Origin of the sequence: Kitasatospora purpeofusca (assembly GCF_042691725.1) — a bacterium.
Lineage (GTDB): Bacteria > Actinomycetota > Actinomycetes > Streptomycetales > Streptomycetaceae > Kitasatospora > Kitasatospora purpeofusca_B.
Window position 1 is genome coordinate 5,379,043 of the sequence record NZ_CP170483.1, and the last position, 111,812, is coordinate 5,490,854.

Annotated in this window: 102 protein-coding genes and 2 pseudogenes (1 of these 104 running past the window's edge); 52 read left to right on the plus strand and 52 right to left on the minus strand. The window is 73.6% G+C overall.

What is annotated here, in order from left to right:
- Positions 1 to 414: the final stretch of a glutamine-hydrolyzing GMP synthase gene (gene guaA / locus ACFCLZ_RS23125; protein ID WP_380278836.1), read on the plus strand. It extends 1,182 nt beyond the left edge of the window; 414 of the gene's 1,596 nt are visible here — the last part of the coding sequence; its start codon lies off the left edge, out of view; its stop codon occupies positions 412 to 414.
- 246 nt (positions 415 to 660) lie between these two features.
- Positions 661 to 1,749: a Rieske (2Fe-2S) protein gene (locus tag ACFCLZ_RS23130; protein WP_380278838.1), complete on the plus strand. Its 1,089-nt coding sequence runs from the start codon at positions 661 to 663 to the stop codon at positions 1,747 to 1,749.
- Between the two features lie 26 nt (positions 1,750 to 1,775).
- On the opposite strand, the gene ACFCLZ_RS23135 is transcribed toward ACFCLZ_RS23130, so the two are convergent.
- On the minus strand, positions 1,776 to 2,003 hold the full coding sequence (locus ACFCLZ_RS23135; RefSeq protein ID WP_380278840.1) for a hypothetical protein: 228 nt from the start codon (positions 2,001 to 2,003) through the stop codon (positions 1,776 to 1,778).
- On the minus strand, positions 2,000 to 3,541 hold the full coding sequence (locus ACFCLZ_RS23140) for a PspC domain-containing protein (RefSeq protein ID WP_380278842.1): 1,542 nt from the start codon (positions 3,539 to 3,541) through the stop codon (positions 2,000 to 2,002). The genes ACFCLZ_RS23135 and ACFCLZ_RS23140 overlap by 4 nt, the downstream gene beginning before the upstream one ends.
- A gap of 238 nt (positions 3,542 to 3,779) precedes the next feature.
- Here ACFCLZ_RS23140 and ACFCLZ_RS23145 point away from each other — a divergent pair, with 238 nt between their 5' ends.
- From ACFCLZ_RS23145 to pcrA, 3 genes are all read left to right on the plus strand, one after another.
- Positions 3,780 to 5,135, plus strand: a complete 1,356-nt coding sequence (locus ACFCLZ_RS23145) for a PspC domain-containing protein (protein WP_380286247.1) — start codon at positions 3,780 to 3,782, stop codon at positions 5,133 to 5,135.
- Entirely contained in the window at positions 5,128 to 5,805 is a 678-nt protein-coding gene (locus tag ACFCLZ_RS23150) for a response regulator transcription factor (RefSeq protein ID WP_030300497.1), read from the plus strand. Before ACFCLZ_RS23145 ends, ACFCLZ_RS23150 begins: the two co-directional genes overlap by 8 nt.
- An 81-nt stretch (positions 5,806 to 5,886) precedes the next feature.
- Complete coding sequence (gene pcrA, locus ACFCLZ_RS23155; RefSeq protein WP_380278844.1) at positions 5,887 to 8,526, plus strand: DNA helicase PcrA; 2,640 nt, start codon at positions 5,887 to 5,889, stop codon at positions 8,524 to 8,526.
- Positions 8,527 to 8,555: 29 nt separating this feature from the next.
- Here the strand turns inward: pcrA and ACFCLZ_RS23160 are convergent, their stop codons facing one another.
- The gene (locus tag ACFCLZ_RS23160; RefSeq protein ID WP_380278846.1) at positions 8,556 to 9,386 is read right to left on the minus strand and encodes a M23 family metallopeptidase; all 831 of its coding nucleotides are present in this window, start codon (positions 9,384 to 9,386) and stop codon (positions 8,556 to 8,558) included.
- A 311-nt stretch (positions 9,387 to 9,697) separates the two neighbouring features.
- Between ACFCLZ_RS23160 and ACFCLZ_RS23165 the strand changes: the two genes are divergently transcribed.
- Positions 9,698 to 10,105, plus strand: coding sequence for a cobalamin B12-binding domain-containing protein (locus ACFCLZ_RS23165; protein ID WP_380278847.1), 408 nt, complete (start codon positions 9,698 to 9,700; stop codon positions 10,103 to 10,105).
- Between the two features lie 92 nt (positions 10,106 to 10,197).
- On the opposite strand, the gene ACFCLZ_RS23170 is transcribed toward ACFCLZ_RS23165, so the two are convergent.
- Positions 10,198 to 11,796, minus strand: a complete 1,599-nt coding sequence (locus tag ACFCLZ_RS23170; RefSeq protein WP_380278849.1) for a DUF5691 domain-containing protein — start codon at positions 11,794 to 11,796, stop codon at positions 10,198 to 10,200.
- Between the two features lie 89 nt (positions 11,797 to 11,885).
- Positions 11,886 to 13,211, minus strand: coding sequence for an SWIM zinc finger family protein (locus ACFCLZ_RS23175; RefSeq protein WP_380278851.1), 1,326 nt, complete (start codon positions 13,209 to 13,211; stop codon positions 11,886 to 11,888).
- Between the two features lie 189 nt (positions 13,212 to 13,400).
- Here ACFCLZ_RS23175 and ACFCLZ_RS23180 point away from each other — a divergent pair, with 189 nt between their 5' ends.
- The 5 genes from ACFCLZ_RS23180 (at position 13,401) to sucD (ending at position 20,627) form a co-directional block, all read left to right on the plus strand.
- On the plus strand, positions 13,401 to 14,495 hold the full coding sequence (locus ACFCLZ_RS23180; RefSeq protein WP_380278852.1) for an AAA family ATPase: 1,095 nt from the start codon (positions 13,401 to 13,403) through the stop codon (positions 14,493 to 14,495).
- A gap of 58 nt (positions 14,496 to 14,553) precedes the next feature.
- On the plus strand, positions 14,554 to 16,938 hold the full coding sequence (locus ACFCLZ_RS23185; RefSeq protein WP_380278853.1) for a DUF5682 family protein: 2,385 nt from the start codon (positions 14,554 to 14,556) through the stop codon (positions 16,936 to 16,938).
- 53 nt (positions 16,939 to 16,991) lie between these two features.
- On the plus strand, positions 16,992 to 18,197 hold the full coding sequence (locus tag ACFCLZ_RS23190; protein ID WP_380278855.1) for a VWA domain-containing protein: 1,206 nt from the start codon (positions 16,992 to 16,994) through the stop codon (positions 18,195 to 18,197).
- A gap of 353 nt (positions 18,198 to 18,550) precedes the next feature.
- The gene (gene sucC / locus ACFCLZ_RS23195; RefSeq protein WP_380278857.1) at positions 18,551 to 19,723 is read left to right on the plus strand and encodes an ADP-forming succinate--CoA ligase subunit beta; all 1,173 of its coding nucleotides are present in this window, start codon (positions 18,551 to 18,553) and stop codon (positions 19,721 to 19,723) included.
- A 19-nt stretch (positions 19,724 to 19,742) separates the two neighbouring features.
- Positions 19,743 to 20,627, plus strand: a complete 885-nt coding sequence (gene sucD / locus ACFCLZ_RS23200) for a succinate--CoA ligase subunit alpha (protein ID WP_350570583.1) — start codon at positions 19,743 to 19,745, stop codon at positions 20,625 to 20,627.
- Between the two features lie 347 nt (positions 20,628 to 20,974).
- On the opposite strand, the gene ACFCLZ_RS23205 is transcribed toward sucD, so the two are convergent.
- A complete protein-coding gene (locus tag ACFCLZ_RS23205; protein ID WP_380278859.1) occupies positions 20,975 to 22,162 on the minus strand; it encodes a hypothetical protein in 1,188 nt (395 codons plus the stop codon).
- Positions 22,062 to 22,853 carry a sigma factor-like helix-turn-helix DNA-binding protein gene (locus ACFCLZ_RS23210; RefSeq protein ID WP_380278860.1) on the minus strand — a complete coding sequence of 264 codons (792 nt, stop codon included), beginning with the start codon at positions 22,851 to 22,853 and terminating at the stop codon, positions 22,062 to 22,064. The genes ACFCLZ_RS23205 and ACFCLZ_RS23210 overlap by 101 nt, the downstream gene beginning before the upstream one ends.
- Before the next feature lie 135 nt (positions 22,854 to 22,988).
- On the opposite strand from ACFCLZ_RS23210, the gene ACFCLZ_RS23215 reads away from it, so the two are divergent.
- A complete protein-coding gene (locus ACFCLZ_RS23215; protein ID WP_380278861.1) occupies positions 22,989 to 24,392 on the plus strand; it encodes a DUF6350 family protein in 1,404 nt (467 codons plus the stop codon).
- A 6-nt stretch (positions 24,393 to 24,398) separates the two neighbouring features.
- Here ACFCLZ_RS23215 and ACFCLZ_RS23220 read toward each other — a convergent pair whose 3' ends face one another.
- Entirely contained in the window at positions 24,399 to 25,046 is a 648-nt protein-coding gene (locus tag ACFCLZ_RS23220; protein ID WP_380278863.1) for a hypothetical protein, read from the minus strand.
- 345 nt (positions 25,047 to 25,391) lie between these two features.
- Here ACFCLZ_RS23220 and purN point away from each other — a divergent pair, with 345 nt between their 5' ends.
- Positions 25,392 to 26,051, plus strand: coding sequence for a phosphoribosylglycinamide formyltransferase (purN, locus tag ACFCLZ_RS23225; RefSeq protein ID WP_380278865.1), 660 nt, complete (start codon positions 25,392 to 25,394; stop codon positions 26,049 to 26,051).
- Positions 26,048 to 27,628, plus strand: coding sequence for a bifunctional phosphoribosylaminoimidazolecarboxamide formyltransferase/IMP cyclohydrolase (gene purH, locus ACFCLZ_RS23230; protein WP_380278867.1), 1,581 nt, complete (start codon positions 26,048 to 26,050; stop codon positions 27,626 to 27,628). Before purN ends, purH begins: the two co-directional genes overlap by 4 nt.
- A gap of 107 nt (positions 27,629 to 27,735) precedes the next feature.
- Here purH and ACFCLZ_RS23235 read toward each other — a convergent pair whose 3' ends face one another.
- Positions 27,736 to 28,503: an RDD family protein gene (locus tag ACFCLZ_RS23235; RefSeq protein WP_380278868.1), complete on the minus strand. Its 768-nt coding sequence runs from the start codon at positions 28,501 to 28,503 to the stop codon at positions 27,736 to 27,738.
- 563 nt (positions 28,504 to 29,066) lie between these two features.
- On the opposite strand from ACFCLZ_RS23235, the gene ACFCLZ_RS23240 reads away from it, so the two are divergent.
- The 6 genes from ACFCLZ_RS23240 to ACFCLZ_RS23265 all read left to right on the plus strand — a co-directional run bounded on the left by ACFCLZ_RS23240 (position 29,067) and on the right by ACFCLZ_RS23265 (position 34,611).
- Positions 29,067 to 29,921, plus strand: coding sequence for a bifunctional methylenetetrahydrofolate dehydrogenase/methenyltetrahydrofolate cyclohydrolase (locus ACFCLZ_RS23240; RefSeq protein ID WP_376086055.1), 855 nt, complete (start codon positions 29,067 to 29,069; stop codon positions 29,919 to 29,921).
- A gap of 45 nt (positions 29,922 to 29,966) precedes the next feature.
- Positions 29,967 to 30,386, plus strand: a complete 420-nt coding sequence (locus ACFCLZ_RS23245; RefSeq protein WP_380278870.1) for a DUF3017 domain-containing protein — start codon at positions 29,967 to 29,969, stop codon at positions 30,384 to 30,386.
- Between the two features lie 202 nt (positions 30,387 to 30,588).
- Positions 30,589 to 31,581, plus strand: a complete 993-nt coding sequence (locus ACFCLZ_RS23250) for a malate dehydrogenase (protein ID WP_380278871.1) — start codon at positions 30,589 to 30,591, stop codon at positions 31,579 to 31,581.
- Positions 31,582 to 31,663: 82 nt separating this feature from the next.
- Positions 31,664 to 32,989, plus strand: coding sequence for a hemolysin family protein (locus ACFCLZ_RS23255; protein WP_380278873.1), 1,326 nt, complete (start codon positions 31,664 to 31,666; stop codon positions 32,987 to 32,989).
- Between the two features lie 75 nt (positions 32,990 to 33,064).
- Positions 33,065 to 34,060 carry a tryptophan--tRNA ligase gene (gene trpS, locus ACFCLZ_RS23260; protein ID WP_380286248.1) on the plus strand — a complete coding sequence of 332 codons (996 nt, stop codon included), beginning with the start codon at positions 33,065 to 33,067 and terminating at the stop codon, positions 34,058 to 34,060.
- A gap of 56 nt (positions 34,061 to 34,116) precedes the next feature.
- The gene (locus ACFCLZ_RS23265) at positions 34,117 to 34,611 is read left to right on the plus strand and encodes a 2'-5' RNA ligase family protein (protein ID WP_380278875.1); all 495 of its coding nucleotides are present in this window, start codon (positions 34,117 to 34,119) and stop codon (positions 34,609 to 34,611) included.
- Here ACFCLZ_RS23265 and ACFCLZ_RS23270 read toward each other — a convergent pair.
- Both ACFCLZ_RS23270 and ACFCLZ_RS23275 read right to left on the minus strand, forming a co-directional pair.
- Positions 34,596 to 37,124 carry a CDP-glycerol glycerophosphotransferase family protein gene (locus tag ACFCLZ_RS23270; protein ID WP_380278876.1) on the minus strand — a complete coding sequence of 843 codons (2,529 nt, stop codon included), beginning with the start codon at positions 37,122 to 37,124 and terminating at the stop codon, positions 34,596 to 34,598. The genes ACFCLZ_RS23265 and ACFCLZ_RS23270 overlap by 16 nt on opposite strands.
- 210 nt (positions 37,125 to 37,334) lie before the next feature.
- Positions 37,335 to 40,910 carry a CDP-glycerol glycerophosphotransferase family protein gene (locus ACFCLZ_RS23275; protein ID WP_380278878.1) on the minus strand — a complete coding sequence of 1,192 codons (3,576 nt, stop codon included), beginning with the start codon at positions 40,908 to 40,910 and terminating at the stop codon, positions 37,335 to 37,337.
- A 150-nt stretch (positions 40,911 to 41,060) separates the two neighbouring features.
- On the opposite strand from ACFCLZ_RS23275, the gene ACFCLZ_RS23280 reads away from it, so the two are divergent.
- Together ACFCLZ_RS23280 and ACFCLZ_RS23285 are read left to right on the plus strand one after the other, a co-directional pair.
- On the plus strand, positions 41,061 to 42,059 hold the full coding sequence (locus ACFCLZ_RS23280) for a glycosyltransferase family 2 protein (protein ID WP_380278880.1): 999 nt from the start codon (positions 41,061 to 41,063) through the stop codon (positions 42,057 to 42,059).
- Positions 42,060 to 42,132: 73 nt separating this feature from the next.
- On the plus strand, positions 42,133 to 43,101 hold the full coding sequence (locus tag ACFCLZ_RS23285; RefSeq protein ID WP_380278882.1) for a YihY/virulence factor BrkB family protein: 969 nt from the start codon (positions 42,133 to 42,135) through the stop codon (positions 43,099 to 43,101).
- A gap of 22 nt (positions 43,102 to 43,123) precedes the next feature.
- On the opposite strand, the gene ACFCLZ_RS23290 is transcribed toward ACFCLZ_RS23285, so the two are convergent.
- Positions 43,124 to 44,341, minus strand: coding sequence for a D-alanyl-D-alanine carboxypeptidase family protein (locus tag ACFCLZ_RS23290; RefSeq protein WP_380278884.1), 1,218 nt, complete (start codon positions 44,339 to 44,341; stop codon positions 43,124 to 43,126).
- A 148-nt stretch (positions 44,342 to 44,489) separates the two neighbouring features.
- On the opposite strand from ACFCLZ_RS23290, the gene ACFCLZ_RS23295 reads away from it, so the two are divergent.
- Positions 44,490 to 44,747: an SCO4848 family membrane protein gene (locus ACFCLZ_RS23295; RefSeq protein WP_380278886.1), complete on the plus strand. Its 258-nt coding sequence runs from the start codon at positions 44,490 to 44,492 to the stop codon at positions 44,745 to 44,747.
- A gap of 107 nt (positions 44,748 to 44,854) precedes the next feature.
- Positions 44,855 to 46,507: a hypothetical protein gene (locus ACFCLZ_RS23300; protein ID WP_380278888.1), complete on the plus strand. Its 1,653-nt coding sequence runs from the start codon at positions 44,855 to 44,857 to the stop codon at positions 46,505 to 46,507.
- Positions 46,508 to 46,574: 67 nt separating this feature from the next.
- Here ACFCLZ_RS23300 and ACFCLZ_RS23305 read toward each other — a convergent pair.
- The 5 genes and pseudogenes from ACFCLZ_RS23305 to sdhC all read right to left on the minus strand — a co-directional run.
- Positions 46,575 to 47,231: pseudogene (locus ACFCLZ_RS23305) on the minus strand (succinate dehydrogenase iron-sulfur subunit); the annotation flags it as partial.
- A 322-nt stretch (positions 47,232 to 47,553) separates the two neighbouring features.
- Positions 47,554 to 48,081: pseudogene (locus ACFCLZ_RS23310) on the minus strand (2Fe-2S iron-sulfur cluster-binding protein); the annotation flags it as partial.
- Entirely contained in the window at positions 48,081 to 49,823 is a 1,743-nt protein-coding gene (gene sdhA / locus ACFCLZ_RS23315) for a succinate dehydrogenase flavoprotein subunit (protein ID WP_380278889.1), read from the minus strand. The pseudogene ACFCLZ_RS23310 and the gene sdhA, both read right to left, overlap by 1 nt.
- A gap of 38 nt (positions 49,824 to 49,861) precedes the next feature.
- A complete protein-coding gene (locus ACFCLZ_RS23320; protein WP_030393383.1) occupies positions 49,862 to 50,353 on the minus strand; it encodes a succinate dehydrogenase hydrophobic membrane anchor subunit in 492 nt (163 codons plus the stop codon).
- 8 nt (positions 50,354 to 50,361) lie between these two features.
- Positions 50,362 to 50,742 (minus strand): succinate dehydrogenase, cytochrome b556 subunit, encoded by a 381-nt coding sequence (gene sdhC, locus ACFCLZ_RS23325; protein WP_093861779.1) that lies wholly within the window; start codon positions 50,740 to 50,742, stop codon positions 50,362 to 50,364.
- A gap of 199 nt (positions 50,743 to 50,941) precedes the next feature.
- On the opposite strand from sdhC, the gene ACFCLZ_RS23330 reads away from it, so the two are divergent.
- Entirely contained in the window at positions 50,942 to 51,796 is an 855-nt protein-coding gene (locus ACFCLZ_RS23330) for a hypothetical protein (protein ID WP_380278891.1), read from the plus strand.
- A gap of 28 nt (positions 51,797 to 51,824) precedes the next feature.
- Here ACFCLZ_RS23330 and ACFCLZ_RS23335 read toward each other — a convergent pair whose 3' ends face one another.
- From ACFCLZ_RS23335 to ACFCLZ_RS23345, 3 genes are all read right to left on the minus strand, one after another.
- Positions 51,825 to 52,310 carry a 2-oxo-4-hydroxy-4-carboxy-5-ureidoimidazoline decarboxylase gene (locus ACFCLZ_RS23335; RefSeq protein ID WP_380278893.1) on the minus strand — a complete coding sequence of 162 codons (486 nt, stop codon included), beginning with the start codon at positions 52,308 to 52,310 and terminating at the stop codon, positions 51,825 to 51,827.
- 327 nt (positions 52,311 to 52,637) lie between these two features.
- Positions 52,638 to 54,296, minus strand: a complete 1,659-nt coding sequence (locus tag ACFCLZ_RS23340; RefSeq protein ID WP_380278895.1) for an alpha/beta hydrolase — start codon at positions 54,294 to 54,296, stop codon at positions 52,638 to 52,640.
- A 79-nt stretch (positions 54,297 to 54,375) separates the two neighbouring features.
- On the minus strand, positions 54,376 to 55,134 hold the full coding sequence (locus ACFCLZ_RS23345; RefSeq protein ID WP_380278897.1) for an SDR family oxidoreductase: 759 nt from the start codon (positions 55,132 to 55,134) through the stop codon (positions 54,376 to 54,378).
- Positions 55,135 to 55,238: 104 nt separating this feature from the next.
- Here ACFCLZ_RS23345 and ACFCLZ_RS23350 point away from each other — a divergent pair, with 104 nt between their 5' ends.
- The 8 genes from ACFCLZ_RS23350 (at position 55,239) to ACFCLZ_RS23385 (ending at position 65,798) form a co-directional block, all read left to right on the plus strand.
- Positions 55,239 to 56,855, plus strand: coding sequence for a methylmalonyl-CoA mutase (locus ACFCLZ_RS23350; protein ID WP_380278899.1), 1,617 nt, complete (start codon positions 55,239 to 55,241; stop codon positions 56,853 to 56,855).
- Positions 56,856 to 57,088: 233 nt separating this feature from the next.
- Complete coding sequence (locus ACFCLZ_RS23355; RefSeq protein ID WP_380278901.1) at positions 57,089 to 58,342, plus strand: amidohydrolase; 1,254 nt, start codon at positions 57,089 to 57,091, stop codon at positions 58,340 to 58,342.
- Positions 58,343 to 58,612: 270 nt separating this feature from the next.
- A complete protein-coding gene (locus ACFCLZ_RS23360) occupies positions 58,613 to 59,674 on the plus strand; it encodes a BMP family protein (protein ID WP_380278903.1) in 1,062 nt (353 codons plus the stop codon).
- Positions 59,675 to 59,771: 97 nt separating this feature from the next.
- A complete protein-coding gene (locus tag ACFCLZ_RS23365; RefSeq protein ID WP_380278904.1) occupies positions 59,772 to 61,565 on the plus strand; it encodes an ABC transporter ATP-binding protein in 1,794 nt (597 codons plus the stop codon).
- A gap of 4 nt (positions 61,566 to 61,569) precedes the next feature.
- Positions 61,570 to 62,724, plus strand: a complete 1,155-nt coding sequence (locus ACFCLZ_RS23370; RefSeq protein WP_380278906.1) for an ABC transporter permease — start codon at positions 61,570 to 61,572, stop codon at positions 62,722 to 62,724.
- The gene (locus ACFCLZ_RS23375; RefSeq protein WP_380278908.1) at positions 62,721 to 63,986 is read left to right on the plus strand and encodes an ABC transporter permease; all 1,266 of its coding nucleotides are present in this window, start codon (positions 62,721 to 62,723) and stop codon (positions 63,984 to 63,986) included. The genes ACFCLZ_RS23370 and ACFCLZ_RS23375 overlap by 4 nt, the downstream gene beginning before the upstream one ends.
- Entirely contained in the window at positions 63,983 to 64,381 is a 399-nt protein-coding gene (locus tag ACFCLZ_RS23380) for a cytidine deaminase (RefSeq protein WP_380278910.1), read from the plus strand. Before ACFCLZ_RS23375 ends, ACFCLZ_RS23380 begins: the two co-directional genes overlap by 4 nt.
- A 139-nt stretch (positions 64,382 to 64,520) precedes the next feature.
- Positions 64,521 to 65,798 (plus strand): thymidine phosphorylase, encoded by a 1,278-nt coding sequence (locus ACFCLZ_RS23385; RefSeq protein WP_380278912.1) that lies wholly within the window; start codon positions 64,521 to 64,523, stop codon positions 65,796 to 65,798.
- Positions 65,799 to 65,828: 30 nt separating this feature from the next.
- Here the strand turns inward: ACFCLZ_RS23385 and ACFCLZ_RS23390 are convergent, their stop codons facing one another.
- The 5 genes from ACFCLZ_RS23390 to ACFCLZ_RS23410 form a co-directional block, all read right to left on the minus strand.
- The gene (locus ACFCLZ_RS23390) at positions 65,829 to 66,383 is read right to left on the minus strand and encodes a Uma2 family endonuclease (RefSeq protein WP_380278914.1); all 555 of its coding nucleotides are present in this window, start codon (positions 66,381 to 66,383) and stop codon (positions 65,829 to 65,831) included.
- Between the two features lie 41 nt (positions 66,384 to 66,424).
- Positions 66,425 to 67,105, minus strand: coding sequence for an alpha/beta fold hydrolase (locus ACFCLZ_RS23395; RefSeq protein ID WP_380278916.1), 681 nt, complete (start codon positions 67,103 to 67,105; stop codon positions 66,425 to 66,427).
- Between the two features lie 109 nt (positions 67,106 to 67,214).
- Complete coding sequence (locus ACFCLZ_RS23400; protein WP_380278918.1) at positions 67,215 to 67,508, minus strand: hypothetical protein; 294 nt, start codon at positions 67,506 to 67,508, stop codon at positions 67,215 to 67,217.
- Complete coding sequence (locus ACFCLZ_RS23405; RefSeq protein WP_380278920.1) at positions 67,495 to 67,848, minus strand: AbrB/MazE/SpoVT family DNA-binding domain-containing protein; 354 nt, start codon at positions 67,846 to 67,848, stop codon at positions 67,495 to 67,497. The genes ACFCLZ_RS23400 and ACFCLZ_RS23405 overlap by 14 nt, the downstream gene beginning before the upstream one ends.
- Positions 67,849 to 67,857: 9 nt before the next feature.
- Positions 67,858 to 69,165: an MFS transporter gene (locus ACFCLZ_RS23410; protein ID WP_380278922.1), complete on the minus strand. Its 1,308-nt coding sequence runs from the start codon at positions 69,163 to 69,165 to the stop codon at positions 67,858 to 67,860.
- A 93-nt stretch (positions 69,166 to 69,258) separates the two neighbouring features.
- Between ACFCLZ_RS23410 and ACFCLZ_RS23415 the strand changes: the two genes are divergently transcribed.
- The 3 genes from ACFCLZ_RS23415 (at position 69,259) to ACFCLZ_RS23425 (ending at position 72,082) form a co-directional block, all read left to right on the plus strand.
- A complete protein-coding gene (locus ACFCLZ_RS23415) occupies positions 69,259 to 70,224 on the plus strand; it encodes a LysR substrate-binding domain-containing protein (protein ID WP_380278924.1) in 966 nt (321 codons plus the stop codon).
- Positions 70,225 to 70,364: 140 nt separating this feature from the next.
- Positions 70,365 to 71,513: an adenosine deaminase gene (locus tag ACFCLZ_RS23420; RefSeq protein ID WP_380278926.1), complete on the plus strand. Its 1,149-nt coding sequence runs from the start codon at positions 70,365 to 70,367 to the stop codon at positions 71,511 to 71,513.
- Positions 71,514 to 71,722: 209 nt separating this feature from the next.
- Positions 71,723 to 72,082 carry an ATP-binding protein gene (locus ACFCLZ_RS23425; protein WP_380278928.1) on the plus strand — a complete coding sequence of 120 codons (360 nt, stop codon included), beginning with the start codon at positions 71,723 to 71,725 and terminating at the stop codon, positions 72,080 to 72,082.
- A 175-nt stretch (positions 72,083 to 72,257) separates the two neighbouring features.
- Here the strand turns inward: ACFCLZ_RS23425 and ACFCLZ_RS23430 are convergent, their stop codons facing one another.
- The 4 genes from ACFCLZ_RS23430 to ACFCLZ_RS23445 form a co-directional block, all read right to left on the minus strand.
- On the minus strand, positions 72,258 to 72,440 hold the full coding sequence (locus ACFCLZ_RS23430; RefSeq protein WP_380278930.1) for a PspC domain-containing protein: 183 nt from the start codon (positions 72,438 to 72,440) through the stop codon (positions 72,258 to 72,260).
- A gap of 227 nt (positions 72,441 to 72,667) precedes the next feature.
- Positions 72,668 to 73,501, minus strand: a complete 834-nt coding sequence (locus tag ACFCLZ_RS23435) for a MerR family transcriptional regulator (RefSeq protein ID WP_380278931.1) — start codon at positions 73,499 to 73,501, stop codon at positions 72,668 to 72,670.
- A gap of 51 nt (positions 73,502 to 73,552) precedes the next feature.
- Complete coding sequence (locus ACFCLZ_RS23440; RefSeq protein WP_380278933.1) at positions 73,553 to 73,984, minus strand: nucleoside deaminase; 432 nt, start codon at positions 73,982 to 73,984, stop codon at positions 73,553 to 73,555.
- Positions 73,981 to 74,850, minus strand: coding sequence for a TIGR03619 family F420-dependent LLM class oxidoreductase (locus tag ACFCLZ_RS23445; RefSeq protein WP_380278935.1), 870 nt, complete (start codon positions 74,848 to 74,850; stop codon positions 73,981 to 73,983). Before ACFCLZ_RS23445 ends, ACFCLZ_RS23440 begins: the two co-directional genes overlap by 4 nt.
- A 95-nt stretch (positions 74,851 to 74,945) precedes the next feature.
- Here ACFCLZ_RS23445 and ACFCLZ_RS23450 point away from each other — a divergent pair, with 95 nt between their 5' ends.
- Positions 74,946 to 75,416: an Lrp/AsnC family transcriptional regulator gene (locus ACFCLZ_RS23450; protein WP_380278937.1), complete on the plus strand. Its 471-nt coding sequence runs from the start codon at positions 74,946 to 74,948 to the stop codon at positions 75,414 to 75,416.
- A 27-nt stretch (positions 75,417 to 75,443) separates the two neighbouring features.
- Here the strand turns inward: ACFCLZ_RS23450 and ACFCLZ_RS23455 are convergent, their stop codons facing one another.
- The 3 genes from ACFCLZ_RS23455 to ACFCLZ_RS23465 are packed head-to-tail and all read right to left on the minus strand — an operon-like array spanning position 75,444 to position 76,161.
- The gene (locus ACFCLZ_RS23455) at positions 75,444 to 75,566 is read right to left on the minus strand and encodes a hypothetical protein (protein WP_380278939.1); all 123 of its coding nucleotides are present in this window, start codon (positions 75,564 to 75,566) and stop codon (positions 75,444 to 75,446) included.
- Positions 75,563 to 75,799 carry a hypothetical protein gene (locus ACFCLZ_RS23460; protein ID WP_380278941.1) on the minus strand — a complete coding sequence of 79 codons (237 nt, stop codon included), beginning with the start codon at positions 75,797 to 75,799 and terminating at the stop codon, positions 75,563 to 75,565. The genes ACFCLZ_RS23455 and ACFCLZ_RS23460 overlap by 4 nt, the downstream gene beginning before the upstream one ends.
- Positions 75,796 to 76,161, minus strand: a complete 366-nt coding sequence (locus ACFCLZ_RS23465) for an ATP-binding protein (protein ID WP_380278943.1) — start codon at positions 76,159 to 76,161, stop codon at positions 75,796 to 75,798. Before ACFCLZ_RS23465 ends, ACFCLZ_RS23460 begins: the two co-directional genes overlap by 4 nt.
- 235 nt (positions 76,162 to 76,396) lie before the next feature.
- Here ACFCLZ_RS23465 and ACFCLZ_RS23470 point away from each other — a divergent pair, with 235 nt between their 5' ends.
- Genes ACFCLZ_RS23470 through ACFCLZ_RS23485 form a run of 4 tightly spaced genes read left to right on the plus strand, consistent with a single transcriptional unit; the run spans position 76,397 to position 78,221 of the window.
- Positions 76,397 to 77,278 (plus strand): helix-turn-helix domain-containing protein, encoded by an 882-nt coding sequence (locus ACFCLZ_RS23470; protein WP_380278944.1) that lies wholly within the window; start codon positions 76,397 to 76,399, stop codon positions 77,276 to 77,278.
- 10 nt (positions 77,279 to 77,288) lie between these two features.
- A complete protein-coding gene (locus ACFCLZ_RS23475) occupies positions 77,289 to 77,489 on the plus strand; it encodes a DUF397 domain-containing protein (protein ID WP_380278946.1) in 201 nt (66 codons plus the stop codon).
- A gap of 31 nt (positions 77,490 to 77,520) precedes the next feature.
- Positions 77,521 to 77,928, plus strand: coding sequence for a hypothetical protein (locus ACFCLZ_RS23480; protein ID WP_380278948.1), 408 nt, complete (start codon positions 77,521 to 77,523; stop codon positions 77,926 to 77,928).
- A 50-nt stretch (positions 77,929 to 77,978) separates the two neighbouring features.
- Positions 77,979 to 78,221, plus strand: coding sequence for a DUF397 domain-containing protein (locus ACFCLZ_RS23485; protein ID WP_380278950.1), 243 nt, complete (start codon positions 77,979 to 77,981; stop codon positions 78,219 to 78,221).
- A 133-nt stretch (positions 78,222 to 78,354) separates the two neighbouring features.
- Here ACFCLZ_RS23485 and ACFCLZ_RS23490 read toward each other — a convergent pair whose 3' ends face one another.
- A complete protein-coding gene (locus ACFCLZ_RS23490; RefSeq protein ID WP_380278952.1) occupies positions 78,355 to 78,924 on the minus strand; it encodes a helix-turn-helix domain-containing protein in 570 nt (189 codons plus the stop codon).
- A 299-nt stretch (positions 78,925 to 79,223) separates the two neighbouring features.
- Here ACFCLZ_RS23490 and ACFCLZ_RS23495 point away from each other — a divergent pair, with 299 nt between their 5' ends.
- The gene (locus ACFCLZ_RS23495) at positions 79,224 to 80,561 is read left to right on the plus strand and encodes an AAA family ATPase (protein ID WP_380278954.1); all 1,338 of its coding nucleotides are present in this window, start codon (positions 79,224 to 79,226) and stop codon (positions 80,559 to 80,561) included.
- 60 nt (positions 80,562 to 80,621) lie between these two features.
- Here the strand turns inward: ACFCLZ_RS23495 and ACFCLZ_RS23500 are convergent, their stop codons facing one another.
- Positions 80,622 to 81,515 carry an FAD-dependent oxidoreductase gene (locus ACFCLZ_RS23500; protein ID WP_380278956.1) on the minus strand — a complete coding sequence of 298 codons (894 nt, stop codon included), beginning with the start codon at positions 81,513 to 81,515 and terminating at the stop codon, positions 80,622 to 80,624.
- 328 nt (positions 81,516 to 81,843) lie between these two features.
- On the opposite strand from ACFCLZ_RS23500, the gene aspS reads away from it, so the two are divergent.
- The 4 genes from aspS to ACFCLZ_RS23520 all read left to right on the plus strand — a co-directional run bounded on the left by aspS (position 81,844) and on the right by ACFCLZ_RS23520 (position 86,439).
- Entirely contained in the window at positions 81,844 to 83,133 is a 1,290-nt protein-coding gene (aspS, locus tag ACFCLZ_RS23505) for an aspartate--tRNA(Asn) ligase (RefSeq protein ID WP_380278958.1), read from the plus strand.
- A gap of 440 nt (positions 83,134 to 83,573) precedes the next feature.
- Complete coding sequence (locus ACFCLZ_RS23510) at positions 83,574 to 85,172, plus strand: hypothetical protein (protein ID WP_380278960.1); 1,599 nt, start codon at positions 83,574 to 83,576, stop codon at positions 85,170 to 85,172.
- Between the two features lie 266 nt (positions 85,173 to 85,438).
- The gene (locus tag ACFCLZ_RS23515; RefSeq protein WP_380278962.1) at positions 85,439 to 86,083 is read left to right on the plus strand and encodes a PhzF family phenazine biosynthesis protein; all 645 of its coding nucleotides are present in this window, start codon (positions 85,439 to 85,441) and stop codon (positions 86,081 to 86,083) included.
- Between the two features lie 5 nt (positions 86,084 to 86,088).
- Entirely contained in the window at positions 86,089 to 86,439 is a 351-nt protein-coding gene (locus ACFCLZ_RS23520) for a hypothetical protein (RefSeq protein ID WP_380278964.1), read from the plus strand.
- Here the strand turns inward: ACFCLZ_RS23520 and ACFCLZ_RS23525 are convergent.
- From ACFCLZ_RS23525 to ACFCLZ_RS23540, 4 genes are all read right to left on the minus strand, one after another.
- Entirely contained in the window at positions 86,406 to 86,954 is a 549-nt protein-coding gene (locus ACFCLZ_RS23525; protein WP_380278966.1) for a VanZ family protein, read from the minus strand. The genes ACFCLZ_RS23520 and ACFCLZ_RS23525 overlap by 34 nt on opposite strands.
- Before the next feature lie 134 nt (positions 86,955 to 87,088).
- On the minus strand, positions 87,089 to 87,454 hold the full coding sequence (locus tag ACFCLZ_RS23530; RefSeq protein WP_380278968.1) for a hypothetical protein: 366 nt from the start codon (positions 87,452 to 87,454) through the stop codon (positions 87,089 to 87,091).
- Positions 87,451 to 88,983 (minus strand): ATP-binding protein, encoded by a 1,533-nt coding sequence (locus tag ACFCLZ_RS23535; protein WP_380278970.1) that lies wholly within the window; start codon positions 88,981 to 88,983, stop codon positions 87,451 to 87,453. Before ACFCLZ_RS23535 ends, ACFCLZ_RS23530 begins: the two co-directional genes overlap by 4 nt.
- Before the next feature lie 70 nt (positions 88,984 to 89,053).
- Complete coding sequence (locus tag ACFCLZ_RS23540; protein WP_350553901.1) at positions 89,054 to 89,731, minus strand: response regulator transcription factor; 678 nt, start codon at positions 89,729 to 89,731, stop codon at positions 89,054 to 89,056.
- A 395-nt stretch (positions 89,732 to 90,126) separates the two neighbouring features.
- Between ACFCLZ_RS23540 and ACFCLZ_RS23545 the strand changes: the two genes are divergently transcribed.
- Positions 90,127 to 91,014, plus strand: a complete 888-nt coding sequence (locus ACFCLZ_RS23545) for a SigE family RNA polymerase sigma factor (protein WP_380286249.1) — start codon at positions 90,127 to 90,129, stop codon at positions 91,012 to 91,014.
- Positions 91,015 to 91,227: 213 nt separating this feature from the next.
- On the opposite strand, the gene ACFCLZ_RS23550 is transcribed toward ACFCLZ_RS23545, so the two are convergent.
- The 5 genes from ACFCLZ_RS23550 to deoC all read right to left on the minus strand — a co-directional run bounded on the left by ACFCLZ_RS23550 (position 91,228) and on the right by deoC (position 95,954).
- Entirely contained in the window at positions 91,228 to 91,866 is a 639-nt protein-coding gene (locus ACFCLZ_RS23550; protein ID WP_380278972.1) for a uridine kinase, read from the minus strand.
- Positions 91,867 to 91,913: 47 nt separating this feature from the next.
- Complete coding sequence (locus ACFCLZ_RS23555) at positions 91,914 to 92,324, minus strand: hypothetical protein (RefSeq protein ID WP_380278974.1); 411 nt, start codon at positions 92,322 to 92,324, stop codon at positions 91,914 to 91,916.
- Between the two features lie 258 nt (positions 92,325 to 92,582).
- Complete coding sequence (locus ACFCLZ_RS23560) at positions 92,583 to 93,485, minus strand: aldehyde dehydrogenase family protein (protein WP_380278976.1); 903 nt, start codon at positions 93,483 to 93,485, stop codon at positions 92,583 to 92,585.
- Complete coding sequence (locus tag ACFCLZ_RS23565; protein ID WP_380278978.1) at positions 93,478 to 94,962, minus strand: aldehyde dehydrogenase family protein; 1,485 nt, start codon at positions 94,960 to 94,962, stop codon at positions 93,478 to 93,480. Before ACFCLZ_RS23565 ends, ACFCLZ_RS23560 begins: the two co-directional genes overlap by 8 nt.
- Positions 94,963 to 94,967: 5 nt before the next feature.
- Positions 94,968 to 95,954, minus strand: coding sequence for a deoxyribose-phosphate aldolase (gene deoC / locus ACFCLZ_RS23570; RefSeq protein ID WP_380278980.1), 987 nt, complete (start codon positions 95,952 to 95,954; stop codon positions 94,968 to 94,970).
- A 130-nt stretch (positions 95,955 to 96,084) separates the two neighbouring features.
- On the opposite strand from deoC, the gene ACFCLZ_RS23575 reads away from it, so the two are divergent.
- On the plus strand, positions 96,085 to 96,771 hold the full coding sequence (locus tag ACFCLZ_RS23575) for a PH domain-containing protein (RefSeq protein ID WP_380278982.1): 687 nt from the start codon (positions 96,085 to 96,087) through the stop codon (positions 96,769 to 96,771).
- A 59-nt stretch (positions 96,772 to 96,830) separates the two neighbouring features.
- Here the strand turns inward: ACFCLZ_RS23575 and ACFCLZ_RS23580 are convergent, their stop codons facing one another.
- The 3 genes from ACFCLZ_RS23580 to ACFCLZ_RS23590 all read right to left on the minus strand — a co-directional run bounded on the left by ACFCLZ_RS23580 (position 96,831) and on the right by ACFCLZ_RS23590 (position 100,193).
- Positions 96,831 to 98,555, minus strand: a complete 1,725-nt coding sequence (locus ACFCLZ_RS23580; protein WP_380278984.1) for a phospho-sugar mutase — start codon at positions 98,553 to 98,555, stop codon at positions 96,831 to 96,833.
- Positions 98,556 to 98,799: 244 nt separating this feature from the next.
- Complete coding sequence (locus ACFCLZ_RS23585; RefSeq protein WP_380278986.1) at positions 98,800 to 99,621, minus strand: purine-nucleoside phosphorylase; 822 nt, start codon at positions 99,619 to 99,621, stop codon at positions 98,800 to 98,802.
- Between the two features lie 134 nt (positions 99,622 to 99,755).
- Positions 99,756 to 100,193: a gamma-glutamylcyclotransferase gene (locus tag ACFCLZ_RS23590; RefSeq protein WP_380278988.1), complete on the minus strand. Its 438-nt coding sequence runs from the start codon at positions 100,191 to 100,193 to the stop codon at positions 99,756 to 99,758.
- Positions 100,194 to 100,271: 78 nt separating this feature from the next.
- Between ACFCLZ_RS23590 and ACFCLZ_RS23595 the strand changes: the two genes are divergently transcribed.
- On the plus strand, positions 100,272 to 101,726 hold the full coding sequence (locus ACFCLZ_RS23595; protein WP_380278990.1) for an NAD(P)H-quinone dehydrogenase: 1,455 nt from the start codon (positions 100,272 to 100,274) through the stop codon (positions 101,724 to 101,726).
- Between the two features lie 236 nt (positions 101,727 to 101,962).
- A complete protein-coding gene (locus tag ACFCLZ_RS23600; protein WP_380286250.1) occupies positions 101,963 to 102,934 on the plus strand; it encodes a DeoR/GlpR family DNA-binding transcription regulator in 972 nt (323 codons plus the stop codon).
- A gap of 175 nt (positions 102,935 to 103,109) precedes the next feature.
- On the opposite strand, the gene ACFCLZ_RS23605 is transcribed toward ACFCLZ_RS23600, so the two are convergent.
- The 6 genes from ACFCLZ_RS23605 to ACFCLZ_RS23630 form a co-directional block, all read right to left on the minus strand.
- Complete coding sequence (locus ACFCLZ_RS23605; RefSeq protein WP_380278992.1) at positions 103,110 to 104,882, minus strand: acetyl/propionyl/methylcrotonyl-CoA carboxylase subunit alpha; 1,773 nt, start codon at positions 104,880 to 104,882, stop codon at positions 103,110 to 103,112.
- Positions 104,883 to 105,125: 243 nt separating this feature from the next.
- Positions 105,126 to 105,902: a hypothetical protein gene (locus ACFCLZ_RS23610; RefSeq protein WP_380278994.1), complete on the minus strand. Its 777-nt coding sequence runs from the start codon at positions 105,900 to 105,902 to the stop codon at positions 105,126 to 105,128.
- 190 nt (positions 105,903 to 106,092) lie between these two features.
- Positions 106,093 to 106,692 carry a nucleoside triphosphate pyrophosphatase gene (locus ACFCLZ_RS23615; RefSeq protein ID WP_380278996.1) on the minus strand — a complete coding sequence of 200 codons (600 nt, stop codon included), beginning with the start codon at positions 106,690 to 106,692 and terminating at the stop codon, positions 106,093 to 106,095.
- 46 nt (positions 106,693 to 106,738) lie between these two features.
- On the minus strand, positions 106,739 to 106,864 hold the full coding sequence (gene mmpB / locus ACFCLZ_RS23620; RefSeq protein ID WP_380278998.1) for a morphogenic membrane protein MmpB: 126 nt from the start codon (positions 106,862 to 106,864) through the stop codon (positions 106,739 to 106,741).
- Positions 106,865 to 107,092: 228 nt separating this feature from the next.
- A complete protein-coding gene (locus tag ACFCLZ_RS23625) occupies positions 107,093 to 107,314 on the minus strand; it encodes an acyl-CoA carboxylase epsilon subunit (protein WP_380279000.1) in 222 nt (73 codons plus the stop codon).
- Between the two features lie 35 nt (positions 107,315 to 107,349).
- Positions 107,350 to 108,939 carry an acyl-CoA carboxylase subunit beta gene (locus tag ACFCLZ_RS23630; RefSeq protein ID WP_380279002.1) on the minus strand — a complete coding sequence of 530 codons (1,590 nt, stop codon included), beginning with the start codon at positions 108,937 to 108,939 and terminating at the stop codon, positions 107,350 to 107,352.
- A 272-nt stretch (positions 108,940 to 109,211) separates the two neighbouring features.
- On the opposite strand from ACFCLZ_RS23630, the gene ACFCLZ_RS23635 reads away from it, so the two are divergent.
- Together ACFCLZ_RS23635 and ACFCLZ_RS23640 are read left to right on the plus strand one after the other, a co-directional pair.
- Positions 109,212 to 110,111, plus strand: coding sequence for a biotin--[acetyl-CoA-carboxylase] ligase (locus ACFCLZ_RS23635; protein ID WP_380279003.1), 900 nt, complete (start codon positions 109,212 to 109,214; stop codon positions 110,109 to 110,111).
- Between the two features lie 85 nt (positions 110,112 to 110,196).
- Positions 110,197 to 111,483, plus strand: coding sequence for an adenylate/guanylate cyclase domain-containing protein (locus tag ACFCLZ_RS23640; RefSeq protein WP_380279005.1), 1,287 nt, complete (start codon positions 110,197 to 110,199; stop codon positions 111,481 to 111,483).
- Positions 111,484 to 111,812: the final 329 nt, after the last annotated feature.

Below are 111,812 nucleotides of genomic sequence, written 5' to 3' on the forward strand. Positions count from 1 at the left end.
GAGCTCGGCCTGCCGGAGGAGATCGTCCAGCGCCAGCCGTTCCCGGGCCCGGGCCTGGGCATCCGGATCGTCGGCGAGGTCACCAGGGATCGCCTGGACCTGCTGCGCGAGGCCGACGCGATCGCCCGCGAGGAGCTGACCGCGGCCGGCCTGGACCGCGAGATCTGGCAGTGCCCGGTGGTCCTGCTGGCGGACGTCCGCAGCGTCGGCGTCCAGGGCGACGGCCGCACCTACGGTCACCCGATCGTGCTGCGCCCGGTGTCCTCCGAGGACGCCATGACGGCCGACTGGTCGCGTCTGCCGTACGACGTGCTGGCCCGCATCTCCACCCGGATCACCAACGAGGTCCGCGACGTCAACCGCGTGGTGCTGGACTGCACCAGCAAGCCGCCGGGCACCATCGAGTGGGAGTGAGCACTCCCCGCCCCGGCCGGTCCTGACCGGTTCTGAACACCCGCGCCGCCGCCCCCGTACCAGGGGTCGGCGGCGCGGGTGTTCGGTTGCTCGCCCACTCGCTCCGGGCGCTTCGGCCCGGTCGGCCCGGGGGCGGTGACTTCGTCCCGGCCCCGGGTGGGCCCTCCCACCGAAAGCGCTCACGAGCGGGCAGAATGCGTCCGGACCTGTCAGGCGGTGACGGGCCGGTGAAGGAAGGTGTGGGGAATGACGGAGGCCAGCAGCTCCGTTTCGGCCGGGCCGGGTGCGGCCGGGGCCGGGACCATCGGCGAGGGCACGGCCGGTCCGGCCCCCGGTTCCCCGGCCGGCGCGGGCCCGACGGGCGCAGCCGGGCGGATCACCGCGTGGAAGGCGGCCGGTTCGCGGCTGGCGCTGCTGCCGCTGCGGATCTTCCTCGGCGTCACCTTCGTCTACGCGGCGCTCGACAAGCTCTCCGACAGCCACTACCTGGCCGGGGCCGGCGACCCGGCTTCGTTCGTCTCGCAGACCCGGGCCGTCAAGGGCTCCAGCCCGATCGACTTCCTGCTCGGCCCGGCCCTGTCCCACCCCACCCCGTTCGCCCTGCTGGTCGCCTTCGGCGAGCTGGCGGTGGGCCTGGGCACCCTGCTCGGCCTCTGGGGCCGGCTCGCCGCCGCCGGCGGGGCCCTGATCAACCTCACCCTCTGGCTCACCGTCAGCTGGACCGTCGCGCCGTACTACCTCGGCAACGACCTCGCCTACCTGATGGCCTGGACGCCGCTGGTGCTGGCCGGCACCCCGTACCTCTCGGTGGACGGCTACCTCGCCCGCCGCGCCGCCCGGGACCGCAGGCGCGGCCTGCGCGAGGCGCACGTCCGGCGCCGGGCCCTGATGGACGGCGGCATCGCGGCCGTCGCGATGGGCGGCGCCGGACTGCTCACCGGCTCGCTGACCGCCACCTTCGGGCGGGACAAGCCCGGCGCGGACGCGAAGGCGAAGCAGTCCGCCGTCCCGGCGCCGGCCGCCGCGCCGGTCACGCTGGACGCGGCGAGCGTCCCGGTCGGCGGCTCGGCCCAGGTCAAGGACCCGGCCAGCGGCGACGCGGTCTACGTGGTGCAGCCCAAGGCGGGCCAGTACTGCGCGTTCTCCTCGATCTGCACGCACTCCGGCTGCGCGGTCGACGCGCCCAAGGACGGCAAGCTCTCCTGCCCCTGCCACGGCTCCCGGTTCGACGCGGCCACCGGTGCGGTGGTGAACGGCCCGGCCACCAAGCCGCTGCCGAAGTACCGGGTCACCAAGGAGGGCGACAAGCTGCGGCTGGGGCCGCTGGAGAGCTGAGGAGCGGGCCAGGAGCGGGCCAGGAGCTAGGACACGCCCCGGTCCGGTCCCCGGTCCTCCGGCCGGGAGCGGCGCACCGCCGCCGCCACCGCCCCGGCCAGGCCGCCCAGGCCCAGGACGATGAAGGTCACCGGGATGACGATCCGGCCGTTCACCGAGACGTCGTTCACCGCCGCCACCAGGTAGAGCACCGCGATCGCGGTGAACAGCCCCCCGGCGATCAGCGAGAACAGGTCGAGCTGGTGCTTCCTCACTGCTGGACCACCTTGACGTTGCCGAGCCCGACCTTCAGCGTGAGGTCGAGCGTGCCCTTGGATGCCTGTCCGTTCGCCGGGAGCAGCTGGTAGGTGCGGGTCCCCGGCCCGTCGTCGTAGCCCTCGCGGCCCGTGATGCGGACCTCGACCAGGCCGATCTCGCTGCGCACGTTGACCGTCACGTCCGGCGGCACCGTCACGGTCAGGTCGCCGGCGCCCAGTTCGGCCGTGGTGGCCAGGGTCGCGCCGGCCGGGTCGAGCGCGCTGAGGTCCAGGCGCAGCGAGCCGACCCCCAGCGCGTACTTGGGCTGCAGCTCGGCGGCCGTGGCGACGGTCCAGGTGCGGTCGCCGGCCACGTTGCGGGTGGTGACCGAGGAGCCGCCGATCGCGGTCAGCGCGACGGTGAGCAGCAGGCCGGGGACCACCAGCCGGCGGGCCCGGCCGAACTTCGCGCCGAGCAGCAGGGTCAGGCCGATCACCAGCAGCGCGGTGGCCAGCACGCTGCCGGCCCGCACCGTGGCCCCGCCGTCGGTCGAGGCCGACCAGACGGCGCTGGCGGCGCCCACCGCCAGCAGCAGGCCGATCAGGCCGAGCGGGGAGCGCTCGCGCCGGTGCACCACCACGGGCGGGCGCGGCGCGGGCGGCGGGCTCGGCGGGACGGGGCCGGCCTCCTTGCGCAGCGGGTCGCCCTGCGGCAGGTCGGTGCGCTGCCACCACGGGCGGGTCGGGGCGCCGGGCGGCGGGGTCGGCGCGGTGCCGCCGTACGGGTCGCGCTCGGGGTGGCGCGGGTCCCACAGGTAGCCGGACGGGCCGGCGTGCGGGGTGTCGGCGGGGACGGTGCCGGCTTCGCGCGCGGCGGCGTGCCGGGCGCGGGCCTCCTCGGCCGCGGCCGGCTCCTCGCGCGGCCAGCGGTAGCCGCTCGCGGCGGTCCCGGCGGGGTCCCCGGCGGCGGGGCCGGCGTCCGGGAAGTACCGGTCGTACGGGCCGCCCTGCGGTCCGCCGGTCCCGTTCCCGGTCCCGTACCCGTGGCCGTGCGGGTGGTGGTGCCGGTGGCGGCGGCCGCGGATCCGGCCGCCGCGCCGGCGCTCGGGGTCGTAGCGGACGGCGAGGAAGACCAGCCCGGCGAGCAGGATCAGCGGGAACAGCTGGTTGCCGTCGCCCATCGAGGAGAAGAAGACCCCGGTGCCGATCACGGTCAGCAGCACCGCGCCGACCGACTGGCCGTCCACCCGGCCGGTGAGCACCCGCTGGAGCTCGGTGCGGCCGGAGCGGCCGCCCTTGCCGTCCGCGCCCGGGTCGGTCGGCACGATCAGCCAGGCCAGGCCGTACAGGAAGAGGCCGAGGCCGCCGGAGAGGCAGAGCACGACCGTCACGACGCGGAAGACCACCGGGTCGATGTCCAGGTGCCGGCCGAGGCCGCCGCAGACGCCGGCCACCACGCGGTGGTGCTCGGCCCGGGTCAGCGGGGGCCGGTCCGGCGCGGGCGGGGCGCTCGTCCCGGCCTCGTGGAACTCCTCTGTGCGGTGGTCTTCGGTCATGGCCACCATCCTGGTGGGTCCCGGACCCCCGCCCAACCGGTCCCGCCCCTGCTCGGACCCTGACTTGTCCCTGATAGGTGTCAGGGCCACACCCTGATGCGGCCGGGTCCGCCCGCGTGGAACGATCGGTGCCGTGGCAACACCCGGTTCCGACCCCCGCCCCCTCGCCCCCGAGCCAGCGCCGCCCGGGGGCGGCGACCCGTCCGCGCCCGCCGACGGGAAGCCGCCGTACCGCCGGCTGTACCGCAGCCCGCAGGGGCGGATGCTCGGCGGTGTCGCGCACGGGCTCGCCGTGCACCTCGGACTGCCCGTCAGCTGGGTGCGGATCGCCTTCGTGGTGCTGTTCTTCGCCCAGGGCCTCGGCGGGCTGCTCTACGCGGCGTTCTGGTTCGTGGTGCCGATCGGCATCGGCGAGCCGCGGGCCGGCGCGCACTGGGTGTACGTGAACGGCGCCTTCGTCCCGGTCGGCTCCTGGCAGGCGGGCGGCGGCGGGGAACTGAGCAAGGGCGACGGCCGGCGCGGCGGGTGGATCGGCCGGCTGCGCGAGGTGCTGCAGCACGCCGTGCGGGGCGAGCCGGTCGAGGCGGGCGAGGGGGCCGGCGGCGCGGCCACGGGCCAGCGGCCGGGCGGTCTCGGCCAGCTGGCCGCGCTGGTGATGCTGGTGATCGGTGTGATCGCCCTGCTCAACGCGCTCAACGTGCAGACCGCCAAGCCGTACACCTGGCCGCTGCTGGCGATCGGCGTCGGTGTGGCGCTGGTCTGGCGGCAGGCCGACGACTCGCGCTGGCAGCGCTGGTTCGGCCTGGAGGAGGGCGAGAAGCGGCGCGGCGCCTACACCCGGGTCGGCGCGGGCGTGCTGCTGGTGGTGGCGGGCATCGTCGCCTTCCTCGCCACCCAGGGCAGCGGCTCGACGATCGGCTCGGTGATCGAGGCCTCGCTCGCGGTGCTGGCCGGTGTGCTGGTGCTGGTGGGCCCGTACGCGCTGCGGATGTGGCAGGACCTCGGCGCCGAGCGCACCGCCCGCATCCGCGCCCAGGAGCGCGCCGAGATCGCCGCCCACGTCCACGACTCGGTGCTGCACACGCTGACCCTCATCCAGCGCCGCGCCGAGGACCCGAAGGAGGTGCTGCGGCTCGCCCGGGCCCAGGAGCGCGAGCTGCGGCTGTGGCTCTACCGGCCGGAGGCGGTCGCCGAGCAGGCGCCGGACACCATGGCGGAGAGCCTGCGGGCGGTGGTCGCCGAGGTCGAGGACCGGCACGGCGTCCCGGTCGAGGTGGTGATCGTCGGCGACTGCCCGATGGACGAGCGGATCGCGGCGCAGATGCAGGCCGCGAGGGAGGCGACCGTCAACGCGGCCAAGTACGGTGGCGGGGGACCGGTCCAGGTCTACGCCGAGGTCGAGGGGAGGACCGTGATGGTGTTCGTCCGCGACCACGGCCCGGGCTTCGACCCGGACACGGTGCCCGAGGACCGGATGGGCGTACGAGAGTCGATTCTCGGCCGCATGAAGCGCAACGGCGGCACCGCACGGGTGCGGCCGGCGCCGGACGGCGGGACCGAGGTCGAACTGGAGATGGAGAGAGCGAATGACTGAGGCAGCGCCGGAGCGTCGCGCGCGGGTCGTGCTGGTCGACGACCACCGGATGTTCCGGACGGGGGTACGGGCGGAGATCGGGCGCACCGAGACGACCGGCATCGACGTGGTCGGCGAGGCCGACGACGTGGAGTCCGCGGTCCGGGTGGTGGCCGAGACGCGGCCCGATGTGGTGCTGCTGGACGTCCACCTGCCCGGCGGCGGCGGCGTCGAGGTGCTGCGCCGCTCGGCCGGGTTGATGGGCGATCCGGGGGGAGTGCGGTTCCTGGCGCTCTCGGTGTCGGACGCGGCGGAGGACGTGATCGGCGTGATCCGCGGCGGCGCCCGCGGCTACGTCACCAAGACGATCACCGGGACGGACCTGGTCGACGCGATCTTCCGGATCTCCGACGGGGACGCCGTCTTCTCGCCCCGGCTGGCCGGCTTCGTGCTGGACGCCTTCGCCGCCACCGACACCCCGCCGGTGGACGAGGACCTGGACCGGCTGACCCAGCGCGAGCGCGAGGTGCTGCGGCTGATCGCCCGCGGCTACGCGTACAAGGAGATCGCCAAGCAGCTGTTCATCTCGGTGAAGACGGTGGAGAGCCACGTCTCGGCGGTGCTGCGCAAGCTCCAGCTGAGCAACCGGCACGAGCTGACCCGCTGGGCCACCGCGCGCCGGCTGGTCTGAGCGGGCCGTCGCGCCGCCCCGCCCGGTCCTGTCAAGGGCCGGGCGGGCTTGTCGGCGGGTGGCCATAGACTCGTCAGTGCCATGAGTAGCCTCTTTGACGACCTCCCGCTCCCCGGTTTCGAGGCCCCCGCCGCCGCCGGGTCGAAGCAGCCCGCGCCGCCGATCGACGAGGAGCCGCCGCCGTACGGGGACGACGTCCCGTACGACGCCTACGAGGAGGCGATCCCCGAGGGGCTGTTCCACACCGACCACGCGGCCGAGACCGAGCGGGACGCCTGGTACCGCAACGGCGCCGCCCGTCCGGTGATCGACCCGGCCGCGCTGCTGGAGGGCATGAACGACCCGCAGCGCGAGGCCGTGCTGCACGCCGGCTCGCCGCTGTTGATCGTGGCCGGCGCCGGCTCCGGCAAGACCCGGGTGCTCACCCACCGGATCGCGTACCTGCTGGGTGCGCGCGGGGTGCAGCCGGGCGAGATCCTGGCGATCACCTTCACCAACAAGGCGGCCGGCGAGATGCGCGAGCGCGTCGAGCAGCTGGTCGGCCCGCGCGCCCGGGCGATGTGGGTCTCCACCTTCCACAGCGCCTGCGTGCGGATCCTGCGCCGCGAGTCCAAGCTGCTCGGCTTCACCTCGTCGTTCTCGATCTACGACTCGGCCGACTCGCAGCGGCTGATGGCGCTGGTCTGCCGCGACCTCGACCTCGACCCGAAGCAGTTCCCGCCGAAGTCCTTCACCGCCAAGGTCAGCAACCTCAAGAACGAGCTGATCGACGAGGAGACCTACGCCGACCAGGCCGCCAACCCGATGGAGAAGAAGCTCGCCGAGGCGTACTTCCTCTACCAGCGGCGGCTGCGCGAGGCCAACGCCCTCGACTTCGACGACATCATCATGACGACGGTGAACCTGCTCCAGGCGTTCCCGGACGTCGCGGAGCACTACCGGCGGCGGTTCCGGCACATCCTGGTCGACGAGTACCAGGACACCAACCACGCCCAGTACACGCTGGTCCGCGAGCTGAGCGGCGGCGCGGCGGCCGACGCCCCGAAGCGCACCGTCGACGGCGACTGGGTCGACCCGGCGGCCGGCCGGCCGGCCGAGGTGCCGCCCGCCGAGCTGTGCGTGGTCGGTGACGCGGACCAGTCGATCTACGCCTTCCGCGGCGCGACGATCCGCAACATCCTCCAGTTCGAGGAGGACTACCCGAACGCCACCACGATCCTGCTGGAGCAGAACTACCGCTCCACCCAGACCATCCTGAGCGCGGCCAACTCCGTCATCGAGCGCAACGCCAACCGGCGCAAGAAGAAGCTCTGGACGGCCGGCGAGGACGGCGAGAAGGTCGTCGGCTACGTCGCGGACGACGAGCACGGCGAGGCCCAGTTCATCGCCGACGAGATCGACCGGCTCACCGACGCGGGCGCGGCCAGGCCCGGCGACGTCGCGATCTTCTACCGCACCAACGCGCAGTCCCGCGTCTTCGAGGAGGTGTTCATCCGGGTCGGCCTGCCGTACAAGGTGGTCGGCGGGGTGCGCTTCTACGAGCGCAAGGAGGTCAAGGACGTCCTGGCCTACCTGCGGGTGCTGTCCAACCCGGAGGACACCGTGCCGCTGCGCCGGATCCTCAACGTACCCAAGCGCGGCATCGGCGAGCGGGCCGAGGCGATGATCGACGCGCTGTCCGCGCGCGAGCGGATCTCCTTCGCGCAGGCGCTGCAGCGGGTCGACGAGGCGTACGGGATGGCCGCGCGCTCGGCGAACGCGGTGAAGAAGTTCAACGCGCTGATGGCCGGGCTGCGCCAGGTCGTCGAGTCCGGCGCCGGTCCGGCCGCGGTGCTGGAGGCGGTGCTGGAGGAGACCGGCTACCTCGCCGAGCTCCAGGCGTCGACCGACCCGCAGGACGAGACCCGGGTGGAGAACCTCCAGGAGCTGGCCTCGGTCGCCCTGGAGTACGAGCAGGACCCGGGCGAGCGCCCGGACGCGGGCGAGGACGGCGCGCCGCCGGTCGGCTCGCTGGCCGACTTCCTGGAGCGGGTGGCGCTGGTCGCCGACAGCGACCAGATCCCGGACGAGGACGAGGAGGGGCAGGGCGTCATCACGATGATGACCCTGCACACCGCCAAGGGCCTGGAGTTCCCGGTGGTCTTCCTGACCGGCATGGAGGACGGCATCTTCCCGCACATGCGGGCGCTCAACCAGGTCAAGGAGCTGGAGGAGGAGCGGCGCCTCGCGTACGTCGGGCTGACCCGGGCGCGGCAGCGGCTCTACCTGACCAGGTCGGTGCTGCGCAGCGCCTGGGGGCAGCCGTCGTACAACCCGGCCTCGCGGTTCCTGGAGGAGATCCCGGAGACGCTGGTGGAGTGGAAGCGCATGGGGGCGGCGTCGGCGCCGGCCTCGCGCGGCTTCTCGTCCGGGTCGTCCTGGGGCGGGAAGTCCTCGGGCGGTTCGGGCTCCTCCCCGCGCGGTGGCTCCTCCTCGCGCGGTTCGTCGGCCGGGGCCTCGCCGAAGGCGGGCTGGGGGCAGTCGGCGCGGCGTTCGGGCGCGGCGGTGGAGCGGGAGGCGGTCGCGCTGGCGGTCGGCGACCGGGTCACCCACGACACCTTCGGGCTGGGCACCGTGGTGGCCACCACCGGGGCCGGTGACAAGGCGCAGGCCACGGTGGACTTCGGCTCGGAGGGGCGCAAGCAGCTGCTGCTGCGCTACGCGCCGGTCGAGAAGCTCTGAGGCCCGGGTGACGGCGGCCCGCGCTGGTCTCAGCGCGGGTCGAGGCCCTGGGCGAGGAACCAGGGCAGCGGGTCGACGGGCGCGCCCCCGCCGGCCGGGCGGATCTCCAGGTGCAGGTGCGGGCCGGTGCTGTTGCCGCTGCTGCCGACGAAGGCGATGACGTCGCCGGCCTTCACCGCGCCCTTGCGGATCTTGTACGAGCGCAGGTGGCAGTACCAGACCTCGGTGCCGTCGGCCGTCTTGAGGATGGTCATGTAGCCGTACGACGCGTTCCACTGCGTGCGGATGGTGCCGTCGGCGACGGCCATCACCTGGGTGCCGCCGTCCACCGGGAAGTCGATGCCGGTGTGCCGCTTGGCCCAGTGGGTGCCGGCCGCGCCGAACGCCTCGCCGATGCCGTGCTGGGCGACCGGCATCGAGAGCGTGGGGCGGGCCGGCGCGGGCGCCGGGTCGGTGGTGGCGGCCTGCGCGGCCGGCTGCCCGGCGGCGTCGGGCGCGCCCTGGGTGCCGGCGAGCGGCTGGCGGGCGTCGCCGCGCGAGGCCTGGTCGGCCGCGCCGGCGGCCAGCGCCTGCTCGGCGGCCTGCGCGGCCGCGGTGTGCGCGCTGTCCGGCGCGTCGGCGGCGGTGGTCTGCTCGGGGACCCGGCCGGCCGCCTGGGCGCGCTGCTGGTCGGCCTCGCCCTGCACGGTGACGGCCGCCGCGGCGGCGACGCCGAGGGCGGCCACCGAGGGCAGGGCGACCCGCAGCAGTGCCGTGCGGGTGGCGGCCTTGGCCGCGTCGCGGCGCTGGGACCGGGACTGCTCGCGGGCGGCGAGACGCAGTTCCGCGCGGGTCGGGCGGGCGGCTGCTTCGGGAGCCATCGCGGCTGCCTCCTCGGTGGGCCTCGGGCGCGTCGTCGGGCGGGGAGCGGAGGGTCAAACGACCGAGACTGTAGCCGGAAGCCGGACATCCGGACAAAAGTCCGGATGTCAAGGGGCTGGGGGTGTGCGGTTACGGGGTAGAACAGGGGAGGGCGGCGGGCGGTCTGTGATTTTCCCCTCGTCTTGAGGGGTGGTGCCGCCAACCCCGGCGGGTGGCGCTACCCTCCCCTCAGATTGGTTATTGCTCGTTAACCTCGCCCGTGCCCCACAAGGTCCGGTGGGGGATGGACGACGGGGTCCGGGAGGCAGTGATGGGTGTGTCAGGACCGATCCGCGTGGTGGTCGCCAAGCCGGGGCTGGACGGCCATGACCGCGGCGCCAAGGTCATCGCGCGCGCCCTGCGCGACGCCGGCATGGAGGTCATCTACACCGGCCTGCACCAGACGCCGGAGCAGGTGGTCGACACCGCGATCCAGGAGGACGCGGACGGCATCGGCCTGTCGATCCTGTCCGGGGCGCACATGACGCTCTGCGCGCGGGTGCTGGAGCTGCTGAAGGAGCGCGACGCCGAGGACATCAAGGTGTTCTGCGGCGGGATCATCCCGGACGAGGACATCGTCGAGCTGAAGGCGATGGGCGTCGCCGACATCTTCACCCCGGGCACGCCGACCAGGGACGTGGTCGCCTGGGTCGAGGCCAACCTGCGCGCCGCGGGCTGACCGCCGCCGACGGGGCCGGGCCGGACGCATCGTCCGGCCCGGCCCCGTCGCGTGTCCGGGTTCGGGTGTCCGGGTTCGCGTGCGCCCGCCGGTCAGGCCGCCAGTTCGGCGAGCATCGCCTCGCGGAAGCGCAGCGTCCCGGCCAGCCGGGCGAAGGTCTCGCTCCAGGCGGTGGCGGGCGCGGACCCGGCGGCCAGCGCCTCGACCGCCGCGGCGCTCTCCGGGGAGAGCGCGCGCTCGGTCATGCCCAGCACCCCGCTGTGGCTCCACGGGTAGGCGCCGGAGGCGGCGGCCCGGGCCAGCGCCTCGACCACCGCGGTGGAGAGCGGCGGCGTCCACGGGGTGGCGCAGGCGCCGAGCAGTTGGAAGGCGTCGCCGAGGCCGTGCGCCTCGATGAACGCGGCCGTCCAGGCGGCCCGCTCGGCGGGCGGGAGCACCGCGAGCAGCTTGGCGGGGGCGCCGGTGGCGCGGGCGGGGCGCCCGGGGCCGGGGACGGGCGCGGGGCCGAGCAGCGCGCGCGCCCAGACGGCGTCCTGCTGGCGGACGGCGGCCCGGGCCCAGGCCTCGCGCAGGTCGTCGGCCCAGGTGCTGCTGGTCTCGTCGATCGCGTCGCCGACCCGCAGGGCGAGCAGCCGATCGGGCGCCAGACCGGTGTGCCCGGACCAGAGGGAGAGCGGTGCGGCGGCGATCACCTCGCCGAACCACCAGGCCCGTTCGCCGCGTCCGGTGGGCGATTTGGGCGGTATGCCGTCGCGCTGCATGGCCGGGTCGCACGCGGTGGGCGGGGTGACCAGCAGATGCGTGCCATGGGCGGAGCGGCGCACGGCGGTGCGGGCGCGCTCGGCCATCCGGGTGGCCAGCGCGGAGCCGGGCAGGGTGGAGAGCAGCTCGGCGGCGGTGGCCCGGACGTTCTTGCTGCGGTCGCCCAGCGCGGCCTCCAGGAAGGGTTCGTCGGCGAGCGAGAGGCCCTCCTGGAGGGCGTCCAGGAACAGCAGCCGGTCCTCGGCGCGCTCGGTGGACCAGGTGCCGCCCAGCAGGGCGAGCCCGGCCGCCGGGTCGCGGCGGCGGAGCAGGGTGAGGTGGGTGACCCGTTCGGCGAACAGGCCCTCGTGCCACAGCCGGTCGCCCTCGGCGGGCACGGCGTCCGGGGCGGGCGCGGGCTGCGGGGCGGGCACCGGCTCCGGGGCGGCGCGCTGCACGAACCGCCAGTCCGCGTTGCGCTCGGCGAGCCAGCGGCCGAGCGGGCCGGCCAGCGCGACCGCGTCGGGGCGCAGTTCGCTGCGGGCGCGGGCGGCGTCCAGCAGGGCCGGGACGCCGGCGGCGGGCGCCCGGTAGCCGCGCTCGCGGGCGGTCGCGAGCCACTGCGGGAGCAGTTCGCCGACGTTGGCGAGCACGCCGCTGCCGGTGCCGCGGGTGGAGAGCAGCAGCGAGAGCCGGCGGGCGGCGGCGGCCGGCAGCTCGGGGCGGGGGTCCTCGGGGGCCGGCCGGTCGGCCGGGGCGGCGGCCGGCACGGGCAGCGCGCCGGCCCGGCGGCGGACCGTCTCCAGGGCGGCGAGTTCGAGCAGCGCGGTGGCCGGGTCGGCGCGGTCGACGGCGCCGTCGTACGGGGCGGCCGGCCCGGGCGCGGGGAGCGGGCGGCGGTCGGTGCCCAGCAGGGCGGTGGTCTGCAGGGACTCCCAGGGGTCGGACACGGGGCCTCCTCCTCCGGTGGAACGGGTGCGGGTGGACGTCGGGGTCTCGGTGGGCTCGCGGTGCGCGCCCGGGGTGCGGCGGGGCCCGCTCAGGGCGTGCCGAGGCCGATCGGGCGGCCGTCCCGCCCCCAGGCGGTGACCGGCGCGAAGCCGTGGTGGCCGTACTCGCCGAAGAGGGTCAGCGGGCGGCCGGTGGAGACGGCGGCGAGCCGCCAGAGCGCGGCCTCCGGCACGGCGGCGCGGTGCACCGGGACGGTGTGCCGGCCGTCGGTGAGGTGCCAGCCCTCCTCGGAGAGCACCGGGACGACCTCGGCGAGCACCGTCGGCCAGGCGTCCAGCCAGGGGTCGTCGGCCACCGCGGCGCCGTAGCCGGCCACCGCCTCGGCGACGGCCAGGCCGGGCGGCGGGCCGTCGGACGCCGCCGCGGGGGCGCCGTAGCGGGTGCCGAGGACGGCCCGCAGCGGGCGGGCGCCGGGGTGGAAGGCCAGCTCGGCCTCGACCACCTGGCCGGTGGGCAGGGCGAGCTCGGGGGCCTGCCCGGGGCGGCCGAAGGAGATCAGCAGGGCCGGGCGGCCGGTCTTGGCGCCGCGCAGCCAGAGCCGACGGGTGGTCAGCCGCTCGTCGGGTCCCCCTTCCATGGGCGAGGTCCGGCTGCCGAGGACCTGCCAGCGGTCCCGGACGGTCGGGCCGGCCAGCAGCTCGGCGGTCTCGGTGGTGTAGCCGACCCGGGCGCGCACGGTCGCGGCGAGCGGCGCGGGCAGCTCGTCGAGCCGGGTCGCGGCGGTGGCGAGCAGGTGGAGCATCGCGTACTCCGCCAGCAGCCCGTCCTGCGGCACCGCGTCGAGTTCGCGGACCCGGGTGGCCAGGCCGGGGGCCTGGGCGTCGACCATCCGGGCCGCGACCTCCTCCCAGGGGCCGGCGGTGGACTGGTCGGCGAGGCCGTGCCGGACCCGGTCGGCGAGCCGCAGCCGCAGCTCGGCGGCCCCGGCCGCGACCCGGGCGGAGCGCTTCTCGGCGCGGCGCCGGGCGGCGGCCGGATCGGCCGGCGCCTCCGCCCGCACGGCCCGCTGCCCGGCGCGCTCCTGGCGGCCCTTCAGCCACTCGGCGGCCCAGTCGGCGGGCTCGGCGCCGTCCGGCACGGCGCCGGGCGAGCCGCTCCAGAGCAGCAGCAGGCCCAGGGCGTGCTTGCAGGGGAACTTCCGGCTCGGGCAGCTGCACTGGTAGGCGGGCGTGGCGAGCTCGACGACCGTGCGGTACGGCGTGCTGCCGCTGCCCCTGCACTCGCCCCAGACCGCCTCGCCGTCGGTGCCCGCGGCGGACCAGGGGGCGGGCGCGGAGAGCTTGCCCGCGGCCTTCTGCGAGGCGGCGTCGGGCGCCAGGGACAGGACGTGTTCGGTGCTCCAGCGTTCCTCCATGGCCACGACGGTAGGCGGCGGCACTGACAGTCGACCGGCGGCCCGGACGGCCCGAACTGAGGTCCGGTCAGGATTGTCAGTGGTCCGGTGCATGGTGGTTTCCGCAGGCCGGGACGCCGACCCGGCTCCCCCCGATCACCCCGTCGCCCGGGCATCCGTGTGCCCGGCGGCCGACCCGAAGGAGCCCCGATGACCGACGTCGTGACCGAGGTCCTGCGCCAGCACGCCGAGGAGGCGTTCGCCGCCGAGCTGGCCGCGCTGGCCGCCCAGGACGACCGCCCGCGCCCGGAGCGCTGGAAGCTCTCCCCGTGGGCCGTCGCCACCTACCTGCTGGGCGGCGAGCTGCCCGACGGCACCGTGATCACCCCCAAGTACATCGGCCCGCGCCGGGTGGTGGAGGTCGCCGTCACCACGCTCGCCACCGACCGGGCGCTGCTGCTGCTCGGCGTGCCGGGGACCGCCAAGACCTGGGTGTCCGAGCACCTCGCCGCGGCGATCAGCGGCGACTCCACGCTGCTGGTGCAGGGCACCGCCGGCACCCCCGAGGAGGCCGTCCGGTACGGCTGGAACTACGCGCAGCTGCTCACCAACGGGCCGAGCCGGGAGGCGCTCGTCCCCTCGCCGCTGATGCGGGCGATGGCGGAGGGCCGGATCGCCCGGGTCGAGGAGCTGACCCGCATTCCGGCGGACGTCCAGGACAGTCTGATCACCATCCTGTCCGAGAAGACCCTCCCGATCCCGGAGCTGGGCACCGAGACCCAGGCCGTGCGCGGCTTCAACCTCATCGCCACCGCCAACGACCGCGACCGCGGTGTCAACGAGCTGTCCAGCGCCCTGCGCCGCCGCTTCAACACCGTGGTGCTGCCGCTGCCCGGCTCGCTGGAGGAGGAGGTCGAGATCGTCAGCCGCCGGGTCGAGCAGCTCGGCCACTCCCTCCAGCTGCCCGAACTGCCCGGCGGCGCCGAGGAGATCAGGCGGGTGGTGACCGTCTTCCGCGAGCTGCGGGCCGGCCTCACCACCGACGGCCGGACCAAGGTGAAGACCCCCAGCGGCACCCTCTCCACCGCCGAGGCCATCTCGGTGGTCACCAACGGCATGGCGCTCGCCGCCCACTTCGGCGACGGCGTGCTGCGGGCCGCCGACGTCGCGGCCGGCGTGATCGGCGCGGTGGTCCGCGACCCGGCCGCCGACCAGCAGGTGTGGCGCGAGTACGTCGAGGGCGTGGTCCGCGAGCGCGACGGCTGGAAGGACTTCTACCGCGCCGCCCGTGAGAACGCCCGCTGAACGGCACGACCGTGCACCGCACGACCACAAGCTCGGAAGACTCGGGAGGGAGCGCGCGATGAGCGCAGAGGTGACGCTGCTCGGCGTCCGGCACCACGGCCCCGGTTCGGCCCGCTCGGTGGCCGCCGCGCTGGAGCAACTGCGACCGGACGCGGTCCTGGTGGAGGGTCCGCCGGAGGCCGACCCGATCCTCGCACTGGCCGGGGAGAAGGACATGGTGCCGCCGGTCGCCCTGCTGGCCCACGCCGCCGACGACCCGGCCCGGGCCGCGTTCTGGCCGTACGCCGAGTTCTCGCCGGAGTGGGTGGCGATCCGCTACGCCACCGGACTCGGCCTCCCGCTGCGCTTCATCGACCTGCCGGCCGGCTACGCCTTCGCCGACGCCGGGGATCAGGACGGCGTGGAGCAGGACGGCGTGGAGCAGGACGCCGTCGAGCGGGACGGCGACGGCGCCGCCGAGGAGGACGCGGACCTGCCGGGCGACCCGATCGCCCGGCTCGCCGAGGCCGCCGGCCACGACGACCCGGAGCGCTGGTGGGAGGACGTCGTCGAGCACCGCCGCCCCGGCGAGGACGCGCTCGCGCCCTTCGCGGCCGTCGCCGAGGCGATGGCGGCGATGCGCGAGGACGGCGGAGCGGGCCGCCGCGACGAGCGGCGCGAGGCGTACATGCGCCAGCAGATCCGCGCCGCCCGCCGCGCCGGCCACCGCCGGATCGCCGTGGTCTGCGGGGCCTTCCACGTCCCCGCGCTGGCCGCCATGCCGACCGTCGCGCACGACCGGGCGCTGCTCGCCGAGCTGCCGAAGAAGGTGCGCACCGAGGTCACCTGGGTGCCCTGGACGCACCGCCGGCTCTCCCACCTCACCGGCTACGGCGCCGGGATCGTCTCCCCGGGCTGGTACCGCCACCTGCACCGCACGGACGGCGACCCGCTGCCCGGCTGGCTCACCCGGGCCGCCGACCTGCTGCGCGCCGAGGACCACCCGGTCTCCTCCGCGCACGTCATCGAGGCCGTCCGGCTGGCCCGCACCCTCGCCGTGCTGCGCGGCCGCCCGCTCGCCGGGCTCACCGAGACGCTGGACGCCGTCCGCGCCGTGCTGTGCGAGGGCTCGGACGTCGCCCTGGCGCTCGTCCAGGACCGGCTGGTGATCGGCGACGCGCTCGGCGAGGTGCCGGACGCCGCGCCCGCCGTCCCGCTCCAGCGCGACCTCGCCCGGCTCCAGCGCACCCTGCGGCTCAAGCCCGACCCCGCCCCGCGCGACCTCGACCTCGACCTGCGCAAGGAGACCGACGCGGCCCGCTCCCGGCTGCTGCACCGGCTGCGCCTGCTCGGCGTCGACTGGGGCGTGCCGGTCCGCTCCTCGGTCGCCTCCACCGGCACCTTCCGGGAGAGCTGGCGGCTGTGCTGGCAGCCCGAGTTCGCCGTCCGGATCGCCGAGGCCGCCCAGTGGGGCACCACGGTCGAGCGGGCGGCCTGCGGAAAGGCCGTCGGCACCGCCCGGGCCGCCGTCGAACTCGCCGAGCTCACCGGACTGGTGGAGACCTGCCTGGTGGCCGGGCTCGCCGAGGCGCTGCCCGCCGTGATGCGGGTGCTCGCCGACCGCGCCGCCCTGGACACCGACGTCGCCCACCTGGCCGGCGCGTTGCCCGCCCTGGTCCGCGCGCTGCGCTACGGCGACGTCCGGGGCACCGACCACGGCGCGCTCGGCGAGGTCGCCGGCGGCCTCGCCGACCGGATCTGCGTCGGCCTGCCGCCCGCCTGCACCGGCCTGGACGCCGCCGGAGCCGCCGTGCTGCGCGGCCACCTCGACGAGGTGCACGGCGCGATCGGCCTGCTGGACCAGGCGGACGGCCCCGTCGCCGGACTAGCCGGACTAGCCGGACTCGCCGACCGCTGGGCCGGCACCCTGCGGGCGCTCGCCCGGCGCGAGCCGTCCGGCGGACCGGCCACCGGCGTCCCCGGACTGCTGCGCGGGCGCGCCGTCCGGCTGCTGCTGGACGACGGCCGGCTCGACTCCGACGAGGTCGGCCGGCGGCTCGGCCTGGTGCTGTCCACCGCCAACAGCCCGGCGGACGCGGCCGGTTGGATCGAGGGCTTCCTGACCGGCGGCGGCGCGCTGCTGCTCCACGACCCCCGGCTGCTCGGCCTGCTCGACGGCTGGCTGACCGGCGTCCCGGCGGAGGCCTTCACGGACGTGCTGCCGTTGCTGCGGCGGACCTTCGCCACCCTGGAGGCCGGGGTCCGGCACACCGTCGGCAGCCGGGTGGCGGCCGGCCCGCTCGGCCCCGGGAACGCCGAACCGGTCGGGGACACCGCCGAGTTGGACCGCGTGCGGGCCGAGGCCGCGCTGCCCGTGGTGGCCCTGCTGCTCGGGCTGACGGGCGCTGGGGAGCCCGGCGCCCGCCCCCGGATCCCCCGGCAGGCCGAGGGCCGCGACACCTGAGAGCGTCCCCCGACCGCAGACCCGTCCCCCGACCGCACGCAGAGGAGCCCCCGATGGCAGTCACCACCCCCGACACCGCGTCCGCCGCCGACCCCGGCGCCCGCGCCGACGAGCGGCTGCGCCGCTGGCGGCTGGTCCTCGGCGGCGAGGCGGACGGCACCGGCCGCACCCTGCACGGCCGGGACGCCGCGATGGACGGCGCGCTCGCCGCGCTCTACCGGGGCGCCGCGGAGGACGGCCGCGCCGGGCAGCCGCGCTCCGGCCGCCGCAGCGCCGGCCTCGGCGGCTCGGCCCCGCAGGTGGCCCGCTGGCTGGGCGACATCCGCACGTACTTCCCGGCCACCGTCGTCCAGCTGATGCAGCAGGACGCCATCACCCGGCTCGGGCTGGAGCAGCTGCTGCTGGAGCCCGAGATGCTGGAGGCCGTCGAGCCGGACGTCCACCTGGTCGGCACCCTGCTCTCGCTCAAGCACGCGCTGCCCGAGACCACCCGGGAGACCGCCCGCGCCGTCGTCGGCCGGGTGGTCGCCGACCTGGAGCGCAGGCTCGCCGACCGCACCCGGGCCACCCTGGGCGGTGCGCTGGACCGCAGCGCCCGGGTCAACCGTCCGCGCCACCGCGACATCGACTGGGACCGCACCATCCGGGCCAATCTGAAGAACTACCTGCCCGAGCACGGCACGGTCGTCCCCGAGCGGCTGGTCGGCTACGCCCGTGCCCAGCGCGCGGTGAAGAAGGACGTCATCCTCTGCATCGACCAGTCCGGCTCGATGGCGCCGTCCGTGGTGCACTCGGCGGTGTTCGGCGCGGTGCTCGCCTCGATGAAGAGCCTGGACACCCGGCTGGTGGTCTTCGACACCTCCGTGGTCGACCTCACCGAGCAGCTCACCGACCCGGTCGACGTGCTCTTCGCGACCCAGCTCGGCGGCGGCACCGACATCAACCGGGCGCTCGCCTACTGCCAGTCCAGGATCACCCGGCCGGCCGAGACGATCGTCGTCCTGATCAGCGACCTCTACGAGGGCGGCATCCGGGACGAGATGCTCAAGCGGGTGGCCGCGATGAAGGCGGCCGGCGTCCAGTTCATCGCCCTGCTGGCGCTCTCCGACGAGGGCGCGCCCGCCTACGACCACGCGCACGCCGCCGCGCTGGCCGTGCTCGGCGCCCCGGCCTTCGCCTGCACCCCCGACGTCTTCCCGGAGATCATGGCGGCGGCGATCGAGAAGCGTCCGATCCCGGTCCCGGACCAGGGGGTGTGAACGGAGCGGTCGGCGCGGCCTCCGACCCGCGCTCCGCCGGGCTCACCCGAACGGCTGAACCGGGCGCGCGGCCGACCGAAGCCGCCGGTCGGGGCGCCGGGCGCACGCCCCCTAGGCTGTCTGTGACGGTTCTCACCATGGACGGGCAGGCCCCGGGCGAAACACGCCCGTCGTACGGGGATAACCTGCCAGACGGACGTGACGCGCGTGTTGATTGACGTGTGCGCCCGTGGCTGTGTGGGCCGCAAGGCCGTACTTCTGCGTACCCGCACCGCCCCGACGACCCGCAGCGAAGATCCTGCCGTGGCACGCTCGTAGAGACACAATCCGCGACCACGAACAAGGACAAACACGTGGACCTGTTCGAGTACCAGGCGAGGGACCTCTTCGCCAAGCACGGTGTACCCGTGCTTGACGGCGATGTCATCGAGACCGCCGCAGACGCTGCCGCCATCGCGGAGCGCTTCGGCGGCCGCGCCGTCGTCAAGGCTCAGGTGAAGGTGGGTGGCCGAGGCAAGGCCGGCGGCGTGAAGCTCGCCGCCGACCCGGCGGACGCCGTCACCAAGGCCGGGCAGATCCTCGGCATGGACATCAAGGGCCACACCGTGCACAAGGTGATGCTGGCCCAGACCGCGGACATCAAGGACGAGTACTACGTCTCGTTCCTGCTGGACCGCACCAACCGCACCTTCCTGGCCATGGCCAGCGTCGAGGGCGGCGTGGAGATCGAGGTCGTCGCGGAGGAGAACCCCGACGCGCTCGCCAAGATCCCGGTCGACGCCAACGTGGGCGTGACCCCGGAGAAGGCCGCCGAGATCGTCGCCGCGGCGAAGTTCCCGGCCGAGGTCGCCGACCAGGTCGCCGAGGTCCTGCAGAAGCTGTGGACCGTCTTCATCAAGGAGGACGCCCTCCTCGTCGAGGTCAACCCGCTGATCAAGTCCGGTGAGGGCAAGATCATCGCGCTCGACGGCAAGGTCTCCCTGGACGAGAACGCCGAGTTCCGTCAGCCCGGGCACGAGGCGCTCGAGGACAAGGCCGCGGCCAACCCGCTGGAGGCCGCCGCCAAGGCCAAGGGCCTCAACTACGTCAAGCTCGACGGTGCGGTCGGCATCATCGGCAACGGTGCGGGTCTCGTCATGAGCACCCTCGACGTGGTCGCCTACGCCGGTGAGAAGCACGGCAACGTCAAGCCCGCCAACTTCCTCGACATCGGTGGCGGCGCCTCCGCCGAGGTCATGGCGAACGGCCTGGAGATCATCCTCGGCGACCCCGACGTCAAGTCGGTCTTCGTCAACGTCTTCGGCGGCATCACCGCGTGCGACGCGGTCGCCAACGGCATCGTGCAGGCCCTCGCCCTGCTCGAGGAGAAGGGCGAGGCGGTCACCAAGCCGCTGGTCGTCCGCCTCGACGGCAACAACGCCGAGCTGGGCCGGCAGATCCTGACCGACGCCAACCACCCGCTCGTCGAGCAGGTGGACACCATGGACGGTGCGGCCGACCGCGCCGCCGAGCTGGCCAACAAGTAAGGAAGGGGACTTTCACACCATGGCTATCTTCCTTACCAAGGACAGCAAGGTCATCGTTCAGGGCATGACCGGCTCCGAGGGCATGAAGCACACCCGCCGCATGCTCGCCTCCGGCACCCAGATCGTCGGCGGTGTCAACCCGCGCAAGGCCGGCACCACCGTGGACGTCGACGGCACCGAGGTGCCCGTCTTCGGCACCGTCGCCGAGGCCATCGAGAAGACCGGTGCCGATGTCACCGTCATCTTCGTTCCGCCGGCGCACACCAAGAGCGCCGTCGTCGAGGCCATCGACGCCGAGATCGGCCTGGCCGTCGTCATCACCGAGGGTGTCCCGGTGCACGACACCGCCGCCTTCTGGGCCCACGCCGGCTCCAAGGGCAACAAGACCCGGATCATCGGCCCGAACTGCCCCGGCCTGATCAGCCCCGGACAGTCGAACGCCGGCATCATCCCGGCCGACATCACCAAGGCCGGCAAGATCGGCCTGGTCTCGAAGTCCGGCACCCTGACCTACCAGCTCATGTACGAGCTGCGGGACATCGGCTTCACCTCGGCCGTGGGCATCGGCGGTGACCCGGTCATCGGCACCACCCACATCGACGCCCTCAAGGCGTTCCAGGAGGACCCGGAGACCGAGCTCATCGTCATGATCGGTGAGATCGGCGGCGACGCCGAGGAGCGGGCCGCGGCCTTCATCAAGGAGAACGTGACCAAGCCGGTCGTCGGCTACGTCGCGGGCTTCACCGCCCCCGAGGGCAAGACCATGGGCCACGCCGGCGCCATCGTCTCCGGCTCCTCGGGCACCGCGCAGGCCAAGAAGGAGGCCCTCGAGGCCGCCGGCGTCAAGGTCGGCAAGACGCCGTCCGAGACCGCCCGCCTGGCCCGTGAGCTGATCAAGGGCTGACACCCTCCCCGCTCGCACCGCAGCGCCCCCGGCCGGACCTCCGGCCGGGGGCGCTGTGCTTGTCGCCCGCTCGCCTCCGGGGCGCTTTTGTCCGGTGCCGACACTCGGCGCTCCCTCGCTCCTACGTCGCTCCCTCGCTTCTCCCTTTCGGCACCGGCGCGCCCCTTCGGCTCGGGGCGGGTGGGCCTTCGGCCCGTGCCGGGGCGGGTCGCCCGCTCGCCTCCGGGGCGCTTTTGTCCGGCGCCGACACTCGGCGCTCCCTCGCTCCTCCCTTTCGGCACCGGCGCGCCCCTTCGGCTCGGGGCGGGTGGGCGCCGGGGGGCGCTCGCCGCCGGGGCGCCGGGTGTTCAGCCGATCGGCCCGCACGGGTGCAGGGCCCAGGCCGGTGCGCAGCCGTGCGGCGGCTCGGCGGCCACCGCGCCGGGCGGGGGCAGCGCCTCGGCGGCCCGCCCGCCCGCCGGCGGACGGTACGGCCCGTCCTCGCGGGGCGGCGGCGGATCCACCACGACCGGCTCCAGCCCCGGCGTCGGCGAGCACCAGAGGCTCTGGATCCCCGACGGCGGCCCGTCGGCCAGCAGCGGCAGCAGTGCGTCCGGCTCGGTCGCCGACGTCGGGAACGGCGCGCAGAGCGAGGGCGGCGGCGGACCGGGCGGCCGGAACAGCTCGCCCGGCCCCCCGCCCGCCAGCGTCGCCACCACCGCGCCGCCGACCGCGGCCGTCAGCAGCGCCGCCGCCCCCGTCCGGCCCGCGTTCACCAGCCCGTGCCGGGCCCGCAGCAGCGGTACCGGCGGCCGGTGCGGCTCCGGGACCCCGCGCACCGCCGCCCGGTGCATCAGCGCGCACAGCCGGTCGGCGAACCCGTCCGCCGCCGGATCCGGTCCCACCAGCTCCGGCACCCAGTGCGCCAGCGCCGTCCGCGCCGCCCACACCCGCCCCTCCGCGGCCGTCACCGTCGACTCCACCTCCACCGCCACCGCGGCGGCCGGCAGCCCCAGGCCGTCGTGCAGCACCAGCGCCCGGCGCTGCGGCCGGGACAGCCGCCGGAGCGCCTTGAGCAGTGCGCGGTCCCGGTCGGTGAGGCGGTCGTGGTCCGGCAGGACGGCCTGGGTCTCGTCGGCCGGACGCACCTTGATCCGGCGGTGCGGCAGCCGCCACACGTGCGTGCGCCGCGGGCCGCCCCGGTGCCACGGCGACAGCGCCAGCTCGAAGGCCCGCGCCCGCACCCACGACTCCGGCTCGCCCCCCGCGGCCACCTCCGCCCACCGCCGCCGCGCCTCCCCGAACGCCCGCCCCACGCAGTGCACGGCACGGTGCTTGCACGCGGTGAGCAGGAACACCTGTTGCGCCAACCGGGTGTGCGCGGCCTCGTACACCTCCTCGAAGCCCGCCTCCGGCCCCCGCTTCTCGGCGGCCCCGGTCGGCTGCTCCGCCGCCTCATCGGCGGAAGCGGTCGGCGGCTCGCCCCCGGCCCCGGCCCCGCCCCCGGCCGTGCGGGGCGGCGCCGCGCCGTTGTCGGCCGGCCGCCCGGCGCGCACCCCTGCGGCCGGTTCGTGCCGATGGCGTCCGCCCCCGGGCGGCGGGCGGCCTCCTGCGGGTTCGGCGCGCCCGCGTCGACCGGCTCCGTGCCGGGCGGGTCCGTCGCGTTCGTGCCGCCGGTGCGGCCGTCGCCCGGTGCGGCGGTCGCCGCGGCGCCCCGCTGCGGCGTCCGTGTCCGCGGGTGGCCGTCGGCCGCGGTGTCCGGCTCCGGCGCGTTCGGCCCCGTCGGCGCCGCCGCCGGGGGCCGGTCCTCGCGCGATCGGCCGGTGCGCCGCGTCGCCGCTTCGCGCCGGCGGACTCCGGACGGCCGCCGGGGGTGGCCTCCGGGGCGGGCAGCAGGGCGGCGAGGGCGGCGATCTCGTCCTGGGTGCGGGTGCCGAGTTTGCGCAGGGCCCGGTGCTGGTAGCTGCGGGCGGTGGTGGGGGTGACGCCGAGGGCGGCGGCGGTCTCGGCGAGGTCCCGGCCCGCCGCGAGGTGGGCGAAGGCCTGCGCCTCACGTGCCGTCAGACGGCCCAGCAGCTCGGCGGACCCGCCCCGCACGGGCGGCGCCTCGCCGTTCCCGGCGGCGGGGGCGGCGTCGGCCCGGGCGCGTCCGGTCCCGGCCCTGGCGGGGCGCCCCTTCCCGCTGCGGCGCTGCGTCGCGGGCGCGGGCTGGTTGCCGGGGAGCTCGGCGGTCGGGGGCTTGGTCATCAGACGCTCCTGGCCGGGTCGGTCGCGGCGGCGAAAGGGCATGGTCTGAAAATGCGCATAAGCCAATAATCTGGGACACCCCGGCGGTTTGCCTCTTCACGGAGCATGGCGAGTCGCCTTGGCACGATGTGGGCCATGACGCAGCTGACGGGTCGTCCGATTCTGGGAGCGCCGGGCGAACTGGGGGCCAGGCCCGTCCTGTCCGCCCTGCTCACCGGGGTCCGGACGGCCCTGCTCGGGCTCTGCGTCATCACCGTCCCGGTGCTCGGGCTCTGGGTGGTGACGCCGAACGCGGACGAGGGCGCGGCCGGGCCGCTGCGGCTGGTGGCGGCGCTCTGGCTGCTCGGGCACGGTGCGCCGGTGCTGCGCGGGGCGGCCGAGGCGCCGCTGTCGGTCACCCCGCTGCTGCTCGGTCTGCTGGTGCTGGGCCAGTTGTCCCGGGCGGCCGGCCGGGTGGCGGCCCGGGGTGCGGGGCGTCCGGGGCGCAGCGGTGCGCCGGCGGTGTGGGCGGGCTACTGCGCGGTGGCGTGCGGGGTGGTGGCGCAGTGCGCGGGGGCGGGGGAGTTCCGGGCCCGGGTGCTGCCGGACCTCGCCGTGGTCGCGCTGGTGGCCGGGGCGGCGGTGGCGGCCGGCACGCGGGGGCGCGCGGTGCTCCCGGCGGTGACGGGTCTGCTGGAGCGGGGCCTGGCGCGGCTGCCGGAGGCCGTCCGGCCGACGGGCGGCGCGGTGGCGGTGCGGGTGGCCGCGCAGGCGGCCGGGGCCGGGCTGCTGGCGGCCGGCGGGCTGGTGGTGGCGGGGGCCGCGGTGCTGGCCGCGGTGTCCGCGAGCGGTGCGCCGGAGGTGTTCGCGGGCGGGCCGGCGGCGGTGGCGGGGCTGCTGCTGGTGAGCCTGGTGCTGCTGCCGAACGCGGTGCTGTGGGGTGCGGCGTACGCGCTCGGGCCGGGGTTCGCGGCGGGGGAGGGGGCGGTGGTGTCGCCGGTGCGGACGGTGCTGGGGCCGGTGCCGGAGTTCCCGCTGTTCGCGCTGTTCCCGGAGCCGGGTGCGGGCGGCTGGCGGCTGGTGGTGTGCGCGCTGCCGGCCGTGGCGGGCGTGGTGCCGGGGCTGGTGCTGGGCCGGGCGGCCGCCTTCGGCCGGTCCGGCCCGCGCGGCCCGTGGCCGGTGGGGGCCACCGCGGTGGCGGCGGTGGCGGCCGCGCTGCTGGTCGGGGTCGCGGCGGCGGGGCTCGGCGGACTCTCCGGCGGGGCGCTGGCGGCGGGCCGGATGGCCTGGCTGGGGCCGGTGCCGTGGTGGACGGGTCTGGCCGCGGTGGCCTGGACGGCGGCGGTGGCCGCCCCGACCGCGCTGCTGGCCCGCTTCCACCTCCTGCGCACCCCCGGTGGCCGCGCGTTCCTCGTCCCGACGGCGCTCGCCCTCCCCGCGCGCCGGAGCGCGCTCCTCCTGCGCACCCGCGCGCACCAAGCGGTCACCCGCCTGGCGGGCCCCCGGGGCGGCACCCCCGGGGGCGAGGCCGGCGCGGACGGCGCCGGCCGGGCCCGCTGACCGGCTCTACTCGCCCTGCTTGGTGATGTCGACGTACCACTGCGGGGCGAGGCGCTCGCAGCCGTCGGCGCCGCTGGCGGTGAGGGAGTCCTGGACGCAGGTGACGTAGTCGTTGTAGTACAGCGCCAGGCCGAGGACGGCGGAGACGAAGACGACCGTCATGGCGCCGGTGAGGATGCCGGCCAGGGCGGCCGGGGTGAGCGGGTTCGGGGCGGCCGGGCCGGCGGGCGCCGGGGCGGCGGCCGTGGGGTCGGCGGGGGCCGGCTTGGGGGCGCGCATGGCGGAGACGCCCCAGGCGATGGCGAGCGCGCCGACGAACAGGGCGACGTAGTGCAGGGAGGCGAAGGCGCAGACCAGCGCGCCCATGCCGGCCAGCGCGGCGTTGCGGGCCTTGCGCTGGGCGGGGTCGGTCGGGTCGAGCCGGGGCGGCTGCGGCGCGGGCGGGCGGGGGTGCCAGCCGCCGCCCTGGTAGCCGGGGCTCCAGGGGTGCGGCGGCGGGACGAGCGGGCGCTCGTCCGGGTCGCCGTCCTGGCCTTCGGGGCGGTCGGAGCCGTCGGAGGGGTGGGGAGCGCGCGGTCGCCACGGCTGCTCGGGGGCATCCGCCGGCGGCGGCGCGAAGGGGTTGCGCTCGCCGGTGTCGTCACCGCTGCTCATGGTTCAGCCATTCCTTCTCGGTCGGTGGGGCGGGTGCCCGCGCCACCCTATGATCCCGCAGACCCTTGTGGGGGCTCCGGGCGCGTCCGGGATGAGCCGGTCCGGGCCCGTCGGGGGCCCGGCGAGATCCCCGTCTCAGCTACGCGCGTAGCCCTCGACGGTGTTTCGGAGGCCGTCCGACCAGCCGTTATGGTGGTGACGGTCAGCAGCTCCCACGGGTTCCCCGGGCGCCCGCGTCGCGGCGGGTTCTCCAGGAGTTCCCCCTCGCTCGACCCGCCGTTCGTAGTGGCCCCACCGCCGGTGGACGTACCAGCGTACGGCGACCGACCTACGGAGAATCGCGCAGTGGCCGCCGCCCCCGCTCAGCTCTTCCCGCCCCGCACGCCCGGACCGGCCCGCCTGGTGGTGCTGGTCTCCGGTTCCGGCACCAACCTCCAGGCGCTGCTCGACGCCGCCGCCGACCCCGCGTACGGGGCGGAGATCCTGGCCGTCGGCGCGGACCGTGACGGCATCGCGGGCCTGGAGCGCGCCGAGCGCGCCGGTCTGCCGGTGTTCGTGCACCGCGTGAAGGACCACCCGGACCGCGCGGACTGGGACCGCACGCTGACCGCCTCCGTGGCCGGGTACCGGCCGGACCTGGTCGTCACGGCCGGCTTCATGAAGATCCTCGGCCCCGAGTTCATCGCGGCCTTCGCCGGACGGATCGTCAACACCCACCCCGCGCTGCTGCCCTCCTTCCCCGGCGCCCACGGCGTCACCGACGCGCTGGCGTACGGGGTGAGGGTCACCGGCTGCACCGTCCACCTCGTCGACGCCGGCGTCGACACCGGGCCGATCATCGCGCAGGGCGTCGTGGAGGTCCTCGACGCCGACCACGCCGATGGCGGCGAGGCGCTGCACGAGCGCATCAAGACTGTCGAGCGCAAGCTGCTCGTCGACGTCGTGGGCCGGCTGGCCCGCGAGGGTCACCGCATCGAGGACCGAAAGGTATGGATTCCGGCATGAGCGCCGCCCCCACCACCACTCCCGTCTCCGAGAACGTCCGGCCGATCCGCCGCGCCCTGATCAGCGTGTACGACAAGACCGGTCTGGAGGAGCTGGCCCAGGGCCTGCACGCCGCCGGGGTCGCCATCGTCTCCACCGGCTCCACCGCGGGCCGGATCGCCGCCGCGGGCGTCCCGGTGACCGAGGTCTCCGAGCTGACCGGCTTCCCGGAGTGCCTGGACGGGCGGGTGAAGACGCTGCACCCGCGCGTGCACGCCGGCGTGCTCGCCGACCTGCGGCTGGAGTCGCACCGCGCGCAGCTGGCCGAGCTGGGCGTCGAGCCCTTCGACCTGGTCGTGGTGAACCTCTACCCGTTCAAGGCGACCGTCGCCTCCGGGGCCACCCCGGACGAGTGCGTCGAGCAGATCGACATCGGCGGCCCGAGCATGGTCCGCGCCGCCGCCAAGAACCACCCCTCGGTGGCCGTCGTGGTCGACCCGGCCCGCTACCAGGACGTGCTCGCCGCCGCCCGGGCCGGCGGCTTCGACCTGCTGACCCGCAAGCGGCTGGCCGCCCAGGCCTTCGCGCACACCGCCGCCTACGACGTCGCGGTGGCCAACTGGTTCGAGGAGTCCGGCTACACGGAGACCGAGGACGCGTTCCCGGCCTTCCTGGGCTCGGCCTTCGAGCGCCAGAACGTGCTGCGCTACGGCGAGAACCCGCACCAGGGCGCCGCGCTGTACACCGACGGCAGCGGCGGCCTGGCCGGCGCGCGGCAGCTGCACGGCAAGGAGATGTCGTACAACAACTACGTCGACACCGACGCCGCCCGCCGCGCCGCCTACGACCACGCCGAGCCGGCGGTCGCGATCATCAAGCACGCCAACCCGTGCGGCATCGCGACCGGCGCCGACGTCGCCGAGGCGCACCGCAAGGCGCACGAGTGCGACCCGGTCTCCGCGTACGGCGGCGTGATCGCCGTCAACCGCCCGGTCACCGTGGCGCTGGCCGAGCAGATCGCCCCGATCTTCACCGAGGTCGTGGTGGCCCCCGGCTACGAGGACGGCGCCGTCGAGGTGCTGGCCCGCAAGAAGAACCTGCGGGTGCTGCTGGCCCCCGAGGCCCCGGCCAACCGCCAGGAGGTGCGCCCGATCTCCGGCGGCGTGCTGCTCCAGGACGCCGACCGGGTGCACGCCGAGGGCGACGACCCGGCGACCTGGACGCTGGCCACCGGTGAGGCGCTGTCCGAGGCCGAGCTGGCCGAGCTGGCCTTCGCCTGGCGGGCCTGCCGGGCCGTCAAGTCCAACGCGATCCTGCTGGCCAAGGACGGCGCCTCGGTGGGCGTCGGCATGGGCCAGGTCAACCGGGTCGACTCCTGCAAGCTCGCGGTCGAGCGGGCCGGCGAGCGGGCCAAGGGCGCGTACGCGGCCTCCGACGCCTTCTTCCCCTTCGCGGACGGCCCGGCGATCCTGATCGCCGCCGGCGTCCGGGCGATCGTGCAGCCGGGCGGCTCGATCCGCGACGAAGAGGTGATCGCGGCCGCCGCCGAGGCCGGGGTGACCATGTACTTCACCGGCACCCGGCACTTCTTCCACTGATCGGTCGATCGGCGGATCGGCCGGTCCGCTGATCCGCCGGTCCGCTGACGGAACGACGGAGCGGCCCGTCCCCTCCACCGAGGGGGCGGGCCGCTCCGTCGTCCGCGTTACTTCTTGATCACCACGGTGCCGGCGGCACGGTCGTGCCAGCCCTGCAGCTTCCCGGAGTTGTCGAAGAACGGCGACAGGTAGACCAGCAGCGCGCCGATGTAGCAGAGGAACGCGCCGACGATCGGGATGATGAAGCGGATGAAGCCGCCGCCCAGGCCCGGGGTCTGGCCGTTGCTCTCCTTGACCACGCGCAGGCCCATGGCCATCTTGCCCAGGGTAGCGCCCACGAAGGAGACCATCAGCCACTCGTAGAGCAGGTTGAACAGCGCCAGCACACCGATCATGATCATCATGGTGGCGACGAGGCCGGTCGCGGCGTCGGTCTGCTGCTGGAGACAGTCGTCGTAGGAGACGGTCCCGTAGGAGTACTGGGAGCAGTCGTCGGTGTCCTTGACGATGCCGAGCGAGCCGGCCAGGCCGAGCGCCATGACCAGGGCGATGACCGCGCCGACCGCCAGGCCGTCGATCAGCCGCGCCACGAAGCGCTGGCCCATCGACGCGATCTTCACCGGGCCGAGCTGGGCGATGTTGATGTAGCCGTTGTTCGCCTGGATGGTGCCCGGCATCGGCTGGTACCCGTACGCCTGCTGCTGCTGCGGGTAGCCGTACCCGGCGGCCGGCGGGGCCTGCTGCGGGTAGCCGTACCCCGCGGCCTGCGGGGCCTGCTGCGGGTAGCCGTAGCCGGGCGGGGGCTGCGGCGGCTGCTGGGGCTGCTGCGGCGGCTGCTGGTGGTACGGGTTGTTCGGGTCGGGCGGGTAGCTCATCGATGCCTCCGGGCAGATGGGGACAAGTGGGGACGGGACAGCGGAGGACCCGGAACGGACCGGCGGATCGCACGGCCGGTCGGACGGGACGTTAGCGGAGCGCACTGACACCGGGAGCGGGCGCGACCGGGTGCGCGGCCCCGCTCAGGGCCGTGGGAGCCGGACGAACGGAAGCCGGGACGGCCCGCCGGTGAGGGGCGTGCCGCGTCGTCGGTCGTTCGTCGGCGCGGCGTGGTCTGGTCGGCTCACTTCGTTCTTCCCCCGGGTACGCCCCCGCCGGGTCTGTCCGTCGGCCCGTCACCGGGCCGGATGCGGCGGGGAATGCCCGCATATCGTCGAACGCCCGGCGGGGCCCTGTCCAGCCGGGTCCGCGCGTCGCGCCGGACTGTGGCGCAACCGCAATGCGACCCGGACGTTCCGTACCCGTTCGTCCACCTCCCGCCCGGCCCCGCCACCGCCCGGCCGCCACCTGGCCGCGGGCCCGGGCCGCCGCTGTGCCGCCGGCCCCCTCCGGCCCGGGACCGGTGGCACGGAAGCCGGCGCCGATCCGGGAGAATGGATCCATGACTGCCCAGATTCTCGATGGCAAGGCCACCGCGGCCGCGATCAAGTCCGAACTCGCCGCCCGCGTGGCGGCCCTCCAGGCGAAGGGCGTGGTGCCCGGCCTCGGCACCGTCCTGGTCGGCGACGACCCGGGCAGCCGCTGGTACGTCAACGGCAAGCACCGGGACTGCGCCGAGATCGGCATCGCCTCGATCCAGCGCGAGCTGCCCGCCACCGCCACCCAGGAGGACGTCGAGAACGTCGTCCGCGAGCTCAACGCCGACCCGACCTGCACCGGCTACATCGTCCAGCTGCCGCTGCCCAAGGGCCTCGACCAGAACCCGGTCCTGGAGCTGATGGACCCGGACAAGGACGCGGACGGCCTGCACCCGACCTCGCTCGGCCGCCTCGCGCTGGGCATCGAGGGCCCGCTGCCCTGCACCCCGCTCGGCATCGTCGAACTGCTGCGCCGCCACGACGTGCCGATCGACGGCGCCGAGGTGGTCGTGGTCGGCCGCGGCGTCACCGTCGGCCGCTCGATCGGCCTGCTGCTCACCCGCCGCAGCGAGAACGCCACCGTCACCCTCTGCCACACCGGCACCCGTGACCTCGCCCACCACCTGCGCCAGGCCGACATCATCGTGGCCGCCGCCGGCGTGCCGCACCTGGTCAAGCCGGAGGACGTCAAGCCCGGCGCGGCCGTGCTGGACGTCGGCGTCAGCCGCAGCGAGGGCAAGATCGTCGGCGACATCCACCCGGGCGTGGCCGAGGTGGCCGGCTGGATCTCCCCGAACCCCGGCGGCGTCGGCCCGATGACCCGCGCCATGCTGCTGAACAACATCGTGGTGGCGGCCGAGCGCCGCGCCGGCGTCTGACCCACCCCCCGATCGACGAACGACGATCCCGAAGGACGGGAAGCCATGACCGAACCGCGGCGGACCCGGCGCAGGCCGGTCAAGACCACCGGCACCATCCCCCCCGAGGGCTCGGCGGCCGCGCTCGGGCGCGACCACGCGCTGCCGGTCCGGCAGTGGCCGATAACGGTGGTCCTGCTGGTGGTCGGCGCCGGTCTCGCGGTCACCTGGTTCGCCGACTTCAAGGACGGCTTCAAGTACGGGCTGCTGATCGTCGGCGGCGGGGTGCTGCTCGGGGCGCTGCTGCGGCTGGTGCTGCCGGAGGTCGGCATGCTGGCGGTGCGCAGCCGCTTCACCGACGTGATCGTGCTGACCTTCCTGGGCGTCTCGATCGTGCTGCTGACCCTGATGGCCCAGCCCAACCCGTGGCTGGAGTTCCCGCTGCTGGACAACATCGGCCAGCTGATCGGGCGGCCACGCCGCTAGCGCGTGCCGCCGAACGGCCCCCGCCCGGGCTCCGGGCGGGGGCCGTCATCGTCTGTGACCAACCAGTCACGACCTCGCCCGAGGCGTACGCTTCCCTTTGCGATACCCTGACGCCGGTTCTCTCGATGTCGAGAGACCGTCCGCGGCTCCGGCGCGCCGAACGTGCCTGGGGCACCTGGCGATCTTGCTGGAGAAGGTAGAAATGACCCGCACCCCCGTCAACGTCACCGTCACCGGAGCCGCCGGCCAGATCGGCTACGCGCTGCTCTTCCGCATCGCCTCGGGCCACCTGCTCGGTGCCGACGTCCCGGTGAACCTGCGCCTCCTGGAGATCCCGCAGGGTCTCAAGGCCGCCGAGGGCACCGCCATGGAGCTCGTCGACTGCGCGTTCCCGCTGCTGCGCGACATCACCATCACCGACCAGCCGAACGTGGCCTTCGACGGCGCCAACGTCGCGCTGCTGGTCGGCGCCCGTCCGCGCACCGCCGGCATGGAGCGCGGCGACCTGCTGTCGGCCAACGGCGGCATCTTCGGCCCGCAGGGCAAGGCCATCAACGCCCACGCCGCGGACGACATCAAGGTCCTGGTCGTCGGCAACCCGGCCAACACCAACGCCCTGATCGCCCAGCGCAACGCCCCGGACGTGCCGGCCGAGCGCTTCACCGCGATGACCCGCCTGGACCACAACCGCGCCGTCGGCCAGCTCTCCGCCAAGACCGGCGCCCTGGTCTCCGACATCAAGCGCGTCACCATCTGGGGCAACCACTCCGCCACCCAGTACCCGGACATCTTCCAGGCCGAGGTCGCCGGCAAGCCGGCCTTCGAGGCCGTCGGCAGCGACCTGGCCTGGCTGGAGAACGACTTCATCCCGACCGTCGCCAAGCGCGGCGCGGCCATCATCGAGGCCCGCGGCGCCTCCTCGGCCGCCTCGGCCGCCAACGCCGCCATCGACCACGTGCACACCTGGGTCAACGGCACCGCCGCGGGCGACTGGACCTCCATGGGCGTCGTCTCCGACGGCTCCTACGGCGTCCCGGCCGGCCTGATCTCCTCCTTCCCGGTCACCACCAAGGACGGTCGGTTCGAGATCGTCCAGGGCCTGGAGATCTCCGACTTCTCGCGCGCCCGCATCGACGCCTCGGTCAAGGAGCTGACCGAGGAGCGCGACGCGGTCCAGGAGCTCGGCCTCATCTGAGCCGCCGCGCCCCCAGCGCCCCACGACGGCCCGTCGTCCCCTTCCCGGGGGACGGCGGGCCGCGGTCCTACACTGACCCGCTGTGAACGAAACCATCGAGGACGCCGCGCTCGTCCTCGTCTTCATCGTCCTGGGCGGCCTGTTCAACGTCGCGGAGATCTCGCTGATCTCGCTGCGCGAGGGCCAGATCCGGACGCTGGAGGCACGCGGCACCCGGCGGGCGGCCCGGGCCGCGCACCTCGCGGCCGACCCGAACCGCTTCCTGGCGGCCGTCCAGGTCGGCGTCACCTGCATGGGTTTCCTCTCCGCCGCGTTCGGCGCCGACACGCTGGCCGGCAAGGTCGCCCCGGTGTTCGTGCGGGCCGGGCTCTCCGAGGGCGTCGCCGACGCCACCGCGCTGGTCGGCCTCACCCTGGTGATCAGCTACGTCTCGCTGGTGCTCGGCGAGCTCACCCCCAAACGGATCGGCCTCCAGCGGGCCGATGCCATCGCGGTGCTGGCCGCCCCGGTGGTCGACGTCATGTCGGTGGTGCTCCGCCCGGCGATCTGGCTGCTCGGCCGTTCCACCGATCTGATGGTCCGGCTGTTCGGCGGCGACCCGAGCGCCGGGCGCGGCTCGATGAGCTCCGAGGAGCTCCGCGGCCTGGTCGCCACCAACACCGAACTCGGCAGCGACGAGCGGACGTTGATCGCCGACGTGTTCGCCGCCGGGGAGCGCCAGCTGCGCGAGGTGATGGTCCCGCGCACCGAGGTGACCTTCCTGGACGCCGAGCGCCCGCTCGCCGAGGTCCGCGCCCAGGCGGACTCCTCGCCGCACTCCCGCTACCCGGTGATCGAGGGCAGCTACGACGCGGTGACCGGCTTCGTGCACGTCCGCGACCTGTACGGCGCGCGCGGCGAACGGGCCGCCAAGGTCCGCGACCTGGCGCGCCCGGTCAAGCTGCTGCCCGGCACCAAGCGGGTGCTGGAGGCGATGGGCGAGATGCGCCGCGAGGGCCACCACCTGGCGATCGTGGTCGACGAGTACGGCGGCACCGCGGGCATCGTCACCCTGGAGGACCTCGTGGAGGAGGTGATCGGGGAGATCCGCGACGAGTACGACACGCCCGAGCCCGCCCCCACCCGGCGGCTGGCCGGCGGCGGGGTGGAGCTCGACGGCCTGCTCAACCTGGCCGACTTCGCCGAGGAGACCGGCGTCACCCTCCCCGAGGGCCCCTACGAGACGGTGGCCGGCTGTCTGGTGGCCGCGCTCGGCCGGCTGCCCGCCGACGGCGACCGGGTGCGGATCCCGGCCGGTCCCGGCGTGGAAGTGCTGCTCACGGTGGCCAAGCTGGAGGGCCGGCGGATCGCCCGGGTCGGGGTGAGTGCGGTCACACTGGCTCGACCGCCGGGGCCGGAGGTTTCCTGACCGGTCGGTGGAACTGGAACAATGGCGCGCATGGTCAACGCAGCGGTCACCGGTCCGGTCAAGGACCGTCCCCGGGTGCTCTCCGGCATCCAGCCCACCTCCGGCTCGTTCCACCTCGGCAACTACCTGGGCGCGGTGCGCCAGTGGGTCGACCTGCAGAAGGAGAACGACGCCTTCTACATGGTCGTCGACCTGCACGCGATCACCGTCGAGCAGGATCCGGCGACGCTGCGCCAGAACACCCGGATCTCCGCCGCCCAGCTGCTCGGCGCGGGCCTGGAGCCGGAGCACTGCACCCTGTTCGTCCAGTCCCACGTGCCCGAGCACGCGCAGCTGGGCTGGGTGATGAACTGCCTCACCGGCTTCGGCGAGGCCTCCCGGATGACCCAGTTCAAGGACAAGTCGGCCAAGCAGGGCACCGCCGGCACCTCGGTGGGCCTGTTCACCTACCCGATCCTCCAGGTCGCCGACATCCTGCTGTACCAGGCGGACGCCGTCCCGGTCGGCGAGGACCAGCGCCAGCACGTGGAGCTCACCCGCGACCTGGCGGAGCGCTTCAACACCCGCTACAGCCCGACCTTCACGGTCCCGAAGCCGTACATCCTCAAGGAGACGGCCAAGATCCAGGACCTCCAGGACCCGGCCATCAAGATGAGCAAATCCGCGTCCTCCACCAAGGGCCTGGTGAGCCTGCTCGACGAGCCGAAGGCCAGCGCCAAGAAGTTCAGGAGCGCCGTCACCGACACCGGCACCGTGGTCTCCTACGACGAGGAGGGGAAGGCCGGCGTCTCCAACCTGCTGCGGATCCACTCCGCGCTCAGCGGGCAGTCGATCGAGCAGTTGGTGGCGCACTTCGAGGGCAAGATGTACGGGGCCCTGAAGACCGAGCTGGCCGACCTGTTCTCCGAGTGGGTGACGCCGTTCCAGGAGCGCACCAGGAGCTTCCTGGACGACCCGGCCGAGCTGGACCGCGTCCTCGCGCTGGGCGCCGAGAAGGCCCGCGCGGTGGCGGCCGAGACGCTGGCCCAGGTGTACGACCGGATCGGCTTCCTCCCGGCCGCCAAGCGGTGACTCCGCTGACGAGCCTGCCCGGTGGTGAGGGTCTCCCGGAGACCCTCACCATCGGCGTGTCCGTCAGCGTCCCGGATCCGTACGGCGTGGCGATCCAGGACGCGCGGGCCGGGCACGGCGATCCGCTGGCCCGGTCGATACCCACGCACGTCACGCTGCTGCCGCCCACCGAGGTGCCGGCCGAGGCGCTGCCGAAGATCGAGGAGCACCTGGCGGCGGTGGCCGCCGCGCACCGGCCGTTCCGGATGGTGCTGCGCGGCAGCGGCAGCTTCCGCCCGGTCTCCCCGGTGGTGTTCGTCCGGGTCGAGGAGGGCGAGCGGGAGTGCCGCCTGCTGGAGGCGGACATCCGCTCCGGCCCGCTGGCCCGGGAGCTGGCCTTCCCGTACCACCCACACGTGACCGTGGCGCACGGGCTCACGGACGACGTGCTGGACCAGGCCCTCGAGCAGGCCCGGTCCTTCCACGCGGCCTTCCCGGTCCCCGGGTTCGGCCTCTCGCGGTTCGACGCGGACGAGGTCTGGCGGCCCTGGCGGGCCTACGGCTTCTCCTGACCGGCACGCCCGAGCGCCAGCATCCGGTCGACCACCCGGCGGGCGGCGGCGCCGTCGTCCAGCGCGCAGTGCACCTCCTGGAAGCGCCGGTAGCGCTCGGCGTACCCGGCGGGCACGGCGCCCCCGGTGTCGGCGAGTTCGCGCAGCGCCGCGACCAGCGCGGCCGAGTCGTCCAGCAGCGGGCCGGGCGCCTGGGCCTCGAAGTCGAAGGCGAAGCCGCGCAGGCTGTCCCGGTAGTGCGCCAGGTCGTAGGTGAAGAACAGCACCGGCCGGCCGGTGATGGCGAAGTCGAACAGGATCGACGAGTAGTCGGTCACCAGCACGTCGGCGACCAGCAGCAGCTCCTGCACGTCCGGGTAGTCGGCGCAGTCGACGGTGAAGCCGTCCCCGGTGCCGGTCAGCGGCTCGCGGACGTGCGCGTGCGGCCGCAGCAGCAGGACGTGGTCGTCGCCGAGCGCCCGCCGGGCCCGGCCGAGGTCGAGCCGCAGGTCGAGCCGGAAGCCGTCGCCGTCGGGGCGCGGCCGGTCCTCCCGCCAGGTCGGCGCGTAGAGCACCACCCGCCGGCCCTCGGGGATGCCGAGCCGGCGGCGGACGGCGGCCGCCCGCCGCGGGTCGGGGCGGGCCAGCACGTCGTTGCGCGGGTAGCCGGACTCCAGGATCTCGCCCCGGTAGCGGAAGGCCCGGCGCAGGATCGGGGTGGCGAAGGGGCTGGGGGAGAGCAGCAGGCTCCAGTGCGGGGTCTCCCGGTCGAGGGCGGCGAGGTAGCCGTGGTCGGCGAGCCAGGGGTTGTCGACGTCGTGGGCGATCCGCTTGAGCAGGGCGCCGTGCCAGGTCTGGACGACGACCTGGCCGGGGCGGCGCTGCAGGAAGTCCGGGAAGTGGGTGTTGCCCACGAGGTAGCGGCTGGTGGCCAGCGCCCGGTACCACTCGGGGCTCCAGACCCGGACCGCGCGGACCCCGGGCGGCAGCTCGGCCTGGGCGTCGTCGACCACCCACAGGTGCTCCAACGGCCTGCCGCGGCGGGCGAGTTCGGCGTGCACGGCACGCGGTGAGTCGGCGTAGCCGCGGCCGCCGAAGACGTCGTACAGCACGGCCTCGCGCAGCGGCTCGCGGCGGGCGGCGGGGTAGCCGGCGGTGCGCTGGCGGGCCTGGGTCCAGGCGCTGCGCTCGGTGGCGCTGAGGACGGGCGTGGAGTCCAGCAGCAGGGTGTCGTGCCAGCGGCGCTCCAGCACGATCCGCTTGCCGCCGGCCAGGGTGGCGGCGGGCAGCGCGGCCAGCACGGCGGGCGCGGCGGTCAGCGGTCGGGCCGGGCCCGGGCGGCCGGCGGGGTGCAGCGCCACCTCCCACAGGCCCTTGCGCAGCGGCAGCGTGGTGCCGTCGGAGCCGGTGCGGGTGGCGGGCAGCCGGACGGTGAACCGCTGGCCGGGGCCGAGCTCGACCGGGTGGCGGACCTCGGTACCGCTGCCGCTGTGCCGCAGGACGAGGTCGAGCGGCCCGGGCGCGGGGCAGCGGCCGGCGAGTTCGAAGCCGCCGGCCCGGGGGGTGAGCCGCTCGATCCAGCCGGCGGCGGGCCGCACGCACAGCTGGAGCCGGCCGTCGGCGAGGTGCTTGAGGTGCAGCACCCGGTCCTCGGCGCCGGGCAGCGGGTGCTGGCCGGTGACCGGCGCGCCGCGTTCGTCCAGGACGAGCTGCTCGACGGCGCCGTCGGGGTCGACGAGCTCGGCGTCCCAGTGCTCCAGCTCGTCGGCGCCGCGGCCCTCGGCGGTGAACAGCGCGTACGGCAGGCGCGCGGTGACGGTCCGCCCGGTGCGGTGGGCGGGCTCGGTGAGGACGGTTCCGCTCTCGCGGTGGCGCAGCCGCAGGACGGTGCGGGCCTGGCCGGGGTCCGCGCTGGCGAGGTGCAGGCCGATCCCGTCGGCGGCGGGCACGGCCCGGGTGAGGCGGACGGCGGGGCGTTCGAGCCGCAGGGCGAGCCGGCCGTCGGCGAAGTGCGGCAGGAGGCGGACGTCGTGGTCCACCCAGCGCGCGGGCGGGTACTCGCCGGAGCCGCACCAGTGCGGGGCGAGGCCGCCGTACTGGCGGCGCAGCCGGGTGGGGCGGGCGAGGGTGAACAGGGTGGCCTCGACGCTCCAGTCGCCGAGCAGCCAGCCGTCGGCGGCGCGCAGCCGGCGCGGTTCGACGAGGGCGGTGAAGCCGGCCCAGTCGTGGTTGTGCTCGGGCTGGGAGCTGTCGTCGGTGATCTCGGGGAGCCGCCGGGGGCGGGTGGGGACGTGGACCGGCTCCTGGCGGTCGTCGCGGCGCAGGGTGAGCCAGGTCCAGGCGGAGCCGGGGCGGGCGGTGGACCGGTCGTCGGGGCGGGCGAAGCCGGTGAGTTCCAGGCCGCGGCCGGTCCAGCGGGCGCGCAGCAGTCCGAAGGCGGCGTTCTCCTCCTCGCCCGGCAGCGGGGCGCCGAAGCGGGCGTCGCGGAAGCGGGGCGCGGCGTGCGGGAGGACGAACCGGGTGAGGACAGCCATTTCCACGGACCTTTCTCGGCGAGAATTTCCATCTCACCCGGAAAAGCATCCGAGGTCAATTTGGGAATGCAATGCCAATTAGCCAGTGAGTTCCCTTCGGAAACGTCAGTTCGAAATTCCGGAATGCCGGGTGAAAGGCGGGCCGGAAAACGCCGGAGGCGCCCGGCGCGGTGTTCGCGTCGGGCGCCTCCGGCACCGGCGGGCGGCCGGTCAGGCCTCGCGGCTCAGCATGGCGTCCACGGCCCGGGCGGCGGCGTGGCCGTCGTCCAGGTCGCAGTACTTCGTGCGGAACGCCGCGTACTTCCCGGCGTACTCGGCGGCGACCTCGTCCACCCGGCCGAGCGCCGTGACCAGCTCCTCGGAGGTGGCCAGCAGCGGGCCGGGCGCGTCCGCCTCGAAGTCCAGCGAGAAGCCGCGCAGGTTGTCGCGGTAGTGCGCCAGGTCGTAGGTGAAGAACAGGATCGGCTTGCCGGTCGCGGCGAAGTCGAACGTCGACGCCGTGTAGTCCGTCACCAGCACGTCGGTGACCAGCAGCAGCTCGTTCATGTCCGGGTAGCTGCTGACGTCCCAGACGTAGCCGTTGCCGGCGCTCTCGATCTGCTCGCGGACGTTGGTGTGCCGGCGGACCAGCAGCACCTGGTCGTCGCCCAGCGCGGCCTGCGCCGCCGCCAGGTCCAGCTGGAGGTTCAGCTGGTAGCCGCCGTAGTGCCGGCGCCGGTCCTCGCGCCAGGTCGGCGCGTACATCACGACCTTCTTGCCCTCGGGCAGGCCGAGCTGCTCGCGCACCCGCTCGGCGGTCTTCTCCTTGTCGGGCGAGAAGAACACGTCGTTGCGCGGCAGGCCGCTCTCCAGGATCTCGCCCTTGAAGTCGAAGGCGCGGCGCAGCACCGGGGCCGCCCAGGTGCTGCCGGCCAGCAGGATGCTCCAGTTCGGAACCTCCTGGGCGAGGCCCTTCAGGTAGTGCGCGTCGGTGAACCAGACCTTCTCGAAGTCGTGGCCGAGCTGCTTCAGCGGCGAACCGTGCCAGGTCTGCAGGACGATCTGGCCGGGCCGGCGGACGAAGAAGTCCGGCAGGTGCGCGCTGGTGACGATGTACTTCGCGGTGGCCAGCGCCTCGAACCACTCCGGGCTCCAGAGCCGGACGGAGGCCGCCGACTGCGGCAGGTCCGCCTGCAGGTCGTCGGTGCCCCACAGGTGCTCCAGCGGCAGGCCGCGGCGCACCAGCTCCTCGTGGATCGCCCGCGGCGAGTCCGCGTACAGGCCGCCGAGCGCGGCGTTGTAGAGCACGGTGTCGCGCAGCGGCAGCCGGCGGCCGGCCGGGTAGTCGACCGTCCGCAGCTGGCGCTGGCGCCAGCCGCTGCGCTCCTCCGGAAGCAGTATGTTCTCCGACTCCAGCTGCAGGCCGTCGTGGTGGCGGCGCTCCAGCACGATCCGCTTGCCGCGGGCCTCCACCTCCAGCGGCAGCGTGTCCCAGCACTCGGGCGCGATCAGCGCGTAGGAGGCCATGTCCTCGTTGAAGGTGACGCCGACCGGACGGAACGAGACGTTCCACCCGCCCTGGGCCAGCGGCACGTTGCCCGCGAAGGACGCGGTCGGCACGGCCGGCAGCGCGGTGCGGAACCGGCCGTCCGCGATCTCCACCGGGTAGATGTGCTGCTCCTCGCCCCAGTGGTGGCGGACCACCATCTCCCAGCGGTGGGTGCCGGGCAGCGGGAAGGTGCCGCTGAGCAGGAAGCCGTCCGCGCCGCGCGAGGTGACCTCGTGCACGATCGGCTGCAGCAGCTGGTCCAGGAACTGCAGGTAGCCGCCGGGGGAGGGCTTGGTGTAGAGCGCGCGCCGCAGCTCGGGCTCGGCGCCCGGGTTGAGGACCAGGTTGAGCTGCTCCGGGGCGTTCCGGTCGTCCCAGGCCAGCGGTACGACGGTGCCGTCGCCCAGCACCAGGGTGCTGTCCCAGCGGTCGCGGGCGCGCTCCTCGGCGACCGGGTCCAGCTCGGCCCAGCTCTCGCGGACCGCGGTCAGCTCGGCGATCGGGAATGAGGCGTGGAACGACTGGTGGCCGCCGGCCGCGGTGCCCGCGGACACCGGGAAGGACAGCTCGCGCTCGGACTCGACGTGGGTGAGCCGCAGCCGGGCCCCGGCCAGCCGGACGCCGGAGCGGGCCGCACCGGACACCTCGACGGTGCCGCCCTGCGCGGTGAGCCCGGTGACCCGGACCCGCACGTTCTCCACCCGCAGGTAGACGCTGCCGTCGCGGACGAACGGCACGATCCGCACGTCCGGCTCGACCCAGTACGAGGGGAGGTAGATCGCGCTGTCGGCCCAGCCGGCCCAGATCCGGCCCTTGTAGACGCCGCCCTTTCCGGCGCCGGCGACCAGGACGCGCCAGTTGCCGTCCTTCCACTGGCCGCGGTGCTTGAGCTTCGCCGGGTCGACGGCGACGGTGAAGCCCGCCCAGTCGCAGTTGTAGAGGTCGTGGTGGTTGGTGGCGGTGGCCTCGGGGCTGTACGTGGTCTTCATCGGCACGGCGATGACCCGGCGGCCCTTGGCCTCGCGCAGCACCAGCGTGCGGACCATGTCGTGCTTGTTGGCCGCGCCCAGCTGCTCCGGGTACGCGTGACCGCTCAGCCGCAGCCGGCCGCCCTCCCAGTGCGACTCGTAGAGCCGGCTGCGGATGACGGTGGAGTTGCGCAGGCTGAGCAGGCCCGGCGGCACGCTCTTGCGGCCGCCGCGCAGGAACGGGTAGTCGGCGTACGGGCGCAGCAGGCCCTTGGCGATGACGCCGCCGTTGCTCTCGCCCTCGTACTTGATCTGCTCGACGAACTCGTCGATCCGGCCCTGAAGGGTCAGGTGGTACTTCAGGCGCAGCGGCGCGCGCAGCTTCTTGACCTGCTCGGGGCCGATCGCGCGCAGCAGCCGGCTGACGCAGCGGATGTAGGCGTCCCGGTACTCCTTGTCGCCGTCCACGACGGACCAGAAGAACATCGGGATCTCCTCGACGAGGGTGTTCTCGTCGTAGGACCTCAGGTACTCGGCGAAGCGCGGCTCGGTCTGCTTCTTCAGCCAGGCGCGCACCAGTTCGACCGAGGTGACGCGGTCGACCAGGCCCTTCGGGTTGGTGCGCATCTGGGTGATCGACATCTCGCCGACCTCGCGCTCGCGCCAGTGGTAGATCGGCTCGGAGAGCACGTCCACGCTCTTGGCGAGGTAGTGGTGCGGCACGCTGACCGGGGCGTCCTCGTACAGGATGCCCTCGGGGTAGAGCAGGTCGGCCGCGTCGAAGAAGGAGCGGCGGTAGACCTTGTTCCACGCGGTGCGGTCGGTGACCAGCGAGGGGATCTCGGTCACGTGCGTCTTGAGCACGGTCCGGGAGAACGGACGGCTGTGGCCGCCGGACTGGTAGTAGCCGATCGCGCGGAACCGCAGCACGTTGCCGGTGGCGAAGTCGGAGCCGGTCTCGTCCAGCGTGTTGATCATCAGCTCGTACGCGCTGGGCGGCATCGAGTCGTCGCTGTCGACGAAGCAGAGGAACTCGGCGTCCGGGTCGATGTGCCGGATGCCGGTGTTGCGGGCCGCGCCGAGGCCCTTGTTCACCTGACGGACCAGCCGGAAGCGGGAGTCCTTGGCGGCGTACGCCTCGGCGAGGGCGGCGCTGTTGTCCTTCGAACCGTCGTCGACCATGACGCACTCGAAGTCCGTGAACGTCTGGGCGGCGATCGAGTCGAGGCACTCCACGAGATAGCGCTCGACGTTGTAGATCGGGACGACGATGGAGAGGCGGGGAGCCATCGGCTACGCAGGCCTTTCTCTGGAAGGAGCGTGGCAGCCCGGTTCGGGGTCTGGCCGCACTTTGATCGGTGCGTACGTGCCCGTCGATCCTACCGTCCGGCCCACGGACCCCCGGAGCCCCCGCTCCACCGCCCCCACTACCCTGGGGCCATGCCCCGCTTCAGTGTGATCGTTCCGGTCTACCGGGTCGAGGAGTACCTCCCCGAGTGCCTCGCCTCGGTACTCGGCCAGGACGGCCCGGACTTCGAGCTGATCGCGGTGGACGACCGCTCCCCGGACGGCTGCGGCGCCCTGCTCGACGAGGCCGCCGGCCGCGACCCCCGGGTGCGGGTGCTGCACCTGCCGGAGAACGTCGGCCTCGGCCGGGCCCGCAATGCCGGCCTGGAGGTCGCCACCGGCGACTACGTGCTCTTCCTGGACAGCGACGACACCCTGACCCCCGGTCTGCTCAAGGCGGTGGACGACCGGCTCACGGCCGGCGGCGACCCGGACGTCCTGGTCTACGACTACGCCCGCACCTACGCCGACGGCCGGATCGTCCGGGCCGCCTCGGCCAAGGTCTTCGGCGCGCCCTCCCGGGAGGTCTTCGACCTCGCCGACCGCCCCGACCTGCTCGAACTGCTCCAGGTGGTCTGGAACAAGGCCTACCGCCGCGACTTCGTCACCGCCCAGGGCCTGACCTTCCCGGCCGGCTACTACGAGGACACCCCCTGGACGTACCCGGCGCTGCTCGCCGCCCGGAGCATCACCCTGCTCGACCGGGTCGGCGTCCACTACCGCCAGCGCCAGGAGGGCGGCAACATCCTGGCCACCGCCGGCCGCAAGCACTTCGACGTCTTCGGCCAGTACGACCTGGTCTTCGCGTTCCTGGAGGGCCGCCCCGACCTGGAGCGCTGGCGCCCGGTGGTCTACGGCCGGATGCTGCACCACCTCAACACCGTGGTCTCCCGCCCGGGCCGGGTCCCGCCCGGCGACCGCCGGGAGTTCTTCCGCCGCGCCGCCGAGCACTGCGCCCGGCTGCGCCCGGCCGGCTACCGGTCGGGCGGCGGGGTGGCCGGCCTGCGCACCGAACTGCTCGGCCACGGCCGGTACACCGCCTACCAGGCGGTCCGGGCCCTGGCCCGGGCCCGGCGGATGGTCCGGCGCTGAGACACGCCTCGGCCAGGACGCGTAGTGGCCGAGCCTGACGGCCGTTCGGGGGATGCCCGGGTATAACCGGACGGTGGACTTCCTGACCCGTCTTCCGGTGATCGGCCCGCTCGTCGCACGGGTGCTGCGCAGCCGCCCGTACCGCGCCTACGAGCACTTCACCGCGCTGCGCGGCAACCGGCTGGCCGGCGCGGTCACCTTCTTCGGCTTCCTCGCGCTCTTCCCCCTGCTGACGGTCGCGCTGGCGATCGCCGCCGCGACCCTCAGCGACAGCCGGGTCGAGGACCTCCAGCACCGCATCTCCGACCAGCTGCCCGGCATCTCGGACGCGCTCAACCTGCCCTCGCTGGTGGCCAACGCCGGCGCGGTCGGCCTGGTCAGCGGGGTGCTGCTGGTGCTGTCCGGGCTCGGCTGGGTGGACACCATGCGCACCTCGATCCGGGACCTGTGGCAGCTGCCCGACGAGGAGGGCAACCCGCTGCTGCGCAAGGCCTGGGACTTCGTGGTGCTCGGCGGCCTGGGCGCGGTCTCGCTGGTCTCGCTGGGCGCCTCGGCGGCCGGCACCACGCTGGCGGGGCGGATCGCCGAGTGGGCCGGCCTGGGCGCCGGCGGCTACCTGCTCACCGCGGCCGGCCTGCTGATCGCGGTGGCCTCGGACATGCTGCTCTTCGCCTACCTGCTGGCGCCGTTCCCGCGGATCGGCCACCAGCGCCGGCGCGACGTCCTGGCGGCCGCGCTGATCGGCGCGGTCGGCTTCGAGCTGCTGAAGATCCTGCTCTCCTCCTACCTCGGCTCGGTGGCCGGGCGGAGCCTCTACGGCGCCTTCGGCGTGCCCGTGGCGCTGCTGCTCTGGATCAACTTCGTCTGCCGGCTGCTGATGTTCTGCGTGGCCTGGACCGCCACCGCCGACCCGGCGGCCGCCCGGGACCGGACCCGCGAGCGCGCCCGGGCGATGGTCGAGGCCGCCGACGAGGCCGCCGACCGGGAGTCCGCGGGGGAGCCGCCCCGGGACACGCCGCGGGCCCGGCCCCAGGACGACTGAGACCGGGCCCGCGCGCGCCGGATCACCCGCGGGCGGCCCGCCGCCGGCCGAGCAGCAGCAGGACGCCCGCGCCGCCCGCCGCCACGGCCAGCCCGACGGCGGCCCAGCCGGCCGGCCCGAGCCCGTCCTCGTCCCCGTCCGCACGCGCGGCGGGCGCGGCGGAGCCGCTCGGCGTGGGGTGCGGCGGCGGGGCGGGCGCCCCGGCCGTGCCGCCGGCCTGGCCGGTCGGCGTCGGCGCGACGGTCTCGCCCTCCTCGACCAGCTTCCCGACCGGGGTGACCTTGCCGGCCGCCGCGAACCCCCAGTCCAGCAGCGCGGCCGTCTCGTCGTACACCTTCTGATAGCTGGACGGGTGCATGACCGTCACCAGCAGGGTGCGCCCGCCGCGTTCGGCGGCGCCGACGAAGGTCGAGCCCGCGTTGGTGGTGAAACCGTTCTTCACCCCGATCAGGCCGGGGTACTTGCCGAGCAGCCGGTCGGTGTTGGCGATCCCGAAGCTGCCGCGCTGCCCGGTGTTCTTGTCGACCGCGCCCGGGAACATCGCGTCCCGGGTCGCGCAGTACATCCGGAAGTCCGGGTTGCGCAGCCCCGCCCGGGCGAACAGCGTGAGGTCGTACGCCGAGGAGACCTGGCCGTCCGAGTCGTAGCCGTCCGGCGAGACCACCCTGGTGTCCCGGGCCTGGAGCGCCTCGGCCCGCGTCTGCATCTCGGCGACGGTCGGCTGCACCCCGCCGTTCATGTGCGCGAGGACGTGCACCGCGTCGTTCCCCGAGCTCAGGAACACCCCGCGCCAGAGGTCCTCGACCTTGTACTCCAGGTCCTCCTTGATGCCGACCAGGCTGCTGCCCGCGCCGATCCCCTGGATCTCCTCGGGCGCCACCTTGTGCACCGTGTCGCGGTCGAACTTGGGCAGCACGGTGTCCGCGAACAGGATCTTCAGGGTGGACGCCGGGGCGAGGCGCAGATGCGGGTTGCTGGCCGCGAGCACCTCTCCCGACGCCGCGTCGGCCACGATCCAGGACTGTCCGGTGAGGTCCCCCGGCAGTGCGGGGGCGCCGGCCAGCGGGCTCACCTGGACCCCCGGGAGCCCCAGGCGCTCCCCGCCGACCACGGCCCGCGGGGGCGGCGGCGGGGACGGCGGCTCGAACGGGGCCGCGACGGCCGCCGGGGCGGCGATCAGGAGCGGGAGTGCCGCGACGGGCGCGGCGAGCAGACGTGCGATCTTCGAGCAAGTGGGCACCACCAGACGGTACCCAGTCCGGGCCCCCGCCGTCCGCCTCCTTGCCCGTCCGGGCCGCGGGAGGGCCCCACCGTACGCCGAACGGACGCCCCCGCATACTGGGAGGGCACGCCGTCTTCACCTCCCCGCCGCACCGAGGACCACCCCCATGAAGCTCAGCCGCCGCACCTCCTGGTTCCTGACCGCCTTCGGCGTCTGGTCCATGATCATCTGGACCACCTTCGTCAAGAACCTCTGGAAGGACTCCGGCGGCCAGGCCTTCACGAACGGCGACCACTCCCAGCCCACCGCCTTCTTCTGGGTCCACCTGCTGCTCGCCGTGACCTCCTTCGTCCTCGGCATCGCGATCGGCGCCATCGGCGTCCGCGGCCTGCGCGCCGCCCGGCGGGAAACCGCCACCGGCTGACCCGTTTTACCTGGTTGCCGGGGTGCGGGGCGCCCTGGCAGGATCCTCCTCGCTCGACCACGATCGAGTTTTCGTTCGATCGCGTTGACGACCCAGGGGGGTACTCCATGAAGCCTGCTCACCTTCGCCGGCTCGGCGGCGCCGTCGCCGTCGCGCTGACGGCCGGTCTGTTCGCGTCGCCGGCGGCGTCCGCCCACGGCAGCGGCCTGCGGGTCACCGGGACCACCGCGTCCCCGCAGCCCCGCAACCTCTCGGCGGGCACCGCCGGCGATGCCTGCGACCGGACCACCGCGCCCGGCTGGATCGGCCTGACCTCCGGCGGTCCCACCCTGTCGGCGACGGTCGCCTCGCGCACCGCCGACCCCCTCTCGGCCCGCTTCGCGGTCAAGGACCTGACCACCGGGGCGGCCGCGTTCGGTGCCACCGCCGAGGCGTTCGGCGGCACGGCCACCACCGTGGTCCCCGGCCTGGCCGACGGCCACCGCTACGCCTGGAACGCCCGCGCGCTGCAGGGCCACCGGACCTCGGCGGCCTCCCCGGACTGCCACTTCGGCGTCGACCTGGCCGCCCCCCGGGTCGCGGTCTCCTCCACGGACTTCCCGGCGTCCGGCTCCGGCCGGAGCGCGACCAAGTACGCGGGCGAGACCGGCACCTTCGTCCTCACCGCCACCGACCCCGCCCCGGCGGGCGGCACGGCCTCGGGCACCGCCTGCTTCCGCTACGCGCTCAACGGCGCCATCGGGGTGTCCAGCGGCTGCGAGGGCGGCACGCTCAAGGCCGGTCCGGACGGCACGGCGACCCTCGCCCTGCGCGTCCCGCAGTGGGGCACCAACGTCCTGTCCGTCGAGGCCGTCGACAACGCGGGCAACGTGAGCCAGCCGGCGGTGTACACCTTCTACGCCCCCTCCGACCCCAACCCGCCGCAGGCGCTCGGGGACGTCGACGCCGACGGGGTGCCGGACATCCTGCTGCCGGACGCCGCCGGGAACCTGCAGATCATCAGCGCGGCGGCCGGCGACACCACGCCGACCTCCGTGGTCATCGCGCAGGCCGCCCCCAACCGGACCTCGTGGACGGGCGTCCAGGTGGCCCACCGCGGCTGGCGCGGCCACGCCCCGATGGACGACGTGCTGACGCACGAGCCCGGGTCGTCCGCGCTGTACTTCCACTACAACGACGACTTCGGGGCCTTCTCGCAGTACCCGAGCTCGGTCGACAGGCCCTTGTCCTGCGAGGACGCCACCGGCGCGGCCACCGCCTGCCCGGCCGACTTCGCGGACGACTGGAGCAAGGCCGACCAGCTGGTGGCCCTCGGCTCGCTCAACACCAAGCTCAACCCCTCGCTGCTGACGGTCGAGAACGGCGACCTCTGGCTGTTCCCCAACCCCGGGCTGCAGTCCTTCCTCTTCACCGCCCGCAAGCTCACCACCGGCGGCTCCTGGACCGGCTACGACCTGGTCGCCCCCGGCCCCGACGCCGCCGGCAACCTCGCCCTGTGGGCCCGCGAGCGGGCCACCGGCGCGCTGCACGCGTACCCGATCCCCAAGCTGGCCGGCGGCACCTTCGACTTCTCCGCCCTCGCCGACCCCTCGGCGGGCGTGGTCGCCACCGGCTTCACCGTGGCCGCCTACCCGGTGCTCGGCAGCTCCGGTGACGGCGACGGCGACACGGTGCCCGACCTGTGGGCCGTCACCGCCGACCGGCACCTGCTGACCTACCGCGGGCTCGCGAACCCCAAGGACCTCGGCGTCCTGCGCTGAGCCCGGGCAGCCCGAAGGCCCCCGTCCGGAGCGGACGGGGGCCTTCGTCGTGCGGGGTGCTCCGGGATCAGAAGCGGCGGGTGACCAGGGCCCGCTTCACTTCCTGGATCGCCTTGGTGACCTCGATGCCACGCGGGCAGGCCTCCGAGCAGTTGAAGGTGGTCCGGCAGCGCCAGACGCCCTCACGGTCGTTCAGGATCTCCAGGCGCTGCTCCGCACCCTCGTCGCGCGAGTCGAAGATGAAGCGGTGCGCGTTGACGATCGCGGCCGGGCCGAAGTACTGGCCGTCGTTCCAGAACACCGGGCAGGACGACGTGCACGCGGCGCACAGGATGCACTTGGTGGTGTCGTCGAACCGCTCGCGGTCCTCGGCGGACTGCAGGCGCTCGCGGGTCGGCTCGTTCCCCTTGGTGATGAGGAACGGCATGACGTCCTTGTACGCCTGGAAGAACGGGTCCATGTCCACGATCAGGTCCTTGAGGACCGTCAGGCCCTTGATGGCCTCGATCGTGATCGGCTTCTCCGGGTTGACGTCCTTGATCAGGGTCTTGCACGCCAGCCGGTTGCGGCCGTTGATCCGCATGGCGTCGGAGCCGCAGATGCCGTGGGCGCAGGAGCGGCGGTAGGTGAGGGTGCCGTCCTGCTCCCACTTGATGGTGTTGAGCGCGTCCAGGACGCGCTCCTTCGGGTCCATCTCCAGCTGGTAGTCGACCCACACCGGCTCCGGGTGCTCCTCCACACTGGCGGCACAGCTGATCACTGCGCCGTCTGGATTCGCCGGTTCAACCCGGCGAAGCCTTCGAGGCCGGTAGGCCGATTCGCCAGCCGGAGATGGACTCCGAAGTGGCGTAGTCCTGGACGCCAACACCATCAGTGGGCAGGACGGCACCTTCACGTATTGCCGCCCACGGTCTGCAGCCTCGACGCCGATCATCGGTATCGGCTGGCGTGTACACTTCGGGTCGGCACCCGGAGAAGCCGATCACTGAATGCGCTCAATCAAGGGCCTGACGGTTCAAGGGACCTTGATCGTGATTACGTGGACCTGTTCTTCCAGCGCACGGGATGCACTTGGTGGTGTCGTCGAACCGCTCGCGGTCCTCGGCGGACTGCAGGCGCTCGCGGGTCGGCTCGTTCCCCTTGGTGATGAGGAACGGCATGACGTCCTTGTACGCCTGGAAGAACGGGTCCATGTCCACGATCAGGTCCTTGAGGACCGTCAGGCCCTTGATGGCCTCGATCGTGATCGGCTTCTCCGGGTTGACGTCCTTGATCAGGGTCTTGCACGCCAGCCGGTTGCGGCCGTTGATCCGCATGGCGTCGGAGCCGCAGATGCCGTGGGCGCAGGAGCGGCGGTAGGTGAGGGTGCCGTCCTGCTCCCACTTGATGGTGTTGAGCGCGTCCAGGACGCGCTCCTTCGGGTCCATCTCCAGCTGGTAGTCGACCCACACCGGCTCCGGGTGCTCCTCCGGGTTGAACCGGCGGATCCGGACGGTGACGGTGATCAGCTTGGTGCCGCCGGCCTCGACCGCGTCCAGAGCGGCCGAGTGCTTCTCCACGGTCGGAGTGCTCATCAGTACTTACGCTCCATCGGCTGGTAGCGGGTCTGCACGACCGGCTTGTAGTCAAGGCGGATGGAGGTGCTGCCGTCCTCGGCGACCTCCTGGTACGCCATGGTGTGCTGCATGAACTTCACGTCGTCACGGGTCGGGAAGTCCTCGCGGTAGTGACCGCCGCGCGACTCCTCGCGGGCGAGCGCGGAGACCGCCAGGACCTCGGCCAGGTCGAGCAGGTTGCCCAGCTCGATGGCCTCCAGCAGGTCCGTGTTGTACCGGAAGCCCTTGTCCTGGATCGAGACGTTCTTGTAGCGCTCCTTGAGCGCGGCGACGTCCTCGACGGCCTGCTTCAGGGTGGCGCCGGTGCGGTACACCATCGCGTTGGTGTCCATGGACTCCTGCAGCTCCTTGCGGATCTGCGCCACGGACTCGGTGCCGGTGGCCTCGCGCAGGCCGTCGACCAGGTTCTGGACCAGCTGCTCCGGGTTCTCCGGCAGCGGCACGAAGTCGTTGTTCTCGGCGAACCCGGCGGCGGCGAGGCCGGCGCGGCGGCCGAACACGTTGATGTCCAGCAGCGAGTTGGTGCCCAGGCGGTTGGCGCCGTGCACGGACACGCAGGCGACCTCGCCGGCCGCGTACAGGCCCGGGACGACCTCGGTGTTGTTGCGCAGCACCTCACCCTCGACGTTGGTCGGGATGCCGCCCATGGCGTAGTGCGCGGTGGGCTGGATCGGGATCGGGTCCGTGTAGGGCTCGATGCCGAGGTAGGTGCGGGCGAACTCGGTGATGTCCGGGAGCTTGGCGTCCAGCTGCTCCGGCGGCAGGTGGGTCAGGTCCAGGTAGACGTGGTCGCCGTCCGGACCGCAGCCGCGGCCCTCGCGGATCTCGGTGTAGATCGCGCGGGAGCAGACGTCACGGGACGCGAGGTCCTTCATGACGGGGGCGTAGCGCTCCATGAAGCGCTCGCCGTCCTTGTTGCGCAGGATGCCGCCCTCGCCGCGGGCGCCCTCGGTGAGCAGGATGCCCATCCGCCAGATGCCCGTCGGGTGGAACTGGAAGAACTCCATGTCCTCCAGCGGCAGGCCGCGGCGGTAGGCCACCGCCTGGCCGTCACCGGTGAGGGTGTGGGCGTTCGAGGAGACCTTGAACATCTTGCCGGTGCCGCCGGAGGCGAACACGACGGCCTTGGCCTGGAAGACGTGGATCTCGCCGGTGGCCAGCTCGTAGGCGACGACGCCAGCCGTCTTGCCCTCGTTGATGAGCAGGTCGAGGACGTAGAACTCGTTGAAGAACTCGACGCCGTGCTTGACGCAGTTCTGGAACAGCGTCTGCAGGATCATGTGGCCGGTGCGGTCGGCCGCGTAGCAGGAGCGGCGGACCGGGGCCTCGCCGTGGTTGCGGGAGTGGCCGCCGAAGCGGCGCTGGTCGATCCGGCCCTGCTCGGTGCGGGAGAAGGGCAGGCCCATCTTCTCCAGGTCGAGGACGGCGTCGATGGCCTCCTTGCACATGATCTCGGCGGCGTCCTGGTCGACCAGGTAGTCACCGCCCTTGACCGTGTCGAAGGTGTGCCACTCCCAGTTGTCCTCCTCGACGTTGGCGAGGGCGGCGCACATGCCGCCCTGGGCCGCGCCGGTGTGGGACCGGGTGGGGTAGAGCTTGGTCAGGACGGCGGTGCGGCTGCGCTGCGTCGACTCGATGGCGGCGCGCATGCCGGCGCCGCCGGCGCCGACGATGACGGTGTCGTACTGGTGAATCTGCATGGGGGGTTAACTCGCCTCTGGCCTCTGCCGATGTCCGATTAGATGTTCGGGTCGAAGGTGAAGATCACCAGGGTGCCCAGCAGCACGGTGAAGACCGTGGCGGTACCCATGAGGCCCTTCAGCCAGAGCCGGGTGGAGTCCTTCTCGGCGTAGTCGTTGATGACCTGACGCATGCCGTTGGCGCCGTGCAGCATGGCCAGCCAGAGCATGGTGAGGTCCCAGACCTGCCAGAACGGCGAGGCCCAGCGGCCGGCCACGAAGGCGAAGCCGATCTTGGAGACGCCGCCGTCGAGCACCAGCATGATCAGCAGGTGGCCGAGGATCAGCACCACCAGGACGATGCCGGACAGGCGCATGAACAGCCAGGCCAGCATCTCGAAGTTGGTGCGGGTGCGGCGGGGGGTCTTCTTGCTCCGCTGGCGGGCCGGCTCGATCACGAAGGCGTCGGCCGGGTTGCCCGTGCCGAGACCCTTGCCGGTGTGCGCCTGCGCGGAGGGGACCACCAGGGCGTCGGAGATTTCCGTGGACATGTCTCAGATCACTTCCCGAACCAGGAGGTCAGCGTGTGCTGCAGGATCGGGTAGAAGGCGCCGGCCATGAGGACGACCCAGACACCGACCACGGACCAGAGCATCTGCTTCTGGTACTTCGGACCCTTCGACCAGAAGTCGACGGCGACGACGCGCAGGCCGTTCAGGGCGTGGAACAGGATGGCGGCCACCAGGCCGTACTCCATCAGGTTCACGAGCGGCGTCTTGTACGTCTGGATGACGGTGTCGTACGCCTCGGGCGACACCCGCACCAGGGCGGTGTCCAGGACATGGGCGAACAGGAAGAAAAAGATGAGGACGCCGGTGACTCGATGAGCCACCCAGCTCCACATGCCTTCCCGGCCGCGGTACAGCGTTCCAGCCGGCACGGAAAAACCCTCCGGAAGCGATCGGGGGCTCGGCCGGCTTCGGTGTCGGTCAGCCCGGCCGGGTACGGTCCACCGGCCGCGAGCATCCTATCGACGCGTTGTCGGGAACCGCCTCCGGGGGTCCTTGGTGTGATCAATCAGGCACTTCTGGCCTAGCCGGACAGGAACCGCGGCGCGATTTGCGACGCAGAGTGACCGAATGCTCGCTCAAAGTCGCGCTACGGTGGGCGACCCCGTCCGCGCCGACACCCCCGCCGAGGCCCCCGTGCCGCATCCCGCTCCGCGCTCGTCCCGCCCCCTGCTGCTGTCCGCCGCCCTGCTGCTCGCCGCCGGCTGCGCCGCCCCCGCCGGCGGCTCGGCCGACGGGGCGCCCTCGGGCGTCCCGCCCCGCGAGCTGTCCGCCGCCGAGCTGCGGGCCGCCGCGGTGACCGACGCCGACCTCGGCCCCGGCTTCACCGTGACGGTGATCGCCCCCGGCCACGGCGAGACCGGCCCGGACGGCGGCCGGGAGGCCGCCGACAAGCCGGTCTGCCAGCCGCTGCTGGACGCGGTGGCCCCGGCCGCGGCCTCCGGCCGGGCGGGCGCGTCGGCCTCCGCCCCACCGGTCTCGGCGGTGCCGTACGCGGAGACCGATCTGAGCGTGGCCCAGGCCGCCGATCCGGCCGGCAGCCTCTACGGCGCGCTGCTCGGCTACCGGGACGACCGGGCGGCCCGGCTGCAGGCGGAGCTGGAGGGGCTGTTCGGCCCGTGCGCGGAGTTCGTCTCGACGGCGCCGCCGCCCCCGGCGGAGCGCAGCCGGGGCGTGACCCGCACCGGGCACCGGCTGAACCGCGACGACACGCCCACGCCCGAGGGAGCCGACGCGGCGACGGGTTTCACCCTGACGAATGAATCGGGCTCGGTGGTGCTCGCGCAGCGTGCCGTCCTGGCGAGGGTCGGCCCGGCCCTGGTGGTGTTCAGCACGGTGGGGGTGGGCGCCGAGCCGGCCCCCGCGCCGGACGAACGGGTCGTCCGGCGGCAGGTGGCCAAGCTGCGTGCGGCCCAGCGGGGCTGAGCGCCCCGGTTCTGCGGGCCCCTTCGGATCAGCGGGCCCCGGCCCCCGAATGGGTGGCGACCAGGTGCTCCAGACGGGTGAGGGCGATCCGGCGCAGCTCGTCGGCGGCGACCAGGCGCTCCTCGTCGGGGTCGTTGGCGAGACGGGTGCGGATCGAGCCGAGGACGGCGTCGAGCATCTCCTCGGGGTCGATGCCCTCCAGGCAGACCACGAAGACATGGCCGAACCGTGCCTCGTACGCGGCGTGCGCCGCCCGCAGCGCGGTGTGCGCCGCCTGGCTGCCGGGTGCGCGCATGCCGAGGAGCGGCTGCGGCATCCAGCTCTCGTCCGCCAGCGCCTCGGCCAGGTCGGCCGGACGCAGGTCGTACGAGGCCTCGCTGGCGGCGGCGAGCAGGGACTCTATGTCGGGGTAGGGCCGGTGCACGGTGAGCCGCAGGGCCCAGCGGTGGCTGCCGCAGCAGGCCAGCAGGGCCTCCTCCGCGGCTCCGGCGTCGGCCTCGTTGAATCGGTGCAACCCGAGGAGGGTCGGCTCGTCCCGGGGATCGAGCCTCGGTGACGGGATGTCGCTGGCCAGCGGGTCCTCCTCGTGAGGGCGGGAAGGTGCCGGTGAAGGGGGGCAGTGGAGTGGTGGGTGAAGCAGCGGTGAAGCCAGGTGAAGTACGAGGCTGCGGAATGGCGTCCAATGCCCGTCCGGCTGTGGCCCCACGGTAGTTGAGCGCTCATCAGTTGGGGAGGGCGCGCGCGGATTTCATCCGAACGAGCTATCAAGTTGTGACGTTGACACCTCGGTGTCAGCGCCCTCCCCGTCGTCGACGGCTACGGCTTCAACGGCTGCGGCGCGTCAGGAGCACTTGGTCCCGGCGGCCGGCAGCGTGCCCTCGGTGAGGTACGCGGCGTAGGCGGCGTCGATGCAGCCGTTGCCCGAGCCGAAGGCGCCGTGGCCCTCGCCGACCCGGGTCAGCAGCGTCGCGTTGGCGAAGCCCTTGGCCAGCGACTCGGCGGCGGCGTACGGGGTGGCCGGGTCGCCGGTGCTGCCGACCACCAGGATCGGCGCGGCGCCCTCGGCGCGGACGGTGTGCGGCTTCTCGGGGGTCTTGAAGGGCCAGCTGACGCAGGAGCCCTGGCTGAAGTCCTCGACGCTGACGCCCTTGGCGAGCAGCGGCGCCTCCTGCTGGAGCTTCTGCACGGCCTGCTGGGCCTGCTCGGCGGACGGGGCGGGCGAGGCGCCGTCGGCGCAGCGGATCGCGACCAGGGCCTCCGACTCGGGGGAGTAGTGGCCCTTGTCGTCCCGGCCGTTGTACATGTCGGCGAAGCCGAGCAGGCCGTCGCCCTGGCCGCCCTTCATCGCCAGCAGCAGCGACATCCGCAGGTACTGCCACATGGTCTTCTCGTCGCCGTAGAGCAGGGCGGTGACACCCGTCCAGCCCAGGTCGCTGCCGACCTTCCGGCCGTCCTTGGTGGGCAGGGGCTTGTCGCGCAGCCCGTCGAGGAAGTCGGCGGCCTTCTTGGCGGCCTTGTCGCTGCTCTTGCCGAGCGGGCACTCGTCGGCGTGGTTCTGGACGCAGTCGACGGCGAAGCGCTCGAAGGACTTCTCGAAGCCGATGATCTGGTTGAGGCTGCTGTCCAGCCCCTGCTCGGCGGGGTCGACGGCGCCGTCGAGGATCAGCCGGCCGACGGTCTTCGGGAACTCCTCGGCGTAGAGCGCGCCCAGGTAGGTGCCGTAGGAGATGCCGAGGTAGTTGAGCTTCTGGTCGCCGACGGCGGCGCGCAGCACGTCCAGGTCGCGGGCGGTGTTGCGGGTGCCGACGAAGGGCAGCAGCTTGCCGGACTTGGCCTGGCAGGCGGCGATGAAGTCGGCGGAGTGCTTGTCCGACCGGGTCTTGGCCTCGGCCGGGTCGAGCGGGCTGTCCTCGGCGTTGAGCGCGTCGCGCTGCTTGTCGTCCAGGCAGAGGACCGGGGAGCTCTCGCCGGTGCCGCGCGGGTCGAAGCCGACGACGTCGAAGCGGTTGTGCAGGGTGCCCTCGAACTGCTTGTCGCCGAACTTGACGGTCTCCACGCCGGAGGCGCCGGGGCCGCCGGGGTTGACGATCAGCGAGCCGAGCCGCTGGTCCTGCTTGGCGGCCGGGTTCTTGACCAGCGCGAGGTCGATCGCCTCGCCCGACGGGTTGGTGTAGTCGAGCGGGACGTGCAGCTTGCCGCACTTCATCAGGGAGAGGTCGATCTTCTGCTCGGCGGCCTTGGCGTCCGGCGGGCAGGCGGCCCAGGCGATCTGCTGGCCGTAGAACGGCTTGAGCGCCGGGTCGTCGGCGCCGGTGGGCTTCACCGTCGGGGTGGGCGTCGGCGTCGCGGTCGGGGCCGCGGCGGCGGTGCTCGCCGGTGCGGAAGCGGCCTCGTCCTGGGCCGGCTTCTTGTCCCCTCCGCACGCGGTCGCGAGGAGGAGACTGCCGGCCGCGAAGGCGGCCAGCAGGAGGCGCGGGCGGGTGGCCCGGTGAGTGTTCATCGCACGTATGTACCACTCGGGGGTGACGGTTCGGATGCGGACCCCCCTTCCGGCCACTGCCCGCCCGGCTCCCGACGCCTCAGAGCTCCCGGTGCACCTTGTGGTTGGCGGCCTGGGCGCGCGGGCGGACCACCAGCAGGTCGATGTTGACGTGCGAGGGCCGGGTGACGGCCCAGGCGACGGTGTCGGCGATGTCCTCGGAGGTGAGCGGTTCGGCGACGCCCGCGTACACCGCGGCGGCCTTCTGCGCGTCGCCGCGGAACCGGGTCACCGCGAAGCCCTCGGACTTCACCATGCCCGGGGCGATCTCGATCACCCGGATCGGCTCCCCGCACAGCTCCAGGCGGAGCGTCGCGGCGATGGTGTGCGCGGCGTGCTTGGCGGCCACGTAGCCGCCGCCGCCCTCGTACGCGGCCAGCGCGGCCGTCGAGGAGAGCACCAGGACGGTGCCGTCGCCGCTCGCCCGCAGGGCCGGCAGCAGCGCCTGGGTCATGTGCAGCACGCCGAGCACGTTGACCTGGTACATGGCCAGCCAGTCGGCCGGATCGCCGGCCTCGACGCTCTCCGCGCCGATCGCCCCGCCGGCGTTGTTCACCAGCACGTCCACCCGGCCGACCCCGGCCGCGAAGGCGTCCACGGCGGCCCGGTCGGTGACGTCCAGGGTGACCGCCCGTGCCGAACCGCCGCGCCGGCCGATCTCCTCGGCCAGCGCCTCGATCCGCTCGGTGCTGCGGGCGGCCAGCACCACCTGGAAGCCCTCGGCCGCCAGCCGGCGGGCGGTCGCCGCGCCGATTCCGCTGCTCGCGCCGGTGACGACGGCCACCTTCTGCTCGCTCATTGCCACTCCTGAGATATCCCGGTCGGTTCGACCGATCATCTCAAGGCCCCCGGCGTTACATTGCGAGAGGAGTGGACCCGCCCGCCGACCCCGCGGAGGACCCCATGACCGCCGAACCGCCCGCCGAGCCGCGCCGCACCGAGTCCGGCTTCCCGTTCGCACCGGTGTACGGCCCCGAGGCCCTGGCCGGCCGGGACCCGGACGAGCGGCTGGGCCGTCCGGGGGAGTACCCGTTCACCCGGGGGATCCATCCGACCATGTACACCGGCCGGCCCTGGACGATGCGCCAGTACGCCGGCTTCGGCACCGCCGCCGAGTCCAACGCCCGCTACCGGCGGCTGATCGCCGGCGGCTCCACCGGCCTCTCGGTCGCCTTCGACCTGCCCACCCAGATGGGCTACGACTCGGACGCCCCGCTCGCCGCCGGGGAGGTCGGCAAGGTCGGGGTGGCGATCGACGGCGTCGAGGACATGGCCGAGCTGTTCGCGGGCATCCCGCTCGGCGAGGTCTCCACCTCGATGACCATCAACGCGCCGGCCGCCGTGCTGCTGCTCCTCTACCAGCTGGCCGGCGAGGCCCGGGGCGTCCCGCCGGCCCGGCTCACCGGCACGGTGCAGAACGACGTGCTGAAGGAGTACATCGCCCGCGGGACGTACATCTTCCCGCCGCAGCCCTCGCTGCGGCTGGTCGCCGACCTCTTCCGGTACTGCCGGGCCGAGATCCCGCGCTGGAACACCATCTCGATCTCCGGCTACCACATGGCCGAGGCCGGGGCCACGCCCGCGCAGGAGATCGCCTTCACCCTGGCGAACGGCGTCGCCTACGTGCGCGCCGCGCTGGCCGCCGGGCTGGCGGTGGACGACTTCGCGCCCCGGCTCTCCTTCTTCTTCGTGGCCCGCAGCACCCTGCTGGAGGAGGTCGCCAAGTTCCGCGCCGCCCGCCGGATCTGGGCCCGGGTGATGCGCGAGGAGTTCGGCGCGCGGGACCCGCGCTCGCAGCGGCTGCGCTTCCACACCCAGACCGCGGGCGTCCAACTCACCGCCCAGCAGCCCGAGGTGAACCTGGTCCGGGTCGCGGTGCAGGCGCTCGCGGCGGTGCTCGGCGGCACCCAGTCGCTGCACACCAACTCCTTCGACGAGGCGCTGGCGCTGCCCACCGAGAAGGCCGCCCGGCTCGCCCTGCGCACCCAGCAGGTGCTCGCCCACGAGACCGATGTGACGGCCACCGTCGACCCGTTCGCCGGCTCGTACGCGGTGGAGGCGCTGACCGACGAGGTGGAGGCCGCCGTCCTCGGCCTGATGGCGCGGGTCGAGGAAATGGGCGGGGCGGTGGCCGCGATCGAGGCCGGCTACCAGAAGGCGGAGATCGAGCGCAGCGCCTACCGGATCCAGCGGGAGACCGAGACGGGCGCGCGCACGGTGGTCGGGGTCAACCGGTTCCGGCTGGAGCCGGGGGAGTTGGCGGCCGAGGAGCCGTACCGGCCGCTGCGGGTGGACCCGGCGATCGAGGCGCGGCAGGCCGCCCGGCTGGCCCGGCTGCGGGCGGCGCGCGACGGCGCCGCGGTGGACCGGGCGCTGGGCGCGCTGCGCCGGGCCGCCGGGGGCCGGGACAACGTGCTGTACCCGATGCGCGAGGCGCTGGCCGCGCGGGCCACCGTCGGCGAGGTCTGCGACGCGCTGCGCGAGGTGTGGGGCCGGTACGTCCCGGTCGAACGCTTTTGAGCCATTGTCCGGGCGTCCCGGAACCCGTGCGGAGCCCCTGCGAGCGGCCGTCAACCGCCCGGTCGAGCGGGCCGTGACCTTGATCGCCGATGGTCGTTGCACAGGGCAGGCACCATGGGGAAGGCGGCTGAAACAAGATGTCATACCCACCAGCGCGGCCGGTATGCGCCCATCCGGGGACTTCTTTTCGGGAAGTCGGGCCAAATCCCCCCAACAGGCCTACCCTTGTTGAGATGAACCGTCGTGAGTCCGCCCAAGCGGCCGTCACCCTCACCGCTGCCCGCCCCGCCGCCGGTCTCCGCGACCGGGTACGGGAGCTGGAGCCCGAGCTGATCGCCTTCCGGCGGGACCTGCACCGGCACCCGGAGCTGGGCCGCCAGGAGTTCCGAACCACCGGCCTGCTGCGCGACCGTCTGGTCGCCGCCGGCCTCGCCCCCCGGATCCTCCCGGGCGGCACCGGAATGCTCGTCGACATCGTTCCCGAGTCCGCCCCGCGCGGGGCGGAGTTCCTCGCCTTCCGCGCGGACCTCGACGCCCTGCCGATCGACGACGCCAAGACCGACGTCCCCTACCGTTCGAGCGTCCCCGGCCGGGCCCACGCCTGCGGCCACGACGTGCACACCTCGGTGGTGCTCGGCACCACGCTGGTGCTCGCCGAGGCGGCCCGCACCGGTGAGCTGCGGCGCCCGGTCCGGATGGTCTTCCAGCCCGCCGAGGAGGTCATGCCCGGCGGCGCGCTGGAGGTGATCGCGGCCGGCGGCATGGAGGGCGTCGGCCGGATCTTCGCCGTGCACTGCGACCCCAAGGTGGAGGTGGGCCGGATCGGCCTGCGGGTCGGGGCGATCACCTCGGCCTGCGACCGCCTGGTGCTCCACCTGGACGGCCCCGGCGGCCACACCGCGCGCCCGCACCTGACCACCGACCTGGTCACCGCGGTCGCCCGCACCGCCGCCGAGCTGCCGGCCGCGCTGGCCCGCCGGATGGACCCGCGCTGGGGCGTCTCGCTGGTCTGGGGCCGGATCGCCGCCGGCTCCGCGCCGAACGTCATCCCGCAGCACGCGGAGCTGGAGGGCACCGTCCGCTGCCTGGAGCTGGCCGGCTGGCGGGAGGCGCCGGACCTGCTGCACGAGCTGATCGCCCGGCTCGCCGAGACCTACCGCGCGAAGTGGACGCTCGACTACCACCGGGGCGTGCCGCCGGTGGTCAACGAGGCGGTCTCGGTCGGGCTGCTGGAGGCGGCCATGACCGCGCGCTTCGGCCGGGACGGCGCCGAGGTGGTCGAGGACACCGAGCAGTCGCTCGGCGGGGAGGACTTCTCCTGGTACCTGGAGCACGCCCCCGGCGCGCTGGCCCGGCTCGGCGTGCGGGCGCCCGGCGACACCACCGTCCGCGACCTGCACCAGGGCCGCTTCGACGTGGACGAGCGCGCGATCGCCATCGCGGTGGAGCTGTTCACCGCGCTGGCGCTGGAGCCCGGCACGCTCTGACGCCGTCACCACCCGGACCGACCGGAACCGGACACCCGCCAAGGGTGTCCGGTTTGTCGCCGATGCGACCCATTTCTCCTGGTCCGTACACCGGGTCGCGCCGGTTCCAATCACCGTCCGTGGAGGGGAAAGGGGCGTCAGGGCGACGGCGAGACCACGGTTTGGTAACAACCCGAATGCTCCGGCGGCCTGTAATACAACCGTGTTCTACGCGCGTTACGGTGGCGTCCGACCACGCTAAACGGGTGCGTGTGAGAAGGAGATACTCCCTTGCGCCGTTCTACTAAGCTCGCCGCGGTTGTGCTCTCGGGTTCCCTGGGCATCGCCTCGCTCGCCGCTTGCGGCGCAAAGAGCAACGACAGCAACACCTCCTCGGGCTCGTCCGAGGGTGGCCTGAAGGTCGGCATGGCCTACGACATCGGCGGCCGTGGCGACCAGTCCTTCAACGACTCCGCGGCTCGCGGCCTGGACAAGGCCAAGAGCGATCTGGGTGTCGCGGTCACCGAGGCCGACGCCAAGACCGGTGAGGCGGAGGCCGACAAGGAGACCCGCCTCAAGAACCTGGTCACCGCGGGCTACAACCCGATCATCGCGGTCGGCTTCGTGTACCAGGCGGCCGTCGAGAAGGTCGCCAAGGAGAACCCGAACACCAAGTTCGCGATCATCGACTCGGCCTCCGACACCCAGCCGACCAACGTCACCTCGCTGACGTTCTCGGAGCAGGAGGGCTCCTACCTGGCCGGTGTCGCCGCCGCCAACAAGTCGAAGACCAAGCACGTCGGCTTCATCGGCGGTGTGCAGTCCGAGCTGATCAAGAAGTTCGAGGCGGGCTACCGCGCGGGCGTCAAGTCCGTCGACCCGCAGATGCCGGTCGAGGTCACCTACCTGACCACGCCGCCGGACTTCTCCGGCTTCGCCGCCCCCGACAAGGGCAAGGAAGCCGCGCAGGGCCAGCTCGACAAGAAGGCCGACGTCATCTACACCGCCGCCGGCTCCTCCGGCAACGGTGCCATCGAGGCCGTCGCCAACGCCGGCGCCCTGGCCATCGGCGTCGACTCCGACCAGGCCGCCCAGCCCGCCCTGGCGAAGTACAAGAACAGCATCATGACCTCGATGGTCAAGAACATCGACAAGGCCGTCTTCTCCTACATCGAGTCCGCCAAGAAGGCCGAGCCCTTCACCGGTGTGAAGAACTTCGACCTCAAGGCCGACGGTGTCTCGCTCGCCACCACCGGCGGCAAGATCGACGACATCAAGGCCAAGCTCGACGAGGCCGCCGCCGCCATCAAGGGCGGCTCCACCACCGTCCCGACCGACCCGTCGAAGCTGTAAGGCTCCAGGGCTCGACCGGACGGCACCGGCACTGCCGCCTGCCCGGCAGCGCCATGATGGACCCAGCATCAGGGAGGGGCCCGGCAGGGTGCGCTCAGTGCGTACCCCCGGGCCCCGTCCCGTCCCCACCTCCTTTTCCGCTTTGGCCCTCCAGCGCAACGACGCGCCTCCAGACCACCAGGAGACCGCCATCACCGCATCCGACCCCGCCCCGACGACGGGCGGTAACCCCAGCGCGGGGACGGCGACACCGGCCGTCGAACTGCGCGGAATCACCAAGCGCTTCCCCGGCGTCGTGGCCAACCACGACATCAACCTCACCGTCCGCACCGGCACCGTGCACGCCCTCATGGGCGAGAACGGCGCCGGCAAGTCGACCCTGATGAAGATCCTCTACGGCATGCAGAAGCCGGACGAGGGCACCATCGCGATCAACGGCGAACCGTGCGAGTTCAACACCCCGGGCGACGCCATCGCGCGCGGCATCGGCATGGTGCACCAGCACTTCATGCTGGCCGACAACCTCACCGTCCTGGAGAACGTCGTCCTCGGCGGCGAGCACCTGCACGGCATCGGGGCCAAGGCCAAGGAGAAGATCGAGCAGATCTCCGAGCAGTACGGCCTGGGCGTGCGCCCGGACGCCCTGGTCGAGGACCTCGGGGTGGCCGACCGCCAGCGCGTCGAGATCCTCAAGGTGCTCTACCGCGGGGCCAAGATCCTCATCCTCGACGAGCCCACGGCCGTGCTCGTGCCGCAGGAGGTCGACGCGCTGTTCGACAACCTGCGCGAGCTGAAGTCCGAGGGCGTCACCGTCATCTTCATCTCGCACAAGCTGCACGAGGTGCTCTCGGTGGCCGACGCGATCAGCGTCATCCGCCGCGGCACCACCGTCGGCGACGCCGACCCGAAGAGCGTCACCGCCCGTCGGCTCGCCGAGCTGATGGTCGGCGCCGAGCTGCCCTCCCCGGAGAGCCGCGAGTCGACCGTCACCACCACCGAGATGCTGAGCGTCGAGGGCCTGCGGATCGCCAAGACCGACGCCGAGGGCATCGAGCGCGTCGTCCTGGACGACATCTCGCTGCGCATCCACAAGGGCGAGATCCTCGGCATCGCCGGCGTCGAGGGCAACGGCCAGGCCGAACTGGTCGAGGCCGTCATGGGCATGCTCCCGCTGGACGCCGGCACCGTGACCCTGGACGGCAAGGACCTCTCCGGCACCCTCACCCGGGCCCGCCGCGAGGCCGGCATCGGCTACATCCCCGAGGACCGCCACCGGCACGGCCTGCTGCTGGAGGCCCCGCTCTGGGAGAACCGGATCCTCGGCCACGTCACCGAACGCCCCAACTCCAAGGGCGTGCTGCTCGACCCGGCCGCCGCCCGCAAGGACACCCAGCGGATCGTCGAGGAGTACGACGTCCGCACCCCCGGCATCGAGGTCACCGCGGCCTCCCTCTCCGGCGGCAACCAGCAGAAGCTGATCATCGGCCGCGAGATGAGCCACGACCCCAAGCTGCTGATCGCCGCCCACCCCACCCGCGGGGTGGACGTCGGCGCCCAGGCGCAGATCTGGGAGCACATCCGGGTCGCCCAGCGGGCCGGCCTCGCCGTGCTGCTGATCTCCGCCGACCTGGACGAGCTGATCGGCCTGTCCGACACCATCAAGGTGATCTACCGCGGCCGGCTGGTCGCCGACGCCGACCCGGAGACCGTGACCGCCGAGGACCTCGGCACCGCGATGACCGGCGCCGCCGGCGGCCACATCGAGTCCGAGCCGGAGGCGCTCGCGCAGGCGCAGGCCCTCGCGGCGGAGGGCACCGAGGCGGCGCCGTCCGACGCCGTGCCGTCCGACGCCCCCACCGACACCGCCGACGACCAGCAGGCGGGGGAGTAACCACATGACCAGTCCCAAGCCCGCCGCCAAGCCCTCGTCGGCGAAGCGGTTCGACGGCGAGAAGATCGTTCTCGCCCTTGCCGCGCCGGTGCTCGCCGTCGTGCTGTCCGTCGCGATCTGTTCGGTGCTCCTGGCGACCTCGGGCAAGAACCCGTTCGACGCCTGGAACGTGATGATCACGTACGCGACCAAGTCGGACGGCCAGGTGGCCATCCTCAACCGGTCCACCACGTACTACCTGGCCGCCGCGGCCGCCGCCTTCGGCTTCCGGATGAACCTCTTCAACATCGGTGTCGAGGGCCAGTACAAGGTCGCCGCGCTGTTCGCGGCCTTCGTCGGCAGCCAGGTCGACCTGCCGTCGTTCCTCCAGATCCCGCTGCTGCTGATCACCGCCATGCTGGTGGGTGGCCTGTACGCGAGCATCGCCGGTCTGCTGAAGGTCTTCCGCGGCGTCAGCGAGGTCATCGCGACCATCATGCTGAACGCCATCGCGGTGGCCATCGTCGGCCTGCTGCTCGTGCCCGGCATCTTCGCGCCGGAGAAGAGCGGGACCAGCAACGCGATCCAGACCGCCCCGGTCTCGCAGTCCAGCCACTTCTTCGCGATCAACACCGACGGCGGGCCGCTCTACGGCTTCCTCTTCGTCGCGATCCTGGTCGGCGTGGCCTTCCAGTTCACCCTGACCCGCACCCGCTTCGGCTTCGACCTGCGCGCCACCGGCCGCTCGGAGACCGCCGCCACCGCGTCCGGTGTGAACGTCAAGCGCATGGTCGTCATCTCCATGATGGTCTCCGGTGCGCTGGCCGGTCTGATCGGTCTGCCCGAGCTGCTGCAGAACTCGTACAACTTCGGCCAGAGCTTCCAGGGCGGCCTCGGCTTCCTGGGCATCTCGGTCGCGCTGCTCGGCCGCAACAGCCCGATCGGCATGGCCTTCGCGGCCCTGCTGTTCGCCTTCCTGGACGCCACCGGCTCCCAGCTGCCGCTCCAGGGCGGCTTCCCGTTCGAGATCGTCCCGGTCATGCAGGGCACCATCGTCATCTGCGTCGTCGTCGCCTACGAGCTGGTGCGCCGTTACGGCCTCAAGCGCCAGCAGCAGAAGGTCGGCGCCGAGCTCGCCGCCCAGGCCGCCGCGGCCGAGAAGAAGGAGGTGTCCGCATGAGCACGGCCACCGCAGCCCGCGCCAAGGCGCCGGGTGCTCCCGCCAAGAAGCGCAAGATGACCTGGCCCGTGGTGCTGCTGCTGATCGCGGGCGCCCTGGTCCTGTTCTCCGCCGTCGGCCTGATCACCGACAACCACTCGCTGACCTCCTCCGGGCAGATCACCGCCGCGCTCAGCGCCGCCGTGCCGATCGGCATGGCCGGTCTGGGCGGCCTCTGGTCCGAGCGGGCCGGTGTGGTCAACATCGGCCTCGAAGGCATGATGGTCGCCGGCACCTTCGCCGGCGCCTGGGGCGGCTACCTCGTCAACCCGTGGTTCGGCCTGGTGGCCGGCATGATCGGCGGCGCCCTGGGCGGCCTGCTGCACGCGGTCATCACGGTGACCTTCGGCGTCGACCACATCGTGTCCGGTGTCGGCGTCAACCTGCTGATCCCCGGCATCTGCGCGTACGTCAACCGGATCTACTACAAGGACTACATCTCCGCCGGCGCCGGCGCGAACCAGTCCCCGCCGGCCGACCCGCTGCCGTACATCACCGTCCCAGGCCTCTCCTCGGGGCTGAAGGACATCGAGGCGCACCACTGGTTCCTGGTCTCGGACGTGGCCGGCGTGCTCGGCGGCCTGGTCACCAACATCTCGGTGGTCGTGCTGCTGGCCGGCGCGCTGATCGTGGTCAGCTACTTCGCGCTCTGGCGCACCGTGTTCGGCCTGCGGCTGCGCTCCTGCGGTGAGAACCCGACCGCGGCGGAGTCGCTGGGCGTCAACGTCTACAAGTACAAGTACCTCGCGGTCATCACCTCCGGTGCCTTCGCGGGCCTCGGCGGTGCGTACCTCTCGCTGGTCGCGGCGCACTTCTACAAGGACGGCCAGACCAACGGCCGCGGCTTCATCGGCCTCGCGGCGATGATCTTCGGCAACTGGATGCCGGGCGGCCTCGCCATGGGCGCCGGCCTGTTCGGCTTCACCGACAGCCTCCAGCTGCGCGACCCGGAGTCGGTGCACGTGCTGATCCTGGTGGTCGCCATCGCGATGGTGCTGCTGGCGGCCTGGCACCTGTACCGCCGCGCGTTCACCTCGGCGGTGATCTCCGCGGTGGTCTCCGGCGGCCTGTTCCTCTGGTACTTCACCACCGACGAGGTGCAGCGTCCGCTGATCGTCGCCACGCCGTACGTGATCACCCTGGTGGTGCTCTCGCTGGCCTCGCAGCGGCTGCGGCCGCCGAAGGCCGACGGCCAGATCTACCGCAAGGGGCAGGGCAAGTGACGGCCGACGCCGAGACGGTGGACTGGCCCGCGCTGCGGACGGCGGCGCGCGAGGCGATGCGCCACGCGTACGCGCCGTACAGCAAGTTCCCGGTCGGCGCCGCCGCGCTGGTGGACGACGGCCGGGTGGTCACCGGCTGCAACGTGGAGAACGCCTCGTACGGGCTCGCGCTGTGCGCCGAGTGCGGCCTGGTCTCCGCGCTGCACGCCAGCGGCGGCGGCCGGCTGACCGCGTTCACCTGTGTGGACGGGGCCGGCGCGCTGCTGATGCCGTGCGGTCGCTGCCGCCAGCTGCTGTACGAGCACGGCGGGCCCGACCTGCTGATCGAGCTGCCGTCCGGTGTGCGGCCGATGAGTGACGTCCTGCCCGACGCGTTCGGGCCGGAGCGGCTGTAGCGGATCAGCTCTGGCACTGCCGATTGTTACGCGCGTAGAGTGTCGCGAGCGGGGCCCCAGCGGTCCGCTCGCGACACTCTTCGCCTTTGTCAGCCCTTTCTTGACCCTTCTTGACCTCTCTTGGAGCAATGGAGCAACCATGGACGCCATCTCCGTCATCAGGACCAAGCGCGACCGCGGAGAGCTGAGCGACGCTCAGATCGACTGGGTCATCGACGCCTACACCCGCGGCGAGGTCGCCGACGAGCAGATGTCCGCCCTGGCCATGGCCATCCTGCTGAACGGCATGAACCCGGGCGAGATCAGCCGGTGGACGGACGCGATGATCCGCTCCGGCGTCCGGATGGACTTCTCCTCGCTGGCGCAGCCCACCAGTGACAAGCACTCCACCGGCGGCGTCGGGGACAAGATCACCCTGCCGCTCGCCCCGCTGGTCGCCGCCTGCGGCGCCGCCGTCCCGCAGCTGTCCGGCCGCGGCCTCGGCCACACCGGCGGCACCCTCGACAAGCTGGAGTCCATCCCCGGCTGGCGCGCCCTGCTGTCCAACGAGGAGATGCTGCGGGTCCTGCGGGACACCGGCGCGGTCATCTGCGCGGCGGGCGACGGCCTCGCCCCGGCCGACAAGAAGCTGTACGCGCTGCGCGACGTCACCGGCACCGTCGAGGCGATCCCGCTGATCGCCTCCTCGATCATGTCCAAGAAGATCGCCGAGGGCACCGGCGCGCTCGTCCTCGACGTGAAGGTCGGCTCCGGCGCCTTCATGAAGAACATCGACGACGCCCGCGAGCTGGCCCGCACCATGGTCGGCCTCGGCACCTCGGCCGGCGTGAACACCGTCGCCCTGCTCACCGACATGTCCACCCCGCTCGGCCTCACCGCGGGCAACGCGCTGGAGGTCCGCGAGTCGATCGAGGTGCTGGCCGGCGGCGGCCCCGCCGACGTCGTCGAGCTCACCCTGGCACTGGCCCGCGAGATGCTCGCCGCCGCGGGCGTGCACGGCAAGGACCCGGCCGACGCGCTGCGCGACGGCTCCGCGATGGACCACTGGCGCCGCATGATCGCCGCCCAGGGCGGCGACGTCGACGCCCCGCTGCCGGTCGCCCGCGAGCAGCACGTCATCCCGGCCCCGGCCTCCGGCGTCCTCAGCACCCTCGACGCCTACGCGGTGGGCGTCTGCGCCTGGCGCCTCGGCGCGGGCCGCGCCCGCAAGGAGGACCCGGTGCAGGCCGGCGCCGGCGTCGAGATGCACGCCAAGCCCGGCGACACCGTGGTGGCCGGCCAGCCCCTGCTGACCCTGCACACCGACACCCCCGAGCGCTTCGACTACGCGGTCGAGGCCCTCGCCGGCGGCATCGAGGTCGCCCCGGCGGGCACGGCGTTCACCCCGACCCCGATCGTCCTGGACCGCATCGCCTGATGTGCCGCAGGTCTGCTCACGTACGCCGGATCAGGCGTACGTGAGCAGACCGCCGGTGTCGATGCTCCAGGGGCCGACGGTGATCGTGTCGCCGAAGGCGAACTCCTTGCGCGAGGTGTAGCCGGGTTCGTCGTGGACGATGCCGGTGCCCTTGCGCGGGTCGACGAGCAGGTAGAGCGGGATGCCCATGGCGGCGTAGTCGCGGACCTTGGCGTGGTAGTCGTTCTCGGGGTTGGACTGCGAGACGATCTCGACGACCAGCAGGACCTCGTGCGGCAGCAGCGCGGGCTGGTCGCTCTCCAGGGCTTCTTCGGCGAACACCATCAGGTCGGGGTTGCGCAGGCGTCCCAGACCGGCGTCCTCCAGGTCCGCGCCAGGATGTGCGACGTAGCCGGGGTGGGTCTGCGGGAGCTGGGCATTGAGCTGCCTCGCGATACGGATCACGGCGAGTTCGTGTTTCCTGACCGGCGACATCATCATGACGATCTCGCCGTCACGAATCTCGATCTTCCCTATTCCTGGCACCTGCGGGAACTGATCGGCGATCTCGCGTAGCCGGGCGTACACAGCAGGATCGATGCTCATATTCCGGAGTGTAGCGACGGCAGCCGACGGCCGGGCGTTCCTCACCCTGTCGCGGTGAGGGCGAGCTTCAGGAACTCCTCGGGGGCCTCGCGGACGAGGTCGTGGCCGGTGGGGAGGGTGTGGACGGTCCAGGCGGGGTCGGTGCGCAGGCGGGCGGCGGTGTCGAGGAACGGGGTGTCCTGGAAGCGCTCGGCGTGCAGGTAGACGCGGGGGACGGCCAGGGCGTCGGCGGCGCCGGTGAGGGTGACCGGCTGGAGCAGGCTCGCCAGCGGGTGGACGGTGGCGCGGGGGTCGAGGAAGGGGCTCAGGCCGACCAGGGTGTGGCCGCCGCCCGCCGCGGCCCCGGCGAGATAGCGCTGCTTCCACACGTCGTTGACGATCGCGTACGCCGACTCGCCGTCGCGCGGCACGAACGCGTCCGCGTACACCAGTCCGGCGATCCGCTCCGGCGCCCGGTCGGCCACCGCGAAGGCGACCATGCCGCCGTAGCTGTGCGAGACGAGCACGGCGTCGGTGATCCGCTCGGCCTCCAGCAGGCCCAGCACGTCCTGGACGTGGGTGTCGAGGTTGACCCCGCCCACCGCGCCGACGTGCCCGCGCTCGCTCACCCCCGTCAGCGTCACCGGGTGCGCCTCGTGCCCGGCGGCCCGCAGGCCCTCGGTGACCGGCCGGTACCACCAACCGCCGTGCAGGGCGCCGGGGATGAGGACGAAGGTGGCCATGGTGCGTTCCTCTGTTCGTGCGGGACCGGTGGGGACGTGAGGAAAGCTACGGCGGATACCTGACAACGAGCGTCAGGTATCCGCCGGATGCCGAACGGAAGCGGCGGCTTCAGGGACGGTCGAAGATCTCGTGGGTGCCGATGCGGCGCCAGAGGATGTGCGGTTCGCCGTCCTGGAGCGGCGTGCCGTAGCTGAACGTCGCCCGGCCGTCAGGTGCCCAGGTCAGCTCCCAGACGTCGGGGTGGCCCTGCATCTTCTTGACCCGCAGCCCCCGCCGGAAACCCTGGCCGGCGCGGAGGTCCGCGACGAACTGGGCGACTGCGGCCAGGAACGCGGCCTTCTGGGCCGGGCTGAGATTCTTCCAGTCACGCAGGAAGCGGGTCAGGGCCTCATACGTCGGCACGGCGCTTGATCTCCCCCAGGTCCAGCCCCGCCTCGTCGGCGAGCGACTGCAGGAACTCCTCACCATCCTGGAACACCTCGCCGCGCTCCCCCTGGGCGAGATCCTGGTCGACCTCGGCCTCCTTCTTCTGCCAGGCCGGGCTCCAGAACCAGGCCTGGTCGTCAGGAATGACGGAGGCGGGGGTCAGGACGATGCGGCCGTCCTCCACCGCGACGACCAGTTGGTCCCCCTCCTGGAGGTCCAACTGCTCTCTTATCTCCTGGGGGATGGTGACCACGCCCTTCTTCCGTACGGGCGTGGACACCAGATGGGGGCGACGGCGGCGCTTGAGGTCTGCCATGAGGAAAGTCTACCGCGCAGAAAGTCTGCCCGGCAGTCGTTCGGCCCGGCGGGCGGTGGTGTGGGCCTGGCGGGTGGCGTAGAGGGTGACGGCGGCGGCGAGGGCCATGGCGGTGAGGCCGATGGTGGCGGCGCCGGGCCAGCCGGTGGCGTGGTAGGCGTCGGCGCCGATCGTGCCGCCGAGGCTGTTGCCCAGGTAGTAGGCGATCAGGTAGAGCGCGGAGGCCTGGGCGCGGCCCTCGGTGGCGGTGCGGCCGACCGCGGCGGAGGCGGTGGCGTGGCCGGCGAAGAAGCCGGCGGTGATCAGCACCAGGCCGAGCAGGGCGAGGACCAGGGAGTCGGCGAGGGAGAGCAGCAGCCCGAGGGTGGTGGTGCCGATCGCGACGTACAGCGCGCCGCGCCGGCCGAGCCGGGCGGAGAGGCGGCCCGCGGCGGCGGAGGTGCCGGTGCCGACCAGGTAGACCACGAAGATCGAGGCGGCGATCGACTCCGGCAGGTGGAAGGGCGCGGCGATCAGCCGGTAGCCGACGGTGTTGTAGACCGCGCCGAACACGGCCATGAACAGCAGCCCCAGCGCGTACAGCCGCAGCAGCAGCGGGTTGCGCAGGTGGCGGCCGACGGTGCGGGCGAGGGCCCGGGCGTCCACCGGGGCGGGGGTGAAGTGCCGGGCGGCGGGGATCAGCAGCCGGAACGCCAGCGCGGCGAGCAGGGCGAGGACGGCGGAGGCGGCGAGCCCCCAGCGCCAGCCGAGGCCGGCCGCGACCCAGCCGGAGAGCAGCCGCCCGCCCATGCCGCCGATGCTGTTGCCCGCCACGTACAGGCCCATCGCGGAGGCCAGCGCGGAGGGGTGGACCTCCTCGGCGAGGTAGGCCATCGCGGTGGCGGGCAGCCCGGCGAGCGCGGCGCCCTGGAGGACCCGGAGCACGACCAGGGTGGTGAGGTCCGGCGCGAACGGCAGGGCGAGCGCGAGGGCGGAGGCGGCGAGGGTGGAGGCCGTCATCACGGCGGTGCGGCCGTACCGGTCGGAGAGCGCGCTCGCGGGGAGCAGGGCGAGCGCCAGGCCGAGGGTGGCGGCGGAGGCCGTCCAGCTGGCCTGACCGGGGGTGAGGCCGAGGTCGTCCGAGAGGACCGGCAGCAGGCCCTGGGTGGAGTAGAGCAGGACGAAGGTCGCGACACCGGCGGCGAACAGCGCGAGGTTGGCGCGGCGGAAGGAGCGCGTGCCGGGGCGGTGGCGGTCGTCCGGGGGGAGGGTGGTGGCGGCGGGGAGCGGGGCGGCGTCCGGCGCGATCGCGGACGCCCTGGTACTGGAGGGCTGCATGACGTCGACCGTAGAACCGCCGGGCTGATGCGTCCAATGCATGAAACGGACACAATGCATGCGTCAGCGCATGAACGGAGCCAGGAGCGGCGGATGCAGAACACGACGGCCACCGGGGCGGACCCGGTCCGGCCCGCGGAGCTCGGGCCCGGCCTTCCGGCGGTGCAACTCGCCCCGCTGCTCGCCCAGTTCGCGGCGGTCGCCCGGCTGGAGCACGTCACGCAGGCGGCGTCGCTGCTGGCGATGCCGCAGCCGACGCTCTCCCGGGCGGTGGCCCGGCTGGAGGCGGAGCTGGGCGTCGACCTGCTGGCCCGCCAGGGCCGGACGGTCCGGCTGACCCGGGCGGGCCGGCTGCTGCTGGCCTCGGTGGAGCGGGCGCTGGCCGAGGTCGAGCGCGGCGTGGAGGCGGTGCGGGCGGAGGCCGATCCGGCGACCGGCCGGGTGGCGTTCGGCTTCCTGCACACCATGGGGACGGACGCGGTGCCGGCCCTGCTGCGGGACTTCCGGGCGGCGTACCCGTTGGTGCGCTTCCAGCTGGTGCAGGACTACGTGGGCGCGATGTTGGACCGGCTGCGCGCGGGGGAGTTGGACCTGTGCCTGGTCGCGCCGGTCCCGGACGACGACCCGGTGCTGGTCGCCCGCCGGCTGGACGAGCAGCGGCTGCACCTGGTGGTCCCGGCGGACCACCGGCTGGCCGGGCGCCGCCGGATCCGGCTGGCGGAGGTGGCCGAGGAGCCGTTCGTCGGGCTGGAGCCCGGCTACGGGATGCGGGCGATCACGGACGGCTTCTGCGCGCAGGCCGGGTTCGTGCCCCGGCTCGCCTTCGAGGGGGAGGAGACGGAGACGCTGCGCGGACTGGTGGCGGCCGGGCTGGGGGTGGCGCTGCTGCCGCCCGCGCTGGTGCCGCGGCCGGGGGTGGTGGAACTGGAGGTGACGGCGCCGCGGACCCGGCGGGCGATCGGTCTGGCGTGGGCGGCGGGCCGTCCGCTGACCCCGCCGGCGGCGGCGTTCCGGGACTTCGTGCTGTCGCGGCGGGGGCGGCTGCTGGCGCACGACTGAGGGTCCGGGGGCGGCGTCCGGGAGGCCGGCCGACGGGGAGGTTGCCCGGCTCGTCCCTTTGGTGGAATTCCAGGTGGACATTGGACGATTCGCCCCCTGGACGGTGGCTTGTCTACGCGCGTAGGGGCTACACTCCCGCAATGGAGAAGCAGATCCCCGTCACCACCGCGGGCACCGGCCCCCGGATTCCCGCCCCCGAGCAGATCGCCCGCGCCCCGAAGGTGCTCCTGCACGACCACCTCGACGGTGGCCTGCGCCCCGAGACCGTGGTCGAGCTGGCCGCCGCCGTCGGCTACGAGGGCCTCCCCACCACCGACCCCAAGGAGCTCGGCGAGTGGTTCCGCGAGGCCGCCGACTCCGGCTCGCTGGTCCGCTACCTGGAGACCTTCGCCCACACCTGCGCCGTCATGCAGACCCGTGAGGCCCTGGTCAAGGTCGCCGCCGACTGCGCCGAGGACCTCGCCGCCGACGGCGTCGTCTACGCCGAGGTCCGCTACGCCCCCGAGCAGCACCTGGAGCGCGGCCTGACCCTGGACGAGGTCGTCGAGGCCGTCCAGGAGGGCTTCCGGCTCGGTGAGGCCAACGCCCGCGCCGCCGGCCACCGCATCCGGATCGGCACCCTGATCACCGCGATGCGGCACGCCGCGCGCTCGTCGGAGATCGCCGAGCTGGCCAACCGTCACCGTGACGCCGGTGTCGTCGGCTTCGACATCGCCGGCGCCGAGGCGGGCTACCCCCCCACCCGCCACCAGGCCGCCTTCGACTACCTCAAGGGCGAGAACAACCACTTCACCATCCACGCGGGCGAGGCCTTCGGCCTGCCGTCGATCTGGGAGGCCCTGCAGTGCTGCGGCGCCGACCGGCTCGGCCACGGCGTGCGGATCGTCGACGACATCACGGTCGAGGAGGACGGCACCGTCAAGCTGGGCCGGCTCGCCGCGTACGTGCGCGACAAGCGCGTCCCGCTGGAGATGTGCCCGACCTCCAATCTGCAGACCGGCGCGGCCACCTCGTACGCCGAGCACCCGATCGGGCTGCTCAGCCGGCTGAAGTTCCGGGTCACCGTGAACACCGACAACCGGCTGATGAGCGGCACCAGCATGAGCCGCGAGTTCGCGCACCTGGTCGAGGCCTTCGGCTACACGCTGGGGGACCTGGAGTGGTTCACCGTGAACGCGATGAAGTCGGCCTTCCTGCCGTTCGACGAGCGGCTCGCGATGATCAACGACGTGATCAAGCCGGGCTACGCCGAGCTCAAGGCCGAGTGGCTGTTCAGCGCCGGCAGCTGAGAGCGTCCGCTGTGATCGGATGAACGCCACTGTCCGCCAAGGGAGTTGGCGTTCATCCGACTTCTCGCTCGGGTGGGTGAACCGCCGTTGATTCCCATGCGGTCCGCTCACTACCGTGTGCCCGTCATTGCTGACAGGCCGTGGCGGCGGACCCCGTCGCGTCGGCTGTGCGAGTCGGCCACCGACGAGGACCCAAGGGGACGAACCACATGAAGCAGGCCACTCTCAAGGCCGCCGGCACCGCCGCGCTCGGCATCGCGATCGCCGCGGTCGGCGCCGGCGGCGCGTCCGCCGCCCCCGCCACCGCCACCGGAGGTCTCGGGCTCCCGACGAGCCTGCTGACCAACCCGGCCGCCACCAGCGCCCTCACCGACGCCGCGGGCAAGCTGCCGATCGCCGACAAGGTCAGCAGCGCCCTCGGCAGCCTCGCCCCGAGCGCGGGCCAGGCCGCCGCGCCGGTCGCCGGTGCCACCGGCAACCGGGCCGCCCTGCCGACCGTGCCGGGCCTCGACAAGACCCCGCTCGGCAGCCTCACCCAGACCCTCCCGCTGCCGGGCCTGACCGGCTGACCCGTCCGTGCCGCCGCACGGCACGGCAGGGCACAGCACGACGCAGCACGGCACGGCAGGGCACAGCACGACGCAGCACGGCACGACGCAGCACGGCACGGCACGGCCGAAGGGGCCGCCCGCTCCCGTCGAGGAGCGGGCGGCCCCTTCCGGCGCTCTCGGTCGCCTTCCGGCGTCACGGCTCCTGGGGGAGCAGCAGCCAGAGCGCCAGGTAGATCAGGAACTGCGGGCCGGGCAGCAGGCAGGAGGCCAGGAAGATCACGCGGACGGTCCACGGCGTGAGCCCGAAGCGCTCGGCGATCCCGGCGCAGACGCCGGCGATGACGCGGTTGTGGCGGGGGCGGGCGAGGCGGCTCATGACGACTCCGTTGCTGGGGTGACGCCGTTGGCCGGTCCTTCCGGCTGGCGTACTTCCATGCTCCGCCGCCGCCCCGCCGAAGGCCTCCCCCCGCAAGCCGATCCCGCCCCCGACCTGCCTCCTGACCAGGCACGACCGCTCTCAGGGTTCCGTTCAGGGTCGCCCCGGAGATTGCCACCCGCGCGGAGTGGGAAGTCGGCCCGTCCGACTTCCCACTCCGCGCGCGGCTACGCCGTCGGGCGGGGGCGGAAGGGGACGGTGACGTCCGAGGTGTGCTCGTGGGGCTCGGCGGTCTCGAAGTTCGGGTAGTACACCTCCCGGCTGCCGCCGTCGCGGTCGTGGCCCTGCTCCTTGACCCAGGCGCCGACGGCGTCGTGGATGGCGGCCATCGTCGCGAAATCCTTGTGCTCCTTGGTGATCTCGGTGTACGCCTCGCGATGGGCCGGGTCGATCCGCACGGCGATCCGGCCGGTCGGCTCGACGGCGTTCAGCGTCGGGGCGCACACCTCGACCAGGCCGTCCGAGTCCTCGCCGACATAGCCGTGGAAGATGCTGAAGATCGGCCCCGAGAGGCACGCGTCGGTCGACTTCAGGTGGGCGAGGAGCTGCTCGCCGGCCTCGTTCAGAAAGGGGACGAGCGTGGCGCCCGTGACCTGCCGCTGGACGCAGAGCACCTTCTGTTCGGGGACGTCACGTTCGGCGATCCGGTACATGGTCGAAGTCCTTCCGGTGAGTACTGAGCGGGCGTAGCCCACCGCGTACCGGCGGGCCCGGTGCGCGGACTCCTGCTCGCGCCAGTAGGCGCCGAGCAGGCGGGCGGACTCGTCACCGCCGTCCGCGTCGAGGACGGCGGCGATCCGGGCCAGCGGCATGCCGACGGCGCGCAGCAGCGCGATCCGGCGGGCCCGTTCGACCTGGGCGAGGCCGTAGCGGCGGAAGCCGGTCCGCGGGTCGACGTGGGCGGGCGCCAGCAGTCCCCGGTCGCCGTAGAGGCGCAGCGCCTTGGGGCTGAGCCTGGTCCGGGCGGCGAGCTCCCCGATGGTGATCAAGTCCTCGTGCACGGGGCCCACTGTGCGCCCTGCCCCTGGGGCAGGGGCAAGCGGCGCTTCGGCTCAGCGGTAGTACGGCTCGACGGCGGCCCGGACCTCGTCGAACAGCGCAGGGCCGTCCTGCGGCACGGGCGGGCGGCCGCTCGCCGGGCGGACGGTCAGCAACTGCTCGCCGGAGAGGGCGAAGACGACGCGGCCGAGCCCGGCCTGCTGGAGGGCGGCGGCGCACATCGGGCACGGTTCGCAGCTGGTGTACAGGGTGGTGCGGGTGGCTGCGGCCGGGTCCAACTCCCGTGCCGCCCAGCGGGCGAGCTTCAGTTCGGGGTGCGCGGTGATGTCCCGGTCGGTGAGCGTGGTGTTGCGCTCCTCGGCCAGGACGGTGCCGTCCGCGCCGGCGAGCAGGGAGCCGAACGGCGGGTTGCCGTGTGCGGCGGCCTCGGCGGCGAGGGCGATGGCGCGGCGGAGGAGGGGGTGGTCGGCGGGGGTGACAGTCATCGGGGCTGGTCCGTCCGGGTCGGGGTGAGGCGGAAGTGTTCGGCGACGGCGGCGAGGGCCTGCCAGGCCGGTTGCGGGTGGCGGGTGTCCTCCGGATCGCCGTGGTAGGGGTCGAGGACGACGTGTTCGGCGCCCAGCAGGCGGATCAGGGCGAGGTCGGCGGTGATCTGCTCGATCGTGCCCTCGCCGGCCAGGCGCTGCGGGCCGGCGACCGGGGCGGGCGTGAGCCTGAGGGCGATGCGGGGCGCGAAAGCCGGGACGGGGAGCGCGTGTTCGTCCGCGTACGCCCGTAGGCGGGGGGCGGCCTCGCGCAGCCACGGCAGGGTGGGGCGCAGCGGGTGCCAGGCGTCGCCGAGGTGGACGGCGCGGCGCAGGCCCGCGTCGCTGTTGCCGCCGACCCAGAGCGGGATCGGGCGGGCCGTTCCGTAGTCGGCGGTGTCCGCCCAGGCGGCGCGCAGGCGGCGCAGGTGGTCGTCGGTGAGGCGGCCGCGGTGTTCGAAGGGGACGTCGAGGGCGGCGAACTCCTGCTGCGCCCAGCCGGCTCCGACGCCGAGGACCAGGCGGTGGCCGCTCAGGGCGTCCAGGTTGGCGGCCATCCGGGCGGTGAGGAGGGGGTGGCGGTAGGAGGCGACGAGGACGGTGGTGCCCAGGCGCAGGTGGGTGGTGTGGGCGGCGAGCCAGGCGAGGGTGGTGAACGGCTCGTAGAAGGGGGCGGGGTAGCGCCGGGCGACGTCGGGGGTGATGGCGACGTGGTCCGAGAGCATCAGCAGGTCGAAGCCCAGGGACTCGACGGTGCGGGCCCAGGCGAGGAGGGCGGCGGGGTCGGTGCCGGGGCCGAAGTTGGGGACGTTCACTCCGATCTTCACGTCGGGAAAGCCTAGGGAGGAAGGGTGGGTTGACTGAAGGGACAACTCCCGGTTGAGGGGTTGTTCCGCCGTGAAATCACCGGCAATCTGGGCTCATGACCGAGATTCTTGACGCGACGGACTGGACGATCCTGGCCGAGCTCCAGGAGGACGGGCGGATCGCGTTCACCGAGCTGGCACGACGGGTGAACCTGAGCGCGTCGGCGACGACGGAGCGGGTGCGGCGGCTGGAGACGGCGGGCGTGATCACCGGCTACCGGGCCGAGGTGAACCTGGAGCGCACGGGGTACCCGGTGACGGCGGTCGTCCGGTTGAAGTACCCGGGGCCGGCGGTGCGGCACGAGCCGCTGCGGCGGCTGCTGGAGGAGCGCTCGGAGATCCTGGAGTGCCTGCGGACGACCGGCGACGACTGCTATGCGCTGAAGATCGCGACGACGTCGATGGGGCACCTGGAGGAGATCGTCGACGAGTTGGCCCAGTTCGGGAGCACGACGACCAACCTGGTGCTGAGCCGCCCGCTCGCGCCCCGGGGCCCGGCCGTGCCCCGGGCGGGAGCCTCCGAGTAATAGCAACAATGCAATGCTTGGGGCGGGTCAGGGGCTGGAGTGTTCCTCGTCCGCGCCGTGGACCTTGAGGGCGGTGACGACGCCGGTGACGACGGTGGCGATCGCCAGGGCGAGGAGGACGGCGAAGGCTGCGCCGATGAGGAAGTTCACGGGGTCCTCAGTCCCTCGCGGAAGAGGGCGAGGAGGTTCAGGAGGGTGGCGACGGAGGTGTCCCCGAAGTCGACCAGGAGGCGGCCGTCGATGGTGGCGCCGCTGACGGCGGCGGAGCCCCACTGGACGCCGAACGGCTTTCCCCGCTCGTGGAGTTCACGGAGGAGCGCGGTGGCCTCGGGCTCGGTGTAGGTGCGCAGGTACGTGTCGTGGGGTTCGAGGGGGGTGTTCACGCGGCGGCGTCCAGCTCGAACCAGGTGACCTTGCCGGTCTTGACGGGGTCGACGCCGAAGCGGTCGGTGAGGGCGCGGACGAGGTGGAGTCCGCGCCCGGAGATGGCGTAGGGGTCGGTGAGGGCGTGCAGCTCGGGCAACTCGGGGCTGTCGTCGCAGACCGAGACCCGCAGCGTCACGGGGCAGAGGGAGACGATGACGTGGGGCGCCTGGGTGCCCGTGTGCTTCCAGGCGTTCACGAACAGCTCGTGAAGGGCGAGTTCGGCGTCCTGGACGACGGTCGGCCGCCAGCCGGCCGCGATGAGGAGGGTGCGCAGCTCATGGCGGACGACGGACCAGTCGGGCGGGTTGTTGGCACGCATGGGGACCTCCGGGAGGCGGGGAGGATTGGATCACCGGCGGGGCGGGTGAGGGCGTCTACTGCCGTGAAAGCAGGAGTTACTGACGCTCCTTCGTGTGATCGGTGCAACACTGAGAGTAGGGGGATGTCTGGCAGAGTTGCAAGCTGATCGAGAAGTCTCCCTGGACTGACGCCGCCTCCGGTGGCGCGGCACAGGAGTTCTGCGCCACACTGCGCGCAGGCAAGGAAGGACAGCCGTGGGATACAAGGGGCCGATCAGTCAGCGGCAACGCCGATTCGGTGACGAGCTGCAGCGTCTGCGGACGGCGGCAGGCCTGTCCGCCGCCGAGGCCGGAGCGCTGGTCGGTATGCGAGGTCCGGCCGTGAGTCACACCGAGGCCGGTCGGATCACGTTGAACGCCGAGCGCCTTGAGATTTGGCTGGACGCCTACGGCTGCACCGATCCGGCGTTCCGCAGCGGACTCGCGGACATGGCGCGCAGGACGGGCAAGGGCTGGTGGAGCGAGTTCGAGGGCAAGGTCCCGGATCTGGTGCTCGACCTGGCGGAGGCCGAGGGCCGGTCGGTTCGTCTGGCCAACTACGAGACCCTGTACATCCCCGGAATGCTTCAGGTGCCCGCCTACGCGGCGTCTGCCTTCGAGGGCGGCGACACCCACGGGTGGGACACCGGGGATCTGACCCGTTTCCGGTTGGCTCGACAGCGGATCCTGGACGAACGCAAGGACTTCCACTTCGTCATTCAGGAAGCCGCACTGCGCATGCGCTTCCCCGGTGACGCAGTGATGAGGGACCAACTGCAGCACTTGCTGGTCATGGCAGAGCGCCCCAACATCACGATTCAGGTGCTGCCGTTCACCGTGGTGAAGAAACCGCCGAGCCCTGGCTCATTCCTGTTCTGCGAACCGGGCTGTCCGGAACTCTCCACGATCGTCCTGGATGGCCCCCGACGGGCTGAGCACTATGGTGATCGCGAGAGTATCGCGACATACCGCCGGAGGTTCGAGCAGTTGGCGGACTTGGCTCTTCCGCCCGTCGTCGCTTCCGGGCCTCGGCAGGGCACGGCGACGCGTGACTCCTGGGGAATCCTCCAGCATCTGCTCTATCTGCTCCAAGCCTGAAAGGCCTGTGATGTCCGAGATCATCTGGCAGAAGTCGTCGTTCAGTGCAGGGGACCCTGAGAATGCCTGCATCGAACTTGCCCCGGGGCCCGACGGATTCCGTTTCCTGCGTGAATCCGATGAACCTGCCCTCGTGATGACAGTCGACGTTCCCAAGCTCCGCGCGCTCCTCCTCGCCGTCAAGGTCGGCGAGTTCGACCACCTCACCTGATCAGCAGCCCAGCCCCGGAGGACCTCCAGCGATGAACGCCAAGGCCTGGCGTATCCGCCTCATCGTTCGCACCACCCAGGTCGGCGTCATCGGCGGGGCCCTCTGGGGTGCCCTGGTCGCGCTCGTCGCCTTCCGCTACACCTCGGTGCCGCTCGGGGCCATGGTGGGCCTCCTCTTCGGGACCTTCGTCTCCATACCCACCGGTTCCCTCCTCTCGGCCCTCCCCGAGCGGCTCGCCCTCCATCGCTGGTCCGCCCCCGTCCTCGGCGCCCTCCTCACCGCGTCCGCCGGCTACCTCGTCCTCGCCCGCATCCTCCGCGAGCCGCACGCCCTCCTCCACCTCGGCGTCGCCCTCCTCTTCCTCCTCTCCACCACCCTCACCGCCGCCGCCTTCTCCCTCGCCGTCCGCAGCCTCCGCCGGACGTCATCGGCACCATGAGCCACCCGGTGACCCCACGGCGCCGGGCAGCCGAATCCGAAAGGTCTGCGATGTCCGAGATTCTGTGGCAGAAGTCGTCGTTCAGCGGCTCGAACGAAGGCGGCAGCTGTGTCGAAGTCGCCATGGGCGCAGCGGGACCTCGTCACCTGCGGGAGTCCGATGACCCGGAGAGCGTTCTGGTCGTCGATGCGGAGAAGCTGGGTCTGCTCCTCCTCGCCGCCAAGGCCGGCGAGCTCGACCATTTCACCGGGGCATCGGTTCATCGCGGCCAGGTTCCGTGCCTTCGGGCCTGACGGAAGCGGAGCAGGAAGTCGGATCCGCCGACTTCCTGCTCCACCGGCTGCCGGTCGCGGAGAACGTCCGCGACCGGCGGCTCGATCCGATGCGCACCTCCCCGGCCATCGAAGGCCGATGACGCAAGTGGCGTCACACCTTGCCGTCCCGGGACGCGGGCAGGGTGCCGGGCGCGGGGCTCCGGAAGTCGGCGGCGACAGTGGAAAGGAAGCCGTCGGCGGCCGTGCCGAAAATCGCCAAATCCTCATACATGGCGAAGATGACGAGATGCTCGGCGACGTCCCGGGAGTCGCGGAACACGATCCGGCCGGTGAAGGTCTCCACGGTCGTCAGGTAGGTGCCGTAGACGGTGAAGGTGTTCATCGGGCCTCGGCCGGTCACCACGTCGTTCGGGACGATGCCGAGCCGGACGTTCGGCAGCCGGGACGCGCGGACGCCCTGCCATTCGGTGTTCGCGATTCTGGCGAGGGACATGATGTCCTCGGCCAGTTCGGCAGGAACCTCGAGCGCGCGGAGGATGGACTCGACCTCGGTGAGCCGGGGCGTCTTCCGCCCGGTCTCGATCTTGCTGATCGTGCTCTGGGAGAGGCCGCAACGGCGAGCGAGCCGGTCTCCGCTGAGACCGGCTCGCTTCCGGAGATCGCGGAGCAGCTGGGCCAGATCGGCCTTCGACCGGTCCAACTGCTCAGGGGCGAAGGTCACTCACCCGATCCTTCGCCGCTGCCGCCGTGCGTGAGACGGATCAGTCCCGGCTTTCCGGTCATGGTGAACCCCCTTGTGGGTGCGCCTGGTTGAACAAGCCGAGGATCACGCTACGGAGTGCGATCGGGCGGTGGCCATCCGAACGGGCGACTATTCCCGTTCCCGCCTAAAGATCTTGAAGGTGTCGGGCCCTGCGGTGGAGCGCTGCGGGAACGGTGACGGGCCCGCGTAGGCTTTGGTATCGCTGCACAGCCGGGGCGAGGACAGCCTGGGCCGGAATGAGCGAGAGAGGGTGCCGGGTGGAGACTCCCCGTCTGGTGGAGGTGCGCCTGACCTCCTTCAAGAGCTTCACGGGCCAGTGCCTGCCGCTTCAGGACCTGACGGTGCTGATCGGCCGCAACGGCAGCGGCAAGTCCAATGGCCTGGACGGTCTGATGGTGCTGTCCCGCCTCGCGCTGGGCGAGCCGGTGCGCGATGCGCTGGACGGGCTGCGGAGCGGAGGCGAGGAGCCCATCCGTGGTGGGGCCGAGGGGTGTGCGCCGCTGGGGGCGGACAGCTTCGCCCTCGGCTGCCGTGTGCGGTCGGGGCAGGCGGTCTTCGACCTCGACGTGGAGATCGCCGTCCGTCCCGAGGTGCGGATCCTGCGGGAGACCCTGACGGCGGCGGAGGGAGCGCTCTACGGGGGTCGCCGACTCGCGCCCGGCCGCTCGTTGCTCGCCAGCGACACCCCGGACCCGAGCCGCACCGATCTCAAGGTCCGCTACTTCAACGGCCTGCGGGGTGTGGACCCGGGGGTCCCGTTCGCTGCCGACCGTCTGGTGACCAGCCAGGTCCCGGTTCGGCTTCCCGCGACCACCGAGGCGACCAAACTCGTCCACCGTGCCGCGCAGGACGTGCTCGCGGTGCTGCGCGAGGTCTTCCTGTTGGATCCGGTGCCCCACCTCATGCGGCAGTACGTCAACGCCCGTGACACCGAGCTCAGACGCAGCGCCGACAACCTCAGTGCGGTGGTGGAGCACCTGCGCGGGGCCGACCGGGCGGCCTTCGGCCGGTTGACGGAGCTGGTCGCGGGGATGCCCGAGTTCCCCGTACGCGGCATCACCAGCGTCGACACGAAGCTCGGGGACGTCCAGCTGGTGCTGCGCGAGTCCGGCTACCACGGCAAGGACCACGCCGTTCCGGCCAGGCTCCTCAGCGACGGCATGCTGCGGTTCCTGGCCTTCGGCACCGCACTGCTCAGCGCACCCGTCGCCGACGGCGACGAGGCGGCCCTGCCGGCCCAGCGGCACCTGGTGATCGAGGAGATCGAGAACGGCCTCTACCCGACGCAGGCGGCGCGCGTGCTGCGCCTGATGAAGGAGGAGTCGGAGCGGCGCAGCATTGACGTGCTGTTCACCACGCACAGTCCGGCGCTCCTCAACTCCCTGGACGCGCAGGACCACTCGGGCGTCGTCGTGTGCAGCAGGGACCGGGAGTCGGGGGAGAGCACGCTGTCCCGCCTGACCGACCTGCCCGGCTACATCGACCTGCTGGCGGCCGGCGACCTGGGCGACGCGATCAGCAGGAACCGTCTCGCGGACGCCCTGCGCCCGCGAGACGGCGTGACCGACGTCGAGGACTTCCTGAGGAGCCTGTGAGTCTGTGAGTGGACAGTGCCGGTTCGGGCTCAGGCCGGCCCGAGGCGTCCTGATCAGCCGTCAATCACCCAGGCGGAGGGCGTAGTAGGCGTGGAGGGCGGCTTCGGCGCCGGAGCCGGTGGCGGTCATGATGCGCTGGGCGCGGGGGGAGCGGAGGTCGCCGGCGGTGAGGACGCGGGGGTGCTGGCGGTCGGGTGGGCAGTAGCCGTCGGGGGTGGGGGCCAGGGTGCCGGGGAGGGCGGCCGGGCGGACGCCGAGGTTGACGAAGACCGCGTCCGGGGCGAAGGTGCCCAACTCGCCTGCGACGAGCGAGCCTTCGGGGGAGCGGCGGAGGTCGAGGGCGGCGGTCTCCAGGAGGGCGGCGCGCGGGTCGGTGCGGACCTCGTCGGCCTTGTAGGCGTCCGCGGGCGGGTGCGGGACGACCAGGTCGAGCGGGGTGTCGGGGTGGGCGCGCAGCAGGGTGCCGAGGGGGCGGTCGGCGCCGAGGACGAGGGTGCGGCGGCCGGCCAGCCGGGCGGCGTCCGCCTCCCACAGCGGCGGCGGGGCGTCCAGGCCGTCGGCGGAGGTGAGCCAGTCGGCCTCGTCGGGCCGGGCCGCGCGTACGCCGGTGGCGGCGATCGCGTAGCGGCCGCGGACGGCGGTGCCCGAGGCGAGGCGGACGGTGACGCCCTCGTCGTCGGCGTGCAGTTCCGTCGCCGGGGTGCCGAGCAGGAGGTCGCAGGAGTCGGCGACCCGGCGCACGTCCGCCGCGAGGGCGTCGGCGTAGGCGGTGCCGGTGGCGAAGCCGAGGACGTTGGCCACCGCCGGGACGCGCCGCAGGGTGGCGCCCAGGTCGCGCCGTTCGACGAGCGCCGAGCGCAGTCCGACGCTCGCCGCCATCACCGCCGCCGCGCAGCCGGCCGGGCCGCCGCCGACGATCACCAGGTCGTACGGCGCGGTGGACGATCGGGTCACCGTGGCAGCGTAGCGGCAGCCGGGCGGAAAAGCCGTTGCCGGGGCGGCCGGTGGCGTCCTAGCCTCGCCGCAACACGTCGACGGAGACGAGTACCTCCGGGCCCCGCGAGCCGAGAGAGCCGCCGGCTGCTGTGAAGGCGGCCTCGCGTCCGGGAGGGAAGACACTCCCGAGTGCGGGGAGGAAATGCCCCGCCGGCCGGCCCCCGTCACCGGGCCCGATCGAGGCCGCCGCCCGCTCCGGCGACGGCGGCGAAAGTGCGGTGGCACCGCGAGTCCCCTTCTCGCCCGCACTCCCAAGGGATCACCACGACGCCCCCGGAGGGCCGCGATGATCCACCCCCCTACCACCGACCCCGCCCGCGTCCTGGCCGCCGAGCTGCCCGGCCGGATCGGCGCGAGCGTCGAACTCGCCGGCTGGCTGCACCGCCGCCGCGCGCTGAAGTCCGTGACCTTCCTCGTCCTGCGCGACCGCTCGGGCCTCGCCCAGGTGGTGGCCCCCGCCGGGGCGGCCGACCTGCCCGAGGAGACGGTGCTGCGCGTGCGGGGCACCGTCACGGCCAACCCCCAGGCGCCGAACGGCGTCGAGCTGACCGGGCCGGAGGTGGAGGTGCTGGCCCGCCCGACGGCGGCCCCGCCGTTCGACCTCTTCCGCCCGGCCGTCCCCGCCTCGCTGCCGGTCGTCCTCGACGGCGCGCCCGTCACCCTGCGCCACCCCCGGCTGGCGGCGCTGCACCGCGTCTCGGCGGCCTCCGTGCACGGGTTCCGGGCGGCCCTCGACGGCCTGGGCTTCACCGAGATCCACACGCCGAAGGTCGTCTCCTCGGCGACCGAGTCCGGCGCGAACGTCTTCGCACTGGACTGGTTCGGGCGCGAGGCGTACCTGGCGCAGTCGCCGCAGTTCTTCAAGCAGGCGATGGTCGGCGTCTTCGAGCGGGTCTACGAGACCGGGCCGGTGTTCCGGGCCGAACCCCACGACACCGCCCGCCACCTGGCCCAGTACACCAGCCTGGACGCCGAACTCGGCTTCGTCACCGACCACCGGGACGTCATGGCGGTGGTGCGCGCCGCCCTCGCCGGAATGGTCGAGGCGGTCGCCGACCGGGCCGGGGACGCGCTCGCGACCCTGGGCGTCGAGCCGCCCGCCGTCCCGGCCGAGATCCCGCAGCTGCACTTCGCCGAGGCGATGCGGATGCTGGGCGCCGACGAGCCGGACCTCGCGCCGGCGCACGAGCGGTGGCTCGGCGCGTGGGCGCAGCGCGAGCACGGCAGCCCGTTCCTGTTCGTCACGGGGTACCCGATGCGCAAGCGGCCGTTCTACACCCACCCCGAGCCGGGCCGGCCGGAGTACTCGAACAGCTTCGACCTGCTCTTCCGCGGACTGGAGCTGGTCACCGGCGGCCAGCGGCTGCACCGGTACGAGGAGTACCTCGCGGCCCTCGCCGTCCGCGGCGAGTCGGCCGGGCCGTACGAGGGGTACCTGCGGGCCTTCGCCCACGGCATGCCGCCGCACGGCGGGTTCGCGCTCGGCCTGGAACGCTGGACGGCCCGGCTGGCGGGGGAGGAGAACGTCCGCCGCACGGCCCTCTTCCCGCGCGACGTCAACCGGCTGACGCCGTGAGGTGAGGCGGCGGCTCGCCGCCGGGTGGCGCCCCGCAGGTCGGGACGCCACCCGGCGGACCGGCGCTCAGCCCTGCTGCGGGCCCCGGGCTGCCTGCGGCTGGTACGGCGAGGCCTGCTGGTACTGCGCGTTCGGCTGGTAGGACGGCCACGGACGGGGCGGGCCGGTGGGGACGAGTGCGCACAGTACTGGAGTCCGCCGACATCCGTCCCCACGATTTCGTCACGGTGTCATCGCCGAATCCACCCGGCGAACCTGCGTTCCACCCCTTGAAAACCGCTCAGGAAGCGTCCGTGCGTTCGGATATGATGCGCCCGTCGCTGGTGGTTGGGGGGCGAAGCAGCGACCCGGGTGAGAGTCCCGGAGCGGCCCCCCACCTCGGCGAACCGCCTGCTGCCGGGTTCGTCGGGTTCGCCCGCCTTCCTTCCGTGAGGTCCCCCTTGCGCACTCAGCACCGCAGATCCCTCGCCCTCGCTGCCGCCGCCACCCTGGCCTCGGGCGTGGCCCTGACCGCGGCCGCCCCCGGCGCTGCCGCGCTGCCGCGCTCCGGCGGGACCACCGGGACGGTGCGGCAGGCCCTGGGCCAGGGCACCCCGGGGCCGGGCGGCGCCCCCCAGGAGCAGCGCGGCCCGGTGACGGCCACCCTCACCGGCTTCCCCGCCGCCCTCACCGCCGGCGGGCCGGCCGCCGAGTTCACCGCCACCCTGCGCAACTCCGCCGACCACGCGGTCGACGTCACCACCGGCTTCACCGTGGCCAACGCCGACTCCGGCGTCCGCGAGACCCAGCTCAAGCTGGACTACCAGGCCCCCGGCGGCGGCGCGTGGAAGCCCGCCGCGCTCAGCCCGGGCGCCACCGTCGGCGCCAGCTGGAACCTCGACACCTTCGCCACCCGGCTGAGCCTGCCCGCCGGCGCCTCCGTGACGTACCGGCTGCGGCTCGCCGTCACCGCCGACGCACCCGCCGGCCGGGCCACCGGGGGGTTCCGGGCCGTGGTCTCCGACCCGACCCTGCCGCCGGAGAGCCGGATCTCCGAGGCGAACACCCCGCACCAGGAGTTCACCACCGTCGCGGCCGGCCCCACCGTCGCGCCGACGACCGCCCCCGCGCCCGGCGTGCCCTACCTCGGCCTGGACGCGGTGCCCGCCTCCTTCACCGCCGGCGGCGGGGCCGGGCCGTTCCGGCTGACGCTGACCAACCGCAGCGGCAAGGAGGTCTCCTTCCTGCCCGAACTCACCCTCCGGGGGGCGAACCTGCCCGCCGCCGGGGCGGCCGGGCTGGACTTCCAGGCCCCCGACGGCCAGTGGCTGGCGGCCGTCGCCGACCACAACCGGACCGCGGCCGGGACGCTCACGCTCCTGCTGCGCACGCCGGACAAGGACGGCTCCCTGGTCCGGCTGCGCGACGGCGAGTCCCGGACGCTCAACGTGCGGCTGGCGTTCGGCCAGGACGTCCCGGCGGGCGTCGTGACGGTGCTGTTCGCCGGGAGCAGCCTGCCCCTCACCGGGGGCGGCGCCGGGGTGCCGGCCGCCAGTTCGGGGGTCGACGTCACCGTGGCCGCCGCGCCGGTCCCGCCGACCGCTCCGCCGAGCACGTCCGGCGCGGACGGCGGCGCCCCGGCGGCCTCCGCCGAGCCGTCGGCCGCCGCGCCGAGCGCGTACGGAGGCCCGGCGGTCGGCCTCGCGGCGATCACACCGGGCGCGGACGCGAGCGGCGCGGCGGGGGCCGTTCCGGCGGGAGGGAGCACACCGGCGCCGGAGGGCGGGCCCGCCGCCCCGGCGCCGGCCGTCACCGTGACCGTGGCGGCCCCGGCGCCGTCCGTCGGCCTCGCCTCCACCGGAGGCTCGCCGACCAACACGCCGATGGCGATCACCGGTGCCACCGCGATCGCGATGGGCATCGGCACGCTGGTGGTGGCCCACCGCCGGCAGAAGGTCCGCCCGGCCCTGGCCGCCCGACCGCCCCGCCCGACCGCAGGCCCGGCATCGGGCCCGGCCCCGCGGCCGGAGCAGGGCCCGGCGGCGAAGCCGGGGGCGTGACCACCGGCCCGCGCGAACGCCGCGCGGGCCCGGCCGACGGGTCCGGCGGCGCGTAGGGTGGTGAACCCCGCCGGGGGGACATGACGACCGGCCCGTGCGGGCGCCACGCGGGCCGGACCGGCGCAGGGGTGACCGAGGGGCGGGCGACCGCGAGGCGCGGCAGGTGTTCGGCGGCCCGGCCGGCAACCCGGCGGCGAAGCCGGGGGCGTGACCACCGGCCCGCGCGAACGCCGCGCGGGCCCGAACCGGGCAGGGGTGAACGAGGGATGACCGACCACGAGGTGCTGCACGTGTTCTGCGGCCCGGACGGCGGACACGGCAACGCGCTGGGCGTCGTCCGCGACGGCGCCGCCGTCCCCGAGGAGCGCGACCGGCAGGCGATCGCCCGGGAACTCGGCTTCAGCGAGACGGTGTTCGTCGACGACCCGCGGCGCGGCGCCATCGACATCTACACCCCCGGCCTGCGCCTGCCCTTCGCCGGCCACCCGTGCGTGGGCGCCGCCTGGCTGCTCGGTGCGGACCGGCTGGTCACGGCGGCCGGCGTGGTCGGCGTCCGGCACGACGGCGCGTTCACCCGGATCGCGGCACCCGCCGCCTGGGCCCCGCCGCGCACACTGCGCCGGCACGCGACGCCCGCCGAGGTGGACGGCCTGGCGGTGCCGCCGCCGGGCGAGTGGATCTACGCCTGGGCCTGGCAGGACGAGGCGGCCGGCACCGTTCGCGCCCGGGCCTTCCCCGGCCGGGACGACGGCATCGACGAGGACGAGGCGACCGGAGCGGCCGCCATCCTGCTGACCGCCGAACTCGGTCGCGGTCTGACGATCACCCAGGGGCGCGGCTCGCAGCTCGTCACGGGCATCACTCCCGACGGCCTGATCGAGGTCGGCGGCCGGGTCCGCCGCGCGGGCTGAGGGCCATGGAGGAGCCGCGGTTCGACGCCGTCATCACCCGGGTGGGTGAGCGCCGGATCGCCGTCTACCAGCTGCTCCGTGCGCGGGGCGAGTCGAACCTCTGGGAGATCAAGTGCCTGCTGGACCGGGCTCCGGTCCGCGTCGACCAGGGCTGCCTGAGCGACGTCCGCCGGACGGCGGAGCGGCTGCGCGGGGCCGGGGCCGAGGTCGCGCTGTCGTGCCGCGAGTGCGGCCGTTCGGCCCCCGGCGAGGGTGAGTTGATCGACGCCGGGCCGTGCGCGGCCGCCGAGTGGCCGTGGTGCCCGGCGAGCAGCTCCGAACCTCAGTGCCCGTGGCTGGAGACCGGCTCCGGGTAGACGGCGGGGGCCGACGGGGCGGGCGCGGGCGCGGGAACGGCTGCCGGCACCCGGGGCGTCGTGGCGTGGCGCAGCAGGAAGGAGCGGCCGGCGGGGACCAGGGCGAGGTGGATGGCGGCGACGCCGACGACGGCGAGCAGGATGTGGTCCACGTTGAGCACATGGCCCGGGGCCCAGGAGGAGAGGAACTCCAGCGCGGTGGCCAGCAGGGCCGAGGCGCCGGTGGTGCGCAGGAAGGACGGGAGCCAACGGGTGGTCAGACGGCCCCCGGCGAGCGGGAGGAAGAGGCCGAGCGGGGAGAGCAGCAGCAGTTCGCCGCACACCTGGCCCGCGCTGGAGGAGCGGAGCGAGGCCAGCGGCGTCAGGTTGGCGTCGTAGACCCAGGCCACCGGCAGTGGTCTCAGCACCATCCAACCCGCCAGCAGCAGATGGACGGTGAGGCCCAGCAGGCCCACCACCCGTAGTGGACGCTGGGATCGCTGGACGGCCGTCGCCCGTCCGGTCTCGGTCCGCACGCCGGCCCGCTCCTCGCGTGGCCTGGTGCCATCTCGCTGCACGGGGGGAAAGACGTGCGCCGACGGCGTGACGGTTCCATGCCCGGTGTGAACTTTGCGCCGCGCGCCGGGGCCCGGCGCGGGCCCCGGCGGGCCTACCGGCAGGGCGGCGTGGTGGAGGCCGTGGGCGACGGCAACGCGCCGAACACGTTGTCCGCCGGCGTCGGCGACACCACGACGGGCGACGGCGACGGGGACGGCGAGCCGGCCCGCGCCGCGGCGGCGTGCGCCGGGGTCTGGGTGCCCGCGCCCGCGCCCGCGCCCGCGCCAGCCCCGCCGGCCGGGGACGGCGCGCTCGGCGCCGTGGGTATCCGCGCCACCGTCGGGCAGGCGGTCCGGCTGGCCGGCGCGCCCGCGTCCACCGGGACGGCGGTCGGGCGGATGCCGCAGCCGGCGGCCAGCGCGGCCAGCCCCAGCAGCACGGCGGGGGCGAACGGGCGTCGTCGACGGACGCGGATCACTGGGCACTCTCCTCGGTGGCGGAGCCGGAGCCGGAGGCGGTGTCGGCCGTCGGCGCGGGCGACGGGGTCCGCGGCAGCGTCAGCGTGAACACCGCGCCGACCTCGCCGTTCGCGGCCGTGATGGTGCCCCCGTGGATCTGCGCGTTGGCCATCGCGATGGACAGGCCCAGGCCGCTGCCCTCCGAGCGCGCCCGCCCCTTGTCGGCCTTGTAGAACCGGTCGAAGACGTGCGGCAGGACGTCCTCCGGGATGCCCGGACCGCTGTCCGACACCTCGACGACCACGCTGTCCCCGTCCTCGCGCACCCGCACCCGCACCGGCGAGCCGCCGTGCTTGAGCGCGTTGCCGATGAGGTTGGCGAAGACGACGTCCAGCCGGCGCGGGTCGACCACCGCCCGCACGCCGCGCGGCGCGTCCAGCTCGACGGCGTCGTACCAGGCCCGGCCGTCGATGCAGGACATGATCAGGTCCGCGATGTCCACCTCGTCGGCGACCAGCTTGGCCGTACCGGCGTCGAAGCGGGTCACCTCCATGAGGTTCTCCACCAGGTCGGACAGCCGGCGGGTCTCGCTGACCACCAGCCGCACCGCCGGCTCGATCATCGGGTCCAGCGACTGCGCCTCGTCCTCCAGGATGTCCGTCACGGCGGTCATCGCGGTCAGCGGGGTGCGCAGCTCGTGCGACATGTCGGCGACGAACCGCCGGCTCTGCGCCTCGCGCGCGCTCAGCTCCTCGACCTGCTCGTGCAGCGACTCCGCGGTCCGGTTGAAGGTCCGCGCCAGGTCGGCGAGCTCGTCCGAGCCCTCGACCTCGAGACGGGTGTCCAGGTGGCCCTCGCCGAGCCTGCGCGCCGCGTCGCCGAGCCGCCGGACCGGCCGCAGCACCGTCGCCGAGGCCGCCTGCGCGAGCAGCGCCGAGCCGATCAGCGCCAGCAGCGTGGCGATCGCCAGCGACCAGCCGAGCGTGTTGAGGTCGGCCCGCTCGTTCTCCAGCGACTTGAACATGTACGCGGTCGGGCCGGTCGGCACCACCTTGGTGCCGCCGATCACGAACGGCCGGCCGTCGAGGTTCTGCCGCTGCCAGTACAGGTGGTACGTGTACTGGTTGGACTCGGTGATCTCGCGCGGCTTGCCGACCGCGGTCCGCAGCGCGGTCGGCACGTTGGCCAGCGTGTACTGGGCGGGGCTGGAGGAGGCGATGCAGTCCGGCAGCGCCGGGTCCGCCACCACCACGTCGTAGCTGAGACCGGAGCTGGCCACGGTGCTCGCCAGCGCGTTCAGGTCCTCGCAGGTGGCGCTCAGCGGCAGGTTCGACACATTGCGGCTGAGCGAGACCCGGAAGTCGTTGAGCGCGGTGTCCTGCGCGCGCTTGAGCACCGCGTCGCGGTTGAGCCAGTACGCGATGCCGGAGGCCGAGACGGCGGTGAGCAGGGCGACCGCGGCGAACACCGCGATCAGCCGCACGCGCAGCGAGCGCAGCCGTCGCCACGGGCCGGAGGAGAACCGGGCCGTCGTCTGATGGTCAGTCACAGGAGCCTGTCGTTGCGGAAGGGTCAGCGCGCGCGGCGGGATATCGCCGGCGCCGGGCGGGGGGCGGCACTCACGCCGGAGGGTCCAGCCGGTAGCCGACGCCGCGCACCGTGCGGATCAGCGTCGGGGCCGAGGGCACGTCCTCGACCTTGGCCCGCAGCCGCTGGACGCAGGCGTCCACCAGCCGGGAGTCGCCCAGGTAGTCGTGCTCCCAGACCAGCCGCAGCAGCTGCTGGCGCGACAGCGCCTGCCCGGGCCGCCGGCTGAGCTCCAGCAGCAGCCGTAGCTCGGTCGGGGTGAGCTGGAGGTCCGCGCCGTCCTTGGTGACCGTCATCGCCGCCCGGTCGATCACCACGCTGCCGTAGACCGAGGAGTCCGAGCTCTCCCGCTCGCCGCGCCGCAGTACGGCCCTGATCCGGGCGTCCAGCACGCGCGGCTGCACCGGCTTGACCACGTAGTCGTCCGCGCCGGACTCCAGGCCCACCACCACGTCGATGTCGTCGGAGCGGGCGGTCAGCAGGATGATCGGCAGCTGGTCGGTGCGGCGGATCCGGCGGCACACCTCGAAGCCGTCGATACCGGGCAGCATCACGTCCAGCACGATGAGGTCCGGCCGCTGCTCCTTGAAGAGCCTCAGACCGTCCTCGCCGGAGGCGGCGGTGGCCACGCGGTGGCCCTGGCGGGTGAGGGCGAGTTCGAGGCCGGTGCGGATGGCGTCGTCGTCCTCGATCAGAAGGAGGAAAGGCACGGCCTCATTCTGGCTCACCCGCAGCGGGTAATCACCCCCCCACCGCCCGGCCCGGGCCCGGGCGCCGCCCGCGCGGGAACCGGAACACCCGCCGCCGGCGTCCGTCAACGGCGGAAGGGCGCATGGGACGAAAGGCCCGGCCCTGTGACAGCCCTGTGACAGTCGACGGACAGCGCCATCACAACCGGCGGGCAGGATTTTCGATGTCGCCGCAGGACAGCGGGCCGATCGGCCGGCCGAGGCGGCGACAACGGAACCGCTCGAACCGACCCAGGGGGCGCACGATGAACGCCACGCTTCAGACCCGGACCAACCCGGCTGTCCGCACCGCGCGTTCATCGGCCACCACCTTCACGGCCCGGCTCGACGCCGGGACCGAGGAGACCTCCGGTGCCGTGATCGTACGGGGGTGCGCGCACAGCACCGGTGGAAACACTGTCGCCCGCCGGGTGAGCGGCGGCGGCAGGACGGGGGAGCTGCACGGGATCGGCCGCCGGGGGAACACGGCCGACTCCGCCGGCACCTTGACGCTGCGGGGGATCCTCCCCGTGCGCGTCGAGGGCAAGGACGCCCTGGGGGGGAACCGGGGCATCGGGGGAACCGGCCTGCGGAAGGCCGACTCGGGGGAGTCGGCCGGCCGCGAGGCCGCCGGCGCGACGCTGCTGCGGCTGAGCCCCGCGGCGGCGCCCGCCACCGGGGCGAAGCGGGACGAGGCACCGCGGGACGGCGCGCAGGGGGAGCGCCCCGCCGTCGCCGAGGACCACATCACGGAGTTCACCGCGTACGTGCGCGAGCGCCGCGCCTCCCTGTACGCCACCGCGTACCACCTCACCGGCGACCGCTACGAGGCCGAGGACCTGCTGCAGAGCGCGCTCTTCAGCACCTACCGCGCCTGGGGCCGGATCACCGACAAGGCCGCGGTCGGGGGCTACCTCCGCCGCACCATGACCAACCTGCACATCTCCGCCTGGCGGCGCCGCAAGGTCAACGAGTACCCGACCGAGGAGCTGCCGGAGACGGTCGGCGACACCGACGCGATGGGCGGCACCGAGCTGCGCACCGTGCTCTGGCAGGCGCTGGCCAAGCTGCCGGAGAACCAGCGCACCATGCTGGTGCTGCGCTACTACGAGGGCAAGACCGACCCGGAGATCGCCGACGTGCTCGGCATCAGCGTCGGCACGGTCAAGAGCAGCATCTGGCGCGCGCTGCGCCGGCTGCGCGACGACGAGCAGCTGAACACCTCGGGCGACACCCTGCGGGCGTTCGGCGAGCTGGTCGCGTAGCACGATCGAGACGTTCCGGTCCGCTGTGGGGGCGGGACCGGACGAGACTCCCGTCGGGGGACGGGTAGCAGGACGGACGCGGTACGGGTGGCGCCGGCTCGGGGGAGCGGCGGCACCGGAGGGGGCCGCGACCGTCCGGGGAAGGCGGCGGGCCCGGTGCGGGGGAGACGCACCGGGCCCGCCGTTCCGCGTTCCCGGGGCGCGCAGGGTGTCTCAGACGGCGGACAGCTCCCCGGCGGCGGCCGCCGCGCGGATCCGGCGCCCGGCCTCGGGCCCGCCGCACGGGTGCGCGCCCAGCGCCACCTGCCGGCCGACGATGCCCCGCTCGGCCCGCATCAGCCGCCATCCGCGGCGCAGCAGCACCGGCAGCGACTTGCGGCCCTCGCGGACGTCCCGGCGCAGCCGCCACCAGGCGGTCGTCAGCGAGCCGTTGCGCAGGCACAGGGCGTCGCCGAGCAGTTCCCCGGCGGCGCAGTCGGCGGTGATCTCGGCGGCGAAGATGCCCTCGGCGACGAAGGCGCCGGCCCCGCCGAGCTCCAGCACCCGGGTGGAGACCCGGCCGTTGTCCGGGATCGAGTACACCGGCACCTCGGCCCGGCCGGTGGTGCACAGGGCGCGGATGGTCGCGACGGCCTGCTCGCGGTGCCAGGACAGCGGGGAGTCCCAGTCCACCGAGCCGTCGGGCAGCAGCGGCAGGCTCGGGTCGTCGCCGTCCTTGTAGAAGTCGTCGAGCTGGAGCACCGGAAGGCCGCTGCGCTCGGCGAGCGAGGACTTCCCCGATCCGGAGGGCCCGGCGAGCAGGACCACCCGGGCGCGGGCTATCGGCACAGGGTTCAGCGGGGTGTCACTCACGGGACACCAGTCTGACGCATCGGGGCCCGATGCCGAAACCGGTCGGATCAGCCGTCCTGCGCCGCCCCGGGGTCGGTCAGCGCGGCGTGCAGCAGCGGCAGGTAGCGGCTGTCGACCTGGAGGTGCACGGGGTGCTCGGCGCCCGGTGGGCGGTAGGCGGTGGCGGCCCAGTCCTGGTCGTACCAGGCGTCCGGCTCCGGGGCGTGGAAGGTGCCGCCCGCGGCCAGCTCGACCCGGGCGCGGCCGCGTGCGGTGAAGGCGGCGGCCGGGGCGCCGGGGGCGATCCGCAGCAGGCCGCCGACGTAGTCGCCGCGCGGGCCGGGTCCGGCGGCGCGCGCCGAGCAGGGGATGCGCACCGGCCGTCCGGCGGCCAGCCGGCGCCGGGCGCGGGCCACCCGCGCGGTGCGCCAGAACCCGTCCGCGAACAGTGCCATCAGCTCGGCCGCCAGCTCTCCCATGAGCGTCGTCCCCCCTCGGTGCGCGGTGCCGGCCCAGTCTGGCCGGGCGGTGCGGGCCGGCGGGAGCGCCGAAAGGCGGGCGGTGCGGCGACGAAAGTCGGACGAAAGTCGACGGACCCGCGCCAGGGGGGGAGAGGCGCGGGTCCGTCCTGTGACCGTCCGGGCCCTGGGGGGGAGAGGGCACGGGGGACGGCCAGTCTGTGGAGTTGTGTCACCGACTCGCGGCCACGCAGTGCGGCCGCCGCGGGGACCTGGCGGTCAGATACCCATCGGGTGCCAGACCGTCTTGGTTTCCAGGAACGAGAGTAGCCGGTCCGTTCCGGGAGCATTCGTCCAGTCCTGGGCGAACGGGTCCAGGTCCGGGCGGATCACCCTCTTCAGGGTATCCGCGGCGAGCGCTTCCAGCGCGCCCGCCGCGCCGGGACCGTCGGCGGCGATCGCGCCGGTGAGGTCCACGGCGTTGACGTCCTGGTGCGAGGCCAGGGTCGGCGCGATGTCGGCGGTCCGGCCGGACAGGAGGTTGACCACGCCGCCCGGGACGTCCGAGGTGGCCAGCACCTCGCCCAGCGACAGCGCGGGCAGCGGGGCGTCGGCGGCGGCCGCCACCACCACGGTGTTGCCGGTGGCGACGGCCGGGGCGATCACCGACACCAGGCCGAGCAGCGAGTGCCCGTAGCCGGCCTGCGGGGCGACGATCCCGACCACGCCGGTCGGCTCCGGGGTGGAGAGGTTGAAGTAGGGTCCGGCGACCGGGTTGGCGCCGCCCGCGATCTGGGCCACCTTGTCGGTCCAGCCCGCGTACCAGACCCAGCGGTCGATCGCCGCGTCCACCAGGGCGGCGGCCTTCTTCGGGCCGATGCCCTCGGAGAGCGCCACCTCGGCGGCGAACTGCCCGCGCCGGCCCTGCAGCATCTCGGCGACCCGGTACAGCACCTGGCCGCGGTTGTACGCGGTGGTGCCGGCCCAGCCCTTGACCGCCGCGCGGGCGGCCACGACCGCGTCGCGGGCGTCCTTGCGGGTCCCCAGCGGGGCGTTGGCCAGCCACTCGCCCTTCGCGTCCGTCACCTCGTACACCCGCCCGCTCTCGGAGCGCGGGAACTTCCCGCCGACGTACAGCTTGTAGGTCTTGAGGACATCAAGACGGCTCACGACATCAGACATCGAGGTAGGCCTCCAGACCGTGCCGGCCACCCTCGCGGCCGTAGCCCGACTCCTTGTAGCCGCCGAACGGCGAGGTCGGGTCGAACTTGTTGAAGGTGTTGGCCCAGACCACGCCGGCCTTGAGCCTGTTCGCGGTCCAGAGGATGCGCGAGCCCTTCTCCGTCCAGATGCCGGCGGAGAGGCCGTACGGGGTGTTGTTGGCCTTCTCGACCGCCTCGGCGGGGGTGCGGAAGGTCAGCACCGACAGCACCGGGCCGAAGATCTCCTCCTGGGCGATCCGGTGGGCCTGGCTGACGCCGGTGAAGACGGTCGGCCGGAACCAGAAGCCGCTGCCCGGCAGCTCGCAGGCGGGCGACCAGCGCTCGGCGCCCTCGGCCTCGCCGGCCTCGGTCAGCGCGGTGATCCGGGCCAGCTGCTCGGCGGAGTTGATCGCGCCGATGTCGGTGTTCTTGTCCAGCGGGTCGCCGACCCGCAGGGTGCCCATCCGGCGCTTCAGCGCCTCCAGCAGCTCGTCCTGGACCGACTCCTGGACCAGCAGGCGCGAACCCGCGCAGCAGACGTGGCCCTGGTTGAAGAAGATGCCGTTGACGATGCCCTCGACGGCCTGGTCGATCGGCGCGTCGTCGAAGACGATGTTCGCGGCCTTGCCGCCCAGCTCCAGCGACAGCTTCTTGCGGGTGCCGGCCACCTGCTTGGCGATCGCCCGGCCGACCGGGGTGGAGCCGGTGAAGGCGACCTTGTTGACGTCCGGGTGCGCGGTGAGCGCGGCGCCGGTGCGGCCGTCGCCGGTGACGATGTTGACGACGCCCTTCGGCAGGCCGGCCTGGCGGCAGATCTCGGCGAAGCGCAGCGCGGTCAGCGGGGTGGTCTCGGCCGGCTTCAGCACGACCGTGTTGCCGGTGGCCAGCGCCGGGGCGATCTTCCACGCCAGCATCAGCAGCGGGAAGTTCCACGGGATGACCTGGCCGGCCACGCCCAGCGGCTTCGGGTTCGGGCCGAAGCCGGCGTAGTCCAGCTTGTCGGCCCAGCCCGCGTAGTAGAAGAAGTGCGCGGCGACCAGCGGCAGGTCGACGTCGCGGGTCTCGCGGATCGGCTTGCCGTTGTCGATCGACTCCAGCACGGCCAGCTCGCGGCTGCGCTCCTGGATGATCCGGGCGATCCGGAACAGGTACTTGGCGCGCTCGCTGCCGGGCAGCGCCGACCAGTCGGCGAAGGCCTTGCGGGCGGCGGCGACCGCGCGGTCGACGTCCTGGGCGGTGCCCTGGGCGAACTCGGCGAGCACCTGCTCGGTGGCCGGGTTGACCGTCTTCAGCGCCTCGCTGCCGGAGGAGTCGACGAACTCGCCGCCGATGAAGTGGCCGTGGGAGGCGGCGATGTCGCCGGCCGCGGCCGGCGACTCGGGCGCCGGGGCGTACGTGAAGAGGCCGCCGGCCGGCTTCCGGACCGCGGGCTCCTCGGTGTTCTTCTTCTTGGCCATGGTGATCAGTCCACCGTCACGTAGTCGGGGCCGGAGTACCGTCCGGTGGTCAGCTTCTGGCGCTGCATCAGCAGGTCGTTGAGCAGGCTGGAGGCGCCGAAGCGGAACCAGTGCGGGGTCAGCCAGTCGTCGCCGAGGGTCTCGTTGACCATCACCAGGTACTTCATGGCGTCCTTGGTGGTGCGGATCCCGCCGGCGGGCTTCACACCGACCTGGACGCCGGTGGCCGCGCGGAAGTCGCGGACCGCCTCCAGCATCAGCAGGGTGACCGGCGGCGTCGCGTTGACGGCGACCTTGCCGGTGGAGGTCTTGATGAAGTCGGCGCCGGCCAGCATCGCCAGCCAGGAGACCCGGCGCACGTTGTCGTACGTCTGCAGCTCGCCGGTCTCGAAGATCACCTTGAGGTGGGCGTGGCTGCCGTCGGGGCGGCGGCAGGCCTCCTTGACGGCGACGATCTCGTTGTACACGTCCAGGTAGCGGCCGGAGAGGAAGGCCCCCCGGTCGATGACCATGTCGATCTCGTCGGCACCGGCGGCGACCGCGTCGGCGGTGTCGGCGAGCTTGACCGGCAGCGCGGCGCGGCCGGCCGGGAAGGCGGTGGCGACGGAGGCGACCTGGATGGCGGTGCCCTGCAGCGCGGCCTTCGCGGTGGCGGCCATGTCCGGGTAGACACAGATCGCGGCGACGCGGGGGGTGGTCGGGTCCGTCGGGTCGGGGTTCCTGCCCTTGGCGCACAGCGCGCGCACCTTGCCGACCGTGTCCGCGCCCTCCAGCGTGGTCAGGTCGATCATCGAGATGGCCAGATCGATGGCGTACGCCTTGGCCGTGGTCTTGATCGAGCGGGTACCGAGCGTGGCGGCACGCGCCTCCAGGCCGACCTGGTCGACACCGGGCAGGCCGTGCAGGAAGCGGCGGAGCGAGGCCTCGGACGCCGCGACGTCCGCGAGACCGCTGCCCGCGACGCCTGGGGCGTTGGCTGCAAGAGTGGACATAGTCACCACACCAGCATATCTACGCGCGTAGTCAACCGCTAGAGCCGCAACGCATCGATGCCGGACCGAGACCTGGAGGTGTGATCGCCACCCCTGTGGATACCGGGGGGCATGGGGCAGAATCGTCGGCATGACCGATTCCGACGGCAGGCCCCACCCGGGCCCGGCCGGTTCCGATGGCGAGCCCGTGTACGCCGACCGCGTGTACCGCTCCGTTCCCGGTGTGATCTCCGGCGTGCTGCTGCTGGCCGTGGCGGGGTGGCTGATCGGGGACGCGGCCCTGAACGGCACCGGCAAGACGCCGTGGGTGTCACTGGCCGCCGTCCCGGTCTTCATCCTCCCGGTGGTCGCCTACACCCTGCGCCCCGCCGTGCGCGCCAACGCGCGGCGCCTGGTGGTGCGCAACCCGCTGCGCACCATCACCGCCCCCTGGGCGTCCGTGGACGCGCTGCGCGCCGGCTACTCGGTGGAACTGCTCGCCGACGGCAAGAAGTACCAGGTGTGGGCGGTGCCGGTGTCGCTGCGCCAGCGCAAGCGCGCGGCCCGCGCCCAGGACCGCGCCGGGCGGCCGCAGCACACCTCCCGGCTGGGCCTGATGTTCGGCCAGGGCGCCGAGCCGTCCGGCCCGGGCGTGCAGGGCTCGGCGGACCCCAACCGGGCCTGGTCCGACCAGGTGGTCGGCATCCTCCAGGAGATGGCCGAGCGCAACGCCTCCCACCCCGACGCCGCCGGTCCGATCGAGGTCCGCTGGTGCTGGTGGATCATCGCCCCGACCCTGGCCGGCCTGGTGGCGCTGATCGCGGTCATCGCCGCCTGACCCGCCGTTCGCCGAAGGGCCCGCCGGATCCGGCGGGCCCCTTCGGCGTGCCGGGACCGTCAGACGGTGATGCCGGCGGCCGCGGCCAGGTCGCGCTTGACCGCCGCGAGGAGCTCGGCGGCGCGGACGCGGGCGGCGGCGAGGTCGGCGGCGGAGGCGACCGGGAGGACGACCTCCAGGTAGCACTTGAGCTTGGGCTCGGTGCCGGAGGGGCGGACCACGATGCGGGCGGAGCGGACGGCGTCGCCGGCCAGGTGGTAGCGCAGGCCGTCGGTGGGCGGCAGGCCGGCGGAGCCGGCGGTGAGGTCGTCGGCGCGGGTCACGGTGAGGCCGGCCAGCGCGGTGGGCGGCTGCTCGCGCAGGGTGCGCATGGCGTCGGCGATGAGGGAGAGGTCCTCGACGCGCACCGAGAGCTGGTCGGTGGCGTGCAGGCCGTGCTCCAGCGCCAGGTCGTCGAGCAGGTCGCTCAGGGTGCGGCCGGACCGCTTGAGGGTGGCGGCGAGCTCGGCGACCAGCAGGGCGGCGGTGATGCCGTCCTTGTCGCGCACGCCCTGCGGGTCGACGCAGTAGCCGAGCGCCTCCTCGTAGCCGTAGCGCAGGCCCCGGGCGCGGGAGATCCACTTGAAGCCGGTGAGGGTCTCGGCGTAGCCCAGCCCGGCGGCCTCGGCGATCCGGCCGAGCAGGGTGGAGGAGACGATGGTGGTGGCGAAGGTGCCGGCGGCCTTCTTGGCGACCAGCGCGGAGGCGAGCAGCGCGCCGACCTCGTCGCCGCGCAGCATCCGCCAGCCCTTCGCGCCCTGTCCGCCGCCGGCGGCGTCGCCGTTGACGGGGACGGCCACCGCGCAGCGGTCGGCGTCCGGGTCGTTGGCGATGACGATGTCCGGGCCGGCCGCGGCGGCGGTGCGGAAGGCGAGGTCCATCGCCCCCGGCTCCTCCGGGTTGGGGAAGGAGACGGTCGGGAAGTCCGGGTCCGGCTCGCCCTGCTCGGCGACCACGGTGGGCGCGGGGAAGCCGGCCCGGTCCATGGCGGCCAGGAAGGTGTCGCGGCCGACGCCGTGCAGCGGGGTGTAGACGACGGAGAGGTCACGCGCGCTGTGCGGGTCGACGATGGAGGCGGCGCGGTCCAGGTAGGCCTCGACCACCGACTCGTCCACGGTCTCCCAGCCGCTCGCGGCGAGCGGGACCTCGTGGAGCGAGCCGATCGCGTCGATCCCGGCGGCGATGCCCGCGTCGGCCGGCGGCACGATCTGCGAGCCGTCGCCCAGGTAGACCTTGTAGCCGTTGTCCTGCGGCGGGTTGTGGCTGGCGGTGACGGTCACGCCGGCGGCCGCGCCGAGGTGGCGGACGGCGAAGGCGAGCACCGGGGTGGGCAGCGGGCGCGGGAACAGCGCGGCGCGCAGGCCGGCGCCGACCACCACGGCGGCGGTGTCGCGGGCGAAGTCGTAGGACTTGTGGCGGGCGTCGTAGCCGATGACCACGAGGTCGCCGAGGCCCTGCCGCTTGACGTAGGAGACCAGGCCGGCGGCGGCCCGGATCACCACGGCGCGGTTCATCCGCATCGGTCCGGCGCCGAGCTCGCCGCGCAGGCCGGCGGTGCCGAACTGGAGGCGGCCGGCGAAGCGGTCGGCCAGGTCGGCCCAGGCGAGCTTGGCCGTCGTCTCGGCCTCGGGGTCCTCGGCGGCGGCGAGCAGCGCGGCGAGCTCCTCGCGGGTCTGCGGGTCCGGGTCCTCGGCGAGCCAGGTGCGGGCCCGGGCGAGGAGGTCGGTGGTGGTTGCCTGCGTCATGGCTGCAGCTCCATCGGGAAGTGCGTCGGTGGTCGGCCGGGGAGGGTGCCCCGGCCCGGGTCCGGCGGGACGGGCGTGAGGGGACGGGCCCGGGGAGACGGGCGTTGACGAAACGTACGGCTCGGCGGCGGCGCGGTGGGCGTGTCGGGCCGGCGGACGCGGACGGGGCCCGCGGGCGGGTGTGATCACCGGATCACGCCCGCCCCGGGCCCCGTGGCTCATGCCGTTCGCACCCGCGCCGGCGTCAGATCCGCTCCAGCACCTTGGCCAGCAGCGCGCCCATGCGCTCGGCGGAGGCCTTGCCGGCCTCCAGCACCTCGGCGTGGTTGAGCGGCTCGCCGGTCATGCCGGCGGCCAGGTTGGTGACCAGGGAGATGCCCAGCACCTCGGCGCCGGCCTCGCGGGCCGCGATGGCCTCCAGGGTGGTGGACATGCCGACCAGCTCGCCGCCGATCACCCGGGCCATGTTGACCTCGGCCGGGGTCTCGTAGTGCGGGCCGCGGAACTGGACGTAGACGGCCTCGTCCAGGCTCGGGTCGACCTCGCGGCACAGCTCGCGCAGCCGCTTGGAGTAGAGGTCGGTGAGGTCGACGAAGTTCGCGCCGACGATCGGCGAGTCGGCCGTCAGGTTGATGTGGTCGCTGATCAGGACCGGCTGGCCGGGCACCCAGGTCGGGCGCAGGCCGCCGCAGCCGTTGGTCAGCACGATGATCCCGCAGCCGGCCGCGGCGGCGGTGCGCACGCCGTGGACGACGGTGGCGACGCCGTGGCCCTCGTAGTAGTGGTTGCGGCCCAGGAAGATCAGGGCGCGCTTCTCGCCGATCTTCACCGAGCGGATCGTGCCGGCGTGGCCGGCCACGGCGGGGGCGGGGAAGCCCGGCAGGTCGGTGACCGGGAACTCCGCCACGGTCTCGCCGAGGGCGTCGGCGGCCGGCACCCAGCCGGAGCCCATCACCAGGGCGACGTCGTGGCGCTCGGCACCGGTCAGCTCGCGCAGGCGCTCGGCGGCGGCCTGGGCGGCGGCGTAGGGGTCGGCGGAGACGACCGACTGAGGAGATGCGTTCACGTGTCCGAGGATAGACGGGAAACGGCTACGCGCGTAGAAATTCCTGGTACGACGTGCCGGATCGTTACCCGGATGGCGTGGACCCACGGCTGCGGCCCCGGCCCGGGAGTGGACCGGGGCCGGCGGGGCCGGTCTCAGCAGGGGCGGCGGCGCAGGTCCAGCACGTAGTCGTCGGGGGCCCCGGCGCTCTCCGCCGCGTCCGCGATCAGGCCCAGGTAGCGGGCCGCGGGCAGGCCGCCCTCGTAGTCGTTCAGCACGTACGTCCAGACCGGCACGTCGCCGTCCAGGGTCTGCGCCCGCAGCTTGATCTTGCGGTAGATGCCGAGCTGGACGCCCTCCCAGCGGTCCAGCCCCTCCTCGTCCATCGGCGCCACGTCGTACAGCGAGACGAAGACCTGGTCCTTCTCGTCCTCCACCACCGTGCAGAGCGAGCCCTCCCAGCCGAGGTGCTCGCCACCGAAGGTGAGCCGCCAGCCGGACAGCCACCCGGTGCCGCGCAGCGGCGAGTGCGGAGCGCGGCGGGTCATCTGCCGGGCATCGAGGTTCGTGGCATACGCGGCGTAAAGGGGCATGGGGGGAAGCCTACGTTCACCTGCCGATCCGACAGAAGCCCCGACCCCGGCGTGGCAGTGCTCCCGGCGTGCGGGACAATGGTTGACGTGACTCGGATCGTGATCATCGGTGGCGGACCCGGCGGCTACGAGGCGGCGCTCGTCGCCGCCCAGCTCGGCGCGGAGGTGACCGTCGTCGACCGCGACGGCCTGGGCGGATCGGCGGTGCTCACGGACTGCGTGCCGTCGAAGACGCTGATCGCGACGGCGGAGGTGATGACGACCTTCGACAGCTCGTACGAGGAACTCGGCATCATCGTCGCCGACGACACTCCCCCCGTCGACAGCCCGGCCCGGGTGGTCGGCGTGGACCTCGGCAAGGTCAACCGGCGTGTGAAGCGCCTGGCCATCGCGCAGTCCCACGACATCACCCAGTCCGTCACCCGGGCCGGCGTCACCGTGCTGCGCGGGCGCGGCCGGCTCGGCGCCGGCGGGCAGGCCGTGGACGGCTCCCGCGAGGTGCTGGTGGACGCGCCCGACGGCAGCGTCCAGTCGCTGCGCGCCGACGCGGTGCTGATCGCCACCGGCGCCCACCCGCGCGAGCTGCCCGACGCCCAGCCCGACGGCGAGCGGATCCTCACCTGGACCCAGGTCTACGACCTGGAGGAGCTGCCCCGCGAGCTGGTCGTGGTCGGCTCCGGCGTCACCGGCGCCGAGTTCGCCGGCGCCTACCAGGCGCTGGGCTCCAGGGTCACCCTGGTCTCCTCGCGCGACCGGGTGCTGCCGGGCGAGGACCCGGACGCCGCCGAGGTGCTGGAGGAGGTCTTCCGCCGCCGCGGCATGAACGTGATGGGCCGCTCGCGGGCCGAGAGCGTCAAGCGGATCGGGGACACGGTCGAGGTCACCCTCTCCGACGGCACGGTCGTCGAGGGCACCCACTGCCTGATGGCGGTCGGCTCGATCCCCAACACCGCCGAGATGGGCCTGGAGGAGGCCGGGGTCAAGCTCAACGACTGGGGCCAGATCCAGGTCGACCGGGTCTCCCGCACCAGCGCCCCCGGCGTGTACGCGGCCGGCGACTGCACCGGCGTCTTCATGCTCGCCTCGGTGGCGGCCATGCAGGGCCGGATCGCCATGTACCACGCGCTCGGCGACGCGGTGCAGCCGCTGAACCTCAAGACCGTGGCCTCCAACGTCTTCACCGACCCCGAGATCGCCACCGTCGGCTACACGGCCGCCGACGTGGAGTGCGGCACGATGGACGCGGTCGAGGTCAAGCTCCCGCTGCGCGGCAACCCGCGGGCCAAGATGCAGGGCATCCGCGACGGCTTCGTGAAGCTGTTCTGCCGCCCCGGCACCGGCATCGTGGTCGGCGGCGTGGTCGTCGCCCCGCGCGCCAGCGAGCTCATCCACTCGATCTCGCTCGCGGTGGACGCCAATCTGACGGTCGAACAGGTGGCCAGCGCCTTCACCGTCTACCCGTCGGTCTCCGGCTCCACCGCCGAGGCCGCCCGCCAGCTCCACATCCGCAAGCGCGAATCGGGCGAATCCTGAGCCCAGGGCGCTCAGTTGGGGGCGGTCGCCGGTCGGCGGCCGCCCTTCGCTCCGCCCCGGGTGTCACCCGGACGGCGGGCGCAGTCCCGGATCACCGACGGCGCGCATTGTACGGTCACGCGCCGCTCCACCGTGAGCAATTCCCGCTACTAGCAGCAAACGCCTGAAAGCAGACGGTCACGCAGGTTACCGTCGGTTCTGTGTTTGCAGCAGAACGTCGCCAGTTGATCCTCGAAATGGTGCGCGCCAACGGAGCGGTCTCGCTCCGGGAGTTGGCCCGCGTCGTCCAGACCTCCGAAGTGACCGTGCGCCGCGACGTACGGGCCTTGGAGGCAGAAGGGCTCCTCGACCGCCGGCACGGCGGCGCGGTGCTCCCCGGCGGCTTCAGCCGCGAACCCGGTTACCCGCAGAAGACCCACCTGTCCGCCGCCGAGAAGAGCGCCATCGCCGATCTCGCCGCCGGTCTGGTGGAGGAGGGCGACGCCGTGGTGGTCGGCGCCGGCACCACCACCCAGGAACTCGCCCGGCGCCTGGCCCGGGTGCCCGGGCTGACCGTGGTGACCAACTCGCTGCTGGTCGCCCAGGCGCTCGCGCACGCCAACCGGGTGGAGGTGGTGATGACCGGCGGCACCCTGCGCGGCTCCAACTACGCCCTCGTCGGCAGCGGGGCCGAGCAGTCCCTGCACGGGCTGCGGGTCACCAAGGCCTTCGTCTCGGGCAGTGGACTGACCGCCGAACGCGGCCTGTCGACCACGAACATGCTCTCCGCGAGCGTGGACCGGGCTCTGGTGCAGTCGGCCGCCGAGGTGATCATCCTCGCCGACCACACCAAGCTCGGCGCGGACAGCATGTTCCAGACCGTCCCCACCGAGACCATCACCCGCCTGGTCACCGACGAGCACGCCACCGCCGACGACGCCACCGCCCGCGAGCTCGACGCGCTCGCCGACTGCGGCGTGCAGATCGACCTCGCGCCGCTCGGCGCCCCGCCGTCCGGCGACGCCCCGGTGCACGGCACCGGCAGCGGCCCCGTCCACCAGACCCAGCCGGGTCCGCTGGCCCGCCGCGCCGTCCCGCCGCCCCCCGGCGGCGGTGCCCCGCTGCCCGGCCAGCGCCGCCCGGGCGTGCACGGCCCCGGCGGACCGGCCGGCCCGGGCGGTCCGCTGCCGGCCAGGCTCGCCGAACTCGGCCTCCCGCGCGGTCGCTGACCGCCAGCCGTCGCAGCAGCCGTACGACCCGCACCGGAACGACCCGCACCGGAACGACTCACGCCGGAACGACCCGCACCACCCGTACGACCCCGAGCGCCCGCACCACCGCCGAGAACACGACCGGTCCGCACACCCGAAGGTGTACGGACCGGCGGCAAAGACGCGGGACGCGTCAGTCCTTGATCTCGCAGAGCGCCGCGCCGCTGGAGACGCTCGCCCCGACCTCGGCCTTGAGGCCGACGACGGTGCCCGCCTTGTGCGCGTTCAGCGGCTGCTCCATCTTCATCGCCTCCAGGACGACGATCAGCTCGCCCTCCGCGACGACCTGGCCCTCCTCGACCGCGACCTTCACGATGGTGCCCTGCATCGGCGACGCCAGCGTGTCACCGCTGACCGCCGAGCCGGCCTTCTTCGCACCCACCCGGCGCTTGGCCTTCGCGGCCCCCGCACCGGCGGCCGGAGCGGTCGGGACGCCCAGCGAGGACGGCAGCGAGACCTCGATCCGCTTGCCGCCGACCTCGACGACCACGGTCTCCCGGCCCTCGGCCTCCTCGCCCTCGCCGGCCGCACCGGCGAACGCGGGGATGGTGTTGTCGAACTCGGTCTCGATCCACCGGGTGAAGACCTTGAACGGCCCGTCCCCGCCGTGCACCTCCGGCGCGAACGCCGGGTCGGTGACGACCGCGCGGTGGAACGGGATGGCCGTCGCCATGCCCTCGACCTTGAACTCCGCCAGCGCGCGCCTCGCCCGCTCCAGCGCCTGCTTGCGGTCGCGGCCGGACACGACCAGCTTCGCCAGCAGCGAGTCCCAGGCCGGGCCGATCACCGAACCGGTCTCCACGCCCGAGTCCAGCCGCACGCCCGGGCCGGACGGCGGCGCGAACAGCGTCACCGTGCCCGGCGCCGGCAGGAAGTTGCGGCCCGGGTCCTCGCCGTTGATGCGGAACTCGAACGAGTGGCCGCGCACCTCCGGGTCGTCGTACCCGAGCTCCTCGCCGTCCGCGATCCGGAACATCTCGCGGACCAGGTCGATCCCGGTGACCTCCTCGGTGACCGGGTGCTCCACCTGCAGGCGGGTGTTGACCTCCAGGAAGGAGATCGTGCCGTCCAGCGCCACCAGGAACTCGCAGGTCCCGGCGCCCTGGTAGCCGGCCTCCTTGAGGATGGCCTTCGACGCCCGGTACAGCTCGGCGTTCTGCTCCGGGGTCAGGAACGGCGCGGGCGCCTCCTCGACCAGCTTCTGGTGCCGGCGCTGCAGCGAGCAGTCACGGGTCGAGACGACCACCACGTTGCCGTGCTTGTCGGCCAGGCACTGGGTCTCGACGTGCCGCGGGTTGTCCAGGTAGCGCTCGACGAAGCACTCGCCGCGCCCGAAGGCGGCGACCGCCTCGCGCACCGCGGACTCGTACAGCTCCGGGATCTCCTCCAGCGTGCGGGCGACCTTCAGGCCGCGGCCGCCGCCGCCGAACGCCGCCTTGATGGCGACCGGCAGGCCGTTCTCCTGGGCGAACGCGACGACCTCGTCGGCACCCGAGACCGGGTCCGGCGTGCCGGCCACCAGCGGGGCACCGGCGCGCTGCGCCACGTGCCGGGCGGTCACCTTGTCGCCGAGGTCGCGGATGGCCTGCGGCGGCGGGCCGATCCAGGTGAGGCCCGCGTCGAGCACGGCCTGGGCGAAGTCGGCGTTCTCCGACAGGAAGCCGTAGCCGGGGTGGACGGCGTCCGCACCCGAGTCGGCGGCGGCCTGGAGGACCTTGGCGATGTCCAGGTAGCTGGTGCCGGGGGTGTCGCCGCCCAGCGCGTAAGCCTCGTCGGCCGCGCGGACGTGCAGCGCATCCCGGTCCGGCTCGGCGTAGACGGCGACGCTGGCGATACCGGCGTCCGAGCAGGCACGGGCGACGCGGACGGCGATTTCCCCGCGGTTGGCGATGAGCACCTTGCGCACTGTGGCTCCCTTCTTGAACCTCGTTGAGTTTATGGATTCCTGGGCAGTACCGGCGAGTAGCCCCAGGTTGTGAACTATCCCACACGGAGGGTGATGCGCCCGGGCGGGTGGTGGGCGGCCCGACGGGAGTCCTCGCAGGTGGTGGCTGGTGCGGTCACGGCGGCCCGGCGTGCGCGCTCGGTGACGGGGGCGGCGTGGCGCGGCGGTGGGCTTGGCCACACTCGGGCGCCGCGCGAGCCGGGCTCAAGCGGTGGCGGCGGGCGCGGGGACCGGGACGCCCCGGGCGGGCGCGCCCGGCGGGGTCGGTCCGCGCTCCAGGGCCCGGGCGGTGACGTCGGCGACCTGCTCGACGACGTCGGGGCCGTAGGCGGCCGGGTTGGGCACCTTGAGCAGCAGGGCGAAGGTGCCGTCCGTGCCGTACCGGCGGGCCAGTCGGCGGTGGTGGGTCACCAGGTGGCGGACACCGGCGTGGTTGGCGATGCCGGTCTGTCCGCAGATCAGGAAGACGGGGCGGCCGCCCTCGGGGGTGGCCAGCCGGGCCAGCAGGACGTACTCCCCGGCCTCCGGGTCGGCGGTGTAGGACCGGCCGCCGACGGTGATGGTGTTGTCCAGGACGGCGTGGTCGCTGGAGATCGTCACCCCGGGCAGGCCCCAGGCCAGGTGGGCGGCCATCCGCTCGTTGGAGACGGGGCCGCCGAAGCAGAGTTCGGTCCTGGTGCCGAGGCCGCGCGGCGCGGCGTCGTGCGCGACCAGGTCGGCGTGCGCGCCGCACTCCTTCACCAGGGCGGCCAGCTCCATCAGCGCGTAGGCGTCGCGCCGGGTGACCGTCCGGGGGTGCGCGCCGGTGCCGATGCTGCGGTTGACCACGATCAGGCACTCGCTGCCGGCGGGCAGGCCGAGGAAGGCCCTGGCCCGGTCCAGCCGGCGTCTTCGGCGCAGGCTCTGGCCGAGCCAGCCGAGTGCGGCGCTGATCGCGCTGGCCACCAGGCCCAGCAGTACGTTGAGCAGACTGTCGGTCATCCGCTCGCCACCTCCCCCGTTGCTCCGGAACGCCGATGCGGTCCGCAGGCCCTTCTAGCGTGCATCAAATGAGGTTGTCAACGGGGTGGTTGGCGACAATTGCGCCGGTGATTGGCGCACCCTCGACGGTCGTCGGCGGCCGTCGCCTGCCGTCGTCGGTGGTAGTCGTCGTCGGTCGTCGGCGGGGCGGTCAGGCCCAGAGGTCGGTGATCCGGACGTCCAGCTCGGCGAGCAGCGTGCGCAGCAGCGGCAGGGAGAGGCCGATGACGTTGCCCGGGTCGCCGTCGATGCCCTCGACGAACGGCGCCGACCGGCCGTCCAGGGTGAACGCGCCCGCCACGTGCAGCGGTTCGCCGGTGGCGATGTAGGCGGCGACCTCGGCGTCGTCCGGGGTGCCGAAGCGCACCGTGGTGGAGGCGGTGGCGGAGGACCGGCGGCCGGTGGCGGTGTCGATCACGCAGTGGCCGGTGCGCAGCACGCCGGCCCGGCCGCGCATCGACTGCCAGCGGGCCAGCGCCTCGGTCTCGTCGGCGGGCTTGCCGAGGGCCAGCCCGTCCAGCTCCAGCACGGAGTCGCAGCCGACGACCAGCTCGCCGTCGGTGAGGCCGGCGGCGACGGCCCCGGCCTTGGCCTCGGCGAGGACGAGCGCGAGTTCGCCGGGGGTGGGGGCGGTGAGCGCGTCCTCGTCGACGCCGCTGACCACCACGCGCGGGTCGAGGCCCGCCTGGCGCAGCAGCCCGAGGCGGGCGGGGGAGGCGGAGGCGAGGACGAGGGCGCGGCGGTCGGTCATGCCCACCAGGGTAGAGGGACGCCCCGGGGCGGTCGTCCAGTGATCGTCAGACCATCAGCAGAACGGCGATCAGCAGGGCGAGAACGGCGAGCACGTGCCCGGCCCGGTGCAGCTTGCGCTGCATCCGCCGGGCTTCCGGGGAGGGCTCGTCGCGGGGGTCTGACCAGAGCATCGTTCCAGGGTGCTCCGGCGGGCCGGTGGGGCGCCTGAGTATCCGTACTCAGGTTTCGGGGCAATCCGGGGCTTTTGTCGGGCCCGGCCTGCTCCACACTTTGCAAAGTGACGACTTTGCAAAGTCACCGGGAACGCCGTGCAGGGCCGCTCCGCCCTTGTGCGGAGCGGCCCGGGGAGACGTGCACTTTGCAAAGTCAATACTTTGCAAAGTGCACGTCCAGCGGCCCTACCCGGCCCAGCCGGAGGTGCGCCAGGCGTTGACGCCGGGGCGCGGGGCGGCGCGCATCCGGCGCGCGCGGTCGTTCCAGGCGGAGTCCGGGCCGGCGCCGGCGCGGCGGGCGGCCTCGGCGGCGGCCTGCGCGGCGGCGGCCCGGGCCTGGACCACCGCCAGGACGGTGGCCAGCTCCTCGGGGGTCGGCTGCCCGTGCAGCACGTGGATCGGGGCCATGCTCAATCCTCTCGCGATCCTCCTGCTCGGAACCACTACAGCGGAATGTTGCCGTGCTTCTTCGGCGGCAGCACCTCACGCTTGCCGCGCAGCGCGCGCAGCCCGCGGACGATGTGCCGGCGGGTCTCGCTCGGCGCGATGACGGCGTCCACGTAGCCGCGCTCGGCGGCCAGGTACGGGTTGAGCAGGGTGTCCTCGTAGGAGGCGATCAGCTCGGCCCGCTTCTCCTCGGCGTTCCCGGCCGCCTCGGCCTCGGCGATCTCCCGCCGGTGCAGGATGTTCACCGCGCCCTGCGCGCCCATCACGGCGATCTGCGCGGTCGGCCAGGCCAGGTTGAGGTCGGCGCCCAGGTGCTTGGAGCCCATGACGTCGTACGCGCCGCCGAAGGCCTTGCGGGTGATCACGGTGATCAGCGGCACGGTCGCCTCGGCGTAGGCGTAGATCAGCTTGGCGCCGCGGCGGATGATGCCGTCCCACTCCTGCTCGGTGCCGGGCAGGAAGCCGGGCACGTCGACGAAGGTGATCACCGGGATGTTGAACGAGTCGCAGGTGCGGATGAACCGCGCGGCCTTCTCGCTGGCGGCGATGTCCAGGCAGCCCGCCAGGTCCATCGGCTGGTTGCCGACGACGCCGACCGGGTGGCCCTCGACCCGGCCGAAGCCGGTGACGATGTTGCCCGCGTACAGCGGCTGGGTCTCCAGGAACTCGCCGTCGTCGAGGACGTGCTCGATCACCCGGTGGATGTCGTACGGCTGGTTCGCCGAGTCCGGCACCAGGGTGTCGAGCTCGAGGTCCTCGTCGGTGACGGACAGGTCCGCCTCCTCCGGGAAGGACGGCGGGTCGGAGAGGTTGTTGGAGGGCAGGTACGACAGCAGGCTCTTGACGTACTCGATCGCCTCCTTCTCGTCCGTGGCCAGGTAGTGCGCGTTGCCGGACTTGGCGTTGTGGGTGCGCGCGCCGCCCAGCTCCTCCATGCCGACGTCCTCGCCGGTGACGGTCTTGATCACGTCGGGGCCGGTGATGAACATGTGCGAGGTCCGGTCGGCCATCACCACGAAGTCGGTGATCGCGGGGGAGTAGACCGCGCCGCCCGCGCAGGGGCCCATGATCAGCGAGATCTGCGGGATCACCCCGGAGGCGTGCACGTTGCGGCGGAAGATCTCGCCGTACAGGCCGAGCGAGACCACGCCCTCCTGGATCCGGGCGCCGCCGGAGTCGTTGATGCCGATGACCGGGCAGCCGGTCTTCAGCGCGAAGTCCATGACCTTGACGATCTTCTCGCCGAACACCTCGCCGAGCGAGCCGCCGAAGACGGTGAAGTCCTGGGCGAACACGGCGACCTGACGGCCGTCGACGGTGCCGTAGCCGGTGACCACGCCGTCGCCGTAGGGCCGGTTCCTCTCCTGCCCGAAGTTGGTCGAGCGGTGCCGGGCGAACTCGTCGAACTCGACGAAGGAGTCCTCGTCCAGCAGTTCCGTGACCCGCTCGCGGGCCGTCAGCTTGCCCTTGGCGTGCTGCTTCTCCACCGCCTTGGCGGAGCCGGAGTGCACCGCCTCGTCGATCCTGCGCCGGAGGTCGGCGAGCTTGCCGGCGGTGGTGTGCGGGTCGTGCGGCGCCTCGGTCATTCCGGTGGCTCTCCCTGATCCTGGGCCGCGACCTGTCTTCGGGGCGCGCGGGCCGGGTGGGGCTGGCGCGGACGAGGGGTGCAGGGCGGCACAACGAACTACCGTTGGGTAGCGTAGCCAGCGCGGAGGGCCGGACGTAATGTCCGGCCGTTATGGCCAGCGACACAGTGTTGTTGACGCCCGTTGTGGGGGACGATGGGGCGGCCTGGGGCCGACGGGCCGCCGTCCGCCGGTCCGACGCGAAGGGTCGGACGCGTCCTAGGGTGAACCGCATGACCTCCGACACCCCCCGCCGCAGTGGACTGCGCGGCCTCGGCCACGCCGGGCCGTCGCCGTGGACCGACCTGGACCGCCCGCCGCTGGACGCCGCCGGGCTGCGCCGGGACCTGCTGCGCCCCGGCGGGCTCTGGACCTCGATCGACGTCGTCGAGGAGACCGGCTCCACCAACACCGACCTGGCCGCCCGCGCCCGCGAGGGCGCCCCGCAGGGCGCGGTGCTGGTCGCCGAGGCCCAGAACTCCGGGCGCGGCCGGCTCGAACGGCAGTGGAGCGCCCCCGCCCGCTCGGGTCTGTTCCTCTCCGTCCTGCTTCGCCCGGACGGGGTACCCGTCGAGCGGTACGGCTGGCTGCCGATCCTGGTCGGCGTCGCCGCCGCGAGCACACTGAGCCGGGTCGCCGAGGTCGAGGTCGGCCTGAAGTGGCCCAACGACCTCCAGGTGGAGATCGACGGCGCGGAGCGCAAGCTCGGCGGCATCCTGACCGAGCTGGGCGGCGGCGCGGTGGTCGCCGGCCTCGGCCTCAACGTCTCGCTGCGCGCCGCCGAACTGCCCGTCCCCACCGCCGCCTCGCTCGCCCTGGCCGGCGCCGCGGTCACCGACCGCGCCACCCTGCTGCGCGCCCTGCTGCGCGAGTTCGCCGAGCTGTACGGGGAGTGGACGGCCGCCGCCGGCGACCCGCACACCAGCGGCCTGCTGCGCGCCTACGCGGCCCGGTGCACCACGCTGGGGCGCCCGGTGAAGGTGCTGCTGCCGGGCGACCGCGAACTGCGCGGCGAGGCGGTCGCGGTGGACGGGGACGGCCGGCTGGTGGTCCGCACCCCGGACGGCGCCCGGCGGGCGGTCGGCGCGGGCGACGTCGTCCATGTGCGCCCGGAGCCGCGCGTCGCGCAGTAGCCGCCACCGCGCGCCCGGTGGGGGCGGGGGCCGTGCGCCGGACGGGCGCCCCGTGCGTCCCCTTACCTCCCCTTGACCCGGGCGGATGCCCCGGATCGCGCGATTCCGTGCGAACATTCCACCTGGCAGCAGTGTGAGGCGCGCCACTGCCCGCCGGGTGGCGGGCGCGCCGGACACGCAGGACACGAGGCGAGTGCGGCGACCGCACGGGGACGGACCGGTGGCAGAGGACGGCAGCAACGGCGGCGGCAACGGCGCCGGAGGCAACGGCGGCCCGGCGGGCTCCGACGACCAGACCGTCGCCCTCGACCTCGAACGCCTGATCCTGGACGCGCCGCGCCGCTACACCCCCTACCAGGCCGCCCGGGCCGCCGACGTCCCGATGGAGCTGGCCACCCGCTTCTGGCGGGCGATGGGCTTCCCGGACATCGGGCAGTCCCGGGCGCTCACCGACGGCGACGTGATCGCGCTGCGCCGGCTGGCCGGCCTGGTCGAGTCGGGCCTGCTGAGCGAGTCGATGGCGATCCAGGTGGCCCGGTCCACCGGCCAGACCACCGCCCGGCTGGCGGGCTGGCAGATGGACACCTTCCTGGAGAACCTCACCCAGTCCGTCGAGCCCGGGCTGACCCGCGCCGATGTCGCGTACCCGCTGGTCGAGCTGCTGCTGCCGGAGCTGGAGCAGTTCCTGGTGTACGTCTGGCGGCGGCAGCTGGCCGCCGTCACCGGCCGGGTGGTGCAGGCCGCCGACGACAACGAGATCACCAGCGGCCGGCTCGCCGTCTGCTTCGCCGACCTGGTCGGCTTCACCCGGCTGTCGCGGCGGCTGGAGGAGGAGGAGCTCGGCGAGCTGGTCGAGACCTTCGAGAACACCTGCTCCGACCTCATCGCCGGCCAGGGCGGCCGGGTGATCAAGACGCTCGGCGACGAGATCCTCTTCGTCTCCGAGGACCCGGTGACCGCCGCCGGGATCGCGCTCGGCCTCATCGAGGCGCTGGCCGAGGACGACACCATCCCCGCGCTGCGGGTCGGCATGGCCTTCGGCACGGTCACCTCGCGGATGGGCGACGTCTTCGGCACGACGGTCAACCTGGCCAGCCGGCTCACCTCGATCGCGCCCAAGGACGCGGTGCTGATCGACGGCGAGTTCGCGGCCGCGCTGGAGCAGAACGGCAGCGTCGCGCCGCCCGACACGGACGGCCCGGGGCTGGCCGAGGCGCTGTCGGCGGCGGCCGGGATGCCGCCGTCGGGTCCGCCGGCCCCGGGGCCGGACGCGGCGCACCGGTTCCACCTGCAGCCGATGTGGCGCCGGCCGGTGCGCGGGCTCGGGCTGGTCGAGCCGTGGCTGCTCTCCCGGCGGCCGCGCACCGCGTAGCACGCGCCCCCGCCCCCGCCCGCCCCGCCCCGCCCGGGCGCCCGTGACACACCGGGACGCATCGCGACACGCCGGGACACGCCGAACGGCGGACGGCCGCGCGGTCTTGCGGGTGCCGAGCCGCAAACGGGGCATAACCGAACGAAACCGCCATAGTCTTGGTGCGTGCAGACGCCTCGGTGCGATCGGCCGTGGGGCGGCGCCGTCGAACGGGTAGGAGAGCGGTCGGGGCGCGGGCACGGGCCCCGCCCGCGGGTGCGGGCGTCCGCGCGGACCACCAGCAGGACCGAGCACAGGGAGCGAGGCGAGCCGGTGAGCAGTGAGGCGAT

Coding starts and splice junctions, on each gene's coding strand:
- ACFCLZ_RS23385 (WP_380278912.1), top strand. CDS start 64,521: ATGGACGCCATCTCCGTCATCAGGACCAAGCGCGACCGCGGAGAGCTG.
- ACFCLZ_RS23565 (WP_380278978.1), bottom strand. CDS start 94,962: ATGGCCAAGAAGAAGAACACCGAGGAGCCCGCGGTCCGGAAGCCGGCC.
- ACFCLZ_RS23465 (WP_380278943.1), bottom strand. CDS start 76,161: ATGCGTGCCAACAACCCGCCCGACTGGTCCGTCGTCCGCCATGAGCTG.
- ACFCLZ_RS23235 (WP_380278868.1), bottom strand. CDS start 28,503: ATGAGCTACCCGCCCGACCCGAACAACCCGTACCACCAGCAGCCGCCG.
- ACFCLZ_RS23190 (WP_380278855.1), top strand. CDS start 16,992: ATGGCAGTCACCACCCCCGACACCGCGTCCGCCGCCGACCCCGGCGCC.
- ACFCLZ_RS23415 (WP_380278924.1), top strand. CDS start 69,259: ATGCAGAACACGACGGCCACCGGGGCGGACCCGGTCCGGCCCGCGGAG.
- ACFCLZ_RS23240 (WP_376086055.1), top strand. CDS start 29,067: ATGACTGCCCAGATTCTCGATGGCAAGGCCACCGCGGCCGCGATCAAG.
- sdhA (WP_380278889.1), bottom strand. CDS start 49,823: ATGCAGATTCACCAGTACGACACCGTCATCGTCGGCGCCGGCGGCGCC.
- ACFCLZ_RS23370 (WP_380278906.1), top strand. CDS start 61,570: ATGACCAGTCCCAAGCCCGCCGCCAAGCCCTCGTCGGCGAAGCGGTTC.
- ACFCLZ_RS23180 (WP_380278852.1), top strand. CDS start 13,401: ATGACCGACGTCGTGACCGAGGTCCTGCGCCAGCACGCCGAGGAGGCG.
- ACFCLZ_RS23430 (WP_380278930.1), bottom strand. CDS start 72,440: ATGAGCCGCCTCGCCCGCCCCCGCCACAACCGCGTCATCGCCGGCGTC.
- ACFCLZ_RS23395 (WP_380278916.1), bottom strand. CDS start 67,105: ATGGCCACCTTCGTCCTCATCCCCGGCGCCCTGCACGGCGGTTGGTGG.
- ACFCLZ_RS23405 (WP_380278920.1), bottom strand. CDS start 67,848: ATGGCAGACCTCAAGCGCCGCCGTCGCCCCCATCTGGTGTCCACGCCC.
- ACFCLZ_RS23250 (WP_380278871.1), top strand. CDS start 30,589: ATGACCCGCACCCCCGTCAACGTCACCGTCACCGGAGCCGCCGGCCAG.
- ACFCLZ_RS23220 (WP_380278863.1), bottom strand. CDS start 25,046: ATGAGCAGCGGTGACGACACCGGCGAGCGCAACCCCTTCGCGCCGCCG.
- aspS (WP_380278958.1), top strand. CDS start 81,844: ATGATCCACCCCCCTACCACCGACCCCGCCCGCGTCCTGGCCGCCGAG.
- pcrA (WP_380278844.1), top strand. CDS start 5,887: ATGAGTAGCCTCTTTGACGACCTCCCGCTCCCCGGTTTCGAGGCCCCC.
- ACFCLZ_RS23185 (WP_380278853.1), top strand. CDS start 14,554: ATGAGCGCAGAGGTGACGCTGCTCGGCGTCCGGCACCACGGCCCCGGT.
- ACFCLZ_RS23130 (WP_380278838.1), top strand. CDS start 661: ATGACGGAGGCCAGCAGCTCCGTTTCGGCCGGGCCGGGTGCGGCCGGG.
- ACFCLZ_RS23165 (WP_380278847.1), top strand. CDS start 9,698: ATGGGTGTGTCAGGACCGATCCGCGTGGTGGTCGCCAAGCCGGGGCTG.
- ACFCLZ_RS23580 (WP_380278984.1), bottom strand. CDS start 98,555: ATGACGCAGGCAACCACCACCGACCTCCTCGCCCGGGCCCGCACCTGG.
- ACFCLZ_RS23215 (WP_380278861.1), top strand. CDS start 22,989: ATGACGCAGCTGACGGGTCGTCCGATTCTGGGAGCGCCGGGCGAACTG.
- ACFCLZ_RS23640 (WP_380279005.1), top strand. CDS start 110,197: ATGCCCCGGATCGCGCGATTCCGTGCGAACATTCCACCTGGCAGCAGT.
- ACFCLZ_RS23150 (WP_030300497.1), top strand. CDS start 5,128: ATGACTGAGGCAGCGCCGGAGCGTCGCGCGCGGGTCGTGCTGGTCGAC.
- ACFCLZ_RS23635 (WP_380279003.1), top strand. CDS start 109,212: ATGACCTCCGACACCCCCCGCCGCAGTGGACTGCGCGGCCTCGGCCAC.
- ACFCLZ_RS23300 (WP_380278888.1), top strand. CDS start 44,855: ATGAAGCCTGCTCACCTTCGCCGGCTCGGCGGCGCCGTCGCCGTCGCG.
- ACFCLZ_RS23245 (WP_380278870.1), top strand. CDS start 29,967: ATGACCGAACCGCGGCGGACCCGGCGCAGGCCGGTCAAGACCACCGGC.
- ACFCLZ_RS23210 (WP_380278860.1), bottom strand. CDS start 22,853: ATGACCAAGCCCCCGACCGCCGAGCTCCCCGGCAACCAGCCCGCGCCC.
- ACFCLZ_RS23600 (WP_380286250.1), top strand. CDS start 101,963: ATGGTGCGCGCCAACGGAGCGGTCTCGCTCCGGGAGTTGGCCCGCGTC.
- ACFCLZ_RS23610 (WP_380278994.1), bottom strand. CDS start 105,902: ATGACCGACAGTCTGCTCAACGTACTGCTGGGCCTGGTGGCCAGCGCG.
- ACFCLZ_RS23480 (WP_380278948.1), top strand. CDS start 77,521: ATGAACGCCAAGGCCTGGCGTATCCGCCTCATCGTTCGCACCACCCAG.
- ACFCLZ_RS23615 (WP_380278996.1), bottom strand. CDS start 106,692: ATGACCGACCGCCGCGCCCTCGTCCTCGCCTCCGCCTCCCCCGCCCGC.
- ACFCLZ_RS23410 (WP_380278922.1), bottom strand. CDS start 69,165: ATGCAGCCCTCCAGTACCAGGGCGTCCGCGATCGCGCCGGACGCCGCC.
- ACFCLZ_RS23160 (WP_380278846.1), bottom strand. CDS start 9,386: ATGGCTCCCGAAGCAGCCGCCCGCCCGACCCGCGCGGAACTGCGTCTC.
- ACFCLZ_RS23280 (WP_380278880.1), top strand. CDS start 41,061: ATGCCCCGCTTCAGTGTGATCGTTCCGGTCTACCGGGTCGAGGAGTAC.
- ACFCLZ_RS23475 (WP_380278946.1), top strand. CDS start 77,289: ATGTCCGAGATCATCTGGCAGAAGTCGTCGTTCAGTGCAGGGGACCCT.
- ACFCLZ_RS23590 (WP_380278988.1), bottom strand. CDS start 100,193: ATGCCCCTTTACGCCGCGTATGCCACGAACCTCGATGCCCGGCAGATG.
- ACFCLZ_RS23420 (WP_380278926.1), top strand. CDS start 70,365: ATGGAGAAGCAGATCCCCGTCACCACCGCGGGCACCGGCCCCCGGATT.
- ACFCLZ_RS23515 (WP_380278962.1), top strand. CDS start 85,439: ATGACCGACCACGAGGTGCTGCACGTGTTCTGCGGCCCGGACGGCGGA.
- ACFCLZ_RS23560 (WP_380278976.1), bottom strand. CDS start 93,485: ATGTCTGATGTCGTGAGCCGTCTTGATGTCCTCAAGACCTACAAGCTG.
- ACFCLZ_RS23355 (WP_380278901.1), top strand. CDS start 57,089: ATGAACCGTCGTGAGTCCGCCCAAGCGGCCGTCACCCTCACCGCTGCC.
- ACFCLZ_RS23330 (WP_380278891.1), top strand. CDS start 50,942: ATGCTCGCTCAAAGTCGCGCTACGGTGGGCGACCCCGTCCGCGCCGAC.
- ACFCLZ_RS23450 (WP_380278937.1), top strand. CDS start 74,946: ATGACCGAGATTCTTGACGCGACGGACTGGACGATCCTGGCCGAGCTC.
- ACFCLZ_RS23350 (WP_380278899.1), top strand. CDS start 55,239: ATGACCGCCGAACCGCCCGCCGAGCCGCGCCGCACCGAGTCCGGCTTC.
- ACFCLZ_RS23275 (WP_380278878.1), bottom strand. CDS start 40,910: ATGGCTCCCCGCCTCTCCATCGTCGTCCCGATCTACAACGTCGAGCGC.
- ACFCLZ_RS23295 (WP_380278886.1), top strand. CDS start 44,490: ATGAAGCTCAGCCGCCGCACCTCCTGGTTCCTGACCGCCTTCGGCGTC.
- sucD (WP_350570583.1), top strand. CDS start 19,743: ATGGCTATCTTCCTTACCAAGGACAGCAAGGTCATCGTTCAGGGCATG.
- ACFCLZ_RS23375 (WP_380278908.1), top strand. CDS start 62,721: ATGAGCACGGCCACCGCAGCCCGCGCCAAGGCGCCGGGTGCTCCCGCC.
- ACFCLZ_RS23520 (WP_380278964.1), top strand. CDS start 86,089: ATGGAGGAGCCGCGGTTCGACGCCGTCATCACCCGGGTGGGTGAGCGC.
- ACFCLZ_RS23320 (WP_030393383.1), bottom strand. CDS start 50,353: ATGTCCACGGAAATCTCCGACGCCCTGGTGGTCCCCTCCGCGCAGGCG.
- ACFCLZ_RS23270 (WP_380278876.1), bottom strand. CDS start 37,124: ATGGCTGTCCTCACCCGGTTCGTCCTCCCGCACGCCGCGCCCCGCTTC.
- ACFCLZ_RS23555 (WP_380278974.1), bottom strand. CDS start 92,324: ATGGGAGAGCTGGCGGCCGAGCTGATGGCACTGTTCGCGGACGGGTTC.
- ACFCLZ_RS23625 (WP_380279000.1), bottom strand. CDS start 107,314: ATGGCCCCGATCCACGTGCTGCACGGGCAGCCGACCCCCGAGGAGCTG.
- mmpB (WP_380278998.1), bottom strand. CDS start 106,864: ATGCTCTGGTCAGACCCCCGCGACGAGCCCTCCCCGGAAGCCCGGCGG.
- ACFCLZ_RS23440 (WP_380278933.1), bottom strand. CDS start 73,984: ATGACTGTCACCCCCGCCGACCACCCCCTCCTCCGCCGCGCCATCGCC.
- ACFCLZ_RS23595 (WP_380278990.1), top strand. CDS start 100,272: ATGGTTGACGTGACTCGGATCGTGATCATCGGTGGCGGACCCGGCGGC.
- deoC (WP_380278980.1), bottom strand. CDS start 95,954: ATGTCCACTCTTGCAGCCAACGCCCCAGGCGTCGCGGGCAGCGGTCTC.
- ACFCLZ_RS23175 (WP_380278851.1), bottom strand. CDS start 13,211: ATGGAGGAACGCTGGAGCACCGAACACGTCCTGTCCCTGGCGCCCGAC.
- ACFCLZ_RS23140 (WP_380278842.1), bottom strand. CDS start 3,541: ATGACCGAAGACCACCGCACAGAGGAGTTCCACGAGGCCGGGACGAGC.
- ACFCLZ_RS23425 (WP_380278928.1), top strand. CDS start 71,723: ATGAAGCAGGCCACTCTCAAGGCCGCCGGCACCGCCGCGCTCGGCATC.
- ACFCLZ_RS23390 (WP_380278914.1), bottom strand. CDS start 66,383: ATGAGCATCGATCCTGCTGTGTACGCCCGGCTACGCGAGATCGCCGAT.
- purH (WP_380278867.1), top strand. CDS start 26,048: ATGAGCGCCGCCCCCACCACCACTCCCGTCTCCGAGAACGTCCGGCCG.
- ACFCLZ_RS23630 (WP_380279002.1), bottom strand. CDS start 108,939: ATGACCGAGGCGCCGCACGACCCGCACACCACCGCCGGCAAGCTCGCC.
- ACFCLZ_RS23345 (WP_380278897.1), bottom strand. CDS start 55,134: ATGAGCGAGCAGAAGGTGGCCGTCGTCACCGGCGCGAGCAGCGGAATC.
- ACFCLZ_RS23340 (WP_380278895.1), bottom strand. CDS start 54,296: ATGAACACTCACCGGGCCACCCGCCCGCGCCTCCTGCTGGCCGCCTTC.
- ACFCLZ_RS23575 (WP_380278982.1), top strand. CDS start 96,085: ATGACCGATTCCGACGGCAGGCCCCACCCGGGCCCGGCCGGTTCCGAT.
- ACFCLZ_RS23485 (WP_380278950.1), top strand. CDS start 77,979: ATGTCCGAGATTCTGTGGCAGAAGTCGTCGTTCAGCGGCTCGAACGAA.